We start from the raw sequence: 115343 nt of genomic DNA, 5'->3' as shown, positions 1-115343 counted from the left end.
AAGGCTTATTCTTAACTATGCTTATCGGTATCACAGGAACACCGGGAACTGGGAAAACATCAGTGACCAAGCTGCTTGAAGAGGAACCTTACTATCAGGTGATCCACCTTAATGAGCTTATCAAAGACGAGAAGCTTTACTCAGAGGTGGATGCTGAAAGGGACTGTGTTGTTGCTGATATGGATATGGTTTACGACAGAATTCTGGAGCTTCAGGATAAGTCATATACTGTGACCATCGTTGACAGTCATCTTTCCCATCACATTGCTGATATTGTTATTGTATTGAGAACAGATCCTGCGGTACTGAAAGAAAGGCTTGAAAAAAGGAATTATTCCGAAGAGAAAGTAAAGGAGAATCTAGAAGCTGAGGCTCTTGATATTATCCTTGCAGAAGCTGTAGAGTGGTGTGAGAAAGTCTTTGAAATTAATACTACTGAAGAAAGTGCGGAAAAGACTTTGAAGAATATTATGCGAATCATCGGGGGACTTAGAAATGGCAATACCGGGGAACTTGAAGAGGAATTCAGGCCGGGATCTGTTGACTGGTGTGATTATCTATTCGACTGAATTGCAATCATCCACCTCTGGACATCTATATTTAACACTCCTACATTCTGTTTTCAATTTCCTGTCAAAGATCGGGAATGACCTTTCATAACCACAAATACATTGTTGAAACTGAGTTCATTCCTCATCTTCTGAGAGAAGACAAATGTAAGAAAACATAATACACATTTTACCCGATCAGAGAAAGATTGAATGCATTCGTAAATAAATTTGTTCATGGTTAAAGTATATAAAAAATGCAACAATTGAGAATATGGAGATATTGCCGTGATGCGAACACATAAATAGATTAGTAGAGTATCCTGTATAGGATTTATAGAATCTTACATTTGCATCTTGCCGAGATGACAGAGTGGCTAATGTGACCGCCTGCAGAGCGGTTTTCCGGGAGTTCGAATCTCTCTCTCGGCATTTTATTTATCAGGGTGTTTACTGTGGTGCTTAGAGTTTACAATACATTGACAAGAGAAGTAGAGGATTTTGTACCTCTGAACAACAATAAAGTGAATATGTATGTTTGCGGACCCACAGTTTACGACCACTGTCATCTGGGCCACGCCAGAAGTTATGTTTCTTTTGATGTTATCAGGCGCTACCTGATATACCGTGGATACGATGTGAATTATGTATCCAATATTACTGATGTCGATGACAAGGTAATAAACCGGGCAAAGGAAAGCGGAGAAGATGCCTTTGAACTTTCAAGGAAGTTCACTGCATCTTTTGAGGAAGATATGCAGGCTCTTGGAGTGATGGAACCTGATACACGTCCTAAAGTTACAGAACATATAGATGACATCATAGATACTGTAACCAAGCTTATTGAAAACGGTTCAGCATATGCAACTGCGAAAGGGAACGTATACTATGACCTTGAGAAATCTGCGGACAGGATAGGCATACTTAGCCACCAGACTGTTGAAGGCTTAATGGAAGGATCAGGGTGCCGAATTGATGTAGAGGATGATAAAAGGTACCAGCTTGATTTTGTGCTCTGGAAAAACTCTCCTGAAAATGAACCCGGCTGGGACAGTCCCTGGGGAAAAGGAAGACCCGGGTGGCATATCGAATGTTCTGTCATGTCCATGAAATACTGCTCTGAGCAACTGGACATCCACGGTGGAGGAATGGACCTCATATTCCCGCACCATGAAGCTGAAATTCACCAATCCGAAAGCTGCACGGGAATGCATCCTTTCAGTAAGTACTGGATGCACAATGGTTTTCTTACCATTGACAAGGAAAAAATGTCAAAGTCCCTTGGGAACTTCTTTACAATAAAGGAAGTGCTCGAAAAATTCTCTCCCGGAACTATCAGGTTCTTCATTGTTTATACTCACTACAGAAGTACCATTGACTTTAGTGAGGATGCGCTCGTAGAAGCTGGCAGAGCAAGAAAGAGATTAATGAATGCTTCCTCAAATGTAAAACATGCGGTCTCCGAAGCACCAGATAATGACAATGACTGGGGACTTTCAGAACTCATAGATGAAACCAGAACCGCATTTATTGAGTCAATGGATGACGACTTCAATACCAGAGAAGCAATCGGTAACCTTTTTGTATTCAGCCGCAAGGTCAATTCTATAATCGCAAACGAAAAACCCGGAAGAAACTCTCTTGGGAAGGTGCTTGATTTCTACTCGGAAATAAACGAAGTCCTGGGTATCTTTGACGATGATGAGAATTCGGGCTCAGAAGAACAAAGTAATGGAATTTCAGACGACGACATTAATGAGCTTGTCGAACTCAGAGACAAAGCACGTGCTGAAAAGAACTGGGCTAAAGCTGATGCCATACGTGATGAGTTGAAAGAGGAAGGAATCATCATTGAAGATGGCAAAGAAGGAGTCCGGTGGAGAAGGGAATAGTATAGATGATAACGATCTATCAGGTAGATGCTTTCACTGACATACCTTTTGCCGGAAACCCCGCAGGAGTTTGTATTCTTGACGGGCCGGCTAATGAAGAATGGATGCAGAACGTAGCAAAGGAAATGGCTATTTCGGAAACTGCATTCCTGTATCCTGAAAATGACGGGTACGATCTGCGCTGGTTTGCACCTGACGCAGAAGTAGACCTTTGCGGACATGCAACTCTTGCAAGTGCCCATATTTTGTGGGAAAAAGGATTCGCAGGAGAAGATGAAACCTTAAGGTTCTTCACAAAAAGCGGTTTGCTAACTGCTACCTTTAATGATGGATGGGTCGAGCTTGACTTCCCCGCACTTACAGAAGAAGAGACTGATGCTCCGGTAGGACTTACAGAAGCCCTTGGAGTAAAAACATTATATACTGGAAAAAATGCTTTTGATTATCTTGTTGAAGTTGCTTCAGAGGAAGAGTTGAGATCGATAAAGCCTGACCTCCCCAAGCTTGCAGAGATAACTGCCAGAGGAATAAATGTCACAGCTATTTCTTCGTCCAAAGAATACGATTTCATATCCAGGCTTTTTGCTCCTGCAATAGGAATTCCCGAAGACCCGGTTACCGGTTCCGCCCACTGCTGCCTTGGACCTTATTGGGCAAAAAAACTGAACAAGACCGTTTTCACTGCATATCAGGCCTCTGAAAGAGGCGGATTCCTTAAAGTACAGGTTAAAGGTGAAAGAGTTCTGATCTCCGGTAAGGCAGTGACTGTTATTGAAGGAAAGATACTGGGACAATGAAAATAAAAGAAGGATTTGATTTCATAGCTAAGTAGCTTTATTTGAAATCTATACTGATATTTCCTGATTTCCTTGCCAGTGATGCGGATAACATACCCATTTCTATACGACATACATTTAGTATTCCACATGGAACAAGGCAGTTAGATGAACATTGCGCTTCCTGAGCTTTTGTCAACACATAATTATCCTTGATATCAAGTGTCTGGTCCATAGGCACTTCCATATGTGATAACTTCTTTATTTTCTCACAATCACTTTCGATATCGATAATGATGTTCTTTCCATCCATTTTTCCATGCACCTTATGTGCAAAGCCACATATGTTTGAGTTAATAACAACTTCAGCCATTTAATTCACCATTTCTGATTTGAAATATACTAAAAGTTATGTTGCTCTTGTATATAAGTGTTTCAAGATGTTTTGAAATTGGTGCCAACAAAAATACATATCCATTACTTAAAAAAAGATGTGCCTGATTCAATCGGCATCTGATTTTGATACGCACTTGAGTCTGTTAACACCATCTATTTCCTCGATAACATCAACAACAGCCTCAGGAACAAGAGATTTCCAATCCTCATCTCTTAGCATCCTTTTTCGAATTTCGCTGCCGGAATAACCTTCCCTCTGATACATTGGAGGTTGCTCTACCGGAATGCCCGATTCTTTAAAAAGACGAACAACAAGTGGATTGTTAGAATAGACCACATCAAAAGGTGGTGTCATAGAAATAATATGAGAGACCCACACAGCATTTCTTTGCAGGTCTTCCAGAGGAATCGCGTAATGTTTAATGCCAGCATCCTCTAAAGCATGCTTGATCATCATTACGCGTTCACCTGCAGTAAATGGATTCTTGGGCTCGTGGCTTTTCTGCGCACTGCCGATGCCAATTACTACTTCATCTACATCCCGGGCAATATCTTTTATTAAAGAGTAATGTCCGAGATGAAATGGTTGAAAGCGTCCAATATAGAACGCTCTTCTCATGTGCATATTAGATAAACCATCAGTGAATGCCACATTCATCAAATGAGAATTTCTCACAGACTTCAAGGTAGTGACCTGAGTTGTTATCGTGTTTCATCTTGGCAAGCTTCCCGATAAGATCCATTCCTGGTTTTGGATCTTCCATGATCTCGACCTTATCCTTGACAAGCTCGAAAATCTTCTTACCGACATCAGTCCTTATAAGCACACAGTTCCAGCCATCTGGAGTTCCGACAGATCCCAGTGATATGTCAGCAGATACTGATGTATAGTCACAACAGTTGTGGCATGGATTTCTTGCATAGTGAGCAACCTCAGCGATCTTAACACTGTGTTCTTCACCATCCTTTGTGTAGTTCCAGAACTTACCCTTACCGAAGTCCATCTTTACGACATCATTAAGGTTAAGTCCCATTACTTCAGGGACGATCTTCTCTGTCATTACATCATGGTAGAAACTTTCCATGCACAGAAGACCAAGGATCACAACGATCTTGTCATTGTTGTTCTCAAAGAGAAGACGTGCACCATGGGCCTGGCAGGGAACACCAATAACACCAATCTTATCATATTTCTCAAAAGGTTCTCTGAGTGCTGAAAGTACAGAATCATAAGTATACTTGGTACCTGTTGTTCTGTCAACATCTTCCGGCTTGGTCATAACAATAAGTTCAGTACCCCATTCACCATCTCTGGCAATACCAACAATACAATCTACCGTGCCGGTTTCAAGCAAAGCCTTTGCAAGAATGGAAGTTACACCACCATCCTGACCTTTTATGGTACTCTTTGCTCCAAAGAACTCTTTTACATTTGCAAACTCGTCTTCTACATATCCGTCAATAACAGGACAGAGTCTTGCACATGTGAGACATCCCTCACATACATTTGGCGCTGCTCCTTTGACGTATAATTCTAAATTATCAGGGTCACGGACTTCTGCATGCTTGTTCATAACAATAGCACCTGCAGGACATGCTGAAACGCATGCCCCACAAGAAGTGCAGACGTCGTGCTCAATGACCTCTAATATTTTTGGATGGGCCATTAACTGCCTCCGACGTTCTTTTCTTGTTTATCCAATGATTTCTTTACCGATGAGCTTGATGGCCTTCTCTTTGTCAGGTCCTATTGGGGAACCTGCAACGATCTGGGTTACACCGATGTCAAGCAGGTCGTTGATCCTTGCCTTACAGTCGTCTGGTGTTCCGCAGATAGAGAATGCGTCCATCATCTCATTTGTAACCATACCGCCCATGAGTGCACCGAAGTCACCCTTTGCGATTGCTCCACCGATGTCACCCTTTGCTGCTGGGTCGATTCCGTGGCGCTCAAGTACCATGTCAGGAGAACCTGCAACAATGAATGCAACTACGATCTGAGCTGCCTTTGCTGCCTTTGCTGCATCCTTGTCGATTGAGAAGCATGCGTATGCTGCTACGTCAACTTCCTTTGGATCGCGGCCTGCCTTCTTTGCACCTGATGCAATCTGCTGTACAGCTACTTCAAAGTCCTTTGGGTGTGATGCGTTGATGAGTACACCATCGGAGATCTCTCCTGCGAGCTCGAGCATCTTTGGACCCTGTGCACCCATGTAGATAGGTACATTTCCAGCCTTGAATGCCATCTTGGCACCGCCGAACTTGACAGCGTCGCCATCCATGGTTACTTTTTCTCCTGCGATGAAGCCACGGATTGCCTGGATGCTTTCCTTTGTGGTTGTGAGTGGCTTGTCCCATGAGATGCCCATTGCATCGAAGGTTGCCTTGTCTCCTGGACCGAGACCGAGAATTGCACGGCCGCCTGAGATCTCATTGAGTGAAGCGATGCTTGATGCTGTGATAGCTGCATTTCTTGTGTATGGGTTTGTTACACCTGTTCCGAGCTTGATACTGTTTGTGTTCATTGCAAGCACGGTTAAGGTTGAATAGACATCACGGTTGTTGTAGTGGTCTGTGATCCATACATTGTCAAAGCCCTGCTGTTCAGCAAGTTTTGCATAGTGAGCTATTTTTAAAACCGGGTCGCTTGGTACAAATTCAATTCCAAATGTCATTTGAATCCTCCTGTAAAGTGTGTTCCTATTCAGGTATCTATACATATTTAAAACTTTGTTGGTTTGATTCGGCAGGAAAAGCAGGCATATTTATGACCCGGACAATGCCTGTCATGAAGTATTTAGTTTTTTCGAACTACCTGTGTATACTTGTTTAAAAACAGAAGAAGTTACATTAGTTTTTACTGCCAGGGTAAACATGATCATATAAGTTTTTCCGCGTGGCAGGCTTTTCAAGCAACGATATTTTGACACACAGTCTTGTAAAATTTTGTACATTCACCGTTACAGATATATTCGGTAAACGTTAGAAGAATTATTATTCATTTCTACGGTGGAATAGCGGTATATAAAGCTGTATTTGCCAATATCATGCAAATTCAATTTGCATCTGCAGAAATGATGAACGGAAACATTTGCGAACAAACAACATATTGACAGAGTGATCGTCATGAAATGCTTTGAATGTGCAAAAAATGGAAAAGATAGTGACACCGTTGCTGTCTGCATAATCTGCGGGAGAGGAGTTTGCAAGGACCACCTTGTAAGAGAAGAAACACCTGTATGGGAGGGTGAATACAGCATTAAGCTGAAATGTGGAATGGGAATTTCCTGTGACTACAAGGACATACAGCACTGGAAGAAAGTGCTCTGTATGCCATGCCATGAAGCCATGAAGGAGAACTACTAGGTGATATCATGATGAAATGTTATGACTGCATGGAAGATGGAGACGATACAGAAGCAACATGCATCTGCATTGCCTGCGGAAAAGGCCTCTGTAGCGATCACTGCAAGGAACTTGAACTTCCGGTATCCGTTGGACAGCCACCTAACGTACAGAGGCTTCCAAAGGGACTGCCAAGAATTCTTTGTAAATACTGTTTTGACCGGACAATTGAAGATGGATTCGACTAATCGGGATGGAAACATCCCTGATTTTATCAAATAAAAGGAGAAGAGGAAATGTGCGGAGAACAAGGTAAAGGATGCGGACACAGAGATATCATCGATGATATGTCCGACAAGCTGGGATTCACACCACAGATATTAGAAACATTGGGGGAACTTGAACCTGAATTTGTACACAAATATAACATGTGTAATCACAAATTGCTTAAAGATGGGGCACTCCCTGCAAAGACAAAGATACTTATGGCACTTGCCGTAGTTGCATCAAAACAGTGTGAACGCTGTGTTGTGTCACAGATGAAGAGTGCACTGAAGAACGGCGCAACAAAGGAAGAGATCATGGAAGTAATGGACGTCATTTTCATCACATCCGGAGCTCCTGCTGTTGCCGCATGCAGAGATGCACTAAAACAGCTTAAATAATTAAGACAAGAAGGGAAGTTATCCCTTTTTACATCAATTTTGCCTTTACACCGGTTTGGGTAAACCGGTGTTCAGGTGCACTAAAAACATAAATATGATGTAGATGAGAGGACATGAGGGGAACCGTTGTAAAGCTTGGCCTGGTCTTGGCAGCAATGCTTTTACTACTTAGCACAGGTAGCGTTGCAACTGCAACACCGGCAACACAAGCTGGCGAATACAGCTCGGACGATTTTGCCTATGAAAGTAAATGCAGGCAATGCCATGCTATAATTTATGCCGAATGGGAAGGAACTATGCACTTTAATGCATACCTTGATCCGTTCTATCTTGAAGAGGTAAAGATAGCAAGTGAAGACACAAATGGCTCACTGGACGAGTTCTGCTCACGTTGTCACACACCCATAGGAGTTGTCAGTGGTGAAATACCACCAATAGATGGTTCTGAAATGTCCGATATTGCCAAACTCGGAGTACAGTGTGATTTCTGTCACGTAGTATCCGGAAGTAATGGTACAGGAAATGCACAATTCACAGTGACCCCTGGAAATACGAAATGGGGACCATTCGATGATGCAAGAGGGAACTACCATGAGTCCGAATACCTTGAACTTTTTACTCAGTCAGAATACTGTGGAATGTGCCATCAGGTAATCAACCCTGTTAACGGGCTTGTTATTGACGATACATATTCAACATGGAAAGACAGCCAGTATGCTGAAGAGAATGTCGTATGTCAGGACTGTCACATGACAGAAGGTATCACGCAGTTCAAGGCAAATCCCGGACGTGCCGGGTCAGGTGCTCCTAAAAGAGATCATATTCCCTTACATGATATTGTGGGTGCCAACACCCTGATACCACCAATGTTTGGTGCTGAGAACGTAGCTGACATGGCAGTTGAAAGGCTGCAAAAAGCCACTATAATGGATATATCGGCACCAGAGACTGCATCTGCAGGAGATGAAATTCTTATTGATTTATCCATCACAAACTCCGGTGCCGGACACAAGATCCCCACTGGAGTTTCTGAAATAAGAGAGATGTGGCTGGAACTTACGGTCACTGATGCAAACGGGGATATTATTTACAACGCCGGAAGTGTCGATGCTGATGGGAACATCATAGACGCAAAAGTGTTATACAACAACGTTCTGGCAGATATTGAAGGGAAGGAAACAAAGAGTTTCTGGCTTGCAGAAAGTGTTCTTGAAGATAACAGGATCGGTCCAAAGGAAACTGTAACAGAAGAGCACTCATTTGTTATGCCTGAAAATGCAGCATACCCTCTTACAGTACAGAGCACCCTGAAATACAGGTCAGCTCCGCAGGATATGATCGATAAGCTCCTTGGAGAAGAAACAGGGGTTCCGGTTGTTGACATGAACGAAATCTCTGCAATCATTTATGATCCATCAACACCTGCAGATGAAAGAAACCAGCCAGAATCAGGCAGTACAAGCACTCCAGGGTTTAGTGCACTTACTGCTGCAATGGTTCTTGGAATTACGATGTATATCTTAAAAAGAAAATAATGGAGGAAAAATAATGCCACCAGAAGTAGATTTAGCTAAATGTGAAGGAATAGGAGCCTGCGCTCAGGCATGCCCGACAGACGTTATTGAAGTACAGGAAGACGCAAACGGAGATTTAAAATCCGTCATTGCACGTCCTGACGACTGTGTGGAATGCGGTAACTGTGTTGATGCCTGCCCACAGGAAGCAATAACACTGGAATAAACAAAAACGGAGTGCTACCATGTCAGAAGACAGAAGCATTCGCCTGCTGGGCATCTCAGGAAGCCCCAGGAGGAAGTCCACAGATTATGTTGTAAATGAAGCTCTCAGATTCGCGCAGGAAAAATATGGTGCTGAAGTAGAATATTTCTCTGCCCGCGGCAAAGAGATGAAATTCTGCATCCACTGTGATTATTGTGTCCGTAAGAAAGAAGGCTGTATTCACAAAGATGACCTTGTGGAACTCTACGATAAAATGCTCTGGGCAGACGCATGGATAATTGGCACTCCAGTATACCAGGGTACTCTAAGTGCCCAGACTAAAACTATTATGGACAGGTGCCGTGCAGTTGTTGCGCGTGATCCAAAGTCCTTTATGAACAAAGTTGGAGCTGCCGCTGCTGTTGGTGGAGACAGGATAGGCGGACAGGAACCTGCAATACAGAATATTCTCAATTTTTACGTCATCAGTGAAATGATACCTGTTGCAGGTGGATCATTCGGATCTAACCTTGGCGGTACGTTCTGGTCACAGGACAGAGGTGCCGAAGGTGCTGCAGAAGATTCGGAAGGAATCAGAAGCCTGCACAGAACCATGAATAAACTCATGAAAACGGCCATAGCAACAAAAGACCTGCGTAAGGAGGAGTAAGTCTGGAATTTGAAGAACCTGTTACAGAGATTATAAAACGGACGTACAATGTAAAAAGTTTCAGGTTCAAGAAACCGGATGATTTTGATTACAAAGCCGGACAATATGTGATAATCACATTAAAAGACGGAGAGAAGAAAATTGGTAAACCCTTTACGCTCTCCAGCAGCCCTACTGAAAAAGATCACATTGAATTTACAAAAAAACTCACGGGACATGAGTACTCAAACATGCTTGATGCCATGGTGCCGGGAGACAAAGCGACGATAAAAGGTCCATTTGGCAAACTTACCTTTGAAGGGGAACGCGAAAAGATAGCACTTCTCAGTGGTGGCATAGGTATCACACCAATGATCAGCATTTGCAAATATTGCACTGATATGAAACTTAATACGGATATCATGTTGATATGCAGTGACAAGACCGAAGAGGACATGATATTCACAGAAGAACTTGAGGAGATGAAAAAACAAAATCCCAACCTCAATGTATTCCACACACTCACCAGGGCCTCAGAAAGCTGGACAGGATGCAGGGAGCGCATCTGTGAGAACCTTATACTCCGGGAATTACCGGATTATTATGAAAGAACATTCTACGTATGCGGACCACCACCCATGGTTGATTCAATGGTGGAACTGCTTCAATCTATGAGAATACCCGATAGCGAGATCAACAAAGAATCACTGATAGGTTACTAAAAATAAACAGAAGGCACAGATCATGAAAAGGATAGCATGGGGAATTACGGGGTCAGGAGACCTTATCAAAGAAACATATGAGACAATGGTGGATATCAAGAACAAGACCGATCTGCAGATAATGGTTTTCCTTTCAAAGGAAGGAGAGACCGTTATGAAATGGTATCATATGTGGGATGACATCCAGAAGGATTTCCCTAATTTTAAAACAGAAGGCGGACCAAACTCACCATTTATTGCAGGACCGCTTCAGGTCGGATACTATGATGCACTTATCATCGCCCCGATGACTTCCAACAGTGTTGCAAAAATAGTATGTGGAATCGGAGATACCCTTGTCACAAATGTTGTTTCACAGACAGCAAAAGGAAGCACACCGATATACATACTGCCAGTTGACAGGGAAATGGGAACTGTCAAAACAGTATCTCCTGAAGGACGTGTAATGGAACTGAAAATGCGCGAAGTTGACGTATCCAATACAAAGAAACTTGCCCAGATGGAAAATATTACAGTTATCAATAGTCCTGATGAACTTTATGACATACTTGGTGTGAACAGGGATTAATAAATTTAGTTCACACAAAACAGGGAGTGGAATAACGTATGAAAGAGATTGAGCTTATGCGTTCTTTTTTTACCAGACCTGCAGGAGATGAGGATAAAATAGTCCTGCTGTTGAATGATCTGCTAAAGAAGATAGACAGTAAAGAGAACGGCACGATAATTGGAAAGAAAGAAACTCTGGATTATGAGAAGCTTATGAGGGAAACGAAGTTCCCACATGGGATGGGAAATGAAGCAGATGTCGGCGACTTCATTACCGAGCTCTATGGAGGTGTGAACATATGGTGCCATCCTCTTATGCAGGCGAACGTCGTGCCACCTGCCACGGCACTTTCAATTGTTGCCGCAGCGTTGGGTGCAAGATACAATGAGAATTCCATCAGTGATGATTACGGAATGAGTGCGGCACGCTCAGAGATAATGGCAATAGCCATGCTTGCCGACCTTATAGGATATGATACAACAAAGGCTGGCGGCATCTTCACCTTTGGAGGAACCGGCTGTAACCTTTATGGTGCACGCATAGGGATCGAAAAGGCCGACCCGAATGCAAAGAATACAGGAATAAGGGATAGGATACACTTCTTCTGCTCAGATGTTGCCCATTATAGCATCAGATCCGCTGCCCTGTGGACAGGGGTCGGACTGGACAACATAAAGACGATACCTTCGTGTGATAACGTAATGGATATTCACCTGCTTGAAGAAGAGATGGAACGGACTATCAGCGAGGGAGCCCGCATTGGAACGATATTTGCCACAATGGGTACAACAGATGCTTTTGGAATAGACCCTCTTAAAAAGATAGTGGAATTACGAGACAGAATTCAGAAAAAAATAGATTACAGGATACATGTACATGCCGATGCGGTCATTGGATGGCCATACCTCACATTCAGGGGAGACACACGTATCGATCATCTTCCACACATGTTGCAGGAGGAGATAAGAGAGATACTTTCCAGCATAAGCGACCTGCGATATGCGGATTCGGTAGGAATAGACTTCCATAAGACAGGATGGGCACCATACCTGTGCAGTGCATTTGTTATAAAGAACAGAGAGGATTTTACACTTCTGCAGAAGCAGAAAAAGGATATGCCATACCTGTTCCACGGGGAAGGCTACCAGCCAGGGACATTCACCCTGGAATCAAGCAGACCTAATTATGCTCAAAAAGCACTTGCAAACATGATGTTGATGGGAAAACAGGGATATGAAACCCTTATAGTACATCTGATAACTGCTGCTGACCACCTGAGAGAAATGATGGATAATTGTTCGGACATTGAACTGCTGAACAGACACAACCCTGCATTTGTAACTGATTTTCGTATCTACCCTCACACAAAATTTGATACTGATGGAAATCCCCTGTTTCAGAAAGAGATGTGTGATGAGACCGAAGAGGAGTTCACAGAGAAGGTCAACTCATACAACCAGAGGATAGCACAGTACATGATTGCCAGGGCGCAAAAAGAAGGTACTGCCATGATATCCTATACTGACAACTATAAGACAACAAGGAATAGCAGGACGATAGTTGCATTGAAGTCCTATCCAATGAGCCCTTTCATCGAAAAAGAACACATGGATGAAATGCTCAGGCAGATATACGGAGCAAAGGAGTGGGTTGACTCTAACTGCGGATTTGAAACATGATTTTTTTGATTATGTTTCAGAAAAAAGTGTAGCCTTCTATCGTGTAATTTTCCGGTAAAGTGTCTGATATCTCACTCAGCCGGGAGAGCGATCTGAAAGTGGAATACGTTGCAATGATGCTGTCAAGGGCATCACCTTCCGTATCGTCCACAATTAGTTCCTGTAACGATGAAGGGATAACAATGCCTTTGCTCATAAAATATTCAAGTATGCGACAACGGGCAATGCGCCTGTCGTCAGTCTTACCTTTATATGCAATATACATATCCTCTTTCTTCAGCCTGCAGGCAGGGCAGATCTCTATGAGCCATGCTTTCCCGTCCCTTGCTTCCTGCATTGGAAGTACACATGCAAGATTGTCCCTTACTAGAGGAGATATTACGTCCCTTATACCAAAATAGGTCTGTCGATAAAGCCTTAGATTATATACTGAAAAAGGAACTTTTGCTCTGATCTCAGATGCACGTTTAATTTCTTTCCCAGCAGCCTTGTCCCTACAGGACTCACGGAACTGTTCAGCAGAAGGATAATTTGAAGAGAACGATTCAATAAAGCCCTCCCAGGAATCTTCCATGAGAGATTCTGGCAGGGAAAAAGAAAGATCGATTCCAAAAACAGCATCAATCTCCCGTACTATCAATGATCTCAGTGCTGAGAAGCATTCATCTCTTCCTGAACGGGAGTTCGCGGTAGAACCTATACGGTCTGCCAGCCTGTAACACTCCTCTATATACAGAGTATTACCAACAGGCTTAGCGCTGCTAATCCATATCTTTTTACAGGCATCTTTTGCACCACTGAAATCAACACCAAATATACGGCGTTCTTTTCCAGTGGCAGCAAAGTCCATAGATTTGTCCTGATCAGTTGTCGCGCTCACCTTTGATGAAAGCATCTGTCATTGCATGAGCTTCATCATCTGTGAACTGCTTTGGTGGGTGCTTCATGAAGTATGAAGATGGTGAGTAAAGGATACCGCCAATTCCCCTGTCAAGCGCAAGTTTACAGCACCTGACCGCATCAATGACAACTCCCGCAGAGTTAGGGGAATCTTCAACTGAAAGGCGAAGCTCGATATTCATTGGAACATCACCGAAAAGCTTACCTTCCATTCTCAGGAAGCATAACTTGTTATCGTTCTGCCATGGAACATAGTCACTTGGACCAACATGGATATTATCATCATCCATTCTCTGGCCAACTACTGACTGTACAGCCTCGGTCTTGGATTCCTTCTTGGAAGCAAGTCTGTTCCTGTTGAGCATATTGAGGAAATCAGTGTTTCCTCCGGTATTAAGCTGGTAAGTCCGTTCCAGTTTCACACCACGTTTACGGAAGAGGTCCGCAAGGGTTCTGTGAGTAATTGTTGCACCAAGCTGGGCTTTTATGTCATCACCAATAATAGGGATTCCTTTTTCCTCGAACTTCGCAGCCCACTCTGGATTGCTTACTATGAAGACAGGCATATTATTGATGAATGCAACTCCTGCATCAAGGGCGCATTCCGCATAGAAACGGGTTGCTTCCTCAGAACCTACAGGCATATAGTTCAGTAAGATCTCTGCGCCGGAATCCTGTAACTCCTTTACTACCTGCTCTTTTGTAAATTGTGCTTCATCAGAAGGAATAAAACGCCTGTTATCGTTATAGTCGACCATATGTTCTGATACGCCATCAAGAATGCTACCCATTTTTACAATGGTACCTGTGGGTGGAATTTCCGGACAGAAAACCGCTGTACAGTTAGGTGGTGCAAAAATTGCTTCTGAGACATCTTTGCCAACTTTCCTCTCATCTACATCAAAAGCAGCGACCACATCAATATCGAATGGCATGTAGCCACCGAGATCCCAGTGCATTAAACCTGTTGCATCTTCCTCATTCTTGTTTTTGTAGTATTCAATACCCTGAATAAGGGAACTTGCACAATTGCCAATACCAGCAATTGCGATTTTTATTTTGTCCATTCAACTACCTCTATAAAAGTGATCTTGTTCAAAATGAATAACAGATGGAATATAACCACATTAATGTATTGACACAAATAAAAAGTTTTCTAAACATGGAATGGTCGCCTATATCATATAAATATTAGCTAAACCCGGCAATTGCAGGCAACAAAGCTCGAAAGATATATTAAGCCAGAATTAGATAATATTTGCTACAGTGGGTTTTATTTTTGTTCAGACAGGGAACGACAAATTTGTATTTTAGCAACATCAGTTCTTAAAGGAGATTCTAAAATGAAAGATATACTACATGAGATCGCAGATGAGCTTGACCATCTTAAGTCACTTGACGAGGCTATTGCTCTTGCCATCGAACTTGAGGAAGAGGGAATGGCGTATTACAGTGAAAAAGCATCCGTTATGAAGAATGCGACCGCAAGCAAATTGTACATTTTCCTTGCAGATGAAGAAAAAAAGCATGCAGGATATCTCCAGCAGTACAGGGAAAGTAAGAACATTCCGGAAGTGGAATTCACATATCCAAAGTTTGAAGCGTCTTTCAGTGAAGAATTCTCAGATGAAAAACTGGAAGAAATAGGAATACTTCTCGCAGCCCTCAGATTTGAGCACAAGAGTGAATATTTTTACATGGAACTTGCCAAAAGAGCAGAAAGCGAAGAACAAAGAGTATTCTTTGAACAGGTTGCAGCTGCCGAGAGAGGACACTACAGGATAATTGATGAGCTGCTCGATGATGCAACCCAGTTCAGGATGCAGACATAAAATAGTAAGAGGAAGGATAATGGACGATTACAAACCACTTGAATTAACAAAAGGAATCTACTGGGTAGGTGTGGTTGACTGGAATCTGCGCGACTTCCACGGATATGAGACACCAAAGGGAGGCACTTACAATTCATACCTTGTTGTCGATGAGAAGATAGCGCTCATTGACACGGTTAAAGCTCCGTTTGCCGGAGAGTTGATCAAGCGTATCAGTCAGATAATCGATCCTTCAAAGATAGATTACATCATATCCAACCACGTCGAAATGGACCACTCCAGTTCAATTTCTGCGGTTCTGGAAGTAGCACCAAATGCTAAGGTCTTTGCATCATCAAAAGGACAGACAGGTCTTTCAGAATATTACAACGAAGAAGGTTTTGACAACTGGGACCTGAATGTTGTTAAAACAGGTGATGAGTTAAGCCTTGGAAAAAGGACACTGATGTTCATTGAGGCAACAATGCTTCACTGGCCTGACAGCATGCAGACCTATGTGAAAGAAGACAAGCTCCTTTTCTCAAATGATGCATTCGGACAGCATGTTGCAACATCCAAACGCTTTGATGATGAAGTTGATGATGTAATGGAAGATGCGGGCATATACTATGCCAATATCCTGTTGCCTTTTGGTTCCCAGGTCCTCAAATATATTGAGAAGCTTAAAGAACTGGAAGTATATCCTGAAATGATAGCCCCTGCACACGGAATTATCTGGAGAAGGGATGTTTCAAAGGTGATGACACAATACCTGAAATGGGCACACGGTGAAACTACCCCCAAGGTCATAGTCATCTATGATACCATGTGGGGAAGCACTGAAAAAATGGCAATGGAAATTGTCGAAGGTGCGAGGTCTGCAGGAGTTGAAGTACGCCTGAGGCACCTGAGAAAGAACGACTGGAGCATGACAATGAAGGAAATCATGGATGCACCGGTGGTAGCCATAGGTTCACCCACAATGAATAATGGAATGTTCTTTACTATTGCCGGATTCCTGACATACCTTACAGGATTGCATCCTAAGAGTAAAAAGTACTTCCTGTTCGGTTCCTACGGATGGGGAGGCGGTGCAGTCAAAGGAATGGAAAAGATGATCGAAAGTGCAAAGTTTGAGCTTGCTATGGAAAGTATGCAAATCAAGTTCAGACCTTATGAAGAAGATAAGAAAGCTTGCCGGGAAATCGGATACAGACTTGCTGAAATTGCAAAAGACAATGCAAACTCTTAAATTTATGAAGATGAATGTTTATTCCAACATATGAGAGTGTTACTATGAGATTCGAAAATGATCTAGAAGCAGAATTTTATGAAAGGTCTAAGAAAAACGCAGAAACAACCGGATACAAACTCAACACTGACTGGGATGTTATTACAACTGCTGTAAAAGGCATTTGCAACAACAAGAAGGAGTTTGGTGAATGGTACTGCTTCTGCCAGAAGAGAACCGGAGACAAGGAACAGGATAAGAAGATTATCTGCCCATGCGCTGCAAGGACAAGAGATGTTGAAACCCGCGGTTCATGCAAGTGCGGACTTTACATTAAATAAAACATTTTACAAATACAAATGAAGCTCTAAGCTTCATACCCATCTTTTTTCATATCCAAAATCCTGATCCGTATGACAGAAACTGGAGAAGAGGAAACGGACAAAACGGAAGTTAAGGAAAAGGAAGAAGCTCCCAGAGACAAAACCAGGTTATCTGACATCTGTGCTGATATCATAGTCAGTGAGATCATGTCAAAAGGAATGACCGTGGTAAAAGAAACTGAAACCATAGAGAATATACTAGAATTAATGACAAAAACACCATATCACAGCTATCCTGTAGTGAACTTGGATGGCGAACTGGTTGGCGTCATTGATGAGGACAATATTCTTGAACTACTTTTTTTTGAAAGAAGCAACCGTCATCATCACACACATCTAATGGCTATCAAAGCTTTGAGTGAAGAAGCATCAACTTTGATGGTACATCACCCCATGATTATAGACCCGGATGCCACTCTATGCGAAGCTGCCGACCTTATGATAAAACATCATATTGACCGGCTATGTGTTGTGAAGAACAAAAAGCTTGAAGGTGTTGTTTCAAAATCAGATATAATCAGGAAAATATACGAACTGCGGGGACATTGACCAATGGAAGCCATTCTTCAGATAATGGTTATACTGTTCCTGGCAAGGATACTAAGCGAGGTCAGTGAAAGAGCAGGACTTCCGGGTATAATAGGAGAGATGGCAGCAGGTTTTCTCTTTGCACTGGTATTCAAGCCGGATGACATTGAAATCTTTACTTTCATGGGAGAACTCGGGGCAATATTCCTCCTGTTCACAGCAGGTTACAGGGAAGTCCATGCAAAAGAGCTTAAGGCAGCATCAATAAATGCACTTATCCCTACTTTCTTTCAGATCATTGTTGCCGTTACATTCGGATTCATGCTTGGGAACATGTACGGATTCAGCTTTGTCGAATCACTCTTCATGGCAGTTGCGTTCAGTCCCACAAGCATCAGTGTAGTGGTTAAAACCCTGATAGATACGGATTACCTGTCCAGCAAGCCCGGTTCCCTTATGCTGACATCGGCAATCTTCGATGATATAATAGGCCTATTTTTGCTAACCGTTGTCATATCAGTTGCCACATTTCAACACCTGCCATCAATTATTGATATGCTATGGATAGTCGGGAACATAATAGTATTTGCAATTATCATGGGAATTCTGGGATGGAAAATATTTCCTACCCTTTTTGACCATGTTCAGAAAATGCATACAAAAGAAGCACTCTTCTCTTTCGTGATAATCATAGCTTTATTCTCAGCATACCTTTCTGAAGTTTTTGGACTTCATGCGGTCATAGGTGCCTTTTCTGGAGGAATACTTATCTCAGACCTTCCAATTGCAAAGATAGAGACTGTTCAGAAGAAAGTTAGTGGAATTGCCTATGGGCTCTTTACACCATTGTTCTTTGCTTTCATCGGGCTTTCTGTTGAAATAGAAGTACTGTACACTGCCGGTACCTTTGCTGTTCTTGTTATTGTACTTGCACTTACAGGCAAGCTCATTGGCGGATTTATGGGCACAAAACTGATTGGTTACAGTTCAAAGGACAGCCTGATATTCGGAATAGGAATGATGCCACGTGCAGAAGTGGGACTTGTTGTTATTGCAATTGGAAAAGAATTAGGGATAATCAGCAATGAGGTGTTCTCTGCCATTGTTCTCATGGTCATTGTTTCCATCATCATCTCACCAATACTGCTGGAGATGTCCATCAGATATAAGGAAAAAGGATTGAAAGTACCTGAGCAGACGATTGTCTGATAACAAGGACAACAAATACTTAAATTATTGAATAAGAGTATTATTTAATACAATATGGAGGGGTTATTATCGGTCATGATACTAATTTTGGAAAAGCTGCTTACAGCAATTATGACAGAAAGGAAGATAAACTGGGAGAAATGAGAGAAACGGAGAACGCTGAACTGGAATGTGCCCTAAAGCAAAAAGACGTTCTAGAGATACTGGAGCTTCGTGTTAAAGCCCTTGAAATGCTTCTTGATAACTCAGGAATAATAGCATTCATACGTAAGGAAAATGGGAAAGTGGAATTTGTATCTTCATCAATTGAGGAATTAGGATACAAAACTGAAGATTTTTCATCAGGAAAAGTGAATTTCAAGGAACTTGTTCATCCTGATGACCTTGACAGAGTCGTTCTGGAACTGAAGGAAAATGCACTTGAAGGTGCTGCCGGACTTTCACAGAAATACAGGATAAGGACTAAAAAGGAACATGTCAGAACAGTTGAGGAAAAAACCACATTCATACGTGATGAAAATGGAATTGTAGCCTACATTGTAGGAATACTAACAGATATTACGGATAATTAAAAACTGAATTCTGGCGGATGATAACATATCACATGTTTACACCATCAGCGAAACTTTTTATGACATACTTTTCAAGGAAGGAAAAATAATAGCATCCTGCCCCGGTGGAGCCATGCTGAATAGTTCCGTCTCTCTTGGAAGAGCAGGAGTTCCGGTATCATTTATCAGCGAGTTCGGGCATGACAATATAGGCATCCGGATCAAAGAATTCCTCAATGAGAATGGAGTCTCAACCGCCCATCTTTTCCTATATAATGGCAAGTCGCCTCTTTCACTTGTATTTCTGAATGAACGCAACGATGCATCATTTGAGTTCTATGAAAATTTTCCTAAAAAGCGTCTTGATATTGAATTACCGGAATATGAGCCTGAAGACATACTCATGTTCGGTTCAATTATGGCATTAAAACCGGAAATCAGAGAAGGACTGAAAAATCTTATTATTACTGCAAAAAACAAGGGTACTATGCTGTATTATGATCCTAATTTCAGAGATTCTCTTTCTTCTTCACTTGAAGAGATCAGACCAGTGATATCTGAGAACATAAAATTTGCAGATATTGTAAGGGCTTCGGATGAGGATATGAAAATGATAGCAGGATGCAATAATCCTGATGATGCATATGATTTTGTTTGCGGGAGAGGATGTGATGTACTAATTTACACCGCAAATTCCCGTGGTGTTTACCTGAGAACGCCTTCTTATTCTAAACAATACACAGTCCCTGAAATCGAGACTTTAAGCACTGTTGGGGCAGGTGATACTTTCAATGCAGGCATAGCATACATGTTGCATCGCAGGAAAATCACGAACATCTACACAGTTTCTGAATCTGAATGGGATGAGATCATCAACACTGCAATTGAATTTGCAACACATGTGTGCATGAGCACTGATAATTATATATCATCCGATTTTGCAGACAGGCTAAAAAAGATATAGCAACAAAGATGAATATAGTAACTGATAATCAAATGGAAATAAAGGGGAGAAACTAAGTGGAACAGGAAAACGTTATTCTTGAAGACGTATTCGCTGAAATGAAAAGTTCCAGAGTCGGACTTTCCGAGCAGGAAGCACAGGAAAGGTTAGCAAGTTTCGGAAAGAACGAGCTTACTGAAAAGAAAAAAACAACGGCGTTGAAAGTCTTTGCAGGACAGTTCGTAAACCTGATAGTATGGGTACTCGCTGCTGCCGCTGTAATTTCCCTTGCAATTGGTGAGACCATTGACTTCTGGGTAATAATGTTCACAATTGCCGTTGTCATCACATTGGGATTCATTCAGGAGTATCGGGCTGAAAAAGCCATGGAGGCATTGAAAAGCATAGTGCAGCCCGAAACCACCGTACTGAGAGATAAACGTCTTCGAAAGATATTCACAGTCAATGTTGTTCCCGGAGATATTCTTGTTCTCGAGACGGGCGACAAAATTCCGGCAGATTCTTTTGTATTTGAGGCAGTCGCCCTTAAGATAGATGAATCAGCCCTGACAGGAGAGAGTGTGCCGGTTGGTAAAAACGAAAACGATACTATTTTTGCCGGTACTCAGCTTGTTCATGGAAAATGTAAGGCCCTGGTCACTTCAACCGGGATGAACACTAAGATTGGACAGATTGCAAGCCTCATCCAGACAAAAGATGAAGACACTCCGCTTCAGACTAAAATTACAAAACTCTCCCTGACACTGGCATTTCTCGCTGTTCTTGCTTCTGCAATTACATTTGCAATAGGGATTTACATTGGAGCGCCTTTTGGTGATATGCTCCTGATATCACTGGCTCTTGCAGTGGCCGCTGTGCCTGAAGGGCTGCCTCTCACACTTACAATAACCCTTGCATACGGCATGAAAAAAATGGCAGGACACAATGCCATTATCAGAAAAATGCTTGCTGTGGAGACTCTTGGTTCAACCACAATTATCTGTACAGACAAAACAGGTACACTTACCCGCAATGAAATGACGGTGGAAAAACTGTTTGTCAGCGAGACTGAAATTGATGTCACTGGTTCAGGATACATTCCCAAAGGAGATTTCCTGAAACGTGGAAACAATCTTGATCTAAAGAATGATGGTACTACACTTGATCTTCTCAGGGGAATCACGCTTTGTAACAATTCTGCCATTGAAAAGAAAGGTGAGAAATGGGAAGTTGTTGGAGACCCCACTGAAATTGCTCTTACTGTTGCCGCTGCAAAGGCTGATCTCTGGAAGGATGAACTTGATAAAAATTATGAAATGACAGAAGAGATAGTTTTCACCTCCGAAAGGAAGATAATGACAACTATCCACAAGACCGAAAGTGGATTTATCTCATTTACAAAAGGTGCTCCTGAATATGTTCTGCCGCAGTGCAGTGTTATAGAGAAAAACGGAGACAGATTCTTCCTCACAGAAAAGGATAGAGAGATAATACTTGATAAGAACCTGGAGTTTGCAAGTTCTGCCTATCGAGTACTGGCCGTTGCATGCAAGGAAGAGTCTGTCGGAGCTGACACTGCAGAGTTTGAAAAGGATATGATATTCCTTGGACTTGTGGCAATGATAGATCCTCCAAGAGAAGAGGCAAAAGAAGCCGTTGAAATGTGCAGGAAAGCTGGCATTAAAGTAATAATGATAACCGGAGACAACCAGGAAACTGCAAAGGCTATTGGAAGAAACATTGGCCTGTTCGATGGCAAAAATGGTTGCGGAGTCTATGAGGATGAAAAACTCAGTAAAATAGCAGAGGACTGCGCGGTCACCGGTGATGAGCTTGAAGAACTCAACGATGAGGAGTTTGATATCATTGTTGATAATATAAACGTTTACGCCAGGACAATGCCGGAACAGAAACTCAGGATTGTAAATGCCCTTCAGAAAAAAGGACACATCGTTGCTATGACAGGAGACGGTGTGAATGATGCACCAGCTCTTAAAAAAGCTGATATTGGCATTGCAATGGGAATAAAAGGAACGGATGTTGCGAAGGAATCCAGTGTCATGATACTTCAGGATGACAACTTTGCAACCATTGTGGAAGCGATTCGTGGCGGCAGGACCATTTACAATAATATTGAGAAATTCATAACCTATCTGATCTCAAGGAATTTCATGCTTATCATACTGATAATGGCAGGCATAAGTCTTCTTGGATTTGACCTAATACCGCTGCTTGCATTGCAGATACTTTTCATCAATATGTTCAATGAGATAATGCCCGCTGTATCACTTGGACTTGACCCGGCAACTGAAGGGATCATGACAATACCACCAAGAGACCCGAATGACAATTTCCTTAAAAAGCGCAATCTATTCCTTGTGATCACACTGGCGTTTGCAATGGGAAGTGCATCTTTCCTTGTGTTTGAAATGAGTGATCCGGTAGCTGATACAAGCATGGCAAGGACACTGACATTCGCTACGGTTGTTAGTATGATCCTGTTCATACCGCTGGCATTCAGGTCACTTGAAAAGTCCGTATTCAGCATAGGGATATTTAGTAACCGCTTAATGATAGCCGGAGTTACAGCTACATTCTTCGCAACTGTATCGGTCATGTATATCCCAAAACTTAACGATGCATTTGGATTGATCGCCCTTTCTCCATCTGAATGGCTCATGCCAATTGCTGTTGCGTTTATAACATTCCTCATTGCAGAGGGCTTAAAATACACAACCCGGAGCGTAAAGAAGTAAGATGATAGGAAGTAGTGGAAAAGAAAAGTACATACTGCTGATAATAATGGCATCGATAGTCATTCTTGCCATTGTAATAAATGAAGAGCAGGAAGAACAGGAAGATATCATAATACCCAGTGAGATATTGGATTGTGATTATTGTACTTTCAATTACAGAACACCTTTCACACTAGCCTACACTTATGTTCAACCTGACGGGAACAGAGTTGTTGAAGGCAAACTGGACATACTTAATGCAAAAAAGATAACGAAAAAACTGGACGGTGAACCGGAGTGGGTTGTAGCCGCGCCTTCCAATAACGGAAGCATATGGGCTGTTGTATTGGATGATGGCACAGTTGATGCTTTTGAATTGTCAGATGGTGTCATTGTAGAGAGAAATGTAAGCCCTTCCAGAATCCACCCCGATAGTCCACCAATTCTTATGATTAAAGAGGGAGAAGCATTCCTGCTTGCTCCTGGGCTGTGGAATGAATCACTTTTTACACATCCTATAGTCCTTACAGGTTCGGGAAGAACAGTATTCATAGACTCTACAGGAGATCTTGTTTTCAGGGTGAATGATAAAGAATTCTCGCGCCTTAAAGTTGATGCGCTTCCTGATGCCAGGTTGCTGGTAGATGAAAAAGAAAGAATAATGTTACTTACCGGACCCACTGAAAAATATGACCATGGAATACTGGGGGACAATATAGAGGCTTCAAGCATAACTATCGTTGATACGATCACAAAGCCGAATATCAGCACAGTCATCAGTATACCTGAAGGAAACGTGATCGAAGGGATTGCACCAATATGGACAGACCTTGATGGAGACGGTTCTCGAGAGATTATTGTAACACTCAGCTATGAGGAGGAAGGAGCCAGACTGGTTGTACTTGATGAAAACGGAAATCTTCTGGCAGAAGGACGTGCTGCGGGTTCTGGATACATGTGGAGACACCAGATCGCTGTAGCTCCTTTCGGACCTGATGGAGAGAAGAGGATCGCTGATGTACTTACACCTCACATAGGAGGAATCGTTGAACTCTACAAATGGAAAGGTGATGAGCTGACAATCACCTCAAGTCTTTCAGGTTATAGTTCTCACCTTGCAGGATCAGCAAATCTGGACATGGCCATTGCAGGAAACTTTGATGAAGACGAGAACACTGAGCTTCTTGTCCCATTGCAGAATTACGAGGAACTTGCTGTTCTTGAAGAAAATAATGATGGAATACAGGTTGTAGATGAACTGGAACTTGATGGCAGGGTTAATACTAATACTGCTGCAGTAAGCTATGGATATGATAGATTTGCTATAGGGATAGGAACAGATAACAATACTCTGACAATCTGGTATTAAATTACTAGGTATTCTTTTTTTAAATATAATAAAGCATTTATATTTTAATTACCTTTAATTTACTGGTGATAGTTTATGGCACTTATTACATGGTCAGATAAATACAGCCTTCAAATAAAAGAAATCGATGACCAGCATAAAGTACTCGTGGGTATGATCAACGAGCTTCATGATGCGATGAAGAATGCAAAAAGCAAAGAAGTATCTCTGGACATTATTAACAAGATGGCAGAGTATACAAAATTCCATTTTACTACCGAAGAAAAATATATGAAACGTTATGCATATCCTGATTATGAAGAACACAAAATAGAACATGAAAAGTTTGTAGAAAAGGTGCTCGCTTTCAAGAAAGATTATGAGGAAGGTAAAGCAGGTGTCAGCTACGACATACTTAACTTCCTTAAGGACTGGCTTGTGGGTCATATACAGGGTACTGACAAGAAGTATGCAGCACTTTTCATAGAAAAAGGTCTTAAATAGACCTTCTTTTTAAAATTTATTTTGCTGGCATTAGTCAAAACCTATTAATTACTTAAACCTAATTACTCAGTAGATGGCAGATCAGAACATAAACATAATTCAGGAACCTTACATTCTTCCGGACGCGACATCACTGGAAGTTCATAATGTCATGAAAGAGAATGTAGACAACCTTGTGTCTGTTTTCAAAGTACTGTCCGATCCTGTCAGAATACGAATTCTTAAAGCACTTCAGATAACCGAACTTTGTGTATGCGTGCTAGTTGAAACTACAGACTATAAACATTCAGCATTGTCATATCACCTGAAGCTCCTGAAAGACGCAGAACTTGTTGATTCAAGAAGAGACAAAAATTTCCAGATATACTATCTCACAGAAACCGGGGATAAATTATTGAGGAGTATTGACTCCTCATTCAAAAAAGGGATTTAATTCTTATATTTTCTCAGCAGGAAGTGCCGTGTTAAGCTTGACATAATTGACGCCTTTCAGTGCCATTGTCCTTTCTGCTACTGCTTTTACTTCCTCACCTTCACCATCAAGTATGATAACTTCAAGGCAGTTGTCGTGGTCAAGATGAATGTGGACGGAAGACTTTATAATATGAGAGTAATCATGCTGTATCTCAGTGAGAGCGCTTGAAAGGCCACGCTTGGTATGGTCGTAGATCAATGTGATAGTACCGACGCGCCTTCCTTTAACGTCACTCATCCACTCATAATGGGTAATATAGTTCCTGATAGAATCTCTGATACCTTCTGAACGTGAGGAATAACCTCTTTGTTCAATGATGGAATCAAATTTAGTAAGAAGATTTTCGGGAAGTGATACACCAATACGCATAAGTTCCTGTTCCATATAATTCACCTATAAAATAATCAAACGCAATAAACATAATAGTAATCATTTCAGTGCTATAATAACATTTAGTATGCATTTATAGTACATAAATGATACATTAATTAAGACATAAATAATTATAGGATATCTATATTATAAAATAATCAATAACAAAACTGGAAAAAGAGGATACCGATGAAAAAAGAAGAATTATACTCAGGTAAAGCAAAGACTATTTACAGAACCGAAGACCCTGAAAAACTGATTTCAGTATTCAGAGACAGCCTTACTGCTTTTGATGGAAAAAAGAAGAGTGAAGCTGCAAACAAAGGATATTACAACGCCCAGATTTCCAGAAAGCTCTTTGAAATGCTCGAAGAAAAAGGTATTCCAACGCACTACCTTGGCATGGAATCCGGTAATGAGATGCTTGTCCGTGCTGTAGAAATTATTCCAATAGAAGTGATCCCAAGGAACATTGCAGCAGGCTCCATTACCCGCAAATACCCAATAGAGGAAGGAACTGTTTTCAAGACACCTGTGCTTGTCATGGATTACAAGAGCGATGAACACGGTGACCCTATGATGAACGAGGACATCGCTGTTGCAATGGGTATTGCTACCTATGAAGAGGTCGCACAAATACGTGAAATGGCACTCAAGATCAATGAAATACTGAAGAGTTACCTTGATGAGAAAGGATTCCTGCTCCCTGACTTCAAACTTGAGTTTGGCAGAATGGACGGCAAGATCGTTGTTGCCGATGAGATATCATGTGACACATGCCGTCTCTGGGACAAGAGTACAGGCCAGTCAATGGACAAGGATATTTTCCGCTTTGACAAAGGAGACCTTTCAAAAGCATATGAAGAAGTTGCAAAGCGTATCGTACCTGAGATATTTGAATAAGAACACTATCGTAATGAGGGGAAATGATGGAAGATTACGATGTGATCATTGTAGGTGCCGGCATAAGCGGACTCTTGTCCGCACTCACTTTATCCAAACACGGCAACAGAGTACTTGTTCTTGAAAAAAGCAAATTTGTTGGCGGCAACTGTAACAGCTACATGGTTGATGGTTTCCAGGTAGATACAGGTGCTCACGCCATTACACATCTTGAAGTTGGCCCTCTTAGAAGGCTTATGGACAATTATTTTGATTACCTGCCAGTCTTTGAGGATTATGGTAATTACTTTGTGAGAACAGAAGATACTTTTATGAAAGTACCTTCCAATGTAAAGGAATTTGTCACATTTGATGTACTTCCACGTAAAGACAGGATCATTCTTACACAAGCGATTACAAAGGCACTCACCCTTTCGACATTTGGAACTGACCTGTCCAAAGAGTCCGTATATGAATTTATGCCAACTAACCTGACAGCAGATACATACCATTTTATTGATACGATCTGCTATTTCCTTTCAGGCAAGGACATGAAACAGACATCTGCCCAGAGAATTCTTACAGGAAGCAGTTTTGTGAGAGACAGTGTACCGGAGGAACAGCTTGAAAGTATCCTGAAACACAATGAAAAGATAAGCCCTGAGCCGGTTCCAAAATCATTCCTGCCACCAAATGTTCATACTTCCCTGCAGATGAAACTCACCAAAGTATCCAATCCTTTTACATCACTTGGAAGACTGGCCACTAATAAAGTAAACTATTCACAGGGCTATCCCCGAAAGGGACTAAAAGGCATACTTAACGCTGTATTGTTCTCACTGCCAAACACTGTGGAAATCAAGACAGACTGTGAAGTGAAGAAGATAATCACTGAAAAAGGGAAAGTAATAGGTGTTGAAGCTGATGAGGTATACAGGGCTGACAAAGTAGTTTACACAGGATTTGTAACAGACTTGCCAGAAATGATAGAAAGTCTTCCGAATACCTACATACAGGATCTCAGAAGAGTTGCACACACAAAAAGCCTGACTGTGTGGATTGGACTTGATTCTGTGAGAGATGATTTTAATTACATCGGTTCTGAGATATGGTTCAAGGATTCACCATACTGGGCAATGCCAATTAGTAACTATGATACTTCTCTGGCACCCAAAGGTAAACAGCTAGTAGGTTTCTCATTTATCCTCAAGGATGATGATAATGAAGATATGCAGATCAAAAAGGCATATGACACAATATACAAGGCTATTCCGGGAATTGAAGACCATATTGAAATGACACACAACCAGATAACAATTCCTGAAAAAGCTGCAGTTACAATTGATGGCTATTTTGCAGATGTAAGAACACCCATTAATGGATTGTATACAGCAGGAACTGATACTGATAGACGAAGTATGGGAATAACCCGTGCAGCATATTCTGTTGTGGAATTACTGAAAAAGATGAATGAAGATGGTTGTCTTCACAAATGACTATAAATGAATGAAAATGAGAAGGTGATTACCTTCTCAGAACCATTGTTCTTAACCTATCAGCTGCATGTTCAGCTTTGTCTGCAATGTCGCCTATTCCCCTTACAAGGCGAGACAGATGATAAACACCCAGTGCACCAATGGCATCCTCATTGCGGAATATCAGCTTAACAAGGTCCTTTTCTATGATATCTACCTGATGCTCCATTTCCTCAACTTTTGTTACAAGGGCAAGAGTTTCTTCAACATCCCTTTTACTAAAAGAAGTTTCGAGAAGCTCACCAAGTGTTGCAACAAGATCCTCATAAAGCTCAACTGTTTCAAGAGTCTTTAGTATGAGTTCACAGAAACCTTCATGTATCTCGGATGGAGCTTCAAATTTCCGAAGTGTGAGCCAGAATGCAACTTCCTGAGCGTCATCTGATATAGAATCCTGTGGTTTCAGGAAATTAAGCAGATCATTGGCATGTACCGGAAGCATAATAGAAGAGGATAGTTCAGAGCGAATTGTCTGTTTTATGACATCCGCTTCATGCTCTAGTACATCGATCTCCTTGTTCAGAGCTTCGACCTTTTCCATGTCACCTTCACAGTAAGCCTTAACAGACTCATTGAGCTTTCTTACGCAATCTCCACCTTTGTTGGCATGCATTACAAGAGGCTTGAAAGGTGAGCTTGCAAATACATTCAATACGGAACGAATATACTCTTTTTTGATCATATTCCAACTCCCAACAGTCCCGCAAATATCAGTGCAGATGTAAGAGCTGCCACGGGTACGGTTACTATCCAGGAAACAACTATCTTTCCGATAACACTTAAATCAACCGCTGCAAGACCACCTGCAAGACCTACACCAATTACTGAACCAACAAGAGTATGTGTGGTTGATATTGGTAAAGAACTGTAACTATGGAGCACAACTACTGAAGCTGTTGCAAATTCTGCTGAAAATCCTCTGGTTGGAGTAAGTTCTGTGATACGTGTACCGATAGTTTCAATGACACGGTACCCCCATGTGGCCAATCCGACAACCATTCCAATACCTCCAAGAGCCATTACCCAGAGAGGAACGCTTACTCCTGCCATATCAAGAGAACTAAGTCCTGCATAAAGTGGACCTACCGCGTTTGCAACATCATTGGACCCATGTGCAAAGGCAATATAACACGCGGTCATTGTCTGGAAGACAACGAATTTCTTTTCTACATTGTACGGGTCATCAGCTTTCTGAAGAATGAAATATCGAATAAGGGTGAATATGACATAAGCAATGACAGCTCCAAGAAGAGGTGATACGAGCCAGCTACCAACGATCTTGGTGAGGACAGCCCATTTGATCTCGCTATAGCTTATCATTCCATAATAGACTGCTGTCAGACCGAAACCAAGGACAGCTCCTACTATTGAGTGAGTTGTAGATACCGGAAGATTATAGAATGTTGCAAGGGTAATCCAGAAACTTGCTGCAAGAATAGCTGCAAGCATACCTATAGCCACAAGATGAGGATCTATTGCACTAATGGAATCAATTGGAACGATTCCCTTGGCAATAGTTGAAGTTACTCTTTTTCCAAAAAGCACAGCGCCTCCAAACTCAAAAAGACCTGCGATGATAATTACCTGTTTGATAGACAACGCACCGCTGCCTACTGACGTTCCCATGGCATTTGCAAGGTCGTTGGCACCAATATTCCACGCCATGTAAAGACCTGCTGCAACCAGTAACAATACGAGAGGATCAAAGAGACTCATCGATAATATTCTCCACTATATAGATTTAGTAGGGCAAAGTAAAGACATAAACATAAAGGTGCGTACTATATACTATATAGTAATAAATAAGATATATAGAACTATTTAGAAGAAAGAATCCAGAGTTCGCTGGAAACGGACATCGGGCAACATAGCTGCCTGAGCCATCCATTTTGATTTATCGGTCTTCAGACGAGTGGAAATATTTGCTATTGCCTGTTCTACCGAACCGAACTTTTCAGGCTCTTTACTGAAAGCTTCCCTTACGCCTTCCCTCACAACCCATACTCCAAGCGGAGCCCAGTATTCCGGACGAATTTCCCTTACCATGAAAACAGTAGCCTGTCTCCGTATGGATTTGAGATACTCAAGGGCACCAAGACGCGCTGCATAATAACCGCCTGCAAGGTTGGAATACTTTGTTTTTCCTCCAAACCCTTCATGGTCTGCTTCTATCCATGTGCTGCCACCGGACCATACTGTTCGTGGCATCCAGACTTCTATCAGTTCAAAAGAGAACATGCGAGGTATTAAGATAATCTCGAAATGATTCCCAAAAACACCGCCGCTGAAAACAGTTACTTCACTTAACTGCTGGTAGTCCCTTATCTCAGTCAGAAGGTCTTTTCCAACCATGTCATCAACAGCTGTTATTGACCATCGTGTAGGAACGAGTTTTCTTTCCTGACCTAAAAGACCGATGGATAACAGACGTGAAATATGCTCTGCAGGAATATTGCCACCCCAGAGTTCAGAGATGGCATCTTTTGCCAGGGCATCATCGTCATAGACAAGAGAATCCACTTTTTTTGGAACCTTAGGATTCTCAGTTATATCGAACTTCTTAAGGTCTCCTGACGGACCCATGGGAGTCAGCACATTATCGAATTTCAGTTTGTTACTGATGGGCTTATTGAACCATGCTTCAGTATCCACCGGCTTTTTTGAAAGAGCGAGTTCCTGAGACTTCTCGATAAGAGGATTATCAGGAGAGCGGGCATTTTTCACATTGACCCCGGTATTTGCCCTTACAAGCTGGGAGCGGGAAGCTATGACATCCTGTATGCCCATTTTCAGCAATGCTTTAGGATCTTCTAGCTGCATTGCATCATCCCCGCAGAGTTGCGGAGGGATCATTGGTCCTGCCATCACATTCGGATAGTTGTACCTGCCAACAAAAACAGATGGTGGAGATGCTCCAAATATGGACGTTTCTCCAGAGGATTTTGGAACCACTGATTCAATGGATTTGAATTTTTCAAGAATCGGGCAGTATGGCCTTCCACAAAGACCTTTGCCCTTGCATTTTATGCAAAGATTAGGAGTCAATGACTTCGCTGTCTCCGCAAAGGATACAATATCCGGCATCAGGTTCATTTTTGTTCAGCCAGCCGGAGCGCTGAACGAACTTGCACACGTTGCACATACCCGCAACCTGTTCCCGGGTGCTCATTCCCTCAATTAATTTCGCTGCAAATCTCTGTATCTCCTGCTGGGCATCTTCTGAGAAATCCACCTCTGCACCCCTTTTATCATTCAAATACTGAGACACCGCAGCCCTTGATAACTCAAGGATCTCTGCAACTTCCTGCTGGTTCTTCCCGTGTTCCCATATCATACATCTAGCAAGTTCTGCACGGATGGCAGGCAATACACGTTGAACCATGATCTCACATGTTGTTTTCACAGAAAGTCACCTTTTTCGTTATTATTATTGTTATTCACTTTTATGAATATAATCTTCAATTGCCATTTTCAAAGCGTCAAGAGCAAAACCTGAACATCGGTCTTTTCCTTCTGGAAGACCATCGAGGTAGTTGATCACATCTTCGTTTGTCAGTGCCATGGCTTCATCTACTGTTTTTCCTTTTGCCAGTTTGGCAACTGCACTTGATGTGGAAATCGCAACAACACACCCGAAGGTTTTGAACTTAACGTCTTCCAGTATATTATCCTTAACCTTTATGGAGATATTTATTATATCACCATCTATTGTGCTTCCAATCTCGCCCACACCATCGGCATCCTCAATAACCCCTACATTTGCAGGGTTACTGAACTCCTCTATTACTTTCTTAGAATACAGAACCATTCCTCCTTAGTTATCCATAGTTACCTGCCAGCAAGTGGAGACATTGCCCTTAACTTAGCAATTGTTTCCTGCAAAGCATTGACAACATAATCAATATCACCCATGCTATTCTCCCTTCCAAGACTTATCCTCAGGGAACCATGTATGAACTCATCCTCGATTTCCAGTGCACTGAGCACATGTGAAGCTTTTAGTGATTTTGAAGAACATGCAGAACCCGTGGATACTGCAACTCCCTGCATATCCAGCAGCATGAGCATTGATTCGCCTTCAACGTATTTGAAACTCATATTTACGTTGTTTGGAAGGCGTTTGGAAGGATGACCGTTCAGGCGAACATCGGAAATTGTATCAAATACCCTGCCAATGAGTGAATCACGCATCCGGGTCATGTGTATTGAATCATCGGCCAGGCGCTCAACTGCAAGCTCCATTGCTTTTGCAAATCCTACTATACCGGAAACGTTCTCTGTTCCTGAACGCATTCCCTTTTCATGATTTCCGCCAAACACTATAGGACTGATCGTAGTCCCCTTGCGGACATAAAGAGCTCCGACTCCTTTGGGGCCGTGTATCTTATGGGATGAAATAGAAAGCATGTCAACGCCCAGATCGTCTACATTAACAGGAATTTTTCCAACACTCTGCACGGCATCCGTATGGAAATAGATATTATGTTCTTTTGCAATTGCAGATATCTCTTCTATAGGCTGGATGGTGCCAACTTCGTTGTTGGCATGCATTACCGATATTAGCACAGTGTTTTCTTTGATTGACTTTCCAAGTGCCTTCACATCAACTAACCCATCAGTATCTACCGGAACATACGTAACTTCATGTCCCAGACTTTCAAGGAAAGCACATGTATTGAGAACTGCCGGATGCTCGATGACAGAAGTTATGACGTGCTTTTTACCTTCATTGAATGGAACCACACCCCTTACTGCAAGATTATCAGATTCCGTCCCGCCAGACGTGAATATGATTTCCTCGGGAAGAGCCCCTATAGCATCTGCAACCTGTTTACGTGCCAGAGAAAGAGCTTCTGCAGCTTCGGTTCCAAATGAATGAAGACTTGAAGCGTTACCAAAGGTCTCTGAAAAAAATGGTAACATAGCATCCACAACCAATGAATCAACTGGAGTGGTTGCACTGTGGTCCATGTAGATCCTTTTCATAGTATCCATTATAAGAAGAGAAGACTTCAATAAATAAATATCCTTCAGCAAGTATGCTAGAGAACATAATCAGCTTAAGTGCCGTTAAAAACATGTGTGGTCTGTCCACACACGTGAGAATAGTATTAATCCTTGATCTGATCTGGAGAAAACCCTTTTTCAATAAGAACATCTTTCATGCGGCTCAGGTGATTTCCCTGAAGTTCAACAGAATTTCCTTTTACAGTTCCACCGCATGCAAATTTAGATTTCAGGTAAGTAGAAAGCTCATGAAGATCGATTTCGTGGGCATCAAAACCCTCTACGACTGTTACTTCTTTACCGTACCTTCTTCTATTTACTTTGACAATTATTCTTTGCTGCTCTTTTGCCACTTCTTCGCAAATGCAAAGTTCCCTTGGCAATCCGCAGACTGAACACATTTCTGAACTCATCTTGTGGTATTTCCTCCGACATTATTATCTATTTTAAACACTCCATATGCATTTAATTAAATAGATGAATAGAGTAAAACTTCGATGATATTAAAATCTAATGGTAAAGAAGTAGCAACGGACGTTGATTTTGCCTGCAACATCCTAAAGCATATCAAGGGGCTTATGTTCAGTAAGAGGATACCTGACAACTATGCCCTTGTATTTGTAATGAAGAAAGCCCAGAGAATTTCGTTGCATATGCTATTTGTCACTTATCCAATTGATGCTATTTTCCTTGACGATAAGAAAAAGGTCATAAAAACATCCAGTCTGAAAGCATGGATTGGTACTTGCTCCTGCGAAGGAAAGGTAAAATACATCATTGAAACATCCCACGGAAAATCTGAAAAATTAGGGATTAAACCTGGCGATACATTTGAATTTGAAAATCAATGTCATTAGGCACTGAAGAGCTGCATGGAATGGATAGATACATACAGATGTTAAAACCTGTTTAAAGAAATGTTTATTACATTCCGGGTTCTTTAAAGCCCTGATAGAATCACCATATTATAATAATACTCAACTACCGAGGAACATAGATGTTACCTGAAGATGACTTAAAGATCATAACAGAGAAAATGGGAAGAGAACCTAATCTCGTAGAACAGGGATGCTTCCTTAACCTGTGGAGTGAGCACTGCTCATACCGCTCAAGCGCACCCCTGCTTAAAACATTTACAACCACCGGAGACAAGGTTATAATCGGTCCTGGTGACGATGCAGCAATTATCAGCTTTGGAAACGGATGGGTGCTCGCAATAGGAATGGAGAGCCACAATCACCCATCATATGTTGACCCATACAACGGTGCAGCAACAGGTGTTGGCGGAATTGTGCGTGACATTATTTCAATGGGAGCAAGACCAATTGCACTTATGGACCCACTCTACTTTGGTCCGCTTAATAACCCGAAGAACCTCTATCTTTTTGAACACATCATTGAAGGAATTGCAGGATACGGAAACTGCATCGGTGTGCCGGTTGTACGTGGAGAGGCATTCTTTGACGAATCATACAGTGGAAACCCTCTTGTAAATGTGGTTGCAGTGGGACTTGCCCGCGAAAAGGATGTTGTGACCGCATGCTCACAGAAAGCAGGTAACAAGCTTGTCCTTATGGGTTCCACCACAGGAAGAGACGGACTTGGCGGAGCATCATTCGCATCAAGAGACCTTTCTGAAGATTCAGAAGCAGAAGACAGGCCAAGTATCCAGATCGGAGATCCGTTCACAGAGAAACTCGTTATAGAAGCAACACTTGAAGCCATTGGAAAAGGATACGTAAAATCATGCAGAGACCTTGGGGCAGCAGGACTTGCCGGTGCAAGTTCAGAAATGGCAGCAAAGGGTAACCTTGGAATGAAGATCATTGCAGACAATGTCATTCTTCGTGAAAGCGGCATGACCCCTTACGAAATACTCATCGCAGAGTCACAGGAACGTATGCTCCTTGAAGTTGAACCTGAAAATGTTGATGCGGTCCTTGAAATTGCAAAGAAATACGACCTTAACGGAAGTATGATCGGTGAACTCACTGAGGAACTTAACTATACAGTAGAATTCCAGGGAGAGATTGCAGCAGACATCCCAGTCAAGCTCCTGACCGAAGGTGCACCAACCTTTGAGCGCCCATCAACTGCTCCGCAGGAACGTGATATTGGAGATAAACCGGAATTTCCGGCAGACATCAAACAGGCAATTATCGATGTATTGTCATCACACAATGTAGCATCAAAGAGATGGATCTACAGACAGTACGACCATGAAGTACAGGTAAGGACTGTTACAAAACCAGGCGATGATGCAGGTATACTGAGAATCGATGGAAAGGAAGGAATTGCACTTTCATGCGGATGCAATCCAAGACATACGCTCCTTGACCCATATGCAGGTGGAAAAGGAACAGTTGTTGAAAATGCAATGAACCTTGCAGTAAAAGGTGCACGCGGAATCGCAATTGTCGATTGTCTTAACTTCGGAAACCCTGAGAGGCCTGACATTTACTGGCAGTTCAAGCACGCAATTCTCGGGCTTGGAGATGCTGCAAGAGACCTGTCAATACCTGTTGTCGGCGGAAATGTTTCCCTGTACAATGAAAGTGGTGAATTTAAGACAGCAATTGTCCCAACACCATCAATCGGACTTGCAGGTTACATCAAAAATGTGACAAAAGCACCGGCAGGAGTGTTCTCAAATAATGGCGACACAATAATTCTGGTCGGAAGCACATCCGATGAGCTTGGAGGTTCTGAGTACTATAACATTATAGGAAAGAAAATGGATGGAAAGGCTCCACAGGTCCCTGAGAACGTAACTGCGGTTATAGATGCACTTATCAGCCTTGCAGAGAGTGAAAAGATTACTGCATCACACGATGTATCACTTGGTGGAATTGCAGTCGCACTTGCAGAAATGTGTGAGAAGACAGGTGCTGAAGTCGACCTTAGCGGTGTTGCAGAGGGCTTAAGAACTGATGATATCCTGTTCTCTGAATCATATGCCAGAGCACTGATAGCAACTTCCGAACCGGATGTTGTCAAGGAAATGCTTGGAGAACTGCCATACACTGTCATTGGCACGGTTGGTGGAAACACACTGAGCATCCAGATAGGCGATTCAAAGACAGAATTAACCCTTGAAGAGATTAAAGAGGCAAGAGAAAGCCTTATGAATTTGATGATGGAGTAACCATCATCAACAATTACTTTTTTTCAAATCCTGATTTCTAATAGCTTCTAATAACAACAATATGACTGCATATTAGCAGCTTTTTTAAAACAAAGTAACTGAGAGAAATAGTATTCCGGTAATAACCGGATAAAAGTAAAGAAGAATGGTAAAAAACCATTCTTAATAGATTTATTCTTCCTTTTCTGCAAATCCGAATTTGCGCAGTACTCTTGTGATCTTGATATTTACAGTGTCACCGACCTGGGTGTCAGGCACAAAGATTACAAAGCCTTCGATCCTGGCGATGCCGTCTCCTTCTCTTGCAAGGTCTTCAATTGTTACTTCGTATGTCTCGCCAACATCTACAGGAGCTGTTGATTCTCTGTCATTGTTATTAAACAAAATAATACACGTCCTTTAATTCAAACTAAGATAAGAAACCACACTGAGAAAACCACGATAAAAATGTAATATCAATGAATCCAGAATTGTATCAAATCTTACAGCGTTACTTATACACAACAGATATTTAAAACTTCTCAGTCTGAAACAGAATCAATGCAGAAACCATATCTTATTTATTCTTTAGAATAAAATAGATAGTTATAAATCACAAGCTCACAGTTTGTTCAGAGTAATTTTTGGGATGAATACAATGGATGAAGTTCAGATAAAAGTTGAAAAAGCTCACCCTAACGATTTTGGAAGAGGAATTATACGTCTGGATCCTACAACACTCCTAAGCCTGCAACTATCTCCCGGAGATATAGTTGAGATAGAAGGAAAAAGGAAAACAGCAGCCAAAGTATGGAGGGCTGAAAGGCAGGACTGGGGACAGGGAATTGTCAGGATTGACGGTTTTATCAGGCAGAACGCCGGAGTTGGAATTGGTGAAAGGATCACCGTAAGAAAAGCGGAAGTAGTTACGGCCACAAAAGTAATTCTGGCACCTCCTGAAGGAGTTTCCATGGAATATGGAGACCACATAAGCGAGATAATCAAACGTAACATAATGAAACGCCCACTGGTGGAAGGCGACATCATCCCTATCATAAGTTCAATGACACAGCCTATGACCAGCCAGATGGGTGGCGGACAGGCAATTCCACTTATCGCCGTTGAAACTGATCCTAAAGAAGAGATCCTCATAATAGGAGAGTTCACTGAAATCGAACTTCGCCAGAAACCTGTTCGTGGTTATGACGGTGCGACCCGTGGAGTTACCTACGAAGATATTGGCGGACTCGGTTCAGAGATACAGCGTGTCAGGGAAATGATAGAGCTTCCACTCAAGCACCCTGAACTATTCCAGAGACTTAATATCGAACCTCCAAAGGGAATTATTCTCTACGGACCACCGGGAACAGGTAAAACACTTATTGCAAAAGCAGTTGCAAATGAGTCAAGAGCAAACTTCCTCTATATTGCAGGCCCTGAGATCATGGGTAAATACTACGGAGAGAGCGAAGAGCGCATCCGTAAGATATTCGAGGAAGCTGAGGATGACGCACCTTCAATCATATTTATTGATGAGATAGATTCTATTGCACCAAAAAGACAGAACGTCACCGGAGAAGTTGAGCGCAGAGTTGTAGCTCAGTTGCTTACAATGATGGACGGCCTTGAGGAAAGAGGACAGGTCGTTGTAATAGGTGCTACAAACCGTGTTGATGCAATCGACCCGGCACTCAGAAGACCAGGAAGATTTGACAGGGAAATCGAGATAGGAGTCCCTGATACCGATGACCGTCTGGAAATCATGCAGATTCACACACGTGGTGTACCTCTTGCAGAAGATGTTGACGACGAGTTCCTTGACTATATCGCAAAACACACACAGGCATTTGTAGGGGCAGACCTTCTGGCGCTTGTCCAGGAAGCTGCAATGCGCTCTTTGAGAAGAGCACTGCCTGATATCAATCTTGAAGATGAAGACATCCCGCAGGAGATACTGGACACCATTGTTGTCTGTAAGGATGACTTTGAGAATGCACTGAGAGAAATAGAGCCTTCGGCGATGAGAGAAGTGCTTGTAGAGGTTCCTGATGTCAGATGGGATGATGTCGGAGGACTGGACAAAGCCAAGCAGGAGATCAAAGAAGCTGTGGAATGGCCGCTCACAAGACCTGACAGGTTTGTGACCATGGGAATCAAACCTCCTAAGGGAGTTCTGCTATTCGGACCACCCGGAACCGGTAAAACACTGATGGCCCAGGCTGTTGCGAATGAGTCAAATGCCAACTTTATTAGTGTAAAAGGACCGCAGATGCTGTCCAAATGGGTAGGAGAATCTGAAAAGGCCATCAGGGAGACATTCAAGAAAGCAAGACAGGTAGCTCCATGTATTGTATTCTTTGATGAGATAGATTCTATTGCACCGATGAGAAGTGCTATGTCAGAGGATTCAAAGGTCTCAGAAAGAGTAGTGAACCAGCTTCTGACAGAGCTGGATGGTCTTGAGCCGTTGAAGGAAATAGTAGTGATTGCCGCAACCAACAGACCGGACATAATTGACCCTGCACTTTTGAGATCCGGAAGATTTGACAGGATGGTTCTTGTTGGACAGTCCACCTATTCCGGAAGAAAACAGATATTCAAGATCCATTCAAAGAACATTCCTCTTGGAGATGACGTTACAATTGATGAACTTGCAACCATGACAGAAGGATTTGTAGGGGCAGACATTGAAGCAGTATGCCGAGAAGCTGTAATGCTTTCACTGAGAGAGAACTTTGATGCCGAAACTGTTAGTATGAAGTACTTCAGAGAAGCTCTTAATAAGGTCAGACCCACACTGTCCGAGAATCTGGTAGATTATTATGAGAAAATACAGGCACAGTTCAAGGGCGGCATCAAGAAAGAAGAAGCAAGTTCTTATATAGGATACAGATAAATATATGAAAAATTTAGATGTGATTATTATATCAAGGGGCGAATGAAAATGGCAAATGTCTTTGCAAAAAACCTTTCGAGCAAACAGGTAATGGCAACAGATGGAACGGAGATAGGCATATTATATAATATTGTAATGGATATCAGGACAGGAGACCTAATTGACCTTATAGTTAAACCGGACATGAGTCTTGATACTTCCAAATACAGGGCCGATGAGCAGTACATATTACTGCCTTTTGAGTCTGTAAGGGCCATAAAGGACTATATAGTAGTTGATAAAAATATAGCCCGTGGCTTGAACCCGGAACCTGTAGAAATATGATCACACCGGCTGCAGAGATTGCCTTGCAGCCCTGTACATTCTTTTTTAACAATCATTAACCAGATTGATTAAATCAAGTTACTTGATTGAAGATAAGCTAGTGCTTCCACTGTGCCGTCCCCATAACTTGCTTCACTGACATAATCTGCAATGTCTTTTAAGAAATCATCAGCATTGCCTACGGCAACTGCAAATCCTGCCTCCTGAAGCATTTCCAGATCATTGATCGAATCACCTATGGCTACAAAATCAGTGGTTTCAAGACCCATAAGCTCTGCCATTTTTAAAAGCCCTGTTCCCTTGTTAATCGTTTTACTCTTTATGTGTATGGCAAAATGCGTATCTATAATTTCTACGTTAGGAAAATGTGTTCCCAAGATAACACGTGCCTCTTCAACATCAAAATTGTTTCTGAGGACTATTTCGGTTTTTCTGTGAACTGAATCCAGCTTTTCCATATTGAACTCGGAAGAAAGGAATTCGTAGGCTTCCTCACACTCGTGGATCACATCAGAAACTATTGGCTCATTATCAAAGCCATCAACTATGACACCACCATTCTCTGCTATTATATTGCAGCATACTCCTACAAGTTTGGCTGCAGCTTTGGCATAGCAGAGTACGTTTCCTGTGGCAATCACAACAGGAATATCAAGGGTGCGTAGTTTTGCAGCAGCATTGAGACTGAGCTTGCGATCCCTGTGAGTAATGGTTCCATCGATGTCAATTACAATGGCCTTGAATGTCATAAGCATTAGAAGACAATGTGAGATAAAAGTGTTTTCAGTGGTGTAATTTCATGATTAGACAAAACATGTATAGAGACATATAATACAAAAATATGACTTAAAAAAAAGACAGGGAAGTATTCTCCAAAAAGGAGAATCATTAACTCTTTTCCATTATTATGGATCACGCAGACCGGGAGTGGTTACAGAAATAATAGCTTCACCATCAGGAAGGTTTGGAGAGTCCACTAGTTTGACTATTCTCTTATCACCCTTGGATTTACGCAGGTAAAGCCTGAAAGTTGCTGTGTGGCCCACAATGTGTCCACCGATCGGTTTGGTAGGATCACCAAAGAATGCATCAGGTTTTGACATAACCTGATTTGTAACTACTACTGATGCATTATAGAGATCACCACATTTTTGCAGACCATGCAGGTGTTTATTAAGTTTCTGCTGCCTGTCTGCCAGTGTTCCCCTTCCGATGTATTCTGCCCTGAAGTGAGCCGTCAGGGAATCCACAATGAAAAGTCTCACAGGCATATCACTGTCCTTTAATTCATTTGCAAGTTCCATTGCAGAATCTACAAGCAGTATCTGGTGATTGGAATTGTATGCACGTGCAACATGGATGTGTTTGAGGAATTCTTCAGGGTCATATTCCTGACCGTATCTTTCAGAAAGACCTTCAACCATTTGTTTTATTCTTTCAGGTCTGAAGGTATTCTCAGTATCGATAATAATCACAGAACCGCTAAGTCCGCCCTGTTCCTTTGGCAATTGTACATTTACAGCAAGCTGGTGTGCAACCTGCGTCTTACCGGAACCAAATTCGCCATAGAGTTCAGTAATTGCCTGAGTGTCTATACCACCGCCCATCATTTCATCGAACTCGGTACATCCCGTGGAAAGCTTACCAACAAGCTTCCTGCGTTCCATCACAACATCACCGGTCTCAAATCCACCAATATCAGCCGACTGTCTGGCTGCAAGAATGATCTTTGCTGCAGTGGATTCACCAATTTCAGCTGCGGTTGCAAGTTCTGCCGGAGAAGAAACAGCAATTGCTTCAACGGTTGTGAAACCGGCATCTTTTAGTTTCTGTGCGGTCGCCGGACCGACATGGTCCAGTTCTTCCAATAACACTTCTGACATTTATCTTAACTCCTGGGTGCACATGTTTTCTTCTGGTGCACAATTCGATTAACTAATTGATTTTTGAGTATATATAGCTGAATAGAGCGAGGTGAAAGTATTATATATAGTATTCATGACATGTGTACGACAAAACTTATCATTAAAACCAGTCATTAAGGAAGCAATGGCCAGAGTAGTAGTAGGCGGTACTTTCGAATGCCTGCATGACGGACACAAGGAACTTATCCGCAAAGCATTCGAACTTGCCGGAAAGAGTGGAATTGTAGACATCGGACTTACATCCAATGAAATGGCAAACAAGCGTCCACGGCACGTTCCTGATTATGATATCAGAAAGACTAATCTTCTTGGATACATCAATGAGATCTCAGAAGGTCAGGAATATACGATACTGGAACTCAATGAGCCCTTCGGAAAAACGCTTGAAGCAGACTATGATTACATTGTAGTTTCACCGGAAACACATCCTGTTGCATTGAAGATCAACCAGCTCAGGACTAAGGAAAGCATGAAGGAAATCGAGATTGTCAGGGTAGATTTTGTGCTTGCTGACGATAAAATACCCATATCTTCTACAAGAATAGCCCACGGTGAGATTGACATCCACGGTCACCTGAAATAAGGTACTTGTAAGACACTGGTTTTCGGAACATAATTTTATAAACTATTTTCTACAACTACTGTCCATGGGAAGAGTATTCAACGAAATGGACAATCAGATCTTTAACAAGCTTGCACCTGAACTTGCCGGGAACACAATGTCAAATTCAGGACATAACTACCCCTTTATCCTCAGGCCACTATCCCACAAAATAGCAGTTGATGCCGATGACTTCAGGGCAAGGATGGATAAACTGGACACCGAAGAAATGGAATATCTTTTCCAGCTTGCACTGGAAGGCAAAGAGGACATCAGGTCTCTTGAAGAGGAAGATGTTGATACTTTCATCGAGATGGTTGAAGAGAGACTCTCTACTGAGAAGATGAAGGAACTCAAAGCAAAGCTTGGAATGGCATAATGAAGCCATCCAGACTGCTTTTTGGAACTGCTGGTACACCAAAGAGTTCCAGGAAGAGAAACAGTATTTCAGGTATTGAAAGGGTGAAGGAACTCGGACTTGGCTGCATGGAACTTGAATTTGTCCGCGGGGTCAAGATGGGTGAAGCCACTGCTGCTGAAGTTCTGGAGAAATCACATGAAGAAAATATCTCGCTGAGCGTTCATGGTCCTTATTACATCAACCTGAACTCACAGGAATCTGAAAAGATAGATGCCAGTATCGAGAGGATATACAAGTCATCCAGAATCGGGAGTCTTTGCGGTGCAAGGAACATCGTGTTCCATCCTGCATATTATCACAAAGAAAAACCGGAGAAGGTCTATGAAAAGGTATTTTCATTGCTGGAACAACTGGGTTCAAAGCTTAATGATGAAGGCATAGAAGTAATACTTCGGCCTGAAACTACAGGAAAGGGGACACAGTTTGGAAGCCTTGAAGAAAACGTTAGGCTTGGAGCAGAACTGGAGAACGTACTTCCATGCATTGATTTTGCACACCTGCATGCAAGAAGCAATGGCGCTGAGAACAGCTATGAGGAATTCTCGGCCACACTTGAGCTGGTTGAGAATGAACTTGGCAGGGAAGGACTTGATGATATGCATATGCATGTTTCAGGTATTGAGTACAGCGAAAAAGGTGAGAGAAATCACCTGAATCTCGATGATTCTGACCTTCAATATACAGAACTTATGCGCGCCCTTAAAGACTTTAAGGTAAAAGGTCTGCTGATATGCGAAAGTCCTGATAATGAAGGAGATGCCATGTTGCTAAAAAGAACCTATGAGGGATTGTAGACCCTCATTATATGTGAAGAGAGGGTGCCACATGCTCCAGGAATGGATGCATCAATGTGAAAATACCAATCACCACAATAACAGAACCACTTACAAGCGGAAGTTTGTTTATTTTGGTACTGCTCACATAACTCTCAATGAAACCTTTTCCTTTGACAAACACTACTGACAGTGAAGTAATAGCCAGTGCAAGGCCGGCACTGAATATCAGTACATATATCAAACCATTATACACCTGATTGTTTGCGATGCTGAATAGCAATACTGCAAGTGCAGCCGGGCATGGAATGAGTCCTGTTGAAAGCCCTATTGCAATGACTCCTTTTTTTGTATTAATTGCATGTTCGTGCGGATGGAAAAATTTCCTGAGGATCCATACTCCCACTACTATGAGGATGATGCCTCCCACTACACTCATGATATCATGGGTCATGTCCACATTCAAAGCTTCTATCAGATAGATCGATGCAACTCCCAATGCCAGTACCACAATAACATGAGATACAACAATAGTCATCCCAAGAAGAAGTGCGTCTTTAAGATCTGCATCCGTACCCATGACAAAAACTGCCATTATAGATTTTCCGTGACCTGGTTCAAGCGCATGAAGCGCACCAAGCAGGAATGCAGATATGACTATAAAAAGACTAAGGCCTGAAGAAAGTCCATCTGCTCCAATTGAAAGTATATCCATGATGATTACCCCGTTTCTATTTGAATGCTAAAGTGCAAGCAAGTGTAATATGTTATATGTAATACTAATTTGATGTTAGTATATATATGTGTTATGAAAGAGTATGCTACTAATTGTAATTAAAGTAATACTAATGCAAGAAATAGCAAAATATTCCTGAAACATGGGGGAGGTAATTTAGCAGAACTTGAAATTTAAAAAGTGTTTTGTGTGAACAATATACGTTTATGTAGCAGAATAATTGTAATTATCAACAAAATACATACTAATTCAATACTCAATAACTAAAAATAAAAATAACATGGTTAAAGCATAAAAACCGTAGATAAAATAGTACATTATATTCTAGTATTTTGCTGAAACGTAGAAAGAAGAAAACAGTTTAATGAAGTTAAAAATATAGTAACCATATATCTTAAAAATCAAATAAGAACTGTTAACAGCGTGAAAAAACAAAAGCAGTTGCCCCCGAAAATACAAAAATCATAAAAATCAAGTGTGGAAATTAAGAAATATTTATTTTAAAAAATGAAGGATATTATTGCATACTTTAACAAACGTTGCAACCAAAAGAAAGTAGCGTTACTTCTTATGACAACATGATTTATCATAGAAGATTAACGAACGTACTCCTTTTTATATCAAAAAAATTGATGTCTGCCCGTACTTACACAGTAAGGAGTTAATAACGATGTTATGGAGTTACTCAAAAATAGATGAAGCAAAGGTAAAGACCATCGAAGAACTTGAGAAGAAGCTGGGTGTAACCCTTCTTGCATTCTCCGAACAGGATATCAAGAACGCAGAACTTACATCCGATGATCTCGAACAAATCAAGACAATAGAAGGCGAACTTGGACTTTCCCTTGTAGCTGTCAAGATGTAAGGTTAAATCTTAACCATTATTTTCAGGGTGAAAAAACACCCTACATTTTAATTTCGATTTCTAGCATTCGTTTATCCCTCTGAACATCACTTTTTAATATAATTATTCTTTGTAGCCTTTAGCTTGTATAATTTGTTTGAAAATAATGACAAACGTTACCAAGAGTAATACAATAAAAAAGAAGAATACATATACATGTAGCACAATTTATCAACTAATATGAGTGAAAAGAATAATAGAAATAATGATAGTAAATCACAATTCTTGAAATTATTTTATGCACTTGATAGTAAAACAAGGCTAAATATGATACAGAGCCTGCAGGAGAATGAAAAACATATTTCACAGCTGGCTCGTGAACAGGAATTATCGATTCCTGTTGCATCAAAACATGTGAGTATTCTTGAAGAAGCCAGCCTTATTGAAAGACACATATATGGAAAAACCCACGTTCTGGAAATAAATAACAAAGATGTTGCCAGCTCACTTGATATCCTGGCACCAACCAGATGCATTAAAGTGAAAAAGGGAACCAACCTGCTTGAAGCTCTTAAAAGAGTTGCAATCGTTGAGACGAAGAAAATAAAGGGAATAGAGCAGGTGGTTGCAGTGAACGGGGACGAAGGCTTTTACATATATGAAAAAGACGGCGAACTTTGTGACCAGACTGCCCAGAAATGCACATTATCTAATAGTGTGACAATAACATGGAAAAAGCTTGAGCCTATTGCAAAAATACGCCTCAATGTTGAGATAGAAGATTGATTCATCTACAAGTACTCATACAGAGCAGAATATCCTTACTTTTTACAGCGTAGCTGACACCTGGTTTTTGCAACTGACAATAAAGGAATTATTTTGATTCCCATATGACAATTGCCAGACTACCGAACAACTACTTATACAATAACACTAATTTACATTAGTATTTTTAATATAAGTATTAGCTATTATAGAGAGATGTTGAGATGTATCCACAAAGTGATGAATACAAAAATACAGCTTATGAAACACATAAAAACGGACTTTTCTGGCAGACTTACATCTACAAAAAAGATATTGATCTCAATTACAGGCTAATTAGCATAGCTAGATTTCTGGTAGAACCTGAATCTGAAACTATTCATGAAATCATTGACAAAACAGTATCTGCCATTAACCCGCAATTTCCAGATTCAAAAAGATTGAACATTCATGCAGTAGGAGAATTGTCTTGAATACATTGATCGCTAAAAAAGCTATAGAAATGCTTCATGATATTAAAGGAATAGAAAAAGCAATTGTCCTTGACAATGAGGATGTTGAGATAATAACGAAGCTTGAAGAAAAGGACGAACAGATGAATTCATTATATATAGGCAGAAAACATAATATAGGAGTTAAAAAAGCTCTTGGAGCAGACATACTGCTGGCTTTTGTAACCAACATAGAATATGAGTGGCCAACTGATAATCTAAAGATAATGTACCAGGGAGAGATTATTGGAAGGGACATCAGCGATGCGAATGAAATTAAAAAGTACATAGACTCAAATGATCACTGTGTATTTGGCAACATTGTAGTCAATTTCCGAAAAATGAAAGACCTTAGAAATACAACTGAACCTCCACTGATGATTATCAGTGCTAAAACATGGAATGAAGCCGAAAATATGAATTTTGTATCTGAAGCTTTAATAGCATCACCTTCAAGGTTAACCGATGGATACATCAAATCCAAAATTCCATGTGGAAGAGATTTACATATCGGAACATTTCTTGTTGGATTAAATATTGAAATAGAAGGAATTGAAGATTTTACCGTAAAGAACATGATGGAAAACTAAAAACGAATTGATTCAAAAAATAAAAATCAATTGTTCATGTTTTCTGCATCTGGCTTTTTTTGTTCAGGATTGACAACAGTAACCGGAATGTTGATTCCGCTTTTTTCCATGTATTCCTTTATCCTTTTCAGAGCATGGCAGACCATACCACCATTTGTAAGAATTAGGCACCTCTGACCTGCCAGTGAGTTCAGGATTGAACGATCTACAACTCCTGCAGTTACATGAAGATAAATCTCATCCCTTTCAGCAAGAATTTTGCTTCTCTTGCCCATAGCACCAATACATTCAATCTCATCTCTGAGAATTATGTCATTAAGCTCATCTTTAGAATATCTGGATGTGTCATATATCCCAATATAACCGGCCCTATATGGCCTTCTTTCCATTTCTACGATGGCAAGATTATCCTCATGGATATGGAGAACCTTACAATTTGCAGCTTCGTAGCCGGAATCTGGTGCATAATCACCATACAGTATACCGAGATTGATGTAATCCCCTTCTTTTACCTCAGATGGTATTTTGGCCCACAATAATTGCTGTGAACGCAGTGAATGGACAAGGTCAGGAATGTCACGTGGACAACATTGTGGTTTTACAAGACCTCTGCGTTTGATCTCTTCATATATCTCCAGAGTAACAGGCCTTCTAAGGTAAGCAGTTTTCAGATTATCATCATGCATAAAGATAGCTTCAGGAGTACCTTCACTGATTACTCTATGCTCATTCATAAGGAAAACATAGTCTGCCCATCCATATGCCAGATCGACATCATGTGTGGATATGATGATGGTTTTACCGAAATAGTTCAGTTCATTGAGAAGATCCATAACCTCATCTGCACCAACCGGATCCAGATTTGCAAGCGGTTCATCAAGAATGATCACTTCTGGATCCATTGCAACAATACCTGCAATTGCAACCCTCTTTTTTTGTCCTCCACTTAAGTGGTGAGGAGGTTTATTTTTCAGATGCGTAAGCCCCACATACTCAAGTGTATCGTTAACTATCTTTGTAACCTTATCCTTTGGATAACCAAGATTGACAGGACCAAATGCCACATCCTGAAAAATTGTAGGGGCAAATATCTGGTCATCCGAATTCTGAAAAACAATACCTATATTTTTTCTTATTTCCCGTAGGGACTTTGAATCATATTTTAAGGATTTGCCGTGGAAAAGCACCTCTCCCTTCCGGGGACGGTGAGTTCCGTTAAGCGTCATGAAAAGGGTAGATTTTCCAGAGCCGTTGCGTCCTACGAAGGCCACCTTTTTTCCTTTCTCTATTTTGATATTGATACCCTCGAGTGCCAGAGTACCATCAGGATAAGAGTAACTGAGATCCTTTGTTTCTAAAATGACCACCGTTTCACCTCAAATTAAAGACATTCCCCGAGTCAGATAGAAAACTGCCAGGACCAGTGAAAAATATACCACGGTCAGCAAAATTTCAGGCATCTTCACGGGCCTTTTTTCATCATACATCATCAACTTTCCGTCATAGCATCTTGAATTCATGGACATATAGAGCACTTCCCCCTGTTCCCATGATCTTATGAAAAGATTTGTACCAAGCATTGCCATTGACCTGAAAGATGTCCTGAAATCCCTGTATCCCAAACGGACCTCCTGAGCATATCTTATACCCAGTGCAACATCCAAGAAAACAAAGATATAACGATACATCATCATCGCGATCTCCACAAAGGAATCGGGTAGCTTTGCCGCCTTCAGGACTGAAAACAACTCAATCATAGGAGTTGTTAATGAAAGGAAGAACATACATGACATTCCGCTGATGGTGCGGGATAACACAAGAATTGCCATGCTCAGACCATCCGCATCTACTCCCAGACGATGTCCCAGAACATCAAAACCAAAGATGTCATCCCCGGAACCTGATAAAAACGCAATGATAACTGCACTCACAAGTACAAAACCCGCGGGAGCACCCAATATCTTCAAGTAAAATCTGGCAGGAACCTTACCAAGCCAGATGACTGCAATACTCATACAGACAGCTATCATAAAAGGAGGAAAGGGAGAATTAGACGATACACCTGCAAGTATCCCAAAAGTCGTTATCCCGAGTTTGAGCCAGTTATTCTTTTCCCGAAGAGGGCTATTCAGTGCATAGTCATCCAGCATAGAGGTCATGGTTTTCCCTGAATTGCATATATTAATCAAGAAGATTTGTTTTTTTAAAAAAGCATTTTAATGCAGAAGGTTGCGATTCATATTAGATAAGCATTGCGTATTAGATAAAAAAACCAACCTGAAACAAACAGAAAATCAGGCTGAGTTTACAATGCAAAAAAAAAAGCTTCAGAGGAAGCCTATTGTTTGTTCACCTGATTCTTTCCTCTGTAGTAACCAAAGAAGTAACCTATGATTATAGCACCAAAGGCAGCCTGAAGAGCAAAAAGCAGACTTTCAATTTCGCCGCTCTGTGGTTCGAATGTTGGAAGTCCCGGATCCCATGCTTCATAAGTTGGATCAATAGCAGTGATTACATTCTCAGCTTCACCATCTGCTCCGCCATACTCTGCATCAGGATGTATCGCAACTCCATAGAAGAACTGAAATATGAACAGAATGGCTATGATACCTACTATATATTCTAGCTTCATGCCAGAGCCCCCTTAAGCTTATTTACAGCTTCGGTTGACAGGACCTCAAGGTTCACAAGCACATCGCTCTTGACTTCCACTACATACTTCATAATAAGTGCTGTGAGAGCACCTTCCATGATTGCCAGTGGAACCTGAGTAGTTGCAAATACCATAGCAAATGCATAGAAAGATGTCAGGAAACCGGACACTGTGAGGGCGCCTCCTGTAGGGAATGCAAGGGAAAGCTGGATAGATGTTGTCACATATGTCACCCAGTCAGCTATTGCTGTTGCCAGGAAGATATTAAGATAAAAGTTCATGTTTGCCTTTGAAGCAGCTTTATAGAATGCATAAGCCACAACAGGACCAACAATACCCATGGATGCTACATTTGCACCAAGTGTGCTGATGCCTCCGTGAGCCAGGAAAAGTGCCTGATATATAAGAACAATAACACCAAGAACTGCTGTAATCGATGGACCGAAAAGCACAGCAGCCATACCAGTACCAGTTGGGTGTGAGCAACTGCCGGTAACTGATGGGAGTTTAAGAGAAGAGAGCACAAATATAAATGCACCGGCCACTGCCAGCAGAGGCACAACCTCACGTTTTGCGCTTACAAGTTTATTCAGTTTATACATACCATACAATATAATAGGAATAGAAAACACGAACCATAACTGCCACCATGGAGATGGCAAAAAGCCTTCGAATATATGCATTATTTTTCACCTTCCATTTTTAAATTACAAATTATTGGACCATACCCCATCAACTAAATTAAGCAAATATATTAAACAACTAAAGTTGATTCGGATACAAAGTGTATTATGTTATGGTACATAAACATAACGATTCACACTAAAGATTAATACTATGTACTTACTAGCTAACAAACATAGGTTGCTAAGAAACACTAGTACACAAACAATCTAAATGATATTATCCAAACTACCAGCTAACGGATGCAGATATAATGATAAGACTATGGGTAAAACAAAAACAGAATAAATTGATTTTGTATAAAAATAAAATATACGTGAAGAACTAACGCACAACCATGATGCAATACACATCGGAATTATTCACAGGTGGCTCTGAAACTGTACCACACACTGAACGTTCATCTGGATAGCCAATATCTTCATAAATGCAGATTCGTGCATCAATACTCATTTCCTCTAACAATGATGCAACCTCTTTTGTGCCAAAACTTGCGGCAGGCAACATAAAAATATTCTTGCCCAGACATATTTCCCTTATGAAAGCCTCTTTTGCAGGAGCAGGATCCCTCCCATGTGCAGTGATTATTGCCAGTGTCGACATATCAACATGAAAACGGGCACATGCAGCCTGTATGGATGATACACCCGTAACAATTCTATCCTTTTCGGTGGCAAACTTGCCAAGCCCTGAAAACATTGGGTCGCCAGTGGATAGTATAACTGCATCCTCAGGCAAAAGATAAAGGCTCTTGTAATCCTTAATTACGTGGGCATCACATTTGATGAAATCTTCTGCAAGTTCAATAGAGCGCTTTGAACCATAAACTACAGGAGCATTACTGATTACTTCTATTGCTTCCTGTGTCAGCATATTGGGACCGACACCAACGCCCACTACGATCATATTTACTCACCACTATCCATCAGAACCGTGCCGTCCCTGTCAACGACAACAATACGGGCACCTTTGCCTTTTTCCACAGCCATATTAAATGCCTGCTTAAGACGCTCATTCTCAGGATCAAGATCGAGCATTTCCACAACAGTAGCAAAGCCGCTGTCTTTTAGCATATCAGGATTGCCCCATTTCAATACAAGACCCGGTAATCCGCAGATTACCACATCACCATGTGCTGCATCAAGAGCTTCGGATATACGGCTTCCTGCAAGCACAACAGTATGATCCGGGAAAAGCATGGTTGAATAACGGATACCAACCCTGCCCGTTGTAAGCACCACTTTATCAGAGTGCCTTATGAGATCACCTTTCATTTCACCAAGGTGATCATTCCATGGTTCCACAAATCCAGTACTGCCAAGAATAGAAATTCCATCAACAATACCAATACGGCTGTTCAGGGTCTCCTTCGCAATTTCCTTGCCTTTTGGCAGATATATAGTTACTTCTGCACCCTTAAGACCAAGTTCATCCACAGCTTCCTTGATAGATTCCCTTATCTGCTTCATGGGCCCAGGGTTGATCGCAGGATGGCCTTTCTTGGATTCCAGACCGCTGCGGGTAACAATTCCAATCCCTTCGCCTGCGTAAACATTAATACCTTCAGCTTCCCTTGCATCGGCAACGAATTCAAGGCCCCTTGTGATATCTGATTCATGATCGTTATTCATCTTTACTGCAACAGCATGTCCTTTGCTTCCTGTGACATCCATTTCTGCTCGGAGTCCAACAGACGTTGGAACTGAAATGTGGTTCACATCACCGCCCAGGGAAAGAACAGCTGCCTTTGCAGCCATTGCTGCAGTGGTTCCGGTAGTATATCCTCTCTTTAATACAGAACCATCGCTCAGAACTACAAGAGTTCCGTTCTTAATACCTTCTTCAAGCTCTTTACGTGGCATTTTAGAACGATCCAGCCATTCGTCTGGAATTTTGGATTTGTTTACCGGGTCAATCATCTCAGGTCAATTGTAAGTAATACTTTTAAAATCTACCGACTCTATCCGGTCCTTTTGAAGAGCTTTGCCAGTTCATCCTTCGTGAAAGAAATCATAGTTGGACGACCATGAGGACATGTATAAGGGTTGTTGCAGTTCATGAGCTGACGTATGAGTTCTTCCATTTGTTTAGTATTGCATACGGCACCTGACTTGATAGCTGCACGGCATGCCATGGTACTGCACAGAAGGTCATAGCGTTCAGTATCTTCCTTGACCCTGCCAACTGAAAGAAGGTCTGAGATTATATCATGTATCACATCAGTATCTTCAAGTTTACCGAAGATACTTGGAACCGTTGTCACAACATAACTTTTCGGACCAAACTCCGATATAGAAAAACCCATTTCCTCAAGCTGCGGAATAAAATCCTCAATGATTGCTATCTCCTTCTGGCTCAGGTCAAGAGTGATCGGAGTGATCAGTTCCTGCCATCCCATATCCTGCATCCTCAACACCTGCTCATACATGATACGCTCATGTGCTGCATGCTGGTCAATTAGCACAAGCTTACTGTCCATCTCTGTGAGAATATAAAGATCGGCATACTGACCGAATACCTTCACTTCTGATGGATTAAATGAAGCTTTCAGTTCTTCCAACTCTGCTGTTCCTTCTGAAATCACACTTGTCTGTTGTAGCCTCTCACTTTTTTTCAGGCGGCGTTGTGTGTCCTTAGCAGGATAATGATAAGGCTCTTTTTCCTCTTTAACAACAGTTGTTTTCACTTTTTCAACCGGTTCTTCATCAGAAATTATAATTGGAGAAGAACTTTCCAGATCATCATTCAATCCTTGGGAAACTGTTTCCTCTATACGTGAGGACTCAACACTTTGATAATCATAAGATGAGACAAGTGGTTTCGATGAAGTGGACGTAGCTTGTGCAGAAGAAACAGAAAATTCTGCCGACTTTCCGGATTCTACAGAATCATATGCTACTGATTTGTTTGATGAGGTACCTGAAGAAGATGAAGTTGGTTTAGATCCAGAAATGTTAAAACGTGACTGAACAGGAACATCTTTTTTGTCCAATTGGACTTCAGGTACAAGAGATGTCTTTGCAAGCGCCTCCTCCACAGCAGCTACGATCATGACACCAATTTCTTTTTCATGACTAAGCCTGACTTCCCTCTTTGCAGGATGCACATTCACATCAACGTTCACAGGATTGATCATGAAGTTAAGGAAAGCTGCAGGATAGCGACCTTTTGGAAGTAAGGTATAGTAACCAAGTCTCACAGCATTGCTAAGCTGATTGGAATATATGGGTCTGCCATTGATGAAAAATACCTGGAAATCCTTTCCACTCCTGGTGAACTCCGGCTTTGATACATACCCGGAGATTATCAGAAGGTCTGATTCGTATTCCAGAGGAACAAGGGAACGTGCAACGTCAGCACCATACAAATGAACTATGCTGTCAAGCATTTTTACAGATGATGGAGAACGCAGATTCACTTTTCCATCTATAACCAGAGTAAATGAAACATCCGGATGTGACAAAGCGTTTCTTGAGACGACATCAATGATATGAGCCAGTTCAGTCCTGGCACTTTTGAGATACTTTCTGCGTGCGGGAGTACTGTAAAAAAGGTCATTGACAAGAATACTGGTTCCCACTGCAGCACCGGTAGAAGTTATGTTCTTGATGCCACTGGTATCAACCACGACCTTTGTGCCTTCAATCTCTCCTTCCTGCCGGGTAACCAGTTCTACGCGTGCAACTGAAGCAATGGAAGCAAGAGCCTCACCCCTGAATCCCATAGTGAGAATATTATCAAGGTCCTCGATACTGTTTATCTTACTGGTGGCGTGCTTCTTAAAGGCCATTGAAGCATCCGTATGACTCATACCCTTACCATTGTCAATAACATGGATGCTTTTCGTGCCATACCCCCCTATTTCCACTCGAACATCAGTCGCATGGGCATCAATTGAGTTCTCAATAAGCTCTTTTACCACTGATGCAGGACGCTCAATCACTTCTCCTGCTGCTATTTTATTGATGGTGGACTCGTCCAGTAATTTTATTCTGGAACCTTTGATATCACACGATTTTTCAGTCATTTTCCACTTCCTGTCCACGGCAAGTATAACAAGTATATTCTGATCTCCAACCCATCACGGCAAAAATATCTTGTTGTTAGTATTTTTGTGTTTTCATTGGAAAAAGATCCCCTAACTCCCTGCTGTAATTTAATACCCATGAAAAATTATGATTAACGAACAATAGAATTATATCATTTCATGCTATCTGAAAGCAATATCAAATAAGAAGGCTTTACATGGACAATTCCGGTAAACTAAAAAACATAGTTCCTTTATTAGCTCTTTTGACAGCATTTCCAGCATTTTCTACAGACATGATACTGCCAGCGATACCGTCACTTGCAGAACTGTGGAGCAAACCACTCTCCGTGGTTAACCTTATACTCATCGGTTTCTTTGTAACTTATGGATTTTCACTGCTTTTCTATGGTCCGATATCCGACAGGTACGGACGCAAGAAACCTTTGATGGCAGGTATCATTTTGTACATACTTGCCAGTATCCTCTGTGCTATGGCCAATGGTGCCACTGCATTAATCGTATCCAGAGTACTGCAGGCAGCCGGAGCTGCTGCCAGTGCATCCATTTCAATGGCTATGACGAAGGATATCTTTTCAGGAAACGAAAGACAGAGAATACTTGCTTACATCGCCGTTATAATGGCACTTGCACCTATGTTTGCACCTATTGTAGGCGGATGGATACTTGCATACCTTTCATGGCACTGGATTTTCATTGCCCAGGGTGCAATGGGACTTATCGGACTTCTTGGAGTTATCAGAACACCAGAAACACTAAAAGAACCAACAATAGTTCCTATTTCAAAGGTCATGAATTCTTACTGGGGACTGCTTCTCAACACAAATTATGTAGTCATGGTCCTTGTGATGTCAATCAGCCTGCTGCCACTTTACAGTTTCATTGCCGGGTCTTCAGCCCTTTACATCAACAAATTCGGAATGAGTGAACAGACTTTCAGTTACTTTTTCGCATTCAATGCCCTTGCACTCATGACAGGGTCAATGTCATGCCTGAAACTCACAGACAGAATTAATCCAAAACATCTGATGACAGCCGGTTTTGCAGGGATTGCAATCGGAGCCGTACTAATCCTCACAATAGGACATTACGGACCCTGGACATTTGCACTCCCAATGGCACTCATCACATACTCCATAGGAATCAGCAGGCCACCGAGCAACCACCTGGTACTCGAACAGGTACACAAGGATGCCGGAGCTGCATCTTCCCTGCTCATATTCACATACTTCACACTTGGAGCAGTTGGTATGTGGCTGGTATCGCAGGAATGGATGGAGCGCATGCAGATACTGGGAACCATCACTCTGGTTTGCGGAGTTATTGTTTTCGCAGCATGGATACTATTGCAGAAAAGAGGACTTGGCTCTGAACATAAGAACTAGAACTAAAATATCAGAAATATAAGAATAAAGATTAGGTGCATACTGCACCTATGCCAATTTTCCTTTCAACTCATTCAGTTTATTCAATGCTTCGATAGGAGTCATTGAATTTATATCCAGTTTTTTCAGCTCTTCAACAATAGGATCAGGAGCAGATTCACCATAAGAAGCATCCTGATCAAAGAGTATGACCTGAGTATATTTGGCACTGCTGCGTTGTTTCTTTTTACTTCCCTTGCGGTCCTCTTCACTAAGCATACACTCATCCTCGATATCCTCAAGGATTTCCTTTGCTCTTGAAGTGACTGCATGAGGCACACCGGCTATTCTTGCAACATGGATACCATAACTCCTGTCTGTTGCACCCGGAACGATCTTGCGCAGGAAAACAAGGTCATCACCGTCTTCTTTCACGGCAATATGATAATTCTTAACTCTCTTTAGACTGGCTGCAACTTCTGTAAGCTGGTGATAGTGCGTGGCGAAAAGTGACCTGACACCGACACGCCCTTTATTATGAATATATTCCACCACAGCCTTTGCAATACTGTAACCATCATAAGTACTGGTACCCCTGCCGATCTCGTCAAGCAGTACAAGGCTTTTAGGTGTTGCGTTGTTCAGGATATTAGCAAGCTCAACCATTTCAACCATAAATGTACTCTGACCGCTTGCAAGGTCATCAAAAGCACCTACCCTTGTGAATACCCTGTCCACAATTCCAATGGAAGCGTGCGATGCAGGAACAAAGGAACCTGACTGTGCCATGATAACTATCATCGCGATCTGTCTCATGTATGTGGATTTACCTGCCATGTTAGGTCCGGTGATAAGCTGGAACTGGTTCTCACTGCAATCCATCTCAGTATCATTGGGAACAAATCCACCTGGAACTGTGTTCTCAACCACAGGATGTCTTCCATCCCTGATAAGCAACCTGCAGTCAGAAGTAATCGCAGGTCTTACGTAATTATTATTGGCTGCAACTTCAGCAAGGTTTGCGAGCACATCCAGTGTCCCTATAAGGGCTGCAGTTTCCTGCAACTGTCTGGAATGAGATGCGATTATAGTATTTAGCTCAGTGAGAAGTTCATATTCAAGTGCCGTCATCTTCTCATCAGCCGAAAGTATGGCACTCTCACGTTCTTTCAGTTCAGGAGTATAGAACCTCTCGGCATTGGTCATTGTCTGCTTCCTGATATAATCATCAGGAACCTGTGAGATGTTGGCCTTTGTGACCTCAAGATAATAACCGAAAACCTTGTTATAACCTACTTTCATGGACCTTATTCCGGTCCTGTCACGCTCTTTCTGCTGGAACTTTGCAATCCATTGTTTTCCATTCTTTGAAAGATCGAACAGCTCATCAAGCTGCTCATTATAACCGGGTTTTATCATTCCTCCATCCCTGACACTGAGAGGAGGCTCTTCCACAATTGCGCTGTCTATGAGTTTTGCAAGTTCATCGAGCTCTGCAAATGATGAAAGCTTTGATGAAGTGCTTTCAAGTAATTCTATGCCTTCGCATTCCTGAAGAGAAGCAAGCAAAAGAGGAACGGATTCCAGAGATTTTTTAAGAGAGACAAGGTCTCTTGCATTGGAGTTTCCATATATTACCCTTCCTACAAGACGTTCCATGTCCTTTACATAAGAAAGATGGGCACGTATATCGAATCTCACAAGTGTATTATCATGAAGCCATGAAACAGCATCCAGCCTGTCATTGATAGCATCCACAGAGATCAGTGGTTTCAGAAGCCATTTTTGTAATTGTCTTCTGCCCATTGGGGTTTTTGTTTCATCAAGAACACCGATAAGAGATGCATCGTTTCCTTCTCCCCGGACATTCCTGACGATTTCCAGATTCCTCAGGGTTATGGCATCCAGAACCATGAACTCGGAATCAAAATAAGTCTTTAGTGTTTGTACCTGTGAGAGTTCTCTCATCTGGGTGTCGGTCGCATAACGCAATGCTGCACCGGCAGATGAAACTGCCGCCAGGAGTTCACTGCAACCCATGCCCTCTAAAGTGGATACTTTAAAATGGTCAAGGAGGACTTTTTCAGCAATTTTGTGATCGAATAGATCCTCATCAAACTCATGAATAATTATCCTCAGGTCTTTTATTCTCTCTTTGAGATGAGCGTCTTTTAGCATGGATGGAGGCATGATGCATTCAGATGGCCCCATGCGTGCAAGCTCACTTATGATTCGATCATATGGCTCCTCATCAGTAAGCTGGGTTGCAAGGAATTCTCCTGTGGAAATATCCAGAAAAGACAGACCAAATTCACCCTTATCACCATACAGAGCCACAAGATAATTATTAGAGGAATCCGAGAACATGGAAGAATCCATTGCAGTGCCTGGAGTTACAACCCTTACAACTCCTCTTTTCACTACACCCTTTGCCTTCTTTGGGTCTTCAAGCTGCTCACATATAGCAACCTTATATCCTTTCTTGATAAGCCGCGGAAGATAATTATCAATTGCATGATAGGGAATACCGGCCAGCGGCATCTTCTCCCCGTCTTTTCCCTTCCCGCGAGTTGTCAGGGTGATCTCAAGCTCCTTTGCAATTGTCTTTGCATCTTCTCCAAATGATTCGTAAAAATCCCCCATCCTGAAGAATATGAGGGCGTCCTTATGCTCTTCCTTGGCTGCATAATACTGCTGCATTGCAGGTGTCATCTTTTCCATATTCGACTCACACAAAATTGGTGCTGCAAATTATCTGGCTGTTAGTATTTTTGTGTTTTGCATCATGAAAAAAAAACAATAAGTATATCTACTAGATAGTTCCTTAAATAAAAATGAAAATACATCACAATTTTTAATGAAGTGAGTTTTTATCAAAGGGTGTTTCTATGGAAGAAAATATAGTAGGGGACAATGAGAAATATTGTACAAAATGCGGGTCCGTGATCACTAAAGAAGCTGTGATCTGTCCTAAATGTGGAGTTAAACAACCATCAATCGGTTCTTCAGGAGAGAAGAACAAAGTGGCTGCCGGAATACTTGGAATACTACTGGGAGGACTTGGAGCGCACAAGTTCTACCTGGGTCAAGTCGGTACAGGAATTTTGTACTTGTGCTTTAGCTGGACCATGATACCTTCACTTATAGGTCTGATCGAAGGAATAATCTACCTCACAATGTCCGATGATGATTTTAACAGCAAGTATAACTAAGTAAGACACAAAATGACAGACACTACTTCTCTAAAATCGGAGATTCTCTCCGGATTGAATGAGACTTCGAAGTATCTGTTATCCCATCATGAAGTCAGTGAATATTACAAATGTCTGGAACTGGAACATGATGGGAAAAAACACTACTTATGCGCCAGATGCTTTGGAATATATACTGGCTTGATAATTGGTTTTCTTTACTACAATTACATTTCAGATTCACATTTATCATATGCATTGATATCTATACTCCCTATGCCAGCAATTATTGATTGGTCAATATCAGCATTTGAAATCAACAGGAGCAAAAACCTTTTCAGAATTATATCCGGTTTTTTGCTGGGAATTGCATACTTAAACGGAATTCTGCTGCTTTTCAGAAATTTCCCGGATTATACAATACTAGCAATAGGAATATTTTACGTATCTTTAGCCTTATTATTGCTTTTTTTGAAGAAAAAACTCATAGAATCTACTAATTGTGATATCTGTTAATATCAGGAATGAATGATCCTCAACATCGTATTCCCGCCCTTCTGGAATTCATAGTTCACCTTTTCCTCACTAACAACATAACCTTGTGAAACTAAATGGCCTATGATTTCATCCAGATGTATGGATTTTCTTGAATCCAGATCAACAAGCGGAAATATTCTTACTTCACCGGCAACCCTCAGAAGTTCATCAATTGCCTGCACATGAAAATCAAATGATAGCTGCTCTGAGTATAAGAACAGAAGGTGTGATACAAGTACCAGGTCAAATGAGGCGTCTGCAAACGGCAGTTCAGGCAATACACCTGAAACATACCTGCCCTGTTTTTTTCCTTCCTCAAAATCATCAAGAAACTGACTCATTGAATTCATTCGAATACTGCCAAGCTCTTCAACCGAGGATATGTTCTTCCAGATGAACTTGTCCTGGTTTGCCATTGTCTGCTCCAGCACTTCTGAATAAGTTTCATCAATCCTTTTTTGAATCGAATCCCTGTCCTGTTCATAGATAGGATCAACTGAAACTACCGATTTGCCCTTCCTGTTCATTTCACAGTTAAAACTGGCAGGACCGTCACCACAACCCAGAATGGATTTTTCCAAATCTTTATCCGTAAGACTGAACATGTCAACATATTCCTGAAAGGAACGTCCCCAGGGAACTACATTCTGGTACTTCACAGACATGGATAATGCATTGGATTTGGAAATAATAAACGTGTTGGGTTTTCAGGTTAGAAGTCACTGCAAATTATCTTGACTTTTGCATTAGTGCACAACCCATTCCGATGGTGTATATCGGCATGGAAAGATACCTCATACCTATATCAGTAAAGTACTGGGTCACTGACATCTGGAAAAATCCACCATACACCATTGAAAGATCCAGTGCAAGATTAATGACAAGCCAGATTACTCCGAGAACAATGCCTCCATTAACGTAGTTTGTTTCAACATCCCTGAAATAACGTACAGCAAGAACCACACCCACAAGAGCACCTGTAACTACCATGATAGATTTGAAGAATGTCTCATCGATGGTGAAATTACCTTGCCGGTCAACGAATGCAAATGATATGATAAAAGGCACCAGCCACACGATAGATCCGTAAAGGACCATTTTCAGATATTTGTTCATTTGAAATCCCCTTCTGAGAAAAGAACTTGATTCAAATATAATAAAAATATACTGTAATAATCTGTTTTATTTGTAGTTCATGTCAAATGAATAAAAGAAAGGGATATTATACCCTCTCTTTCAAACTACAGTCACATTCATTCCCTTAACTTCAGCAACAACCTCCGGATTGTAGTACGAGTAAGCCTTGCTTTCAGAAACAATCGCTTTCACAGGGAACAGCGCCTTAACCTGCATGCTGAGATCAAGTTCCTCACCCGGCTGCATGTCATCAATATAAAAGATAACTTTCCTTCCAGCGATCTCGTATCGTGTTATCTTTTCCTCTGATGCCTTTGTTGCTTCCAGACTTGAAGTTACAGGGCTGAAACCAGTCGGAACTGCAAGGTCAACTATCATCATACCACTTGAACTTGTAGTGCCATCGATACCAGTGATTCCGTTGTACTTGATGTGAGCGTTCACTGTCACTATATCGTTAACTGAAACATCAGTTGAATCATATTCAACATCAAGCTCGATCTCATTCTGCTCAATGACATCAGGGAGAATGACATTGAAACGTCTCACAAGCTGATAGTTAAGGTCGCCTGTACCCTCTAGTGAAAGGGTGACAATTGACACACCATCCGGAATCTCGATGATCTGAACAACATCGAAGTTCTGCTGGTTAACTTCAACCGTCTTTATTTCAGTACCGTCAGCGATCACATGTACTGTTGCATCAATGTCCCTTCCGGCAGAAGCTGCTGCACTCATCAGAGCCCTGAAAGCCATAACAGTATCCTGGGTACTTGAGAAGCCACCGTTTGAATTACGCTGTGCAGCAATCCATTTCAGTGATGATGTTGCAGCCGGATTCTTTGCCTCGATCAATGCAAGGGTGGCGTATGCGGTTGTTTCCACATTCTTGCTTGACGGAGCTATGAAACCATAGCCACCATACTCGTATGGGAGTTTTACATCACCGGAACCGTATCCCCAGTACATGCCGTCATCATCCTGTTTTGAGATTGCCAGCAGTTCAGTTAGAGCTTTATCTGCAAGAGGACTATTAAGTTTCTGCAATGCAAGAGTTCCGATAGCAAGAGCATAAGGATCATCCTGACCTGCAAGATTGTCCTCAAGATACTTCTGGGCTTTTGCCATGACAACAGGGTTTGCGGAACCATATTCCTCCAGTGCAAGGGTCGTGTATGCTGTCAGAGCGTATGTTCCACTCACACCACCCATCATGTCCTGATGAATCACAAAACCGACCTGCTCCCATGAACCATCTTCCTGCTGGTAGAACTCTATCCAGTCTGCTGCATCGGATAGTATATCCTCATCAATTGTGGTGACATCTCTTGCACCACTGAACTGGGAAAGCACGAATGAAGTGAGCCAGAGACTGCCGCTCTCATCATTCTCACCGAATGCTGAGAATGAACCATCGCCGTGGCGGTATGTAAGCTCACGCTGGTAGCCTGTGATAATGTACATCTCAGCTTTTGCACGGACTTCCGGATTATCCTGCCCTGTTGCTTTCAGATAGCGTAGAACCTCAACGTCTGTTGAGAATAGCATCATGTTTTGTTCACCACATCCATATGGCATTCCAAGCAGGTCATCCACTCCGCTTATGCTTTGAGCAACAATACTTGGAGTAAAACTTACAAGGATTTTTTCAGAATCCGGAACAATATCTCCTGGGAGTGTTGTATCAAGTTCCACAGAACCGTTGCTGAGCACTCCATTATCAACTATTTCACGGGTTGCACCTTCTGCTTCCACGATGATGTCCTTTCTGACGGCATCGGCTCTTTCTGTTGTCTGCCCTGTTATCTCAACGATCTGTTTTCCAACCTTTGTAGGACTGATCGTAAAGCTGGCATATCCCACACCATTCCCGTCCACGGTGACTGTCTGGACATCGTCACCGATTACTTTGAACCAGTCAGCACCACTCAGTGTGAGTTTGACATCCTGCTCAGTGTCAAGATAATTATAAACCTGCACCTGAACAGGGAATTCCTCTCCCCTTGTTACAGAATATGGCAGATCAGGGTCAACGAAGAAGTCCTGGAACACAGTTAGACTGGATTCTGAAATACCAATTCCCTCAGGTCCGGTTGAAACTGCATGCAATCTCCATGTGGTAATGCTGTCCGGTGCATTCAGGTCAACGCTTGCAAGACCATTCTCGTCGGTTAGAAGTTCAGGCATCCATACCCATGTCTCAGGGAAGAACTGACGCACACGCTTCACTTCTGCAAGGTTGTCTCCTTCGGCCATTGGTTCATCAACTGCTTCTTCCTCAGTAGGAATTGCCTCCATAACTGCTTCATCCACCACCATATCTTCATCAACATCCATCATGAAGCCTGCAAAATTTCCACCATCAAAAACAACTTCACGACCAGTTAACTGATAACCATATTCCCGGGTATGAGGAACATCAATTCCTGGCGATGCCATTACTACCATACCTTCGTTGTAAAGAGTATCATAGGCACCTTCTGAGTACCATGATGGATGAGATTCTGCCTGTGGTTCCATGAAACGCTTTTCCAGCTCATCAAAAACCTGTTTAAGATTGAGCCTGCCCTCACTGAGAGCGTAAACAGATTCATCAACTATAGAAAATCCAATCATGGATTTGCTTCCGGCATCGAAATCAACTGTAACATCATCTCCTGGTTCGGCCGATTCACTGCTGAATGAACTGGAAAGGTCTACCTGAGTGGAGAATTCCACATCAAAAGGAAGCACATCCACTGATACCTCGCTGTTGGGGTTTATCATGTAAGCAACAACCTTTGCCTGAGGACTCATCTGAGGTGTAACTGGAATACTGATATCAGATTCATCGCTTGTTGCTGAATAAACTGTCCTTCCATTGGCAAATACATCATAGTAAACAGTTCCCGGATTTGTCGAATAGACATGGAAGGAAATTGTATCACCAACTTCAGGAACTCCATCACTTGTCTGGGTGATGTGAATGAAACTTGCACTTGGAGAGTACGCAGCATTTAATGACTCACTGGCCCATGCACTATTAGCATCGACATATGCATCTATGTATAGATTGGTACTGCTTTTAGGAATATTAAGCTCAAGCATTGCAACCCCGTTTTCTGTAATTAGATTATACTCGTCATGTGTATACTCATAGGACTCGTTCCTTAATCTTGTCTCTACCGTGACCTCAGTGTCAATTGGCTCTCCTGCTGGATCCTTTGTGACAACAAGAACCTGAAGCGGCATTCCCGGTTTAATTATACTTGACTCAGGAATTAGCTGGAGAATTATAGGAGATTCTGCAATTGTCAGAAGCTTGTTTGTGGACTCGCTGTGGTTTCCAGTGTCTGTAACAGTCACATTGAGCATGAGACTTGCCTGACCACCTGCTCCGTAAGTTCCTGCTGCATATTCCACAGCCGGAAGTTCAAATTCAATGGTTCCGTTCTCAAGTGTGCCGGAGAAAGTTGCATATTGCTCCCACTCACCAACGTAGCGTGAAGCTTCCACAAGAACATCACCATCCACCTCTTTTCCAAAGAAATAATTGGCTGAAACTGTGCCTGTTATTTTATCTGAAACAAGGAACCATTCCTGCAGCGTTTCAAGTGAAACATCAAACTTCGGAAGCACATATTTGTCTACCTGAATGTCAACGTTAGAACTGGAGCTTCCTGATGTTGCTATTATTTTCCACGTTCCAAGATTGAGTTCGGATGCGAGTGGAAGGTCAAAGGAAATTATGCCGTATTCATTTGAACGAAGCTCTTCCTTGAATACCTTGATGCCTTTTGCATCTGTAATTTCGACAGTTACATCCTGCTCCACCGGAACAAGATTGTTATTAAGAGAGACTATCCTGCCGTGTATTGTCTGGCCGGGTTTGTAGATTGGTTTGTCAGTCTCAATGAAAATAGGATTATTTTTTACTACATCCACTGTTGCCGTGAAATTAGTATCAAAACCTGACGGCTTTGCAGTTAGTACATACGTTCCCTCTTCAACATCAGGTACTTCAAAGGTAGCTACAACATTTCCTGATTCGGATGTCGATGCCTGGACAAGAGTAATCTCATTGTCATATTCATCGGTAAGCGTATATTCCACACAACGTTCCACGGATTTGTTGTCAGAAAAAGCTGCCATTGTTACGGAACTCTCGCCACCTGAGAAAAGGGTTTGTGGTGCAAGTATGAAGAATTCATCACCCATAGATGATACCTGACCACCACATGGCCCTGCAATATTTGAAGAAAGTACGGAATCTGTATTGTTCCCTATACAACCCGATATAAGAGCTGCAAAAATTGTCGCCATCGATACCAATAGAATTAATGATCCTTTCTTTTTTCCTGTGAAATTCATGTAACCACTCCTGCCTGATTATTTTGTGATTTGTTTCTTACTGGAAGATTTAGGAATAGGACTGTATATACTTTGCTTAAACTTCAAAGAGGTTCGAAGTTATGTGTTGTTGCACCTATGGGTTTTGAAAAAGGGAGGTATTAATCGATTTCTTCTCTTGTCAAGCAGAAATCATTTCAACTAATTCATTCTGACTTATAGTTCCATGTACACCCATGGCTGTTCCATCATCAGCTAATGTCAATTTGCCTTGAATCGAGCCAAGAGTGAAATAGTGTTCTGGACCAAGGTCCTTTGTATATTCCCACTCATCCTCGATCAGGTAAAGAAAAACCTTTTCATCCGGCTGAAATGAAGCTTCATAATCGGCAGTACTGACATCATTGCCAACTGTTCCTGTAAAAACCCTAACTATAACCTCATCTTCAGGCAATGGATTTTTTAAATACTCATCAGCAGTTATCACAACATCAGTATAGATAATATCATACCATTCGAAATCGTTAACAGAATCATGAGGTCTTTTCCCATCTACAGTGTTCCATTTACTAGGAAGTATCTCTTTTACCTTACCTATGAGAATCAGATCCGAATTCTTAGTGAGATATTCATAACTAAGTGCCTCTATTTCTGGAAATGACTCCATTGTTATTCCATCTGATCCATTATCAGAGATGACAAGTTCGCCATGTCCTCCAAAAGTATAGTATGGGTTATCGTTAGCTGCCTCCTTATTGGAATCATTCAGGAAGTCACTAGCATAGACTATACCTACCAGTACCAGTGAAAATAGAACTGATAGAATCAGAATAGACTTGATCTTCATTTCTTTCATAGAAGATACTAAATACTTGCACCAATATAAACTTTTATTGAAGTATATCATAAAAACTAATGCAGTTAAGATGTTGTTTAAAAATTACATGAACTGTAGATATGCCACCCACTACTCACCAACCAACTTCTTCGTAATTTCCGCAACATGCCTTCCCTGAAACCTCGCAATCCAAAGCTCATTCTCACTTGGCTGTCTCGTACCGGGACCACTGCCGGTAATTGTAGAGGCTCCATAAGGACTGCCACCTGTGATCTCATCAAGAGTTGACTGCCTTTCTTCTGAATACGGAACACCAACTATGATCATTCCATGATGCAGCAGCGTTGTATGGAAACTCAGAATTGTTGCTTCCTGACCTCCATGCTGAGTGCTGCTGGATGTGAAAACACTGCCCACTTTGCCGATGAGTGTACCCTTCACCCAGATGCCTCCTGTCCTGTCAAGGAAAGCACGCATCTGTGCAGCCATCATGCCAAACCTTGTTGGAGTGCCAAAGATGAGGGCATCTGCTTCAGTGAGATTGTCAACTGTTGCAACAGGGATATGCTCAAAGCTCTTTTTTGATTCTGTAGCTCTCATTTTTTCGAGGACCTCAGGAGTGAATGTTTCCTGAACCTGAAAAAGTCCAACTTCAGCACCTTCAACTTCCCTGGCGCCTTCGGCAACAGCCTGAGCCATTTTGTAATTATGCCCGTACAAACTGTAAAAAATCACATTTATTTTCATTATTCTCTCCCACTGAACTATACTTGCTACTGCTTACATCATATGGGTGAATTCCTGAATAAGTAATTTTCCGGAAGTTCATATAAAGCATGATTATAAATAGTGAATGTTAGATATAGTTCACATAATAAGAGTGATATCTAACATTATGTTAGAATTATTTATAATAGACATCGTGAGATTTATGGAAAAGCTGGAAAAATATACAAAAACAACTTATGCTCTTGCCTTAATCCTTATCTTTACAGGCATTTCTTTAATCGCAATGATTGAAGAATATGAGCAAATAGGAATCAGTCTTGTAAACATAGGTACAATTGCCATCTTCATCACATTCATAAAAGCAAAAAGATATCGAAATGGACCTGTAAAGGATGAAAGAACTATCAAAATAGGTGCTTATGGACTTTCATATTCATGGCTCATAACATTTATTCTGATATCCCTGTTGTTCTGGGTAGACAATTTCGAAATTGTCATGCTGACAGTCAAAGAAGTGCTGGCAATCCTTATGGTAACAATGATTGTAACTGCAAAAGGTATCCAGTGGTATCTTTTCAGAAAAGGAGATATTGAATAAGAACAAAATGCAGGACTGATAGGATGAAAACAAGGATCAAGGAACTCCGGGCCAGATATGACATGACTCAGGAAGACCTTGCAAATAAAGTTGGTGTGAGAAGGGAAACCATCGGTTTTCTGGAAAAAGGGAAATATAATCCCTCCCTTAAACTTGCATATAAAATAGCAATAACTCTTGAGACAACAATAGATGAGATTTTCATCTTTGATGAATCCGATCTCAAATGACACCCGGGAGATAATTATGGAAGCAAAAACAAAAGTCTGGCTTGCAGAAGATGGAAAACCGATAATTGGCGGTGGAAAAGTAGAACTTCTAAAAGCCATAGACGAAGAAAAATCACTTCGCAAGGCCTGCATGAAAATGGATATATCCTACAAGCATGCATGGAACGTCCTCAATAAAATAAGCGAAAGACTGGGTAAGGATGTAGTAACAACTATCAGAGGCGGAAAGAACCAGGGAACTTTTCTCACAGATGAAGGTCGCAGGCTCATCAAGGAATATGAGATGAACAGGAAATTCATCAACAATACGATGGAAGATGAAGGCTCCTGGGAAAAACTTTGTCTTGCAATCTCAGCACGTAACAAGATTCCTGCAAAGGTCATAGGTGTTGAAAAAGATGGCCTTGTTGCCAAGGTAAAACTGGAGATAGATCCATCTGCACTCACATCCATTATAACTTCCGAAGCAGTAGAAAGACTTGAGATAAAAGAAGGAGATAAGGTCTTTGCAATAATCAAGTCAACGGAAGTGCTCATCGGAAAAGAACAAAAACATGAATAAGAGAATATTAGAGGTTGGATGATTAATTCCACCTTTCAAAATCCGTATATACTTATAGAACATATAATATACTGGTTAGAAGTTATATTAACGATTTAATTGTGGATATTTGTTGTTTCACGCCGGGGCGGAAATTATGAAAAGTAAAGGAGATTTTTCGTGGGAGAACGGCAAGATCAAAAACGGTGACACCTTGGGGAGAATAGTGGCAATACCGACCCAGGATGATTTAGAGCCGGAAATATTCGACGATATTAAAACTAAACATACTAAACAGGGAATTGACGAACAAGCTGACATTATAGTTGATGAGTTCAAAAACAAAATGACAGAAGTTCTCTCAAAAGAACTACACCATCGAAGAAGATGAAGTCTTACCTTTCTTCAATTTCCTTTGTTTATAGATACCGTGGATTATGAAAGGAATTAGCAATAGTGCAAACGCTGTTTTTATCCAGGGATCCAGTACTTCACTTGCACTTCCTACAATAGATGAGGCTTTTATACCCAATCTAAAATAGATCACATCAAGCAATAGTCCAAAAGCCAGTGAGCACACAGCTATCATTATAAGATATAATGCTGCACTTCTTTTTCCCAGGAATTTGGTTACCATCGTGATAGTAGCTGCATTTGTTGCCGGACCAGCCAGCAGGAACACAAATGCTGTACCCGGACTCATACCTTTTGATACCAGAGCAGCGGCAAGCGGAGTTGAAGCTGTTGCACAAATGTAAAGAGGAATTCCTATTACCAGCATAAGGATCATAGAGAAAACGCCTCCTCCAAGGTAATTGCCTACAAATTCATCAGGTATTGCATAGGAGATTATTCCGGCTATCAGGATACCTACCATCAGCCAACCCGATATGTCACCAAGGAGTTCTACAAATGAATATTTCAGAGCTTCTTTTATTTTGGTAAAAAGGGAAGCATCTTCATCTGGAACAGTACCTGAATGACATGAGCATGAAGAATCACTGCATGTTGGAGCCTGCATCAGAGCGATCGAACCGTTTTCAGATGAGAACAAAGACCTCTTTGAATCCCTCTTCTCCCCCATGATATTTTCTGCAATTCCTGTAAACAATGCCGTTGTCATACTGGCAATTGGACGAAAGACCGTCATAATTGGATCAAGCAAAGCGTATGTAATGGCAATTGAATCCACACCCGTTTCAGGGGTTGAGATCAGGAAGGAGAGAGTTGCTCCTTTTGTCGCACCCCTGTTCTTTAGTGAAAGTGCAGTTGGGACAACCCCACAAGAACAAAGAGGCAAAGGGATACCGATAAGTGAAGCGTTAAATGCAGACCTGAACTTGCCCGCGGACTTACCAAGATATTTAAGGATCTTCTCATCTGGAACAAGTGCATGCAATAGTCCTGCAACTACAAATCCAAGAAACAGATATGGTGCTGCCTCTTCAAACAGGCTCCATGATTCTGTCAGAATCCCCAGTATGATAGATGGAATTGCATTGATAAGTGTCATTGTTTGATCTCCTCCACGTGTTCTCTGCACATAGACATCAGTAATTCAACATGTTCATCCGCAAGGTAATAAACAGCAAACCGGCCTTCTTTCCTGACCCTTACAAGATCAAGCTGCCTCAGGTTTTTCAGACTATGGGATATTGCAGACTGGGTGATTCCCAGAGCATCCTCAATAGCTTTTACACAAAGATCGCCCTGCAACAGCAGAAAAAGAATCTTCAGGCGGGTTGTGCACTGGAGTGCATTGAATATTTTGCACATTGAATAAATGGAGTCTTCTGAAGGGAGATGCCGGACTCTATCATCAAGGCATGTTGGATCTGCACAAACATGGTTTGAATTTTCCACAGACATATGAACACATGTTCATATATTAATATGTCCCTCTTTCAAATATAAAATAAAAATAGCAGTATACAGTAGAAAACAAATAAAACATAATCCAGCGACCTGAATTCCAGTAAATACATGGAACTGCGCCCTTCACCAGTATAACAACGGCTCTCCATTGCAAGAGCGACTTCATCAACCGACCTAAGAGACATTCTCACAAGAGGAACGGTCAGAGACATGATTGATTTTACAGGTTCTTTTCTTATGTCCAGTCCGCGTGAGATTTGAGCATCCCTGAGATCCCTGAAACTATCAAACAACATTGGCACGAAATAAAGTGCCAATGACATCATCATTGCAAGATCGTGTGAGGATATTCCGGCATACCTGAGTGGCAGAGGTCTGAGAAGACGTTCAACACCGGCAGTAATTCCTGCAGGTGAGGTAGTAGCCGTTATCAGAGCAGCAAAGAGTATCAGGAAAATAAATCTCAATGCAAGTATGCTGCCAAGGAGAAATCCTTCATAAGTACCTGTCAGCAAGCCAAATTCAAATATTGAATTTCCTTCTGTAAACAAAAACTGCATGAGAAATATGAATGTGAAAAAAGGAAGCATTGGACGTACAGACCTGACAAAATGGAGCAATGGAAGGTGACAAACAATGATAAGTATTGCAAAAATAAGAGCTATCAAGGCCATCGTTTCAAATGATGAAACTTTAAAAATACAGAAACTAACCGCCATAAGTCCTATGACCTTTGTCCGTGGGTCAAGCCTGTGAAGGAAAGATTTTCCAGGCACGTAAGAAAGGAAAAGGTCATTCATTCTCATGTCCCTCATCTGAGCCAAGGGTTCTGGCAATCTCATTGAAAGCATCGTCCACTGAGTATACATCTCCGGCTACTTCGAATCCGCATTCCTGCAATTCCCTCATCATTGACGTTATTTCAGGAACTGGAGATGACACTGATAGCAAATATTCCTCCGGACTTCCGATAAAATCCACACAACCATCCTTTAGGAGAAGTACCTTATCAACAAATGGCAGGAAATCATCAATCTGATGTGATACTACGATAACTGATATTCCTGAACCATGAAGTTTTTTCAGAGTTGAGAAAAGAGATGCCCTGTTTTCAGGGTCAAGACCTGATGTAGGCTCATCCAGAATAAGATATTCAGGTCTCATGGAAAGAACACCTGCAAGAGCTACGAGCCGCATTTGTCCTCCGCTAAGTGAGAAGGGCGAAAGGTCTGCAATATCAGGACTTAAGCCCGCAAGGATCAGAGAGTCATTTACACGTTCTTTAAGCTTATCACCTTTCAGGCCGAAATTTGAAGGTCCAAAGGAAACATCTTCAAGGACGGTCCTTCCAAAAAGCTGCCTTTGCGGATACTGCATTAACAGGCCAATTTTTGACCGCAGTTTCTTATTTGTGGAATTGATACCGTTTATTTTAACAAAGCCTGAATGTGGCTTTAAAATACCATTCAAATGCCTGATAAGAGTTGATTTTCCAGAGCCTACTTCTCCGGTAATAAGGATAAATTCACCCTTATCTATTGAAAAACTTACCTTATCAAGAGCCTTTTTTTCGAGGGATGTCCCTTTATTATAGAAAAAACTGACATCCTTTACTTCAACCGACATATAGCCTCCAGAAGTTCGTCTTTTGATAAAGGCAAAAAAGAGGACTCAATTATTCCGGCATCTACGAGCTTTTTTGATAATTCAATAATAGGAGGGGCATCAAAACCAAAACTACCGGAACTTATCTTACTGATAATATCCCTGGGATTCCCATCCTGGGTGATACACCCTTTTTTCATTAGCAAAAGCCTGTCTGCAAGGACAAGTTCCTCCAACAGATGAGTCACATAGATTATAGTAGTGCCTGCTTCATGTAACTGCCGGATTAAGGAAAGCATATCCATTCTGGATACAGAATCAAGCATGGATGTAACCTCATCAAAAAGTATGATCTCAGGCTCCATTGCAAGAACTGAAGCAAGGGCTACTTTCTGCTTCTGACCGCCACTGAGAGTTCTGGGAGTGTTATACCTGTAAGCAGACATTCCCACTGATTCAAGTGCTATTGATACACGCCTTTTGATCTCGGAAGAGGGAAGACCTAAATTCTCCGGACCGAATGCAATATCATCCTCAACTGTCATGCCGATGAATTGGGATTGAGGGTCCTGGAACACCATTGCGGCTGTTCTGCGGATCTCCTGAAGTTTTGACCTATCTGAAGTATCAATTCCTTTTACTGTTACGGAGCCTTCTGAGGGTTGCAGGAGTCCGTTAATATGACGCAACAGGGTTGATTTACCACAACCATTCTTTCCGGCAATGGCGACAAATTCACCTTTGCGGATGTTAAGAGTTATGGAATCCAGGGCAGAACTGCCATCCGGATAATGATAACTCAGATTTTTAATTTTTATCATACTAGTTGTTCAGGGAATATCGGGAGGAGATTACGGCAGCAGCAATCAGTTTCAAAACTGCACCCGGAAGATAAGGTATCATTCCAAGCACTATTGCCTGTGTGAGACTCAGGTCTGCAATGCTCATTAGCTGGAGTATTCCAAAAACATAGATCACAAAAAGACCTGCAAACATAATAGCAATATTCAGACCTATATTTTTTGTTCCGAAACGATCGGACAGATAACCTATGATAAAAGCACCGAACATGAACCCAATGAGAAAACCACCGGTTGGCCCGAATATTATACCCAGACCAGAACTGCCACCGGAGAACACAGGAAGACCTGCAATTCCAAGAAGCAGATACACAACCACACTAATTGCTCCCCATCTGGCCCCTAAAATCGCACCTGTAAGTAATACAAAAAAGGTCTGCAAGGTAATAGGAACCGGACTTGCAGGCACAGGTATCTCAATGTATGCACCCACAGCCATCAAAGCAGCAAAAAGAGATGCAAAAACCATTTTTCTAATGTTGTTACTGTCAGTGGTTTGAAAATGATTTTCTTCCATAATATCACCATTCGTTTTTAACACATATTGTTAACCTTTCCGGCTGGTGCATGATTTACAAAATATATAACTCTTATGTCAAGTGAAAAGCAAATAAGAGAAAACAGAACAAAAAGAGAATTGCTGTGCAGGAAAACCTGCACAAAAAAGAATTTACATATCCATATCAGGCTGTGGCATTCCTGGTGGCATTGCGCCGCCTCTGCCGGTTGCAGCTACAACATCATCGATCCTGAGGATCATAACTGTTGCTTCTGTTGCTGCATTGATTGCCTGGGTCTTAATTCTGAGTGGCTCAAGGACATTGTTCTCGTACATGTCTACAACCTTTCCGGTGTAAACATCAAGACCCATGTTCTTGTTACCCTGCTCGTGCTGTGCACGGAGGTCAATGAGCTTGTCTATTGGGTCAAGACCTGCATTCTCTGCAAGTGTCTGTGGAATGATCTCAAGTGCCTCTGCGAACTTGCCGACTGCGAGCTGCTCTCTTCCCTTAAGTGTTGCTGCATAGTCCCTGAGTCTGAGTGCAAGCTCGATCTCAGGTGATCCGCCACCAGCAACGATCTTCTTGTCTTCAAGTGCTACACCGATAACACAGAGTGCATCGTTAAGTGCACGCTTGAGACTGTCTACGATGTGTGTTGTACCACCGTGGAGAATAAGTGAAGCAGTCTTGGCTTCCTTGCATCCGAGTAGGAAAGTCATTTTTGAACCGTGAAGCTCACGTTCTTCTACAACATCTGCTGCACCAAGGTCTTCCGGCCTGATGTCAGTTACATCCTGGAACAGAGTTGCACCGGTTGCCTTTGCGAGCTTCTTAAGGTCGCTCTTTGTTATTCTTCTGCATGCATAAATACCAGCTTTCTCAAGATAGTACTGTGCAAGGTCATCAATACCTTTCTGACAGAATACAACATTTGCACCACTTGCAATTATTTTGTCCACCATTTCCTTGACCATTTTCTCTTCCTGCTCAACAAACAGGTTCATCTGGTCAGGTGAGGTGATCTTGATCTCTGCGCTCTTCTCTATCTTTTGGAACTCGATAGCAAAGCTTGCAAGGAGGACCTTTGCATTCTCAATTTTCCTTGGCATGTTTGGCCTTACTCTTTCCTTGTCAATTACAAGACCTTTGACAAGTTCACTTTCAAGAATACTGCCGCCTTCACGCTTCTCGATAGTAATATCCTCAACATCTACACTGAGGTTTCCATTTGTCTCTTCAACAACTGAAAGTACAGCATCAAGAGCTTTCTCTGCAAGGAAATCTTTGTATTCGCCTGCAGCTTTTCCTGTGAGGGAGGTCTTTGCCAGCTTCATCAGGGTTTCCCTGTCATCAGGAGAAACATCGATCGTGATTGTCTTTAGGATCTCAACAGCCTTCTCTGCTGCATGCCTGTATCCACCGGAGATGATTGTTGGGTGAACACCCTTCTCGATAAGCTCTTCGGCCTTTGTGAGAAGTTCTCCTGTGAGGACTGCTGCGGTTGTTGTACCGTCACCGACTTCTGCATCCTGTGTTTTTGAAACCTCAACTACCATCTTTGCAGCTGGGTGTTCAATGTCCATTTCCTTGAGGATTGTAGCACCATCGTTTGTGATGACGATATCTCCAAGCCCGTCGACAAGCATCTTGTCCATACCTTTTGGACCAAGTGTTGTCCTGACTGCTTTTGCAACTGCTTTTCCTGCAAGGATGTTAATGCTCTGTGCATCCCTTGCACGGGACCTGTTTCTGTTCCCTGAAGCGTAACCTGCCAATTTTTAACCTCCTAATAATCATAACGTTCTGTAAGTTAGAAGTAAACATTAGTTTGATTTGAGTACTCTCTATGGTACTGTTCAATCTAAATGCAGGCAGTTCTATATAAAGATAACTGCTTGAGTTTTAACTGTCAACACAAAAACAAGAACAAAAATAAATACAGGCTTATCAATCAATTTCAATCAGTTTAACAGTATCAAATAAAATTAGAGAGATTATTTTCTCCCATAAAGCTTGTTTAAATGTGCAAGCATCATATAATAGAGATGATTCTTGTAAATTATCTCATCAGGTATATCAAAGATTGCCATTCCACCCGCATTCCATGCGACATTTGTTATGACTTTCCTTTGTTCCATTTCATCCATTAACTGCTTTAGCAGTGATAAATCATCAACTGTTTGCCGCCAGTCACCTGCATGAACATCTGACGATGCAGACCTATTGGCCAGTTCCATTTGTTGGAAAAGGAACGTATAAACCTGAAAAAGATGAATATCATCTTTAGAAAGTTCTATTTGTCCACTTTTTGCATCCTGTCGCAATGCTTTGAGAATTAAAGGAATGTCAGATGATCGAAGGTCGTTCCTTTCTATCTTTTCAATATATATGTCGATTTCCTGTATGCTCATACTTTAACACCCGGGACAATAAACCCATTTAAAAGATGAGCTGAAAGCAAATAAGAATTACCCTCTAAAAAAAGTATAAACGATGCAAAATGCATCGCTAAGTAACTTATGTAATTCAGATTATGTGATTCAGAGCTTCTCAGCGATCTGTACAGCATTGAGCGCTGCACCCTTCAAGATCTGGTCACCACATACGAAGAATTCAAGACCGTGGTCACCAAACACAAGGTTCTGCCTGATCCTGCCAACTTCCACATCATATTTCTTTGTAGCAGTTATTGGCATTGGATAAACATTGTTAGCAATATCATCCTTGAGTTCAACGCCTTCAACTGAGCTTAACAGTTTCTTTGCATCAGCAGGGTTTACAGGCTTTTCAGTTTCAATTACAATGCTTTCAGCATGCACTCTCATGGTTGGTATCCTTACACATGTGCAGCTTATTGACATGTCCGGCTCAGAGAAGATCTTCCTGGTTTCCCAGACGACCTTCATTTCCTCGCGGGTGTAGTCATTCTCCTGGAAACTGTCAATGTGTGGAATTGCATTGAAAGCAATCGGATAAGCAAATACCTTGTTTCCGACTTCCTTCCCTTCAAGGTAATTGCGAGTCTCTTCTGTAAGTTCGCTCATACCTGCAGCACCGGCTCCGCTTGTAGCCTGATAGGTACTGATAATTACCTTTTTCACACCGTACTCTTTGTGTAGTGTATACAGCGGAATAGCTGCAATTGCAGTTGTACAGTTAGGGTTTGCAATGAGTTTTGAATCCCCTATAGCATTTGCATTGATCTCAGGAACTACCAGAGGTACATTGTCATCGTACCTGAAGGCGCTGCTGTTGTCAATAACATAGCATCCGGCACTGGTTGCCTTTTCAGCATTCTCCTGGCTCCATCCACCACTAATTGCGAAAAATGCAATATCCATTTCAGAGTAATCTGCCTCATCAGCATTTTCAATAGTAATTTCGCCGAATGGAGTTTCCATGACTTTGCCAGCACTTCTTACCGAAGCAAAAAGCCTTAACTTTTCCACAGGGAAATTCCTGTCGTGCAATACTTCAATAATTTCTCTACCTACTGCACCGGTAGCACCCATAATTCCTACTTTGTAACTCATAATTATATCATCCGTCAGATTGCAGGGTTTACTGTAAAACCAATTAGCTTAATAAGTTTCTGATTTTACTTGTATCCTTACCGCATATCGGCCTTTTTCTGACACTATCATATATAAGAAATGATATGAAGATTATCCTTGTTTACTGACAGATATTGCTATTAATCTATGTTTAAAAATGAGAAAGTAGAGCAAAAAAACTAAAGTGATACAAAGCCAGCTTTTTTCTGATATCAGTAGATAGCTATTGCTTTGTTTGAAGACGAATGCCGTCTGTAATTTGTATATTACTGTATCAGTATGAAACCAGGGTCTGAATACATGCTGTTTTTACAAAATTTATCATATGGCATCTGAGTTCAAATTCCTGTTCGGAAAGGTCATCTGTTTCCATATACCTACAGAACATTTCCCTGAACTCATCAAACTTTTCTTCATCTTGTTTCTGCATAAATTCCCCTCGAATTTACGTTTATAGAGCAATTCTTAATAAATAATATTTATCTATATATAATATAAAAATATTCCGTTGTGGATTACTATATATCGACATATAGTAACAGTAGAATAAATAGAAGTAAAAGAGCTGTACACTTTTTATGATGCTTCTTTTCGATTTTTCATTTGTCTGTCTTGTTTTTGCGATGAAAGTATAGCAGAATATTTATAGTTTTGATCTTGATTTTAAGCCATGCAGGAAAAAAGATATCCAAAAGGTCATTTTCTGGCAATAGGAATGGTCATGGGCCTTCCACTTGGAATTCCTATAGGCATAGTTCTGGGTATGATCGCTATTGGACCGGCCATTGGACTTATTTTTGGAATAGGAATTGGTTTGTATTTGGAAAAAAAATACAACCCTGAACCTTTGCCAATGACACCGGAAGAGGAAGCTAAAAGGCAGAAAAACATTATGTTGATTGGTGGAATTTTCCTGCTTGGAATCCTTATGTTCATTTTCCTTTTACTGAAGAGCTGAGAACTCATTCAGTAGTAGTTAAGTACCGCTGCCATATTGCTTGCAGTTGCAAGAAGACCGATACATGCTACCGTGTGTCGTGTAATATTCCAGTAATATCTGTCTGCGTTATTATATACATGATAGAGCAGGAACATAAAACCAATTTTCAGAGAAATAAGTGAAGTAGCACCGTACATGCCAAATATACTGGACAATATAGGGTTTCCTTCGTAGAAATTCCCTGTTTTTAGCGCATATAATGTTGTGAGGGTGTCACCGATTACATAGAGAAGTAAGACATGTTTGATATCTTTTATAAAAGACATTTTGGATCACTTTCGTTTTGGTACTTTATCTTGTGTACCAACGAACGAACCCCTGTAGTCATGTATTGCAGTCTGACAAGCCCTGATATAACCCTTAGCTTTTGCTAATATAGAAACAATAAGATTTAAAACTTTGTAAATAAAATAGTAATGTCAAAGATAATAATTAAGTCATAATATTGAATTGGCTTTTTGAATAGACTTTTTAAAAAGAAAGAAAAAAACAGATTTTCAAAAAGCAAATGTCTTTCTGTTCAGATAGTACTTAGCTCCACCTGAAGATTTTGTTTTCTTTTTTGTATGAGAGTTACTATTCTTTGATTTCACAGCAGATCTGCTTCCATTTACTTTTTTGCTTTGGATATCGAACTTCACTTTTTTGATGGCCAGATCAATAGCAAGTCCCCTGAGCATCCAACGAAGAGCCTGAGCCTGGTGATATTTGTTCTTATCACATTTCCCCGGAAAGGTTTCAATTGCTATTCTGGTGGCCCTTTTCCCCGCCATTTCCCGAAGCTCAAAAAGATCTTTGTCTGAAAGGAGGTCTTTAGAAGAAACGTGCAGACGTTTATACATGGCATTTGTCGGGAAAGGAGTGGCATTCATTGAAGCTATTTTCTTTCTCAGTTTGCCAATGGCAGGAGAACTTCTGACATCGATAAGGAACTCACGGTCATTCGGATACTCGATCCTCACTTTCTGTTTGGTCTTGGAAAGCCTGTCAGCCTGTTTGTTCTGCATCCGTGGAACCCAGCGGAAATGAATATCCAGCTCATACTCCCTGATGATGTTGGTAATATCCCGGTGAATGTTCCAGATATCATTATCCATTATCTGATAGATACCACGCATCTGGTAGATCACGGTCTGGCTGTCTCCCATTACGGTCAGCGGACCCTGGCCATCAGCTTTGACGTATTCAAGCATGCCTTTTTTAAGGGCAAGATATTCTGCAAAAAGAGCGTTATTGCTGGTTTGTTTCTCAAGGCGGTCGTTTCCGAGGATTGAGAATGAGTTGTTTTGCAAGGTCACAACCCAGCCTAACCCCATGCATCCTCCCGGATTAGGTGTGCATGAGCCATCGAAGGTTATTGCATCCATGTTTCTCGTACTGTTAGAATGTATCTTCAGTCGTACACAGGAACTTTCCCTTGTATATTACTATTGATTTAAAAATATATAACTGTGCTCCAGATAAACTATTGAGGAATATATAGACTGCAGAAAATGTGATTAATAGATTTTAGTAATTAATCAGAGACTCAGCAAAATACAAGAAAGGTAATTTCCCGAATTTTATCCATCAATTTACGAACTTCATCATCCTGCAATTTTTCATCTGTATTCAGGCATTTTTCCCCCAGAAACACAAGATGTTCTATTGTTCTGATCATTTCCAGATCAAAATCATGCACCTTGATGGATTCATGAAGCTTCTGAGCCATTTCAAGAATAGAATCATCATCCTCAGATTCGATGTCATTTTCTTCGCACAATGCATGCAGATATATTTCAAAAGCATTGATTGCGGAAACACCTGCAGAGTGAAATAAACCCTGCTCATATAACATTTCAGCATGCTCGAGTTCTGAGTTCACAATATCTGCTGTTGCGTGTCTTTTTTGATTATTAATTGATGAAGCCACCAGAGGTTCTATGGAATGAAGAATGCTTACCTGAGAATCAAAACAGGCAATAAATTCCTTTCTCAAATGATTTCTCTCATTAGATTTCCTGATGGAGTCTTCCAGATTGATCAGGCTTATTATCCTGTCATATAGTTCCGTGAAGGATTCGTATTTATTATTCCTTATCTGGCCAGCGTATTTCTGAACAAGTTGCTGGCAGTCCTCATACCAGGAGTTGTATTTTTCGAGGAGAGTGCTTTGAAGTAGCTCGTTTTTGGAGTTTATCACACAAATTCTGTATTCGACATTTTGCATGCCGGTTGAGCCATCATCAATACGCTTCATCCTTCTTTGTGTGGTGCCGTCCAGAAGATCCATATACATTTTTTCAAGCTTTTCGGCTTCTTCGATGTATGTGACAATATCCGGACTTTCCATAATATGAGAATGGAAAAAATCGTATATAAATAAGCGTGAAGGAAACCTGACTGTACTTGTATTTGTTAGTGCGCATCAAATACACAAAAAATAAATACACACAAAACAATCTTATTATTAGAGGTTTTTAACATGCCAGAGTTCGTATCGATAGATATGAAAAATCATAGCTATGAAAAAACCCGAAGGCACATAGCTTTGATCCAGGATGATATGGAACACTGTTGCACTCCATGTCGCTATGCATGCATTTCTGAGGCTATGCAGCAGCTTTACGACAACCGCCCTCCTGCCCGGATCCAGACTCTTCTCTTGCAGTTTAAGGAGAAGTGCGAGAACCATTCCAATGAGAGTTTTGTCCAGAAGCTCAAAGAGCTTCTTTTTGTTAATTGATATTATGAGAAGATGCTGGCAGAAGATTATTTGCGGGTGCTGTAGTTAGTTGAACTTTTAGACTTACGATAGTTAGTCAAATATAATCCCAAGGATTATTGGGACAAATATCCCGAAAAAGTAGCCGGTATAATGACCAACTGAATTTACATAGACTCCATTTTGCATGACTTCCTGCGGTACAAGGTCAGGAAGTATAAAAATAAAGTTGATGACCGCTAAAACTATTATTACCAGGTATATTTTCTGCAGGGGAGGGAATTTTTCAAGCCAATCTATGAACTCAAAGTGCTTCTGGAGTACTTCTATTATGACTTCTTTTTGCATGTAGACCAGTATCAGAGCGAATGTTATTATGAGTGAATACTGGAAGACCTGTGCAGAGATATTTCCTAGAACTAACAAGAGGTTCATTACGATGATCAGAGCCAGGAATGTGAGATTCATGTGCTTGCAACAGAATTTATGCAGGAATTTGTAGATTGCGTATGTCAGATAGCCAAACATAGAGCTGACGATTCCTGAAAATCCCTGATATGTTGCCTGAAAGCCTAACATATACATCGATATTGCAGATATTATCCATGGCAGCAGCAGGAACATGAATATGGAGTACACACGGAAACTGCGCTTGTTGGTCTCAAAATTAAATATCAAAAAACATGTTGCCAGATATGAGACCAGATTTCCCGTAAAGTGTGACAGATTGCTATGCGTATAGTTTGACAGGAATAACGAGTGAGCAGTTATATCAGGAGGAGTCAATATGAAATACGCTTCTTTTATCCCGGCCGGAAGTTCAAATATAATTATGAGCAGAGCCGGAACTAATAGAAAATAAAACACCCAGTCACTTATTTTCCATTCCGCAGCAAACAGATGTGTTGAAATTAAAGGCTCAACACGACACTTTATTGACTCAAACATTGTAAAATCTATTGTGAGTTGAAGATAGATATTCTTTTGGGGGGAGTGAATAAGTAAAATACTTATGATAAATAAGAATGGAAAATAATTACTATTCAATAAAAAGCCATAAAAGTTATTTTTTTGGTTTTGTCAATTAACTCCCTTACTTCTTGCTTTTTAGGTTCTTCTCTGGGGTGAGCGCATTTATTTCTAAGAGAACCAAGATGTTCTATTGATTTTAGCATGACTAAATCAAAATCAGGAACTTTTTCAGATGCACGAAGTTTTTGAGCCATTGGATATAGAGTGTCTTTTGAAGTTAATTCTATTTCGTTAAATTCACACAAGGTTTTCAAATATCTTTCAAGAACTATTCCAGCAATAATTCCTGCAGGCCGAATAAAATCATTATTATAAAGCAATTCTGCACCATCAATTTCTGAATACAGAAGATCTGCAGAAATCACTTTTTTATAGTTATTTTGGGTTAATTCGATAATAGGTTCAATTGTACACAAAATATTAATCTGGGTATCAAAACTAGCTATGAAAGCATTTGTCAAAAAATCTTTTTGGTTTCTATCCTTGCTACCAAGCAGAATTAAATTTTTTATTAAAACATATTCTTTAGAAAAAGCTTCATATTTGCCTGTTTCTTCACGGCCAATGTAATCAAGTACAATTCTTCTACATATCTCATACCAGATTTCGTATTTTCTTAATATTTGACGTTGCAGAGGCTTAGTACAGGAGTCAATCACACAAATTTCTTCCTCATATATATTACTAATAGAGGATGCATAGATACCACTGAATAATTTTGAATTGGAAGAATCAATTGAATGATATTTTTTTTCAATTCTAGCAGTTGCTTCTATTAAATCCAGATACAGCTTTTCTATTTCTTCAGCTTCTTTGATATAAGAATCTATATTCAAATTGTGCATATTTACTAAATGTTAAAAATCCTATATAACAAAACCGAATATTATTATAAAGGTAAAGACTCAACCATCACAAAATAAAGAGAAAAAGCGTCCCGATCGAGGATCGAACTCGAGTCTAAGGCTCCGCAGGCCTCAAGGATATCCACTACCCTACCGGGACATTGGGGGGTTCATGCACTAATGTCTTTCTGGGATATAAAGATTGTTGATAATAGGATTGGCGTGTATCCTTAAAAAAGTACGTGTGGAATCAATAAAAGTTAAATGCTGCAAGAATGATTACTAAGCATGTCGATGACAATAGGACTTGCAGGAAAGCCAAATGCAGGCAAATCCACATTCTTCAAGGCTGCAACACTTGCAGACGTTGAAATTGCAAATTATCCATTCACAACCATCCATGCTAACAAAGGAGTCACCTACGTAAAAGCAGAATGCCCATGCGCAAGCCGTGACAAACGCTGTGGCAACTGCAGCGATGGCATACGTTACGTGCCAATAGAGCTCATAGACGTAGCCGGACTGGTTCCTGACGCACACCAGGGAAGGGGACTTGGTAACTCCTTCCTCGACGACCTACGTCAGGCACAGGCCATCATTCACGTAATAGACGCCTCCGGTGCAACCGATATCGAAGGCAATCCGGTGGACATCGGCGACCATGACCCGCTTGGGGATATCGATTTCCTCAACCACGAACTCACAATGTGGATCCACAGCATCATCATGAGGAACTGGACAAAACTCTCACGCAAGATCCAGGCAGAAGGGCTTAACATCGAGCACATACTCGCAGACCAGCTCATGGGAGCAGGAGTTAGCGAGCAGCACATTAGTGAAGCACTTAGCGAATGCAAACTTGACAGGAACCACCTCACCAAATGGACCGAAGAAGACATAATTCATTTCTGTGACGTAATCCGTGCCCTTAGCAAACCAATGATAATCGCTGCAAACAAAATGGACGTAGCACCACCCCAGAACATCACAAACCTCCTGGCGCTTGAGCAAATAGTCGTGCCCACAAGTGCAGCTGCTGAACTGGCACTGCGTTCCGCATCCAAAGGAAAAGCGATCAAATACGAGCCAGGAGATAAAGACTTCACCATCCTCTCAGAAGAACTCAGCCCTGCGCAGAAAAAGGGACTTGAGAACGTGCGCATGCTCATACAAAAAACCGAAGGCACAGGCGTGCAGAAGTGCATTAACAGCGCCGTATTCGACCTTCTTGACCTTATAATCGTCTATCCTGTGGAGGATGAAGGCAAGTGGACCGATAAGAACGGACGCATGCTTCCTGACGCATTCCTCATGAAAAAAGGGTCAAATGCTCATGACCTTGCATACAGGGTTCACTCTGACATAGGAGACCGTTTCCTCTACGCAGTGGACGCAAAAACTAAGATGCGCCTTGGTGAAAAGCACGAGCTGAATGATGGCGATGTCGTCAAGATAGTTTCCACTGCGAAATAAGATTTTTTAAGCAATGTTAAAAATAATATTAAAAACAATACAAGCGTTCAGACCCACAATGAGCTTTGTAACATCTCTCTACGAAAAACACCTGATGCAACAGATCAGCAAGTATCCAATACCGGAGCATGTGTCCCTGGTAATTTCCGAAACTGATCTGCTCTATGCAGAAGGTTTCAGGAAACTCAAGGATTACGTCACCTGGTGCAGACAGACAGGCATCAGAATGACAAGTATCTACATTGAGGTTCTTGACACCGAGGAGACACTCAGGTCCCAGATGATAGAGAAACTTACGGCAAAGCTCACTGAATATCTCACAAAAGCACCCGGAAGTATCGGATACCAGCTCTTTGGAGAGAACGGGGAACTTCATTCCGAAAGAAAAGGAAAGGATTTTCAGATCTACATATCAGTTGGATTTGGAGGACGGAAAGAAGTCACAAAAGCTGTAAGGGACATACTTCAAAAAGTAAAGGAAGGAAAAATAAAACCATCAGAGATAAGTGAAAAGGACATTGAATCCTGCCTTACGGTCAGATATGAACCTGACCTTTTCATCCGTTCTGGCGGAAAACACCTTTCTGATTTCCTTATCTGGCAATCCATTTATTCAGAATATTATTTTACCGATGTGGACTGGCGCAGCATAAGGAAACTCGACATAATAAGGATAATCAGGGATTTTCAGAAGCGTCAGAGACGTTTTGGAAAATAGGTCAGAATAAACAAAAAAGAATCAGATATCCCTGCCCATTACAATGGCATTATCATCGACATAGTAGCCGTCTATCCTGCCCTCTACCTTAAAACCGTTCTCAGAGTAGAACAACTGTGCATCGACATTTTTCTCCCTGACCTCAAGTGTCATCCTGTCAAAACCATAGAGCTTTGCAAGGTCAATACACCAATCAAGCAGCTTTGTAGCAATTCCCTGCCGGCGGCAGTCCTTATGGACAGCAATACTCTGCAGATGTGACCTGGTTCTGTCCTCCGAGGTTCCGACAATTGCATAACCAAGTATCCTGCCGTTCTCATAGACAACAAATCCCGGATTGTTAAGATAGGCCTTGAAAAGAAAATCAGGCCAGGGAACCTCAAAAGAACACTCCTCTATCTCAACGACACGCGGAATATCCGGTAACTCTGCCCTTCTAATGACAATATCTTTCACAGTATGCACACCTGAACGCACGGATTATAGTTCACTTTCTATGAGCACTATTATTTATAGAATACATACTAAAAAGTTGCCGATGACCTACGGAGTAATCATCTGTACAAAATGTAGGGAGCATGCACAGATAATTGAAGTTAATAACAGCAAGACAACACGCTGCCAGAGATGCAGTGCTACCCTGAATACCAGAAAGCTGCGTATCTTTTTTTCATCAGATGACCTTAAAGAGGCAATCTCAATAAGAACGCAGATACAGGCTCAGCTATCAGGAACCGGATCGAAAGGAAAATCGCTGGATGCTTTGGCAGAAGAATATTCTTACAAACACCAGACATTCGGAAATGAAATTGATGAGAAAACTGCCTGTCTTATAGACAACAGAAAACCACAAAAAAAGAAAAAGGCAGATGAACTTATAATCGGCATACTGGTGGAAAATAACAATCAGATGAAACGGAATGATCTGAAAGAAAAAGCTCTGAAAATGGATATAGGTGAAGAGCAATTCGATGATATTATCAAAAAATTGCTGATGGCAGGAGAACTGTACTCCCCATCAAAGGATATTGTCAGGATAGTATGATTTCGTTTTTAAATTCAAAGGCAATTCCAAAAGAAGCATGTTCATATTTAATACAAATATATTCCGGAAGACAATACAAAAAATATATCTAAAAAGATGTATAATATAGAATGTCTCAACGATTACCAAATACTGAAATTTCCTTTAAAAATGACTTAATCAGGTATTATTATGTCCGATACAACCCTTGATATTGTGGAACTGCTTCTGACAGCGCAAATATACAACAAATATCCACAGATGGATGCCAGTGACCTGCCCAAGGAGATACGCAAGTTTTACTGGAGCAGAGATCATAAAACAGTTCCAAAACCCATCAGGGTCACAGTCAAAGATATCGAAAAAATGTTCGGTGAACAGAGCATTGACAGCAAATTGAAATCACTTCCTTTTGTCAACATCGATGAAAAGGAATTCTCTGCTAAGATCACAGCACTTGACATCGGTGGCGAATGGTTCCAGAAAAAGGATGAAGAAAGGGAGAGAATTTCACACAACCCTGCAATAGCATTCTACTACGAGGAAAAAAAGACAGAAGGAGCAGATTACAGCACCGCCAAATCAAAGGTCAGGCCAAAAGAGGTTGACAGGGAATGGATCGAATCCCTCATAGCTGATATAGAGAAAGAGGAAGGCGGATCTGACATGCTCAAACTGGCTCAGATCAGCGCCCCGGAGGACATCCGCCAGACAATGAAGGATTTTGTCCTGACACATGAGCAGGAAGAGGAAACTAAGAAGATCGTTAAGGCCATCCAGTATCGTGATTACCTGAAACATATCGGACTCTATGATGTGGGAAAGATCCTCATGGTTGGCCCGCCTGGTACCGGAAAGACCTCACTTGCCAAGGCAATGTCAGAGCACCTTGCTATTCCTTTCGTTGAAGTCAGGCTTTCTATGATAACCGACCAGTACCTTGGAGAGACAGCAAAGAACATTGACAGGGTATTCAACCTGGCAAAGAAGCTAAGTCCATGCATCCTTTTTATTGATGAATTCGATTTCGTTGCAAAGACACGTTCTTCCGATGAACACGCAGCACTCAAAAGAGCAGTGAATACACTTCTCAAAGCAATCGACAACATCAGTCTTACAACAGACGGAGTACTTCTCCTTGCAGCAACCAACCACCCAAAGATGCTTGACTCTGCAGCATGGCGTCGTTTTGATGAAATTATGAAGTTCCCGCTGCCTGATGTTGACATGCGTAAGAAGATCCTGGACATTGTCACAAAAGAGATAAAAGGTGACTTTGACACCGCTGAGATTGCAGCACTCACACACGGATACAGTGGTTCAGACCTGAGAATGGTCATCCGTGAAGGTGTGCTCACCGCACTTGTAACAGAGAGAATGGAACTTACACAAAAGGATATGCTCAACGCTGTGGCTGCATTTGATGAGAGAGCTGTCATCAAGACAAACGAATACGAAGAATAAGGACAATTCATGAAAATAACACTTCTGGGAACCGGTGACGCTACCGGAACCCCTGTTATAGGTTGTAATTGTCCCACATGTCAGGATGCACTGAAAGGCACTAAAAGCCAGAGAACAAGATTTGCAGTCCTTGTGGAGTCTTCTGAGGGAACTGTCCTTATTGACAGCGGACCGGATCTCAGGTACCAGTTACTCAAAGCAGGAACAAGGCACATAGACGGAGTGATCTGGACACATGGTCACTATGATCACTTTGCAGGTTTTGCCGAGTTCCACAGGGTGCAGTACAATGTTGATGTCTATGGACTTCCTGAAACACTGGAATACATTTTAGGTTATCTTCAATTCCTTCATCCTAAAAAGCATGAAAGAGAAATGTACGAACCTTTCAATCTCATCGGACTGGAATTCACACTTTTTGAAGTAATACATCCTCCGGTGAAGAAATCCATTGGGGTGATGATCCGGGAAGGCGACACGAAAGTTGTCATTACAGGAGACACCCAGAGAGAGATTCCTCAAAAGAGTATCGATCTTATAATGGAACCCGATCTTCTTATTGCAGATGCGATTGTGCCTCCGACAGTCGAAGTCAAAAAGCATATGAATACAGTAGAAGCTTTTGACCTTGCAAACGAGATAAAAGCAAAGGAAGTCATATTCACTCACCTGAGTCACTTTTTTGCTCCACATGAGGAAGCCATCAAGGAGTATCCACTTGGGTATGATGGCATGACATTTGAGTTCCCTGAAAAATAAGTATTGTTGAAAATAAACCGAATCGAGGATTACAATTCACATACCCTCAATTCTTACCATTGCCTTTCTTTTTGGAATATAACTGGCTTTCAAATTCATTGCGTATTTTTTCCAGTTTCTTCCTTTCATTCCTGAATCTTAAATAAACCGAAAGGGCGACAAATCCCAGTACAGCAGCAGCTATTGTCAGATCCCTTGGAGCATCTTTCGTGTAGAACTTCACACTGATAAGCTTTGGGATAGGTTCAACAGATGTATCATTCCCTGATGAATACTGGCCAAGCAAGCTCAGAAAACTGCTTGTTGTAACTTCATTGGTCCAGACAAGATTCTCCCTTCCATTCGAATCATAGTAGATCTCATTTGGTTCAGGGTTCGCTTTTCCGATCAGGGAATTGCCGGTAGTATAGCCCGCTGGAAGAACATAACGGACAACTGACGGAGGTGTTGTGATATATACAAAATCCTGACCAAGAGCAGTGTTCATCGTATAAGCTACAAATCCTGTCACTGGCTCTTCAAAGTTGATGTATACGTATTTCTGCCCTCTGATCACATCATCTGAAATTGTGTAATTAATATAGGAAGGCGAGCTCATGGAAGCGAAATACTCAAAGTTTTCCGGTGTGGCATTAGTATTATTGGAAATATCTCCAAGTACCACGACATCACTTACGATATCACTATTCTGATTACTGAGGTCTTCCAGTGGAATTATTTTTATGACCGATTGATTCTCAAGGATAGATACTACCTTTGCGGAACCGTTACTTGAAAGATAAAAAGTATGAGTTGGAATAAAAGTTCCATTGTCATAACTGTTGTTGAGGAAAACTTCAAACCCATAAGCAGACAGATTCTGAGTGGTATTTTCACCAACGGGCACAAGATCACCTACACAACCTGATGCGAAAAGTATGATACTTAAGAGGATCAATGTCAGGAAAAAATATTTTTTCATTGCTACACCAATTGATGATTTATTTTATGAAACTATCGCTACATATATTGAAACGTCATCTCATATATGCTGTTGCATAACATGTTTTTCATCAATTCCCAAATTTCCGGTTATCGATCAATCAGACTATCAATCTTCTTTTCATTAGATTTATTGAAAGCACCAGCAGAGCCATGCCTACAAACAAAACCCACGCAACATCAAATATCAGAGATGAACTTAGCACTCCATAGGAAAGAGTTCTTATAACGTTCACAATATGGGTCAGCGGAAGAAATGCCGTTGCAAAATACTGTATAGGAACAGGAAGTGCACTGAGGGGGAAAAAGGTTCCACTGAAAAGGAACATCGGTGTAATGAATAACAGCACCGGATAGTTAATAGACATAATGTTTGGAGTGATGGCTGTAAAACACATACCTATGGCTGCAAAGAGTAATCCTCCAAAAAAGGCGAAGGGTATTATCAGAAGAGAGTACTTCAGGTCGATCAAACCAAAAAGTGCTATGACAGGTATCATAACTGTGGCATTGATCACGCTTCTGGTAGCTCCCCACAACAGTTCTCCTGCAATCACATCCTCTATAGTAAGCGGAGTTGCAATAATAGCATCAAAGGTTTTCTGGTAATACATCCTGACGTAAGAACTGTAACTGCACTCGAAAAAGGATGCATACATCACTGAAACTGCTATCAGTGCCGGAGCTATGAACCGGGCATAAGGAACTCCGTCAATGCTCTCAACGAACTTCCCAAGTCCAAAACCAAGAGCCACAAGATACAATATAGGTTCCAGGAACGGAGGCAGGAAGTTCAGTTTGATGTCTTTCATGAAAACATCTTTGTTCCTCTGCCATACCTTAAATGACCTTGAACTTATAGAGGGAATCCTGAAATAATCCATCGGGTTCATTCTCTCAGACTCCTGCCGGTGAGTTTGAGGAATACATCCTCAAGTGTTGCTGGCCTTGCACTTATCTTCGACAGGGAACATTCCATGAGCAGATACTCTGAAAGCTCCATTGCATTGTCGGGATAGATGTGAACAATATCACCTATAACCTCATATTTTGCTTCTTTCTGTCGGAGACATTCCAGCAGTTCAGGGTTGTTCTCGGCTTCTATGATATCTGAGCCTATGAACTCCTCGATAACTCCCATTGGACTGCCTTCCACCAGTATTTTACCATTGTCCATTACCACAAGCCTGTCACAGAGCTTTTCAACCTCGTCAAGATAATGGGACGTGAGAACTATGGTAACTCCCTGCTTTTTTAGATTCCTTAGCTTTTCCCATATCAGATGCCTTGCCTGCGGGTCAAGTCCGACGGTCGGCTCGTCAAGGATCAGGACACCTGGACGGTTTATCAATGCCCTTGCAAGTACGAGCCTGCGCTTCATTCCGCCTGAAAGGCTTTCTGTCATCACATCACGTTTTTCCTGAAGGTGTACAAAGTCCAGAAGCTCTTCAATTCTTTTTTCAGCCTCATCTTTAGGGATATCAAAGTACCTTGAGTAAACCAGTAGATTCTCATAGACCGTGAAGTCCTCATCGAGATTATTTTCCTGTGGAACAACTCCCATAAGTGATTTTATCTCGCGCTGCTGGCTGGAAACATCCATTCCCATAACTTCGAGTCTGCCATCTGTTACCGGAGATACACACTGTATCATTCGCATTGTGGTTGTTTTACCTGCTCCGTTGGGTCCGAGAAATCCGAACATCTCGCCTTCTTCAATGCTAAAACTAATACCATCAACAGCTACAAAGTCCTTGAAAGACTTTTTCAGGTCTGTGGCTACAATTATCGGAGCTATCTAAACCACCTTTATGGAAGTTGGCAAGGTTAGGTATTAATTATTTCGACAGGAGAATTTAAGGAATACGGGGTTTTGCAGATTGTGTACAAACAGTATTTATTTTAAAAAGACATAATACATACAGAAATAAAAGAAATCGGAGGATTTACAATGAGCGAACTGAAGAATCTGATAGCAACAGCAAAAGAAAAGGGTTCTTTTCCAACCCTGATGATGGCGGCAGAGAAACTCAAGCTCGTCAGCAAATACAGCAACGAAGGCCCATTCACTATCTTCGCACCGGTAGAATCAGCTTTTGAGCCAATCCCTGATGATGTCATTGATGAGTCCTTTGATGACCATGACTACCTTCTGGGAATTATCAATTACCACATAGTGGAAGGAAGATACACCACAAAAGACCTTGAAGGACTTACTGAACTGGAAACAATCAGTGGAAACAAACTGAAGATCACCGTCAAAGATGGAATCAAGGTAGATACTGCAAATATAATTGAAGCAGATATTGAGTGCAGCAATGGAATAATCCATGCAATCGATGAAATTCTGATTCCGTAAAATTCGGAACGAATCTTTTTTTACAATATTGTATTTTTGAAAAGAACACTCCGTGTAATACCTCATGAATCAACATAGAAAGTGGTGGGACTGCGGAGATTTGAACTCCAGTCGCTAGACCCCCAGCCTAACAGGATGGACCAGGCTACCCTACAGTCCCGCAGGATTGTAATTACATATACATTACAGTATTTTAGTGTTTCCGAGAACAGAATGTATGTTTTGAAAAAAGAACAGGGAATATCCCTGTTAGAATTCATAGACGTCTCTTTAGGGCAATGAATGATAATCCAATACTTACCAGAGTTACTGTGAATGAAAGTGGGCTTTGTTCTTCAGTAGTCGGGGAAGATGATTCTTCTGTAACTTCATCTTCTGTGGATTCATATTTTTGTAATTCCGGATCATTGAACACAATCAACAAAGAATCACTGGAATCTGTTCCATCAGGAATCATTGATCCACCTGCAACATAATTACCATTTGATTCAATTACTGTATTGAAAGCGGAATCGGAATAGCCTTCATAAATATAGGACCAGACCTCATCTCCATTTTCATCTATTTTCATCAAGAAACCTTGGTAATTATCAACACCAAAAGAAGCCTTGACAGAACCTTCATGGATATTGCCTACTGAACCTACAATAACGTAATTTCCATCAGGAACTTCAATAATAGAATTTGAAAAGGATTCTGAACCTTCAAAGTATCTCTTTTCCCATAAAAGGTTTCCATCTTTATCTGTTTTCACAGCCCATGCGTTGAATAAAGATTGACCATATGGCTTACTTTTACCCACAGTAATGTAACCACCGTCAGAACATGAAGTAACCGAGTTCAACATATCAAGGTCCACATCACCGAAAGACTTATTCCAGAGCTCATTTCCTTCAGAGTCTGCTTTGACCAGCCAGCCATCTTCCATATTACTTGAACTGAATGACGTTGTGAGTCCAGCCATTATGAATTCTCCTTCAGGAGTTTCCTGCACTGTGTTAAAATAATCATATTTACGAATCCAACCTGGTCCAAAAGTTTTTGACCAGAGCTCATTTCCTTCAGGATCCACTTTTATTAGCAAACCCATCAAGTTACCTCCAGCAGTAATTAAAGGAGCACGCATTCCTGCGAGAATTAAATTTCCGTCAGATGTCTTTTGAGCTGAACTTATAATGGAAGAATCCTCATAAAATGTCCTGTCCCAAACTTCATTACCATTTGAATCAACTTTAACCATCAAAGCATCTCTTTTACCAGAACCGGTCGAAGCTGTATTTCCCAGTGCAAGGTAGTCACCTTCTCCATCTTCAACAACTGCTGTAAAGTAGTCATCCTGATCACCACCAAAGTATGTACTCCATACAATATTTCCATCAGAGCCTACTTCATACAAAAAACCATCACCATTAGCACTACTTACGCTATAACCCAGAGTCCCGGATACAATATATCCACCTGATACAGAAGTAATAATCGATGTTATGTGGTCATCTTCGTCTTCATGGAACGTGATATTCCACTGCTCTTCCAGAGGACTATTATTTGCCGCACATGCAGTACCAATTGAAAACAATACGAATAGAACACCTATCAAAGATAAGCACTTAAAAGTAGATATGTACCTAATTATAACACCACCTAAATTAGTTATTCTGCAAAATGTTTTTGCATAGTGGTTAGGAAGTTACAAGCATAGTTAAACTTTTCGAAATTGATATCGAATAATTTAAAAATGAAAGAAAAAGAAAGGAATATGCCTTACTAGAATAAGGTTTTGAACTTGTTTACTGAGACTTCAGCCAGATATCGTAAGCCTCGACAACTTCTTTGCCTTCTACAAATACAAGGTCATTGTCTGTTCCATACTGCTTCGCATCAGTCTTTTCAAGAGCTCTGCCGGTCTCATCATCCAGCATCTCGCAGACAACCATTGCAGGAGTTATTCCAGCAATCTTTGCAAGGGCAATGGAAAGTTCTGTCTGACCCATGCGTTCATGGACAAGTCCTTTTGCAGCACGCAGGGTTGCAACATGTCCAGGAGTCCTGAATTCATTTCCAAAGTGGATGTTTTCACCATTGAGTGTTTTCTCAACGATCTCACCGAGTTTGTTAATTGTCAGTGCCCTGTCATTATCAGGAATTCCGGTGCGTGTGTCCCTGTGATTTACCCAGATTGAAAATGATGAACGTGAATCATATTTTAGGTCGCCACCCTTTTCCACGATCTTGTGGAGAGCCGTACTGCACTGGTTGGCGTCTCTTATTATGTCTGCCATGAACGGAAGACCAAGTTCCTCTGATGCTTCTGAGTCAAGAGCAACACAGATAAGTCCGCCTGCATCTTTTCGCATCCATCTGACATCTTCAGGTGTAACAGCATTTGCAGGAATTGTGAAATCTGTTTCAGCCTCGCGGCCCTCAAGATCGAAAAGCAGGATCATTTCTCCTCTCTGGAGAGCCTTGATTGCCTTCTGTATATTCTTACTGTAATTTTCAATTGAATCAGTATTTGAAACCATAAATATCATTTCTCCCTTGCACTTATCTCTTCCACTATTCTCTTCCTGACTTTCCAATCATTACTTGCATTTTTGCGGGTTTTTCACCACTATCTTTACTTCGTCGCCATCATTCAACTTTAGAGCTTCACGCAGTTTTAATGGTGCGATTATCTCAAGGAGGTCTGCCGGATAGTGTGTCCTGTCCGGTATGATGACTGCACTTTTTATGCCCTCAATTTCAATAGGATAGCATTTTACGCCACCAAAACTGCGCTCACCGTCATTGAAACCGTGGATTATGAGCGGTTCCATGAAGTCCATGTTATCACGCATCTGGGCACTCTCATCGTTGAGACGCACATTCAGTGTTCCGGGGAATGGTTTGAAATCGAGTTTGTCCCTGAACTGGGACATGTAACCGTCCTTTGCAATGTAGTACTGTCCTTCTCCAAGGCCGGTTATGACCTCTCCGTAGAGTTCAAGGTCAAGGTGGTCTTTGCAGAATATCTGCTGGTAGTCGGCATATTCTTTTTTGAGAAGCCCGACACCTGCTTCTGTGAGATGAACCATCTGCCCGCCTGCTACGAGTTGTCTTGAGATGTAACCGTTGTCCTCAAGCTGTTTGAGCACCCTTGCAGCAGTCTTGGAACTGGTTGATACATGGTGCATGAACTCAGTGGAGGAGATCTTCACAGGTTTTTCGATCGCGCCGAGCAGTGCCAGTTTCTTCAGGGACGTTGTTGTGTACATTGACTAATCACACCAATCTCATATTTGAGCAGAATCTCATTTATGAGAGGAGAGGAGATAAAGGTTTTGATGCAGTGATATTTAGGATTATTTCAATACTGTTTTATTTCTTGAAACTGTTTATTTTATGTGAGCATGCTATCAAATAATCTAAAAGAGAAAAATGAGTATTTGGCAGATTACTTCAACAAACCTGCATGGGCAAACAGAATACTGTTTTATGCTAGTATATTTCTTAGCATAGCTTCAATATTTCTATTTATTATTGTCATATTCAAATTCTTATTTTCAGATTTCAGCATCTTAAACAACATTATTTATACACAAAATAATGCCACCCAACTAAACAATATGGGTTTCTTTGACAACGAACGCTATCTCCTCAGCGCCCTCGTCCAGAGTCTCGCAGCCACCATTGCTTTAGTTATCACACTCAGCCTCGTAGCCGTACAGCTAGCAGCCCAATCCTATTCTGCAAGGGTCATTGATGTCTACAAACGGAACCCCGACATGTGGATACTTCTCTGCATCTACATTTTTACAATATTCTACGGACTCGGATTGACTAAAATCATTGGACTTGGCATTTTAGGAAACTACATGGAGGGCGCTATTTTTGTGGCTTATTTCATGGGGTTCTTTGCTTTTGTTTGTCTGGTGCCGTATATATTGGATACATTAGCTTCTCTAAAGCCTTTAACTCTAATTCAAATACTTGCCAAAGATGTTACAAAGAAAAGAATACTGGACTATCTAATAATAAAAGGCCAAAAAAGCGACAAGGATCCAATTCTACCAATTGTAGATGTTATAAATAGTGCACTAACAAGAAATGATGAAGAAACTGTAAGAAATGGAATTTTAGAATTAACAGAGACTACATTAGACATTTTTAAACTCAATTACGTTGAAAAAAATGATTCTGACAAAATTTTGAAACATTTAATTCAACATATAGAAAAGATAGGAATGGAAGCTGCTGAAAAAGAGAATGAAAACTCTTCAATATCAGTAATATCAGCACTTGATGATATTAAAAGAAAAGCAATTGAATTAAATCTTGAAAAAACAACGCAAATAACTGAAAAATCTCTTGAAAATATGAAAATAAAAGTGTTGCAGCACAAACTCGAAAGCGCAACCAAGAGCATAATACAGATATATAAAAAGGAAGGGATTGAAGAATTCGAATCTGGACTTAAAAATATAGCACCTACTTCTACGTTAGTTATTTCACAGATATGCATGGAAACAATTGAAAAAAAAATGGATATTGCAGCAGATGTCGGAATAGGGGCTATCAAAGATATAGGGCTAAAAGCTGTTGATTTTGAAAATTATCTGGCTTTGGTATGGATTATTGCAGAAATTGATAACATAGGGGTAAAAGCAGCAACCGATAAAAACGATTTTATTGCAAAGACATCCGTAAAAGCACTTCGACATATAGTGGAGCCAGTATTTAAAAATGAAAAATGGCTTGCTTTTGAAAGAATTGTTTATGCTCTTAACAATATCATATTAGCTGCAGATAATAAACTTGAAACGACGACAGAAGCAGCCATAGATATATTTGCTACTATAAGCAGATGGGCTATCGAAAATAATTATGAAGATAGAATCATCATCGACATGCTAAAAAAGTTAGAAGATATGGCAAATCAATCAATCGACGAAAAACTTGAATCCCAGTTTATGAGTATTTCAATTGCAATCCAAAATATAGGAACTAAAGCAGCAGACAAAGCACGTGTGACAATAATGGAGAATATCATCGAAATTCTGGAACCCATCGGAATAAAAGCAGCAGAACAAAATCAGATTCAACCACAGTGGATGGTCATAAACGTCTTTAAAGAAATGGGAATTAAAGCGGCTGAAAATGGACTTAAAAAAGAAAAAGGAAAATACAAAGATTCTCTTATAAAACTAAGTCATAATGTCGATGCAACAGATGCTATGCAGGAAATGTTTATCTATACATCAATTGAGGAAGCGCTTGAGGATATTGAAAATGCAAAAGTAAAACGAAGAAATGCTTAATTCTTCAATCATCATCCACAAACATCTTTGCCACAAGACCCAGATGATCTTCGTGGAAAGGATCAAGCTCCTTTCTTTCCAGCACCTCAAACTCAATGTCAAAGCCGCTTTCAAGTTTGCGGACCTCTTCCTTGAATATCTTTTTCGGGCTGGCTACGGTGTCGATGCTTCTTGACTTGATGGAGAGCATCAGGTGGCCGTGTTCTTCTAAGAAGTATTTTGAATTGATAGCTGCGATCTCAGCCTGGTTGGGCTGGGCAACGTCCTGGAAGATTACATCCGCTTTTTCCACTATGTGAGCATAGGACTGTGGTTTGTTGGCATCTGCAAGAATAGGAATTATGTTCGGACGCTGGTCGCAGAGCTGAATAAGGTCACGCATGGTGCGTGGGGAGAACTCAACTGCGTAGACGAGGCCGTCTGTAAGAATGTCGGAAACGTGACTTACTGTTGTTCCTGAAGCTGCACCGAGATAGAGTACTATGGAATCTGCTTCAAGAGGAATATCGAAATTCTTGAGCACCATGGCTCCGAGCTTGCTCCTGCTGGGGTCCCACTGGCGGTATTCTGTGCCATCATCTGTGATGAGACGCTCACCGTAGACACTCATTCCTGGAATCATATTCCTTGTTGCAAGCATCTTCCTGTCATCGATATCCAGTTCATAGATACCGCTGGATAACTCTCTTGCCGACATCAGTTACTACCCCCTGACTTTTTGTTTTTCTTCCGTCCTCTTCCTTTGCGATTTCCGCCTTTACCCTGAGGTTTTGTTTGCGGTTTTCTCTCAGGAGGATTTGGGTTTGCATGTCTTATGCTTTCCAGTTTCTTATCGAGGGCTTCCTTTATGGAAGGTTCCAGTTCACCGGAATAGAAATCAGTCCTTGCAGCAAGGCTTATCTTAGCTGCAAGTGCCCTTGCAAGTTTTCCTCTCTGCCACCAGGGCGCATTCTTGATAACAGAATTGTTAAAGATAATTCCATGTTTTGGGGACGGTGCCCGGGAGCGGAGATGCTTGAAAAGCGCCCTGCTTGCACCAATCACCTGCACCGTGCTGGATGGGAAAGCCGCCAGCTTCTCAAGGCTTCCTGCCATACTCATCAGGCGGGCACCAAGTGATGCTCCAGCGATCTCGCAAAGGTTCGGTGCCACTGAGCCCATGCTTGTATTAATGTAATTCTCGATATACCTGCGTGTGTCGTACAGGCTACATATGTTGTTTGCAAAAGTCCTCAGAAGCTCCTCATCTGCAAACAGGAGTTCAGCACCCATTGAACTTGATGCCTTCTTAGACATTTCATGGTCCTCAGGAACATTTGTCCTTGAACCGTAAGCAGAAACAAATCTTGCAAGCTCCTCACCTGTCATTTCAAGCTCCGGGAAATACCTTCCGTACCACTCGAACAAGCGCTCGCTCAACTCATTCACGTTCTTATCGATATCATCCAGCGCCTCAACCGCCTGGATAATTCTTGAATCATCAGTATCGGTTTGTGATATCTGGCTCTTTGCAGCTCTTATACATACATCACGAAGCAGAATATCATAATCCTCATCAAGCTCTACAAAACCACATTCCAGTGCAGCATCTCTCAGATCGGCCCTCTGTAATGGAACAGACTGTGGATTCTCCTTTGAACTTTCCTGCAACTGTACAACAAGCTCTGCCAGCTTTTCAGGGTCCTTATCAAAAAGGTCGCAGTCCTGTATCTCACCGTCTGCATCAAGCTTGAGTTTTCCGAACCATGCAGTAAATTCAATATCTGCCAGCTTAGACCCTCCTTATCTCTGCACCGGTGTTGTTTGCCTTGGTAACCAGAACCTTACCACCTATTGTTCTGTCAAGAAGTTCCTGCACATCTTCCTGCAAATAAACAGCATCTTCAGGGTTCCCAACAATTCCGTAAACAGCCGGTCCGAATGAACTCATACCTGCACCGTAGGCACCGTTGTCCTGCATCAGGGTCATAACATCCCTCACAACCTGATGCTGAAGTGCAACCTCCCGCTGTTTAAAACCAAGACTCTGTATGTGGTTTATGCAATAACCAAAAGCTTCAATGTCCTGCTCCATGATAGCAGGCATCATTTTCATAAGAATAATATGAGAGAGTTCCTGAACTTCACTCAGAGGGATTGGACACTCTTTCTGGAAAATATTGACTTCTTTGGCATCATGTGCCCCTGTAGTGTCAGGAAGTGCAAGCACTATGTTCCAGTCCGGAAAATCATTTCTGAAAAGCACCGGAGCCGGGTCTGCCCTGCTTGCGGATGAAGGGGAGAAAGAACCTTTGTCACTGAACTTGTGGCCTCCATCAACTATGAATCCACCCATCTCAAATGATGCAACACCAATGCCGGATGTCCCACCGCGTCCAACTGAAATTGCAAGTTCCCTTACACTCTTACCAAGACCATACAATTCATTCACAGCCGCAGCGGCAGAGAGCGCGGCCTGGGTTCCGGATCCAAAACCGACGTGTGCCAGCATATCTTCTTCAATTTTAAGGCTGATACCCTCGCCTTCAGGAAGGACCTGCTTTACAGCACTGATCATCCTTTCAGCAAGGAATGAATCCCCTATGACTTCAATAGTATCTGATTTCTCCGCAGATATAATAACATGCGGAGATTCTATCGAAATTCCTGCGCCTCCATCCACTCTTCCAAGTTGCGCATTAAGATCAATAAGAGTCAGATGAAGTCTTGATGGGGACTTAATAGTAATCATGTCATGGGTTATCAGTGACACATACTATTAAAGATTACCACTTGATTTTCTGTAATATTTTTTAATAAAAAAGCTCCATGAAAAGCTCAACACACTCCTGTTAAATACAAATCTCAAAATAACAGGAATAAAACGATACAATCTTATACGGAACTTGCCGGACATATCAAATTCAATCCTGCTATCCACAAAATCCGGTTCAAGATTCACCCTAAGGTTTTCAAAATTACATGCAAGATAAGCCATTAATGCATGAGAATATCCACATGCAATACCAGTATATGATGGATCAGGGAATCCATACACTGCATTTACCCTGGCATAAGGAATCTTTATAGCATAGATAAGTCCCTTGATAAATCTAATTACAGGCGTCCTCAGTTGCCTGAAAGTCCGTATCATCTCTGAATAGGTCATATCAATTGACTTTTTCTTTTTCTCTTTTTCACCGGATTCCTGAAAATGTCCTTTTACCTTTTCTGTAACATATTTTTCTGCATCTTTGAATTCTTCAGGAAAATCGTCATCTGAATGCCCATCATTAACCTCATCTTCCAGCTCTGGACTCACCTGTCTGGAAAATAATAACCAGTGAACAACAACAGTGTGTTCAACTGAAACACCGGTACCCTTCACATTGAAAACAACATCTATTGCGGCAAACAGGACTAAGAGAACTAAAAATACAATAAGAAGCAGTATCACCGTTAGGATCGATAGCATATCTGCTCCTGTGCAGGTTTCTCAGTAAAGTAGAAAGAATCAGTCTTCTGAAGACTCTTCTGAACCCTCGCAGGGTCCATCGCCTTCACAACTGTCATCTTTCTTTGACTTCTTCATGGACTTGACTTTCTCAATGAGTCCCGGAACTGATTCAAGGATCTTTCCAAAATCAGTCTGTCCTGACATGGTCATGAGTTTTGTGCCTTCAGCAGATATCACAATAAATGCAACAGGCTCAATCTTTGCACCGGCTCCACCGCCGCCGCCAAAACCTTCTTCTTCACCTGTTTTCTTACCCTCGCCGCCGCCAGTTCCAAATCCAAATGAAACCTTGGTGACAGGAATGATGGTGGTCTCGCCTACGATCATGGCTTCCCCTACCACGGTCTTTGTGCTCACAAGTCTTTCAAGTTCTGAGGATACTTCTTTCATTAAATCTTCTAATGCCATATTTTAACCCCTGCTATCCATAAAATTTGTATTTCATATGACTATACGAACTCAAAATTAAAAAATCTTGTCAAACACTTCAAAAAGTCAGGCCACTATAAATTACCATTTCCAAATAAAAAGTAGGAGAAAAAAGAAAAGAACTTTTATACGATTGTTGTTTTGATTTTTTATTAGAATGTTATGAAATATCGCATAAATGGTGATACTTGATATGAATTTCAAATTGTGTAAAAAACTCAGCCTTATTGTTACCTTAATATTAACACTTACATCAATCACTGGCTTAACTTTCGCAAACAATACAGATTTTGTGCTAACTCAACTGACTAACAACTCTGGACCAGACCTTAATCCTAATTGGAGTCCAGATGGAGAAAAAATTGTATACAACAACGAGTTCGACATCTATAAAATAAACACTGAAACCTTTGAAAATGAGGTATTACTAGATGATGAGTACTATATTGAATCACATCCGATATGGTGCCCTGACAATTCAAAAATGCTCTATGAAATCAGCAGTGCAAGTTTTGATCCGACCATGTCCATGAAAAACCTGAGTGATAATTCAGACTTTGAGATTACTTTTGAACCAGAGGATTCTTCCATCACATATTCACCGGATGGAACAAAAATAGTCTATTTCTATACAAGTATTAGCTCACCTACTGTACCAAACATGATAGTTAGCAATTCGGATGGTACAGACCCTATTACCATAGTCAGACGTCAGTTCTTACGACCTTATCACGCTGCATGGTCACCAGATGGATCAAAGATTGTATTTTCAGCCGGACCTGCCGTAAAAAGAACTATAAATGTGATTAATGCAGACGGAACCGAATTAACTGAAATTGCACTAGGAGACATCAGACCTCAAACGCAATCATGGCAAAGCCAGATATGGTCGCCAGACGGAGAAAAAATTGTCTACCAATTTAATGATGGAAACAATAACATATACACTATAAATACCGATGGCACAGAACAGCAACAACTGACTTCAAACGAGTCTGAGGACTTTGCACCCTGTTTCTCACCTGATGGAAACAAAATTGTTTTTGTATCTTCCCGAAACGGGAACGAGGATATCTGGCTAATGGATACTGATGGTAGCAATCTAATCCAATTGACTACAAATCCCGAAAGGGATGATTCCCCATCTTGGAATCCGCAAGGTGACAAAATTGTCTTCGTATCCGAAAGAGAGGGAAATCCGGACATATGGATGATCGAATTTGAAGAGAATGAAATTGATACACTAACGACACACAGTGAATCAAATCATGAAAGTGATATTGAAGATAAAAAAGTTGAAAATGGTGAAGAATACGATATTATCAATGAGTCTGAAACGGCAGAGATTCAAGAAAACGATGATAACATCACTCCAAAATCACCTATGTCTCCAATAATTTCATTTGGTGCCATTATAGCCGTATATTTGACTGGACGTAGAAAGGATTGAAGTAATCCTTTCTATTTTTATTCTGCATTATCCTGGAAGAAGTTCATAAGGGAATATTTGACTTTTTCAGGATCAACATCAATGAATTCATCCCTCTCATCATCAGGGAACATCTCAAACACGGAGAATTTACCGAACTTCTTCGGTGCTTCAGTAGTGAACCTGCCATCAAGAAGAATCCTTACTCCATAATCAACCGGAGAACGCACAACTCGCCCCATTGCCTGACGGATCTTACGGATAGTCGGCACCTGCACTGCAAATTCCCAGCCAGCACCAAACCCAAAAGTATGGTCATAAGCAGATTCCACAGCATTCATCCTGTCATTCAGGGCAGGATAACCGACACCTACTATAATTACAGTTCTTCCCCTGCCATCACGGTAATCAATTCCTTCACTGAGAGTTCCCCAGAGATACGAGACCAGAACTGCTTTTCCACCCGATTCCCCCATCCTGAAGAAATCTTCCCTGATCTCCTGGGATGACACACCCACCTCATCAAGGAAAACCGGGACACTCAGACGGGATTCCAGTTTACCGTAGTAACGCCTTGCTTCAAACGAACTCTGGAAAAAGATGATCACATTACCTTCTGTCTGTTCAATGGAATCGAAGATTACTTCCTCAACTGCCTGTAGGGTCTGCGGGTCATCTCTTGTCTTTGCAAACAAAGGTGGAACTGAAACTGAAAGAGTCAGCCTTCTATCCTCAGGGAACGAAGTTCCGTAAGATAGTTCACATGTTGGTCTTGCTATTCCAAGTGTAGACTTAACCATATCAAATGGTCGCAGAGTTGCTGACATCAACACCGCTGAAAAGACCGAATCAAACAAAGGCTCAGTTACATTCTTCGGGATACATGTGAAAAGTTCGATACGGCCGTATATCTCATCATTGAGGTCACGCCTCACATTCAATACCGGATAATAGTTCAGGTTATTTGATAGAACAAGGTAAGATGAAAGGAAGTCTGCCGCATACCTTATGTGGGATCGTTTCAGGACACCTGTAAGTCCTTTCTTATACTGCTCACGGTAGTTCTCATCAAGCATAGCTCCAAAAGCGCTTGCTTCAGAAAGGGTTGCCTGGATTGCGGCTTCATCGCCAAAACCTGCATCCAGCGCTTGTTTCAGGAATTTACCCCTAACCATATCATTACGTTCATAAGGATCACTGATGCGCATATCATACCAGTGTCTCCCTACACGCTCACGTTCTCCGAATTTGAAACGGTTGTTATAGATATCCTGCATTACACTTGTCAGGATCTTTAGCAGATTATGGATTCCGCCATCCGGCATAATATCAAGATTTGCCTCGATCTCTGCAATTGCTTTTTCCAGCGTGTGCTCGGTTATTGTAATAGATGAATGTGACCTTGCTGCAGATTCGATATTGTGTGCCTCGTCAAAGATAACAATAACATCCTGTGGCTCCTTTTCAAGCCAGTTGAGCACGGTCATGAAAATATCTGAATTTAGCACATGATGGAAATTACATATCACAAGCTCTGCATGTTTCAGTTCACGTTTCAGTAGCTCGTAACCACACATGCCTTTCTGGAAAGCATAATCATTGACCTCTTCAGGTGTGCGTACATCATCGAAAAGCCACTGCCTGAAAGCTTCCCCATCATAGCGCAGCACTTCATATAGGTAGTTACATGAACGCTTGCGAAGCTCCTTTGATTTTTCCTCTGCAACATCAAGCTCCTTGGAAAGCGCATCACGCAATGCTACAAGAGCAGGGTCCTTTGACTTTTTATAGTTCTCATATGCAGACTTCATTTCCTGCTTTTTAAGAGCAAGTTCCCTTTCGGTTTCCAGAAGTTCAAATGTGTTCTCACGCTTGAGCCTGCATTCCTCATAATCAGTCTCATTTGGGCACATTGTGGCTTTACCTTTTACCACTGCAACCTTCAGGTCGTTTGTCTGTTTTATTTCCCGGGCCTCATTGATGAACTGGACCATCTGCTGATGAACGTTCGTTGCAATAATCACGGTTTTCTGAAGTTGTTTTCCCACATTAAGTGAAGGTGCCAGTGCACTGAGAGTCTTGCCTGTACCACATGCTCCTTCAAAAAGTATGATCTCCTTATTAATGAGAGAAGCATGGATCTTATCCATTGCATCCTGCTGATTCGGGTAGCAGGTTTCCTTTGGGAAATATTTCATGTATCCGGTTTTGCCGCTCATCGCACTACCTATGAGCTCACATTACTTAAACGGTTTTGATGTACCAAAGTCATTCCGCAGGGGTAACCTCACATTTACATTCAGCAATTAAGCGCTGCGTTTGAATGTCAAACACTTTGATAGTTACTATACTATTCTCTTTCAAACCATAATTATTAGCAGTATCTGTGACTCCGTTTATGTGTACCAATACTGTGGAAGACGGGCCTCCATCAATACTGTCTGGGCCGTTTAGTATGAGTTTTTCACCTACAGACCATATGCCATCTGAAAGATCAGGATTATTTGCAGAATACTTAGCAAGCTTTCCAGCGGACATGAGGTTTTCATAAATGATAGTAATATCACCTTCATGCCATGTTCCTGTGGGAACCACACCCTGATAGCTTTTTCCGTCCCCGGTAATGATAATACTTGTTGATTCTACGTACAAAGGATCACCACCCACATGTTCAAGGTAAAGGAAGCTTTTACTAAAATTCACAGGATAAACAAGAGAACCTTCTGATTCTGCCTTTATACCTGCCATTGGAGCGCTCGAAAGTGATGTACTGAGATCATCACTATAAACAGCCGAGACCGTAATACCTGCCAGTAGTATTGTGAGAAAAAGCATTAGCACAACGCCCAGTATAGGTGACGTGCCAGCCTCATAATCCAATACCGTAAAATTTTTTCCAACCACACATGGAAATTTAATAACAACTATATAAATTAATCTTAATTGCCCTAATATATTCAATGCCAGTATACAAGCCTTAGAATAATTAAATATATAGAAAAATCAGCTTCTTAAGCTTATATATAGAACAGCAATAGAATAGCAGTCTCCATGTTTTCATTTTAATAACGATAACTTTTTATCCCACTTGTGTTATGATAGAGAATAGAATTCTACTAGTTATACTGTAGATGAATATACGATACAATATTGTATGCAAAAAAGGAGCGTAAAACAAATGGTAGCAATTATTACTGTCGATGAATGCGTAGGATGCGGAACATGTGTAGACGAGTGCCCAGCAGAGGCAATTGCACTCAACGGTGACAACATTGCAATCGTAGATGCAGGCGAGTGCCTTGACTGCGGTGCATGTGTTGACGTCTGCCCAACAGACGCAATCGCAATGGAATAAGATTAGTATATCTGTTCCACACTTTTTTCTTTTCTATTCTTTTTTTTATTAGGACTCTTTTCATCTTAAACTGGCGCTTTTTATCCCCTGTGTAAGATATATATAATTAAATAACTTTATTAGTATTAAAATTGAATTAATGTGATACAATGCTAAATGTCAGTATGATGAGAACAATATTTATGGCACTACTGTTACTCAGTTGTACTGCCACTAACGCATATGCTTCAATGTTCGAACTGGAGGTCGTACCGATCTCCACTATCAATAAAGACCCTACTGTTTATGACAGCACAATGGCATACCGTAAGATAAGTGTCATAGGAAACATTACTGAACTTAGCAAACAGTCCGCAAGCATTGAAGACAGTGCATCCGAACAACTGAAAATCGATGTCACAAAAACCGAACTTTTTGAAGGATTTAATGCTAGTGATGAGATAATGGTAACCGGGGAATACATCTATGATCCGCTTGGAGATAGCATGCTCACACCCACTTACGTCCTCCACTATCCTACGCAAGACCTGGGACTAGTCAATATAAGCGATGTCGTTGCAGACACGGCTGCATACAATGGAAAATACATGATAGTTGCAGGGAATATTACCAGCATAGAAATGAGTATGGGCAGATACACCCTGGTTACAGAGGACGATAAAGGGAATCGTCTGAAAGTGTTCTTCTATGGTTCTACTGAACTTGAGATTGGTGACCGGGCCAGGATCACAGGACTTTACAACGGAAGAATACTTCATAGTGAAAGTATGGGGCTGGACAAGTCACCATTATCAATTTCCACACTAGTTCCTGGATTTTCATCCATTATGGGGACAATTGCCGTATTATCCATAGCGTTACTTTTAAAATCAAAGCAACGTAAGGACTAGCGATCATCATGTTAATCGTATTATCAGTCGGTGGATCCATACTGGCTAAAGAACTTAACCCTGATAGTTTTAAGGGATATGCTGAAGCTCTTAAAGAACTTGCAAAAGAGCATGAACTTATAATAGTTACAGGAGGCGGTGTTGCTGCAAGAGATTATATCAACGTTGCACGAAGTACCGGTGCCAATGAAGTCGAATGTGACTATATTGGAATAGACATAACCCGCCTAAATGCAAAGCTTCTGATCTCTGCACTTGGTGATGCTGCCTATCCGGAGCCACCAAAGGACTATAAGGAAGCACAGGACAAACTCTCCTCTGGCAAGATCCTTGTAATGGGAGGAGTCATTCCCGGACAGACAACTGATGCAGTAGCAGCGATCCTTACAGAATACCTGGGTGCCAACCTTCTTGTAATAGCAACAGCAGTTGACGGAGTATATTCTGCAGACCCACGCAAAGACCCTGATGCAGTTAAGTATGAAACAATGACAGCTAAAGAGCTTGTAGGCACTGTGATGACAACAGAGATGAAAGCCGGCTCTAAATCACCTGTAGACCCTCTTGCTGCAAAGATAATTGAGCGTTGCAATATCGAGACAATTGTAATGGATGGCAGCAATCCACAGGATGTGCTGAAAGTCATTCGTGATGAAAGCGGAAAGACCGACAAAAAAGCTGTTTATTTAGGCACAAGGATCATTAACTGATCCTTCTTTTTTAGTATTGATTTAAAAGTAGTTAAAGTGGCTTTAGTTATAAGCCACGAGATATTCAACACTTTTTTCCTTACAGGAAGTAACTTCTTTTAATTTGTCATTGGAGTGCTTAAGAGTCTCAATGGTCTTTTCGAACTTTGCCATCTGCTCTTTGGCCTTCCGGACCTTTTCATTCTCAACTTCCAGTTTTTTCATGAGAGCCTGACGCTGTTCCTCAGGAATATCTGCATTGTTTATCTGCTGCTGGTAATTTAAAGAGAGTTTTACGTATTTACGAAACATCTCATTCATGAGATCAAGGTCATTTTCCAGTTCTTCAATTGTTTTTGCCATACGAGTTTCACACTCCTTTAAGTTAACTTTGACTAAAGGTCCGTTTTTTGATTAACTCTACAGCCCATATGCCACAAGTCTATAATTAAAGGGTACAATTACTAACATATAAGGATATCTACCCTATACTGTATAATCATCATTATGAGAATGAGATTATATCGAAATCAAGAACAATACAAAGTGCCAAAAAAGATTAACCTAAAAAAACGAACACAAAAAAAGAAGAAATTACATTTCACATAGCTGGAAAGTTGTCACGCCAGGATGAGCAGCGACCTTTGCCATAATTTCTTCCTTGCAGGAATCAGGAATCTTATCAAAAGCTTCATCCTTTTCAAGGAAATCCACAATAGGAACATTGTCTGGAATTTCAACTACATCATAGCCGTTTATCCTGAACATTATTTCAAGTACATCGATTTTTTCATCTCTCTGTCCTTCACCTACAAGTTCAACTGCCATGTTCTTGCTAAGTTTATTATATTCCTCACAATCCTGAAATACAGCAAGCCCTGCATCCATAGTGTCGGCTGCTGCAAAAATATGTGTGAGACATGCATTTCCCTCTTCAAACATGTCCCCAATTGCTTTCATGCCTTCGAGAAATCCCTTATCAATAATCTCGTTTATATCATAACCCAACTTAAGGGCTTCATTTGCTGCGTTTTCTGCGCCATTCTCATCAAAATCCAGTATGGATTTTTTTGCTTCATCTATTATTTGTGAAATAGTTTTTTCCTGAGACAAATTATCATCCCTTTGATTGGATTAGCACATTGTAAATTGCTCACTTTAGTGCAATATAGTCACATTTTTCACAATTTTATTATTGTATATAAAGTCATCGAGTAAACCGCAGCAAATTATTATAGATATACATAATAAAATAAAAATATAACAAATAATTCACACCTTCCTTTATTCACCAACATATTCCCATAGAGAATAACAATATTTTCAATTATTGGAGATTACGGAATAAAAAGAAAGAAAAGGTGCATCCATGAGGGATGCAAAATCAGTATTTACTTTCCAAGAACAATTCTTGCGATATCGTCACCAACATCGGAAGTACCTGCTGAACCGCCCATGTCATATGTCTGGACCTTTGCTTCACGAATGTTAGTTTCAATTGCAGAGACAATAGCATCTGCAGCTTCCTTCTCACCCATCTGTTCAATGAGCATTGCGCCTGCCCAGATAGTTGCTATAGGATTGACCTTGTTCTGTCCCTTGTACTTTGGTGCTGAACCGTGGATTGGCTCGAACATACTTGTACCTTCAGGGTTGATGTTTCCTCCAGGTGCAAGTCCGAGACCGCCCTGTACCATTGCACCAAGGTCAGTGATAATGTCACCGAACATGTTTGGAGTTACAACAACATCGAACCACTCAGGATTCTTGACGAACCACATGGTCATTGCATCAACATAGTTGAAGTCTGTCTTTACATCAGGGTGCTTTGCAGCAACTGAGTTGAACTCCTCTCTCCAGAATCCGTATATGTCTGAAAGGACGTTTGCCTTGTCAACTGATGATACGTGCTTCTTACTCTTCTCAGCAAGATCGAATGCATAGTTGATAACTCTCTGTGTGCCTTCCTTTGAGATCATACCGATCTGGTATCCGATCTCTTCGCTGTCAGTCTCGATGTCAAGACCGAACTTTGCATTGTAGAGTGTCCTGTGAACTTCAAGGAGATCCTTGCTTGCACCTGACTTTGCACGTCCTCCAATGCCTATGTAGAAGTCTTCAGTGTTTTCCCTTACAACTGTAAAGTCAATATCTGCAGGAGTCTTGTCCTTAATTGGGCACCATACACCATCAAGGAGCTTGATCGGACGAAGGTTGATGTACTGGTCGAAATAGAACCTTGCAGCAAGCAGGATACCTTTTTCAAGTACTCCCGGTGCAATTCTGTCATCTCCGATGGAACCAAGGTAAATGCCTTTGTAGCCTGAAAGCTCTTTCAGGGAATCCTCAGAAATAAGTTCCCCTGTTTCAAGATAGTGGTCTGCTCCGTGTGGGTACTCCACCCAGTCAACATCAAAACCGAATTTCTCACCTGCAGCATCAATTACCTTACGCCCTTCGGCAATGATCTCAGGTCCTATACCGTCTCCTGGTATTACAGGTATTTTATACTGTGTCATAATAATAACTCCTAACCATTACTGCATTGATAATGTTAATAAATAAAATAGCCAGATCAGATGATCTGTCTTGTGTATTCTATAAGTCCGCCGGCATCCATGATCCCTCTTACGAAATCCGGCAGAGGTGTTGCCTGGTACTGTTCGCCCTTTGTAACATTTTTAATAACACCGGATGCGAAATCAACATCAAGCTGGTCACCGTCTTCTATCCTGTCAGTGTCAGGACACTCAAGCAGTGCAACACCGATGTTAATAGAGTTCCTGAAAAAGATACGTGCAAATGACTTTGCGATCACGCAGCTAATCTTTGTACCCTTAAGTGCGATTGGTGCGTGTTCTCTTGAGGAACCACATCCAAAATTGTTACCGGCAACAATGATGTCACCTTCTTTTACCTCTTTTGGGAATTCAGGCCTTACACCTTCAAAAGCATGTGCTGCAAGTTCCTCAGGGGTATTCATAATAAGATACCTTCCCGGGATTACAGCATCAGTATCAACGTCGTCTCCAAATTTCCAGACTCTTCCGCTCATATTTACACCTAATTAGTATTAATCGATAATTATCATTAATGAAATCGAAACAATACCTTAGATATCATCATACTAAATAATACTACTGGAAAAAGCAATGGTTTTGAAAAAGTATAGAGAGTAAACGTTTACAACAGAAACAAGTTAACAAGAAATCATTAATAATAGCAAACCTAAGTTAAAGGCAATGGTCAGCAAAAAGGATGAACATATTCTATCCATACTGCAACAGGGAGCCAGAACACCGATATCAGAGATAGCAAAGGAAGTTGGCCTTAGCGAGAATGGTGTCAGATACAGGCTCGAAAAACTGGAAGATGAAGGGTACATAAAGAATTATACTGTTTTACTAAACCCTAAGAAGTTTGGAAAGGGAACCTTTGCCATCTTTAATCTGGAAATGGAACCAAAGAAGACAAAAGAAAGCATTAAAAAACTAATGGAAATAGAAGAGTTCATAAAAATATACCAGACAACAGGACAATACTCCATCAAAGCTTTCGGTCTTTTCAACGATGAAGAAGAACTGACCAATTTCATAAACAATCGTCTTCTCTACGAGATCCCTGTACAGAATTATAGCGTCGAGATAATTACAAAAAATATCAAAGACAGCATATATCACATCTGACCAAGCTTTTTGTACCAGACATTCATGCTTTCGATTGAACCGGAAATGTTTGTGTTATTCACAAGGGTTCCTGCATATGAATATGAACTACGGGAGAATGTAATGTTCATTCCATAGGATCTTGCCCTTGCAATCGTATAAGCAGTTATTATTCCCATCTCACGCATCTTTGATTCCATCTTTTTCAAGAGATAGTACGAATAACCTCTGCCCCGATATTCTGGCAACGTTGCAAAATCGGTCATCTCAACATTACTGTTCCCAACATCCATTTCACAGGATGAAAGAGCAACAATTTTACCGGCTTTCCTGATTCCAAAATAGATAAGGTTCTCCTGCATTGTTCTGAGAAGATATTCCGGGTCTTTTATTGGAAATGGGTAACTTGAAAATATTTCACCATATATTTTTGCCATTTCCCGGACGTCCTCACCGGTACAAACAAAACACTCTTCATCACCTGAAAGTTGCACTTCTTTTGACTCATTGAGCTTTGAGAGAGCAGTACTGATGACTGCTTTAACTTCATCAGGACTTTGCTCATTCCCACGTTCATCTGAAAGGAACTTTGCCATGAAACTGGCACCTTCATAACCATTATACATGCCAGGTACATAGGCTTCTTCAACATGACCTGTTTCCTGAAAATGACCTTTTGCAGACGACGGGATCTTGGAAAATATCTTTGAATAACCGTTATTTTCTGCAATTTCTTCCACCCTGGCAGGTACATCCTTATGATCCATCGGTGAAAGCTTCATCAGATATACACGGTCATTGAAAGGACCATGCTGGATGACCGAGTTATCGATCTTAAGAACCTGATCACGCAATGTTCCTTCTCTCCATGCGTTCTGTATCTTCAGGTACAAGGCTCAATGCATCATCAAAATCAGATAACAGTTTTGCAATTCCCACATATCTGAATTCCCGGGCTTCGTCCAGCTTTAGCTGCAAAGCACAATCATCGCATTTCCTGTCGCAATAGATTGCTTCATAAGAATCCGGTTCTTTGTAGGAGGTGATGACCCCCTCATAATTCCTGAGAATGACTTTGTTAGTTGACCAGGAAATCAGGTAGTTTGGCATTACAGGTATTTTTCCTCCGCCACCCGGAGCATCAATAACATAGGATGGAATTGCAAAGCCACTAGTATGACCAATGAGATTTTCCATGATCTCTATACCTTTACCCACGGATGTCCTGAAATGTGTCAGGCCTTCGGAGAGATCACATTGATAAAGATAATACGGACGGACACGGTTTTCCACAAGTTTGTGGAAGAGTTTCTTTAGAATTCTGTAGCAGTCGTTCACACCTGCAAGCAGGACAGTCTGATTGCCCAGTGGAATACCTGCGTCTGCAAGCTTTTTGAGTGCCTGTTTTGAAGAAGCCGTAACTTCACGAGGATGGTTGAAATGAGTATTCAGCCATACAGGATGGTGTTTTTTCAGGACATTTACAAGATTGTCAGTTATTCTGTAAGGTAGAACAACCGGCATTCTGCTGCCTATCCTTATTACCTCTACATGTGGAATTGCACGTAGTTCTGAAAGGATCCAGTCCAGATACTCATCAGAAAGCATAAGTGGGTCTCCTCCTGACAGGAGGACATCCCTTACCTGAGGGTTGTTCGCTATGTACTCAATTCCCTGAAGAACTTCATCTTTTTGAGGAATAGACTCCACATCACCGACTTTTCGCTTTCTTGTACAGTGCCTGCAATACATCGAACATACATTACTGATATGGAAAAGCACCCTGTCAGGATACCTGTGTGTAATTCCGGGAACCGGACTGTCATGGTCTTCACTCAGAGGGTCTGCCATCTCATCACATGAAACAATTAGTTCCTGCGGAGAAGGAAAAGATTGCATGAAAATTGGGTCATTTCTGAAGTCCTCCGCCTCTATTAAAGAGAGATAATAAGGAGTTATGGATAATGGGAATTTTTCAAGTGTTTTTAATAAAGCTTCTCTCTCTTCAGCCTCAAACTTGATATCAAGAAGTGTTTCAAATGTATCAATGTCATTTACTGAATGTCTTAGCTGCCACTTCCAGTCATTCCATTTTGCAAGAGGTTCTTCAGAGTCGATTCTATCTACAATATTTTGTTGCCTGCGTTTGTAAGATTGCATCAAATCACTTAATAATATATGAATCTGCAGAAGAGAGTTGAAAACAGAACACACTGAACTGGTTTTTTGTTTGCAATACATGAATAATTCACAAACATTATTCAGCGCTGATCTTCTGCATACTTATCAATTCTGATATTAGAGCAAATAATCATTTTAGGAGTTATATAATTTATTTGAAGTATCAGATGAATAAAAATCTACTTTTTGCAGAATCCGCAGAACATACATTACAGTATTACGAGATTATGGATGGATCGTCCCCTCCGTGCCAGCTAAGACGGGGTCGCATACGGATAATATGTGTAGCCTCGGTATTATCATCCACCACAAATGCGATTCCTTTCTCAGAGCCCATTTTCATAATTGAATCTGCGAAATTGTCTTTCATATATGTAGGTCTGACAGATTCAAGGACATTGATATCATCCTGGGATGTGAGCCTGTGACATATAACAAGATCCGATTGCGAAAGTACATCGGGATGGAGAGATGCCGGACGCTGGGTTGCAAGTACAAGTGAAAGGCCGGGTTGCCTTCCCTGTTTCAGCCATTCGTTCAGTAACACATCCGATGCAAGTGTCTCACCCTGTGCAGGAAGGAACTGTTGGGCCTCATCGATGAACATCCAGACCATGGGAATTCCTTTTTCTACGGATTTATCACCCATCATTTTTCTTTCATATGAACGCCGGGCTTCCAGCCTCAGATGATAGATACTCCTGGCGATTGAACTAACAAGTGCAGACCTTAGTGCCTTGCTTCTGATCGTACTGACATCAATCACTGATGTGGAACCACCTTTAACAAGTTCTGCCATTCCTACGCCAGTTTCAGAAAAAATACCCCATGAATCTGCTGTCCTGAAATGATTTTCAACAGCACTTTTAGCAACTGTGTCAGCACGTTCATCTGCCGTTACGGAAGCAATGATGTCTTCAAATGAGAATGACCCTTTGTTTTTCAGCTCATCTATCAATCGTACTATCAGAACTCCGGATGGAGATACCGGGTCTATTCCGAATAGCCTGCACCACTCATAGCCATCCATTTCTGATATTGGTAAGGAAATTGGCTTTACATCGATATGCCTTTCTTTATAGGAAGAAAGACTTCCGGCAGGTACAAAAACATCGACATCAAATATTGTAGGTTCAAGTCCCCATTTGAGTATCTGCTCTTTCTGGCTATCGTTAGCTTTCCCAAGTGTCCAGAAAATACCCATAGTATCAATAACAACTGATGAAACGTTACTCCTTATATCATCCGGAAGCATCATCAGACCTTCCATGAGAACTGCCATTGTGTAGGATTTTCCATAGCCTCTTTTACCTGCAATGAACAATGCATGTGGTTTGTTCACATCCAGCGATACATGTGAACCGGAAGAGCGATCACGTGCAAGATATCTTCCCATGTAAAGAAGAATATCTTCACCGTTTCCACCAAGGATGTACTGCTGCTTTGAAACACCTGCGCTTAAGGAGTCTGACATACAGGAGGGAAAAACATAGTTACAATATATAGTATTTTTGATTTCGTCTTAAAATGTAAAATGCAGCTTTTCAAAAGATTGAAATGAATGTCAAGAGACATTGTAAATTAAAAGTGTGTCAGTATTTTAATTAATAAAGTATATATAGGGACACCAATATGTAGGTGGACGAGGAATCTCCGTCATCACATCATTCCCCTCTGATGCATTGATCCTTTTAATGTATCATACCCCAAACTTCACCCAAACCATCATTATGCGAGGTTCCTCATTTCTTTTCACAAATTTTATCCTGCGTGAGTGAGTATACCCCTCGCCGCCAGAATTCCTGTGGCTGAAGAGTTAATAAGATCACGTGACAGGCCTGCACCGTCGCCTGCAACGAACAGATTTTCAATATTTGTCTGCATGGTCTTGTCCACATCGACCTTCAGGGAATAGAATTTTACTTCCGGAGCATAGAGAAGAGTGCAATCTGAATTGACACCGGGAATTATCTCATTAAGAACTTCAAGGCCTTCCATGATATCCATAACTATCCTGTGAGGCAAAGCCATGGAGATATCACCGGGAGTGATGTCTGTAAGAGTATTCCTGACAGCATTTCTGCTGATACTTTCTGATGTTGACCTCCTGCCCCTTTTAAGGTCACCAAGTCTTTGAAGGACAGGCTTCCCACCACCTATTGTTGTTGCAAGCTTAGCCACTGACCTTGCATATTTAATGGTGTTTTCCATTGGCCTTGTCAGTTCCACATGAACCAGAAAAGCGAAATTGGTATTCTCTGATTCTTTACTATGCATTGAATGACCGTTAGTGGCAACGAAGCCCTCGTACTCTTCCTTCACCACAAATCCATGTTCATTGGTGCAGAATGTCCTGACAAAATCATCGTGACCTTTGGTATAGATATGGAATTTCGGATCATGATTTATCTTTGTTACAGGATCCATGATTATTGAGGGAACTTCAACACGGACACCAATATCAACCCCACTATAAGAGAATTTAATTGAATGGTGTTCCACAAGATCGTTCACCCACTCGTATCCAACTCTTCCAGGTGCAAGCAATGTGTATTTTGAACTTATCCGCCTTTGTTCCAGAACCACTCCTTTACATCTGCCATTATCAACAATTATGTCTTTTACTCTGGATTCCAGCAGAAAGGAAATACCTTTTGACATCAGATCATTCTTCATGTGTTCAATAAGCACAACGGAATTATCAGAGCCAATATGACGTTGCTTGATATCTATGAACCTGGCACCAACTGAGGCTGCTCTGCGCTTCAGCATTTCAGCATCTTCCCCTGTTGCCGAATATGCTTTGGCAGGTGCTCCATATTTAAGGTAGATATTATCTACATAATCCACAAGATCCCATGCAGACCCTGCATCACCTGTCTGTTCTGCAAGATTTCCACCTACATCCGGCCTGAGATTAAGAGTCCCGTCCGAGTAAGCTCCTGCACCTCCCACACCGCATAGAATTGAGCATGGAGTGCAATGACCACATGATGAAATTGATGACACGCTGCAATGCCTTTCATTGATATCCTTGCCGGCATCTACTACAAGAACCTCCAGCCCTTTTCCGGCGAGCTCATAGGCTGCAAACAATCCGGCAGGACCTGCGCCTACGATAATTACGTCATAATCATAGCTTGCGTCAGAAATAGTATCACCCCATGGCCCCAACAAAAGAACCACAGAATGATTGTCGTTGAAAAGATAAAAGTATTATGATAAAATTTTGTCAAGTTGCCCCATGGAAGTTGCAACTTTTATTTCCTGGGCAATTCTCTTACCTGTTGACAGGTCAGGTTCAATAAGATCGGAGTAAGGGGAACCTGACAGGTAGATGTTTGTACCGGCAACTATACGTGCGGATATCTCAAAGACCTTGATCTCAAGTTTGTCCGTGACAACGGTTTCCAGACAGAAAGGACCGATCAT

General features: G+C 41.3%; 126 protein-coding genes and 3 tRNA genes (1 of these 129 cut by a window edge). 58 read left to right on the top strand and 71 right to left on the bottom strand.

Translation table 11 applies throughout. The features are described 5' to 3' along the window. Positions 1-17: 17 nt before the first annotated feature. The 4 genes from RE474_RS08110 (at position 18) to RE474_RS08095 (ending at position 3237) form a co-directional block, all read left to right on the top strand. Entirely contained in the window at positions 18-569 is a 552-nt protein-coding gene (locus RE474_RS08110; protein ID WP_309309878.1) for an adenylate kinase family protein, read from the top strand. Positions 570-907: 338 nt separating this feature from the next. Next, positions 908-980, top strand: a tRNA-Cys gene (locus RE474_RS08105). Between the two features lie 23 nt (positions 981-1003). Further along, entirely contained in the window at positions 1004-2440 is a 1437-nt protein-coding gene (gene cysS, locus RE474_RS08100) for a cysteine--tRNA ligase (protein ID WP_309309877.1), read from the top strand. Between the two features lie 5 nt (positions 2441-2445). Beyond that, on the top strand, positions 2446-3237 hold the full coding sequence (locus RE474_RS08095; RefSeq protein ID WP_309309876.1) for a PhzF family phenazine biosynthesis protein: 792 nt from the start codon (positions 2446-2448) through the stop codon (positions 3235-3237). A gap of 37 nt (positions 3238-3274) precedes the next feature. Here RE474_RS08095 and RE474_RS08090 read toward each other — a convergent pair whose 3' ends face one another. The 4 genes from RE474_RS08090 to mer all read right to left on the bottom strand — a co-directional run bounded on the left by RE474_RS08090 (position 3275) and on the right by mer (position 6287). After that, a complete protein-coding gene (locus tag RE474_RS08090; RefSeq protein ID WP_309309875.1) occupies positions 3275-3589 on the bottom strand; it encodes a DUF6951 family protein in 315 nt (104 codons plus the stop codon). 129 nt (positions 3590-3718) lie between these two features. Continuing rightward, positions 3719-4237 (bottom strand): nicotinamide-nucleotide adenylyltransferase, encoded by a 519-nt coding sequence (locus RE474_RS08085; RefSeq protein WP_309309874.1) that lies wholly within the window; start codon positions 4235-4237, stop codon positions 3719-3721. A gap of 13 nt (positions 4238-4250) precedes the next feature. Beyond that, positions 4251-5279 carry a F420H2 dehydrogenase subunit FpoF gene (gene fpoF, locus RE474_RS08080; protein WP_309309873.1) on the bottom strand — a complete coding sequence of 343 codons (1029 nt, stop codon included), beginning with the start codon at positions 5277-5279 and terminating at the stop codon, positions 4251-4253. A gap of 27 nt (positions 5280-5306) precedes the next feature. Continuing rightward, complete coding sequence (gene mer / locus RE474_RS08075; protein WP_309309872.1) at positions 5307-6287, bottom strand: 5,10-methylenetetrahydromethanopterin reductase; 981 nt, start codon at positions 6285-6287, stop codon at positions 5307-5309. 451 nt (positions 6288-6738) lie between these two features. On the opposite strand from mer, the gene RE474_RS08070 reads away from it, so the two are divergent. The 9 genes from RE474_RS08070 to RE474_RS08030 all read left to right on the top strand — a co-directional run bounded on the left by RE474_RS08070 (position 6739) and on the right by RE474_RS08030 (position 12941). Beyond that, a complete protein-coding gene (locus tag RE474_RS08070; protein WP_309309871.1) occupies positions 6739-6978 on the top strand; it encodes a DUF2180 family protein in 240 nt (79 codons plus the stop codon). Positions 6979-6986: 8 nt separating this feature from the next. Next, positions 6987-7205, top strand: a complete 219-nt coding sequence (locus RE474_RS08065; RefSeq protein ID WP_309309870.1) for a DUF2180 family protein — start codon at positions 6987-6989, stop codon at positions 7203-7205. Between the two features lie 48 nt (positions 7206-7253). Next, a complete protein-coding gene (locus RE474_RS08060) occupies positions 7254-7622 on the top strand; it encodes a carboxymuconolactone decarboxylase family protein (RefSeq protein WP_309309869.1) in 369 nt (122 codons plus the stop codon). 113 nt (positions 7623-7735) lie between these two features. Beyond that, the gene (locus RE474_RS08055; protein ID WP_309309868.1) at positions 7736-9157 is read left to right on the top strand and encodes a multiheme c-type cytochrome; all 1422 of its coding nucleotides are present in this window, start codon (positions 7736-7738) and stop codon (positions 9155-9157) included. Between the two features lie 13 nt (positions 9158-9170). Further along, entirely contained in the window at positions 9171-9362 is a 192-nt protein-coding gene (locus tag RE474_RS08050) for a 4Fe-4S dicluster domain-containing protein (protein ID WP_091708665.1), read from the top strand. A gap of 19 nt (positions 9363-9381) precedes the next feature. Beyond that, entirely contained in the window at positions 9382-10011 is a 630-nt protein-coding gene (locus RE474_RS08045; RefSeq protein WP_309309867.1) for a flavodoxin family protein, read from the top strand. A 2-nt stretch (positions 10012-10013) separates the two neighbouring features. Beyond that, positions 10014-10712: a ferredoxin--NADP reductase gene (locus RE474_RS08040; protein ID WP_309312227.1), complete on the top strand. Its 699-nt coding sequence runs from the start codon at positions 10014-10016 to the stop codon at positions 10710-10712. 22 nt (positions 10713-10734) lie between these two features. Next, the gene (gene afpA, locus RE474_RS08035; RefSeq protein WP_309309866.1) at positions 10735-11280 is read left to right on the top strand and encodes an archaeoflavoprotein AfpA; all 546 of its coding nucleotides are present in this window, start codon (positions 10735-10737) and stop codon (positions 11278-11280) included. 38 nt (positions 11281-11318) lie between these two features. Further along, a complete protein-coding gene (locus tag RE474_RS08030; RefSeq protein ID WP_309309865.1) occupies positions 11319-12941 on the top strand; it encodes a pyridoxal phosphate-dependent decarboxylase family protein in 1623 nt (540 codons plus the stop codon). 16 nt (positions 12942-12957) lie between these two features. On the opposite strand, the gene RE474_RS08025 is transcribed toward RE474_RS08030, so the two are convergent. Next, positions 12958-13836 (bottom strand): hypothetical protein, encoded by an 879-nt coding sequence (locus RE474_RS08025; protein WP_309309864.1) that lies wholly within the window; start codon positions 13834-13836, stop codon positions 12958-12960. Then, positions 13805-14908 (bottom strand): inositol-3-phosphate synthase, encoded by a 1104-nt coding sequence (locus RE474_RS08020; RefSeq protein ID WP_309309863.1) that lies wholly within the window; start codon positions 14906-14908, stop codon positions 13805-13807. The genes RE474_RS08025 and RE474_RS08020 overlap by 32 nt, the downstream gene beginning before the upstream one ends. A 276-nt stretch (positions 14909-15184) precedes the next feature. Between RE474_RS08020 and RE474_RS08015 the strand changes: the two genes are divergently transcribed. From RE474_RS08015 to RE474_RS07965, 11 genes are all read left to right on the top strand, one after another. Beyond that, positions 15185-15673, top strand: coding sequence for a ferritin family protein (locus RE474_RS08015; RefSeq protein WP_309309862.1), 489 nt, complete (start codon positions 15185-15187; stop codon positions 15671-15673). 19 nt (positions 15674-15692) lie between these two features. After that, positions 15693-16904: an FprA family A-type flavoprotein gene (locus tag RE474_RS08010; RefSeq protein WP_309309861.1), complete on the top strand. Its 1212-nt coding sequence runs from the start codon at positions 15693-15695 to the stop codon at positions 16902-16904. Positions 16905-16948: 44 nt separating this feature from the next. Then, positions 16949-17224, top strand: coding sequence for a ferredoxin-thioredoxin reductase catalytic domain-containing protein (locus RE474_RS08005; protein ID WP_309309860.1), 276 nt, complete (start codon positions 16949-16951; stop codon positions 17222-17224). A gap of 72 nt (positions 17225-17296) precedes the next feature. Further along, positions 17297-17815 (top strand): CBS domain-containing protein, encoded by a 519-nt coding sequence (locus RE474_RS08000; protein WP_309309859.1) that lies wholly within the window; start codon positions 17297-17299, stop codon positions 17813-17815. A gap of 3 nt (positions 17816-17818) precedes the next feature. Beyond that, entirely contained in the window at positions 17819-19003 is a 1185-nt protein-coding gene (locus RE474_RS07995; RefSeq protein WP_309309858.1) for a cation:proton antiporter, read from the top strand. A 140-nt stretch (positions 19004-19143) separates the two neighbouring features. Then, the gene (locus tag RE474_RS07990) at positions 19144-19575 is read left to right on the top strand and encodes a PAS domain-containing protein (RefSeq protein WP_309309857.1); all 432 of its coding nucleotides are present in this window, start codon (positions 19144-19146) and stop codon (positions 19573-19575) included. A 112-nt stretch (positions 19576-19687) separates the two neighbouring features. Beyond that, positions 19688-20518 (top strand): PfkB family carbohydrate kinase, encoded by an 831-nt coding sequence (locus tag RE474_RS07985; protein WP_309309856.1) that lies wholly within the window; start codon positions 19688-19690, stop codon positions 20516-20518. A 56-nt stretch (positions 20519-20574) separates the two neighbouring features. Continuing rightward, positions 20575-23253 (top strand): cation-translocating P-type ATPase, encoded by a 2679-nt coding sequence (locus tag RE474_RS07980; RefSeq protein WP_309309855.1) that lies wholly within the window; start codon positions 20575-20577, stop codon positions 23251-23253. A 1-nt stretch (position 23254) separates the two neighbouring features. Then, positions 23255-24601, top strand: coding sequence for a hypothetical protein (locus RE474_RS07975; RefSeq protein ID WP_309309854.1), 1347 nt, complete (start codon positions 23255-23257; stop codon positions 24599-24601). Between the two features lie 75 nt (positions 24602-24676). After that, positions 24677-25084 carry a bacteriohemerythrin gene (locus tag RE474_RS07970; protein ID WP_309309853.1) on the top strand — a complete coding sequence of 136 codons (408 nt, stop codon included), beginning with the start codon at positions 24677-24679 and terminating at the stop codon, positions 25082-25084. A gap of 73 nt (positions 25085-25157) precedes the next feature. Beyond that, positions 25158-25517 carry an ArsR/SmtB family transcription factor gene (locus RE474_RS07965; RefSeq protein WP_309309852.1) on the top strand — a complete coding sequence of 120 codons (360 nt, stop codon included), beginning with the start codon at positions 25158-25160 and terminating at the stop codon, positions 25515-25517. A gap of 3 nt (positions 25518-25520) precedes the next feature. Here RE474_RS07965 and nikR read toward each other — a convergent pair whose 3' ends face one another. Beyond that, positions 25521-25943: a nickel-responsive transcriptional regulator NikR gene (gene nikR / locus RE474_RS07960; protein ID WP_023844892.1), complete on the bottom strand. Its 423-nt coding sequence runs from the start codon at positions 25941-25943 to the stop codon at positions 25521-25523. Positions 25944-26120: 177 nt separating this feature from the next. Between nikR and purC the strand changes: the two genes are divergently transcribed. Next, positions 26121-26834 (top strand): phosphoribosylaminoimidazolesuccinocarboxamide synthase, encoded by a 714-nt coding sequence (gene purC, locus RE474_RS07955; RefSeq protein WP_309309851.1) that lies wholly within the window; start codon positions 26121-26123, stop codon positions 26832-26834. A gap of 26 nt (positions 26835-26860) precedes the next feature. Continuing rightward, a complete protein-coding gene (locus RE474_RS07950; protein ID WP_309312226.1) occupies positions 26861-28309 on the top strand; it encodes a phytoene desaturase family protein in 1449 nt (482 codons plus the stop codon). 28 nt (positions 28310-28337) lie between these two features. On the opposite strand, the gene RE474_RS07945 is transcribed toward RE474_RS07950, so the two are convergent. The 7 genes from RE474_RS07945 to yciH all read right to left on the bottom strand — a co-directional run bounded on the left by RE474_RS07945 (position 28338) and on the right by yciH (position 33768). Next, positions 28338-29030: a TIGR00153 family protein gene (locus RE474_RS07945; RefSeq protein WP_309309850.1), complete on the bottom strand. Its 693-nt coding sequence runs from the start codon at positions 29028-29030 to the stop codon at positions 28338-28340. Next, positions 29027-30064, bottom strand: coding sequence for an inorganic phosphate transporter (locus tag RE474_RS07940; protein WP_309309849.1), 1038 nt, complete (start codon positions 30062-30064; stop codon positions 29027-29029). Before RE474_RS07940 ends, RE474_RS07945 begins: the two co-directional genes overlap by 4 nt. Positions 30065-30169: 105 nt before the next feature. Further along, positions 30170-31393, bottom strand: coding sequence for an Nre family DNA repair protein (locus RE474_RS07935; protein WP_309309848.1), 1224 nt, complete (start codon positions 31391-31393; stop codon positions 30170-30172). Beyond that, positions 31383-31751, bottom strand: coding sequence for a transcriptional regulator (locus tag RE474_RS07930; RefSeq protein ID WP_309309847.1), 369 nt, complete (start codon positions 31749-31751; stop codon positions 31383-31385). The genes RE474_RS07935 and RE474_RS07930 overlap by 11 nt, the downstream gene beginning before the upstream one ends. A gap of 30 nt (positions 31752-31781) precedes the next feature. Then, positions 31782-32156, bottom strand: coding sequence for an iron-sulfur cluster assembly scaffold protein (locus tag RE474_RS07925; RefSeq protein WP_309309846.1), 375 nt, complete (start codon positions 32154-32156; stop codon positions 31782-31784). 20 nt (positions 32157-32176) lie between these two features. Beyond that, positions 32177-33343 (bottom strand): cysteine desulfurase NifS, encoded by a 1167-nt coding sequence (gene nifS, locus RE474_RS07920; protein ID WP_309309845.1) that lies wholly within the window; start codon positions 33341-33343, stop codon positions 32177-32179. 116 nt (positions 33344-33459) lie between these two features. Then, positions 33460-33768 carry a stress response translation initiation inhibitor YciH gene (yciH, locus tag RE474_RS07915; protein WP_309309844.1) on the bottom strand — a complete coding sequence of 103 codons (309 nt, stop codon included), beginning with the start codon at positions 33766-33768 and terminating at the stop codon, positions 33460-33462. Positions 33769-33852: 84 nt separating this feature from the next. Here yciH and RE474_RS07910 point away from each other — a divergent pair, with 84 nt between their 5' ends. Both RE474_RS07910 and purL read left to right on the top strand, forming a co-directional pair. Next, positions 33853-34212, top strand: coding sequence for a DUF192 domain-containing protein (locus RE474_RS07910; RefSeq protein WP_309309843.1), 360 nt, complete (start codon positions 33853-33855; stop codon positions 34210-34212). A 140-nt stretch (positions 34213-34352) separates the two neighbouring features. Continuing rightward, positions 34353-36500: a phosphoribosylformylglycinamidine synthase subunit PurL gene (gene purL / locus RE474_RS07905; protein ID WP_309309842.1), complete on the top strand. Its 2148-nt coding sequence runs from the start codon at positions 34353-34355 to the stop codon at positions 36498-36500. 171 nt (positions 36501-36671) lie between these two features. Here purL and RE474_RS07900 read toward each other — a convergent pair whose 3' ends face one another. Beyond that, complete coding sequence (locus tag RE474_RS07900) at positions 36672-36884, bottom strand: TRAM domain-containing RNA chaperone (RefSeq protein ID WP_091708630.1); 213 nt, start codon at positions 36882-36884, stop codon at positions 36672-36674. Positions 36885-37137: 253 nt separating this feature from the next. Here RE474_RS07900 and RE474_RS07895 point away from each other — a divergent pair, with 253 nt between their 5' ends. Beyond that, entirely contained in the window at positions 37138-39375 is a 2238-nt protein-coding gene (locus tag RE474_RS07895; RefSeq protein WP_309309841.1) for a CDC48 family AAA ATPase, read from the top strand. A 48-nt stretch (positions 39376-39423) separates the two neighbouring features. After that, positions 39424-39699, top strand: a complete 276-nt coding sequence (locus tag RE474_RS07890; protein ID WP_309312225.1) for a PRC-barrel domain-containing protein — start codon at positions 39424-39426, stop codon at positions 39697-39699. 68 nt (positions 39700-39767) lie between these two features. Here RE474_RS07890 and RE474_RS07885 read toward each other — a convergent pair whose 3' ends face one another. Beyond that, on the bottom strand, positions 39768-40448 hold the full coding sequence (locus tag RE474_RS07885; RefSeq protein WP_309309840.1) for a phosphoglycolate phosphatase: 681 nt from the start codon (positions 40446-40448) through the stop codon (positions 39768-39770). A gap of 156 nt (positions 40449-40604) precedes the next feature. Further along, a complete protein-coding gene (radA, locus tag RE474_RS07880; RefSeq protein ID WP_309309839.1) occupies positions 40605-41582 on the bottom strand; it encodes a DNA repair and recombination protein RadA in 978 nt (325 codons plus the stop codon). A gap of 166 nt (positions 41583-41748) precedes the next feature. Here radA and RE474_RS07875 point away from each other — a divergent pair, with 166 nt between their 5' ends. The 3 genes from RE474_RS07875 (at position 41749) to RE474_RS07865 (ending at position 43440) form a co-directional block, all read left to right on the top strand. Further along, the gene (locus RE474_RS07875; protein WP_309309838.1) at positions 41749-42207 is read left to right on the top strand and encodes a phosphopantetheine adenylyltransferase; all 459 of its coding nucleotides are present in this window, start codon (positions 41749-41751) and stop codon (positions 42205-42207) included. Between the two features lie 64 nt (positions 42208-42271). Next, complete coding sequence (locus tag RE474_RS07870) at positions 42272-42604, top strand: hypothetical protein (RefSeq protein ID WP_309309837.1); 333 nt, start codon at positions 42272-42274, stop codon at positions 42602-42604. Then, positions 42604-43440: a TIM barrel protein gene (locus RE474_RS07865; protein ID WP_309309836.1), complete on the top strand. Its 837-nt coding sequence runs from the start codon at positions 42604-42606 to the stop codon at positions 43438-43440. Before RE474_RS07870 ends, RE474_RS07865 begins: the two co-directional genes overlap by 1 nt. Before the next feature lie 7 nt (positions 43441-43447). Here RE474_RS07865 and RE474_RS07860 read toward each other — a convergent pair whose 3' ends face one another. Beyond that, a complete protein-coding gene (locus RE474_RS07860; RefSeq protein WP_309309835.1) occupies positions 43448-44134 on the bottom strand; it encodes a HoxN/HupN/NixA family nickel/cobalt transporter in 687 nt (228 codons plus the stop codon). Positions 44135-44825: 691 nt separating this feature from the next. Here RE474_RS07860 and RE474_RS07855 point away from each other — a divergent pair. The 4 genes from RE474_RS07855 (at position 44826) to RE474_RS07840 (ending at position 46845) form a co-directional block, all read left to right on the top strand. Next, on the top strand, positions 44826-45020 hold the full coding sequence (locus tag RE474_RS07855) for a hypothetical protein (RefSeq protein WP_309309834.1): 195 nt from the start codon (positions 44826-44828) through the stop codon (positions 45018-45020). A 306-nt stretch (positions 45021-45326) separates the two neighbouring features. Next, positions 45327-45785 carry a winged helix-turn-helix domain-containing protein gene (locus RE474_RS07850; RefSeq protein ID WP_309309833.1) on the top strand — a complete coding sequence of 153 codons (459 nt, stop codon included), beginning with the start codon at positions 45327-45329 and terminating at the stop codon, positions 45783-45785. Between the two features lie 203 nt (positions 45786-45988). Further along, the gene (locus RE474_RS07845) at positions 45989-46237 is read left to right on the top strand and encodes a hypothetical protein (RefSeq protein WP_309309832.1); all 249 of its coding nucleotides are present in this window, start codon (positions 45989-45991) and stop codon (positions 46235-46237) included. Next, the gene (locus tag RE474_RS07840; protein WP_309309831.1) at positions 46234-46845 is read left to right on the top strand and encodes a hypothetical protein; all 612 of its coding nucleotides are present in this window, start codon (positions 46234-46236) and stop codon (positions 46843-46845) included. Before RE474_RS07845 ends, RE474_RS07840 begins: the two co-directional genes overlap by 4 nt. Positions 46846-46871: 26 nt before the next feature. Here RE474_RS07840 and RE474_RS07835 read toward each other — a convergent pair whose 3' ends face one another. The 7 genes from RE474_RS07835 to mutL all read right to left on the bottom strand — a co-directional run bounded on the left by RE474_RS07835 (position 46872) and on the right by mutL (position 54209). Then, entirely contained in the window at positions 46872-48212 is a 1341-nt protein-coding gene (locus RE474_RS07835; RefSeq protein ID WP_309309830.1) for an energy-coupling factor ABC transporter ATP-binding protein, read from the bottom strand. Positions 48213-48221: 9 nt separating this feature from the next. Continuing rightward, complete coding sequence (cbiQ, locus tag RE474_RS07830; protein ID WP_309309829.1) at positions 48222-49004, bottom strand: cobalt ECF transporter T component CbiQ; 783 nt, start codon at positions 49002-49004, stop codon at positions 48222-48224. A gap of 179 nt (positions 49005-49183) precedes the next feature. Next, positions 49184-49477: an energy-coupling factor ABC transporter substrate-binding protein gene (locus tag RE474_RS07825; RefSeq protein ID WP_309309828.1), complete on the bottom strand. Its 294-nt coding sequence runs from the start codon at positions 49475-49477 to the stop codon at positions 49184-49186. Next, positions 49474-50181, bottom strand: coding sequence for an energy-coupling factor ABC transporter permease (locus RE474_RS07820; protein ID WP_309309827.1), 708 nt, complete (start codon positions 50179-50181; stop codon positions 49474-49476). The genes RE474_RS07825 and RE474_RS07820 overlap by 4 nt, the downstream gene beginning before the upstream one ends. Positions 50182-50506: 325 nt before the next feature. Next, positions 50507-51088, bottom strand: a complete 582-nt coding sequence (locus tag RE474_RS07815; RefSeq protein ID WP_309309826.1) for a cobalt-precorrin-7 (C(5))-methyltransferase — start codon at positions 51086-51088, stop codon at positions 50507-50509. Between the two features lie 2 nt (positions 51089-51090). Then, positions 51091-52101: a cobalt-precorrin-5B (C(1))-methyltransferase gene (locus RE474_RS07810; RefSeq protein ID WP_309309825.1), complete on the bottom strand. Its 1011-nt coding sequence runs from the start codon at positions 52099-52101 to the stop codon at positions 51091-51093. Between the two features lie 41 nt (positions 52102-52142). Beyond that, a complete protein-coding gene (gene mutL / locus RE474_RS07805) occupies positions 52143-54209 on the bottom strand; it encodes a DNA mismatch repair endonuclease MutL (RefSeq protein ID WP_309309824.1) in 2067 nt (688 codons plus the stop codon). Between the two features lie 218 nt (positions 54210-54427). Here mutL and RE474_RS07800 point away from each other — a divergent pair, with 218 nt between their 5' ends. Then, positions 54428-55615: a multidrug effflux MFS transporter gene (locus RE474_RS07800; RefSeq protein ID WP_309309823.1), complete on the top strand. Its 1188-nt coding sequence runs from the start codon at positions 54428-54430 to the stop codon at positions 55613-55615. 48 nt (positions 55616-55663) lie between these two features. On the opposite strand, the gene mutS is transcribed toward RE474_RS07800, so the two are convergent. Continuing rightward, positions 55664-58315, bottom strand: coding sequence for a DNA mismatch repair protein MutS (gene mutS, locus RE474_RS07795; RefSeq protein ID WP_309309822.1), 2652 nt, complete (start codon positions 58313-58315; stop codon positions 55664-55666). Between the two features lie 167 nt (positions 58316-58482). On the opposite strand from mutS, the gene RE474_RS07790 reads away from it, so the two are divergent. After that, on the top strand, positions 58483-58806 hold the full coding sequence (locus RE474_RS07790) for an NINE protein (protein ID WP_309309821.1): 324 nt from the start codon (positions 58483-58485) through the stop codon (positions 58804-58806). A 12-nt stretch (positions 58807-58818) separates the two neighbouring features. Next, positions 58819-59301 (top strand): DUF2085 domain-containing protein, encoded by a 483-nt coding sequence (locus RE474_RS07785; RefSeq protein ID WP_309309820.1) that lies wholly within the window; start codon positions 58819-58821, stop codon positions 59299-59301. 2 nt (positions 59302-59303) lie between these two features. On the opposite strand, the gene RE474_RS07780 is transcribed toward RE474_RS07785, so the two are convergent. The 5 genes from RE474_RS07780 to wrbA form a co-directional block, all read right to left on the bottom strand. Then, positions 59304-59987, bottom strand: a complete 684-nt coding sequence (locus RE474_RS07780) for an SAM-dependent methyltransferase (RefSeq protein ID WP_309309819.1) — start codon at positions 59985-59987, stop codon at positions 59304-59306. 64 nt (positions 59988-60051) lie between these two features. Further along, positions 60052-60438, bottom strand: a complete 387-nt coding sequence (locus RE474_RS07775) for a hypothetical protein (RefSeq protein ID WP_309309818.1) — start codon at positions 60436-60438, stop codon at positions 60052-60054. A gap of 120 nt (positions 60439-60558) precedes the next feature. Beyond that, the gene (locus RE474_RS07770) at positions 60559-64809 is read right to left on the bottom strand and encodes an alpha-2-macroglobulin family protein (protein ID WP_309309817.1); all 4251 of its coding nucleotides are present in this window, start codon (positions 64807-64809) and stop codon (positions 60559-60561) included. A gap of 160 nt (positions 64810-64969) precedes the next feature. Beyond that, on the bottom strand, positions 64970-65644 hold the full coding sequence (locus tag RE474_RS07765) for a hypothetical protein (RefSeq protein WP_309309816.1): 675 nt from the start codon (positions 65642-65644) through the stop codon (positions 64970-64972). A gap of 111 nt (positions 65645-65755) precedes the next feature. Next, on the bottom strand, positions 65756-66373 hold the full coding sequence (gene wrbA / locus RE474_RS07760) for an NAD(P)H:quinone oxidoreductase type IV (protein WP_309309815.1): 618 nt from the start codon (positions 66371-66373) through the stop codon (positions 65756-65758). A 265-nt stretch (positions 66374-66638) separates the two neighbouring features. Between wrbA and RE474_RS07755 the strand changes: the two genes are divergently transcribed. The 4 genes from RE474_RS07755 (at position 66639) to RE474_RS07740 (ending at position 68115) form a co-directional block, all read left to right on the top strand. Continuing rightward, positions 66639-66953, top strand: coding sequence for a hypothetical protein (locus RE474_RS07755; RefSeq protein ID WP_309309814.1), 315 nt, complete (start codon positions 66639-66641; stop codon positions 66951-66953). A gap of 23 nt (positions 66954-66976) precedes the next feature. Continuing rightward, positions 66977-67183 carry a helix-turn-helix transcriptional regulator gene (locus RE474_RS07750; RefSeq protein WP_309309813.1) on the top strand — a complete coding sequence of 69 codons (207 nt, stop codon included), beginning with the start codon at positions 66977-66979 and terminating at the stop codon, positions 67181-67183. 16 nt (positions 67184-67199) lie between these two features. Beyond that, on the top strand, positions 67200-67745 hold the full coding sequence (locus tag RE474_RS07745; protein WP_309309812.1) for a TOBE domain-containing protein: 546 nt from the start codon (positions 67200-67202) through the stop codon (positions 67743-67745). Between the two features lie 136 nt (positions 67746-67881). Beyond that, the gene (locus RE474_RS07740) at positions 67882-68115 is read left to right on the top strand and encodes a hypothetical protein (protein WP_309309811.1); all 234 of its coding nucleotides are present in this window, start codon (positions 67882-67884) and stop codon (positions 68113-68115) included. Here RE474_RS07740 and RE474_RS07735 read toward each other — a convergent pair. From RE474_RS07735 to RE474_RS07690, 10 genes are all read right to left on the bottom strand, one after another. After that, positions 68095-69237, bottom strand: a complete 1143-nt coding sequence (locus RE474_RS07735) for an SO_0444 family Cu/Zn efflux transporter (RefSeq protein WP_309309810.1) — start codon at positions 69235-69237, stop codon at positions 68095-68097. The two genes, RE474_RS07740 and RE474_RS07735, sit on opposite strands and share 21 nt — an antisense overlap. Continuing rightward, positions 69234-69593: an ArsR/SmtB family transcription factor gene (locus RE474_RS07730; protein ID WP_309309809.1), complete on the bottom strand. Its 360-nt coding sequence runs from the start codon at positions 69591-69593 to the stop codon at positions 69234-69236. Before RE474_RS07730 ends, RE474_RS07735 begins: the two co-directional genes overlap by 4 nt. Before the next feature lie 35 nt (positions 69594-69628). Next, a complete protein-coding gene (locus RE474_RS07725; protein WP_309309808.1) occupies positions 69629-70414 on the bottom strand; it encodes an energy-coupling factor transporter transmembrane component T family protein in 786 nt (261 codons plus the stop codon). Continuing rightward, positions 70392-71225, bottom strand: coding sequence for an ATP-binding cassette domain-containing protein (locus RE474_RS07720; RefSeq protein ID WP_309309807.1), 834 nt, complete (start codon positions 71223-71225; stop codon positions 70392-70394). The genes RE474_RS07725 and RE474_RS07720 overlap by 23 nt, the downstream gene beginning before the upstream one ends. Further along, on the bottom strand, positions 71210-72025 hold the full coding sequence (locus RE474_RS07715; RefSeq protein WP_309309806.1) for an energy-coupling factor transporter ATPase: 816 nt from the start codon (positions 72023-72025) through the stop codon (positions 71210-71212). Before RE474_RS07715 ends, RE474_RS07720 begins: the two co-directional genes overlap by 16 nt. Before the next feature lies 1 nt (position 72026). Continuing rightward, entirely contained in the window at positions 72027-72581 is a 555-nt protein-coding gene (locus tag RE474_RS07710; RefSeq protein WP_309309805.1) for a biotin transporter BioY, read from the bottom strand. A gap of 153 nt (positions 72582-72734) precedes the next feature. Next, positions 72735-74342, bottom strand: a complete 1608-nt coding sequence (gene thsA / locus RE474_RS07705) for a thermosome subunit alpha (RefSeq protein WP_309309804.1) — start codon at positions 74340-74342, stop codon at positions 72735-72737. Between the two features lie 219 nt (positions 74343-74561). Beyond that, positions 74562-74978 carry a hypothetical protein gene (locus tag RE474_RS07700; protein WP_309309803.1) on the bottom strand — a complete coding sequence of 139 codons (417 nt, stop codon included), beginning with the start codon at positions 74976-74978 and terminating at the stop codon, positions 74562-74564. A 129-nt stretch (positions 74979-75107) separates the two neighbouring features. After that, positions 75108-76100 carry an aspartate-semialdehyde dehydrogenase gene (locus RE474_RS07695; protein ID WP_309309802.1) on the bottom strand — a complete coding sequence of 331 codons (993 nt, stop codon included), beginning with the start codon at positions 76098-76100 and terminating at the stop codon, positions 75108-75110. A gap of 295 nt (positions 76101-76395) precedes the next feature. Beyond that, positions 76396-76551: a hypothetical protein gene (locus tag RE474_RS07690; protein ID WP_309309801.1), complete on the bottom strand. Its 156-nt coding sequence runs from the start codon at positions 76549-76551 to the stop codon at positions 76396-76398. 240 nt (positions 76552-76791) lie between these two features. On the opposite strand from RE474_RS07690, the gene RE474_RS07685 reads away from it, so the two are divergent. After that, the gene (locus RE474_RS07685; protein ID WP_309309800.1) at positions 76792-77079 is read left to right on the top strand and encodes a hypothetical protein; all 288 of its coding nucleotides are present in this window, start codon (positions 76792-76794) and stop codon (positions 77077-77079) included. A gap of 8 nt (positions 77080-77087) precedes the next feature. Here the strand turns inward: RE474_RS07685 and RE474_RS07680 are convergent, their stop codons facing one another. From RE474_RS07680 to RE474_RS07670, 3 genes are all read right to left on the bottom strand, one after another. Next, on the bottom strand, positions 77088-77387 hold the full coding sequence (locus tag RE474_RS07680) for a DUF5658 family protein (protein ID WP_309309799.1): 300 nt from the start codon (positions 77385-77387) through the stop codon (positions 77088-77090). 231 nt (positions 77388-77618) lie between these two features. Next, the gene (locus tag RE474_RS07675) at positions 77619-78488 is read right to left on the bottom strand and encodes a ribonuclease HI family protein (protein ID WP_309309798.1); all 870 of its coding nucleotides are present in this window, start codon (positions 78486-78488) and stop codon (positions 77619-77621) included. 161 nt (positions 78489-78649) lie between these two features. Then, on the bottom strand, positions 78650-79453 hold the full coding sequence (locus RE474_RS07670; protein WP_309309797.1) for a hypothetical protein: 804 nt from the start codon (positions 79451-79453) through the stop codon (positions 78650-78652). A 132-nt stretch (positions 79454-79585) separates the two neighbouring features. On the opposite strand from RE474_RS07670, the gene RE474_RS07665 reads away from it, so the two are divergent. Then, complete coding sequence (locus RE474_RS07665; RefSeq protein ID WP_309309796.1) at positions 79586-79846, top strand: hypothetical protein; 261 nt, start codon at positions 79586-79588, stop codon at positions 79844-79846. Positions 79847-79918: 72 nt separating this feature from the next. On the opposite strand, the gene RE474_RS07660 is transcribed toward RE474_RS07665, so the two are convergent. The 3 genes from RE474_RS07660 to RE474_RS07650 form a co-directional block, all read right to left on the bottom strand. Then, a complete protein-coding gene (locus RE474_RS07660) occupies positions 79919-80773 on the bottom strand; it encodes a hypothetical protein (RefSeq protein WP_309309795.1) in 855 nt (284 codons plus the stop codon). Between the two features lie 95 nt (positions 80774-80868). Next, positions 80869-81702, bottom strand: a complete 834-nt coding sequence (locus RE474_RS07655) for a hypothetical protein (RefSeq protein ID WP_309309794.1) — start codon at positions 81700-81702, stop codon at positions 80869-80871. 88 nt (positions 81703-81790) lie between these two features. Next, positions 81791-81862, bottom strand: a tRNA-Arg gene (locus tag RE474_RS07650). Between the two features lie 128 nt (positions 81863-81990). Here RE474_RS07650 and RE474_RS07645 point away from each other — a divergent pair. Both RE474_RS07645 and RE474_RS07640 read left to right on the top strand, forming a co-directional pair. Continuing rightward, on the top strand, positions 81991-83175 hold the full coding sequence (locus RE474_RS07645; protein ID WP_309309793.1) for a redox-regulated ATPase YchF: 1185 nt from the start codon (positions 81991-81993) through the stop codon (positions 83173-83175). A 58-nt stretch (positions 83176-83233) separates the two neighbouring features. Then, positions 83234-83893 (top strand): undecaprenyl diphosphate synthase family protein, encoded by a 660-nt coding sequence (locus RE474_RS07640; RefSeq protein ID WP_309309792.1) that lies wholly within the window; start codon positions 83234-83236, stop codon positions 83891-83893. A 21-nt stretch (positions 83894-83914) separates the two neighbouring features. On the opposite strand, the gene rimI is transcribed toward RE474_RS07640, so the two are convergent. Next, positions 83915-84349 (bottom strand): ribosomal protein S18-alanine N-acetyltransferase, encoded by a 435-nt coding sequence (gene rimI, locus RE474_RS07635; protein WP_309309791.1) that lies wholly within the window; start codon positions 84347-84349, stop codon positions 83915-83917. 82 nt (positions 84350-84431) lie between these two features. Here rimI and RE474_RS07630 point away from each other — a divergent pair, with 82 nt between their 5' ends. The 3 genes from RE474_RS07630 to RE474_RS07620 all read left to right on the top strand — a co-directional run bounded on the left by RE474_RS07630 (position 84432) and on the right by RE474_RS07620 (position 87140). Continuing rightward, positions 84432-84938: a DUF5817 domain-containing protein gene (locus RE474_RS07630; RefSeq protein ID WP_309309790.1), complete on the top strand. Its 507-nt coding sequence runs from the start codon at positions 84432-84434 to the stop codon at positions 84936-84938. Positions 84939-85109: 171 nt separating this feature from the next. Continuing rightward, positions 85110-86381 (top strand): AAA family ATPase, encoded by a 1272-nt coding sequence (locus RE474_RS07625; protein ID WP_309309789.1) that lies wholly within the window; start codon positions 85110-85112, stop codon positions 86379-86381. A gap of 9 nt (positions 86382-86390) precedes the next feature. After that, complete coding sequence (locus RE474_RS07620; RefSeq protein ID WP_309309788.1) at positions 86391-87140, top strand: MBL fold metallo-hydrolase; 750 nt, start codon at positions 86391-86393, stop codon at positions 87138-87140. A 46-nt stretch (positions 87141-87186) separates the two neighbouring features. Here RE474_RS07620 and RE474_RS07615 read toward each other — a convergent pair whose 3' ends face one another. From RE474_RS07615 to RE474_RS07605, 3 genes are all read right to left on the bottom strand, one after another. Beyond that, the gene (locus RE474_RS07615) at positions 87187-88101 is read right to left on the bottom strand and encodes a DUF5803 family protein (RefSeq protein WP_309309787.1); all 915 of its coding nucleotides are present in this window, start codon (positions 88099-88101) and stop codon (positions 87187-87189) included. Between the two features lie 121 nt (positions 88102-88222). Further along, positions 88223-89014: an ABC transporter permease gene (locus RE474_RS07610; protein ID WP_309309786.1), complete on the bottom strand. Its 792-nt coding sequence runs from the start codon at positions 89012-89014 to the stop codon at positions 88223-88225. Next, positions 89011-89826, bottom strand: coding sequence for an ABC transporter ATP-binding protein (locus tag RE474_RS07605; RefSeq protein ID WP_309309785.1), 816 nt, complete (start codon positions 89824-89826; stop codon positions 89011-89013). Before RE474_RS07605 ends, RE474_RS07610 begins: the two co-directional genes overlap by 4 nt. A gap of 246 nt (positions 89827-90072) precedes the next feature. Here RE474_RS07605 and RE474_RS07600 point away from each other — a divergent pair, with 246 nt between their 5' ends. Further along, positions 90073-90480 (top strand): fasciclin domain-containing protein, encoded by a 408-nt coding sequence (locus RE474_RS07600; RefSeq protein ID WP_309309784.1) that lies wholly within the window; start codon positions 90073-90075, stop codon positions 90478-90480. 82 nt (positions 90481-90562) lie between these two features. Here RE474_RS07600 and RE474_RS07595 read toward each other — a convergent pair. From RE474_RS07595 to RE474_RS07580, 4 genes are all read right to left on the bottom strand, one after another. Further along, positions 90563-90640 (bottom strand) — tRNA-Pro (locus RE474_RS07595). Between the two features lie 96 nt (positions 90641-90736). Then, the gene (locus RE474_RS07590) at positions 90737-92056 is read right to left on the bottom strand and encodes a hypothetical protein (RefSeq protein WP_309309783.1); all 1320 of its coding nucleotides are present in this window, start codon (positions 92054-92056) and stop codon (positions 90737-90739) included. 211 nt (positions 92057-92267) lie between these two features. Next, positions 92268-93002 (bottom strand): 3,4-dihydroxy-2-butanone-4-phosphate synthase, encoded by a 735-nt coding sequence (gene ribB, locus RE474_RS07585; protein ID WP_309309782.1) that lies wholly within the window; start codon positions 93000-93002, stop codon positions 92268-92270. A 60-nt stretch (positions 93003-93062) separates the two neighbouring features. After that, a complete protein-coding gene (locus tag RE474_RS07580) occupies positions 93063-93734 on the bottom strand; it encodes a winged helix-turn-helix domain-containing protein/riboflavin kinase (protein WP_309309781.1) in 672 nt (223 codons plus the stop codon). 135 nt (positions 93735-93869) lie between these two features. Between RE474_RS07580 and RE474_RS07575 the strand changes: the two genes are divergently transcribed. Beyond that, positions 93870-95777 (top strand): DUF2254 family protein, encoded by a 1908-nt coding sequence (locus tag RE474_RS07575; protein ID WP_309309780.1) that lies wholly within the window; start codon positions 93870-93872, stop codon positions 95775-95777. A gap of 4 nt (positions 95778-95781) precedes the next feature. Here RE474_RS07575 and RE474_RS07570 read toward each other — a convergent pair whose 3' ends face one another. The 5 genes from RE474_RS07570 to RE474_RS07550 form a co-directional block, all read right to left on the bottom strand. Beyond that, positions 95782-96477 carry a fibrillarin-like rRNA/tRNA 2'-O-methyltransferase gene (locus tag RE474_RS07570; protein WP_309312224.1) on the bottom strand — a complete coding sequence of 232 codons (696 nt, stop codon included), beginning with the start codon at positions 96475-96477 and terminating at the stop codon, positions 95782-95784. Then, complete coding sequence (locus tag RE474_RS07565; protein ID WP_309309779.1) at positions 96474-97427, bottom strand: NOP5/NOP56 family protein; 954 nt, start codon at positions 97425-97427, stop codon at positions 96474-96476. Before RE474_RS07565 ends, RE474_RS07570 begins: the two co-directional genes overlap by 4 nt. A 121-nt stretch (positions 97428-97548) precedes the next feature. Next, positions 97549-98508 (bottom strand): beta-ribofuranosylaminobenzene 5'-phosphate synthase, encoded by a 960-nt coding sequence (locus tag RE474_RS07560; protein WP_309309778.1) that lies wholly within the window; start codon positions 98506-98508, stop codon positions 97549-97551. A gap of 27 nt (positions 98509-98535) precedes the next feature. Continuing rightward, positions 98536-99231: a DUF2953 domain-containing protein gene (locus RE474_RS07555; RefSeq protein WP_309309777.1), complete on the bottom strand. Its 696-nt coding sequence runs from the start codon at positions 99229-99231 to the stop codon at positions 98536-98538. Between the two features lie 39 nt (positions 99232-99270). Beyond that, complete coding sequence (locus tag RE474_RS07550) at positions 99271-99681, bottom strand: GerW family sporulation protein (RefSeq protein WP_309309776.1); 411 nt, start codon at positions 99679-99681, stop codon at positions 99271-99273. 214 nt (positions 99682-99895) lie between these two features. Between RE474_RS07550 and RE474_RS07545 the strand changes: the two genes are divergently transcribed. Further along, complete coding sequence (locus RE474_RS07545) at positions 99896-101152, top strand: DUF5050 domain-containing protein (protein WP_309309775.1); 1257 nt, start codon at positions 99896-99898, stop codon at positions 101150-101152. A gap of 17 nt (positions 101153-101169) precedes the next feature. On the opposite strand, the gene RE474_RS07540 is transcribed toward RE474_RS07545, so the two are convergent. Both RE474_RS07540 and RE474_RS07535 read right to left on the bottom strand, forming a co-directional pair. After that, positions 101170-103350 carry an ATP-dependent DNA helicase gene (locus RE474_RS07540; RefSeq protein ID WP_309309774.1) on the bottom strand — a complete coding sequence of 727 codons (2181 nt, stop codon included), beginning with the start codon at positions 103348-103350 and terminating at the stop codon, positions 101170-101172. A 49-nt stretch (positions 103351-103399) separates the two neighbouring features. After that, positions 103400-104035 carry a type IV pilin N-terminal domain-containing protein gene (locus RE474_RS07535; protein WP_309309773.1) on the bottom strand — a complete coding sequence of 212 codons (636 nt, stop codon included), beginning with the start codon at positions 104033-104035 and terminating at the stop codon, positions 103400-103402. Between the two features lie 274 nt (positions 104036-104309). Here RE474_RS07535 and RE474_RS07530 point away from each other — a divergent pair, with 274 nt between their 5' ends. From RE474_RS07530 to pyrH, 3 genes are all read left to right on the top strand, one after another. Continuing rightward, entirely contained in the window at positions 104310-104486 is a 177-nt protein-coding gene (locus RE474_RS07530; protein WP_309309772.1) for a 4Fe-4S binding protein, read from the top strand. A gap of 182 nt (positions 104487-104668) precedes the next feature. Next, entirely contained in the window at positions 104669-105376 is a 708-nt protein-coding gene (locus RE474_RS07525; protein ID WP_309309771.1) for a hypothetical protein, read from the top strand. An 8-nt stretch (positions 105377-105384) separates the two neighbouring features. Continuing rightward, positions 105385-106086: a UMP kinase gene (gene pyrH / locus RE474_RS07520; protein ID WP_309309770.1), complete on the top strand. Its 702-nt coding sequence runs from the start codon at positions 105385-105387 to the stop codon at positions 106084-106086. 42 nt (positions 106087-106128) lie between these two features. Here the strand turns inward: pyrH and RE474_RS07515 are convergent, their stop codons facing one another. The 4 genes from RE474_RS07515 to RE474_RS07500 form a co-directional block, all read right to left on the bottom strand. Further along, the gene (locus RE474_RS07515; protein ID WP_309309769.1) at positions 106129-106428 is read right to left on the bottom strand and encodes a hypothetical protein; all 300 of its coding nucleotides are present in this window, start codon (positions 106426-106428) and stop codon (positions 106129-106131) included. 231 nt (positions 106429-106659) lie between these two features. Further along, positions 106660-107178 (bottom strand): B12-binding domain-containing protein, encoded by a 519-nt coding sequence (locus RE474_RS07510; RefSeq protein WP_309309768.1) that lies wholly within the window; start codon positions 107176-107178, stop codon positions 106660-106662. 278 nt (positions 107179-107456) lie between these two features. Continuing rightward, positions 107457-108584, bottom strand: a complete 1128-nt coding sequence (locus RE474_RS07505) for an isocitrate/isopropylmalate dehydrogenase family protein (RefSeq protein WP_309309767.1) — start codon at positions 108582-108584, stop codon at positions 107457-107459. 56 nt (positions 108585-108640) lie between these two features. Next, entirely contained in the window at positions 108641-109120 is a 480-nt protein-coding gene (locus RE474_RS07500) for a 3-isopropylmalate dehydratase small subunit (protein ID WP_309309766.1), read from the bottom strand. A gap of 187 nt (positions 109121-109307) precedes the next feature. On the opposite strand from RE474_RS07500, the gene RE474_RS07495 reads away from it, so the two are divergent. Next, positions 109308-109751 (top strand): Lrp/AsnC family transcriptional regulator, encoded by a 444-nt coding sequence (locus tag RE474_RS07495; RefSeq protein ID WP_309309765.1) that lies wholly within the window; start codon positions 109308-109310, stop codon positions 109749-109751. Here RE474_RS07495 and ablB read toward each other — a convergent pair. The 5 genes from ablB to RE474_RS07470 form a co-directional block, all read right to left on the bottom strand. Beyond that, on the bottom strand, positions 109742-110623 hold the full coding sequence (gene ablB, locus RE474_RS07490; protein ID WP_309309764.1) for a putative beta-lysine N-acetyltransferase: 882 nt from the start codon (positions 110621-110623) through the stop codon (positions 109742-109744). The two genes, RE474_RS07495 and ablB, sit on opposite strands and share 10 nt — an antisense overlap. Further along, a complete protein-coding gene (kamA, locus tag RE474_RS07485; RefSeq protein WP_309309763.1) occupies positions 110577-111890 on the bottom strand; it encodes a lysine 2,3-aminomutase in 1314 nt (437 codons plus the stop codon). The genes ablB and kamA overlap by 47 nt, the downstream gene beginning before the upstream one ends. A gap of 238 nt (positions 111891-112128) precedes the next feature. Continuing rightward, entirely contained in the window at positions 112129-113385 is a 1257-nt protein-coding gene (locus RE474_RS07480; protein ID WP_309309762.1) for an ATP-binding protein, read from the bottom strand. A 287-nt stretch (positions 113386-113672) separates the two neighbouring features. Next, entirely contained in the window at positions 113673-115085 is a 1413-nt protein-coding gene (locus tag RE474_RS07475) for an NAD(P)/FAD-dependent oxidoreductase (RefSeq protein WP_309309761.1), read from the bottom strand. A 42-nt stretch (positions 115086-115127) separates the two neighbouring features. Further along, positions 115128-115343, bottom strand: partial view of a formate--phosphoribosylaminoimidazolecarboxamide ligase gene (locus RE474_RS07470; RefSeq protein ID WP_309309760.1) — the 3' portion only. The gene runs 852 nt beyond the window's last position; the window shows 216 of its 1068 coding nt (coding positions 853-1068); the start codon falls outside the window, past its right edge; it ends in the stop codon at positions 115128-115130.

Source organism: Methanolobus sediminis (assembly GCF_031312595.1).
Classification (GTDB): domain Archaea; phylum Halobacteriota; class Methanosarcinia; order Methanosarcinales; family Methanosarcinaceae; genus Methanolobus; species Methanolobus sediminis.
This window is presented reverse-complemented; position numbering and strand designations above follow the sequence as displayed.

Bases quoted from the DNA above. Each gene is read 5' to 3' on its own strand.
- RE474_RS07505 (WP_309309767.1), bottom strand. From the start codon at position 108,584: ATGACACAGTATAAAATACCTGTAATACCAGGAGACGGTATAGGACCT.
- RE474_RS07850 (WP_309309833.1), top strand. From the start codon at position 45,327: ATGATACAGAGCCTGCAGGAGAATGAAAAACATATTTCACAGCTGGCT.
- RE474_RS07545 (WP_309309775.1), top strand. From the start codon at position 99,896: ATGAATTTCAAATTGTGTAAAAAACTCAGCCTTATTGTTACCTTAATA.
- RE474_RS07515 (WP_309309769.1), bottom strand. From the start codon at position 106,428: ATGGCAAAAACAATTGAAGAACTGGAAAATGACCTTGATCTCATGAAT.
- RE474_RS07720 (WP_309309807.1), bottom strand. From the start codon at position 71,225: ATGTCGGTTGAAGTAAAGGATGTCAGTTTTTTCTATAATAAAGGGACA.
- yciH (WP_309309844.1), bottom strand. From the start codon at position 33,768: ATGAGTTCAGAAATGTGTTCAGTCTGCGGATTGCCAAGGGAACTTTGC.
- RE474_RS07580 (WP_309309781.1), bottom strand. From the start codon at position 93,734: ATGTACACAACAACGTCCCTGAAGAAACTGGCACTGCTCGGCGCGATC.
- RE474_RS07785 (WP_309309820.1), top strand. From the start codon at position 58,819: ATGACAGACACTACTTCTCTAAAATCGGAGATTCTCTCCGGATTGAAT.
- RE474_RS07540 (WP_309309774.1), bottom strand. From the start codon at position 103,350: ATGAGCGGCAAAACCGGATACATGAAATATTTCCCAAAGGAAACCTGC.
- RE474_RS07555 (WP_309309777.1), bottom strand. From the start codon at position 99,231: ATGCTATCGATCCTAACGGTGATACTGCTTCTTATTGTATTTTTAGTT.
- RE474_RS08055 (WP_309309868.1), top strand. From the start codon at position 7,736: ATGAGGGGAACCGTTGTAAAGCTTGGCCTGGTCTTGGCAGCAATGCTT.
- RE474_RS07550 (WP_309309776.1), bottom strand. From the start codon at position 99,681: ATGGCATTAGAAGATTTAATGAAAGAAGTATCCTCAGAACTTGAAAGA.
- afpA (WP_309309866.1), top strand. From the start codon at position 10,735: ATGAAAAGGATAGCATGGGGAATTACGGGGTCAGGAGACCTTATCAAA.
- RE474_RS07925 (WP_309309846.1), bottom strand. From the start codon at position 32,156: ATGGTTCTGTATTCTAAGAAAGTAATAGAGGAGTTCAGTAACCCTGCA.
- RE474_RS07765 (WP_309309816.1), bottom strand. From the start codon at position 65,644: ATGAAAGAAATGAAGATCAAGTCTATTCTGATTCTATCAGTTCTATTT.
- RE474_RS08030 (WP_309309865.1), top strand. From the start codon at position 11,319: ATGAAAGAGATTGAGCTTATGCGTTCTTTTTTTACCAGACCTGCAGGA.
- RE474_RS07890 (WP_309312225.1), top strand. From the start codon at position 39,424: ATGGCAAATGTCTTTGCAAAAAACCTTTCGAGCAAACAGGTAATGGCA.
- RE474_RS07855 (WP_309309834.1), top strand. From the start codon at position 44,826: ATGTTATGGAGTTACTCAAAAATAGATGAAGCAAAGGTAAAGACCATC.
- RE474_RS07995 (WP_309309858.1), top strand. From the start codon at position 17,819: ATGGAAGCCATTCTTCAGATAATGGTTATACTGTTCCTGGCAAGGATA.
- mer (WP_309309872.1), bottom strand. From the start codon at position 6,287: ATGACATTTGGAATTGAATTTGTACCAAGCGACCCGGTTTTAAAAATA.
- RE474_RS08045 (WP_309309867.1), top strand. From the start codon at position 9,382: ATGTCAGAAGACAGAAGCATTCGCCTGCTGGGCATCTCAGGAAGCCCC.
- wrbA (WP_309309815.1), bottom strand. From the start codon at position 66,373: ATGAAAATAAATGTGATTTTTTACAGTTTGTACGGGCATAATTACAAA.
- RE474_RS07615 (WP_309309787.1), bottom strand. From the start codon at position 88,101: ATGAAAAAATATTTTTTCCTGACATTGATCCTCTTAAGTATCATACTT.
- RE474_RS07495 (WP_309309765.1), top strand. From the start codon at position 109,308: ATGGTCAGCAAAAAGGATGAACATATTCTATCCATACTGCAACAGGGA.
- RE474_RS07770 (WP_309309817.1), bottom strand. From the start codon at position 64,809: ATGAATTTCACAGGAAAAAAGAAAGGATCATTAATTCTATTGGTATCG.
- RE474_RS07990 (WP_309309857.1), top strand. From the start codon at position 19,144: ATGAGAGAAACGGAGAACGCTGAACTGGAATGTGCCCTAAAGCAAAAA.
- RE474_RS07815 (WP_309309826.1), bottom strand. From the start codon at position 51,088: ATGATCGTAGTGGGCGTTGGTGTCGGTCCCAATATGCTGACACAGGAA.
- RE474_RS07710 (WP_309309805.1), bottom strand. From the start codon at position 72,581: ATGGAAGAAAATCATTTTCAAACCACTGACAGTAACAACATTAGAAAA.
- RE474_RS07950 (WP_309312226.1), top strand. From the start codon at position 26,861: ATGGAAGATTACGATGTGATCATTGTAGGTGCCGGCATAAGCGGACTC.
- RE474_RS07745 (WP_309309812.1), top strand. From the start codon at position 67,200: ATGGAAGCAAAAACAAAAGTCTGGCTTGCAGAAGATGGAAAACCGATA.
- RE474_RS07675 (WP_309309798.1), bottom strand. From the start codon at position 78,488: ATGGATGCAATAACCTTCGATGGCTCATGCACACCTAATCCGGGAGGA.
- RE474_RS07630 (WP_309309790.1), top strand. From the start codon at position 84,432: ATGACCTACGGAGTAATCATCTGTACAAAATGTAGGGAGCATGCACAG.
- radA (WP_309309839.1), bottom strand. From the start codon at position 41,582: ATGTCAGAAGTGTTATTGGAAGAACTGGACCATGTCGGTCCGGCGACC.
- fpoF (WP_309309873.1), bottom strand. From the start codon at position 5,279: ATGGCCCATCCAAAAATATTAGAGGTCATTGAGCACGACGTCTGCACT.
- RE474_RS07870 (WP_309309837.1), top strand. From the start codon at position 42,272: ATGGGAAGAGTATTCAACGAAATGGACAATCAGATCTTTAACAAGCTT.
- RE474_RS07605 (WP_309309785.1), bottom strand. From the start codon at position 89,826: ATGTTCGGATTTCTCGGACCCAACGGAGCAGGTAAAACAACCACAATG.
- RE474_RS07910 (WP_309309843.1), top strand. From the start codon at position 33,853: ATGATATTAAAATCTAATGGTAAAGAAGTAGCAACGGACGTTGATTTT.
- RE474_RS07895 (WP_309309841.1), top strand. From the start codon at position 37,138: ATGGATGAAGTTCAGATAAAAGTTGAAAAAGCTCACCCTAACGATTTT.
- RE474_RS07975 (WP_309309854.1), top strand. From the start codon at position 23,255: ATGATAGGAAGTAGTGGAAAAGAAAAGTACATACTGCTGATAATAATG.
- RE474_RS07640 (WP_309309792.1), top strand. From the start codon at position 83,234: ATGAGCTTTGTAACATCTCTCTACGAAAAACACCTGATGCAACAGATC.
- RE474_RS07735 (WP_309309810.1), bottom strand. From the start codon at position 69,237: ATGACACTTATCAATGCAATTCCATCTATCATACTGGGGATTCTGACA.
- RE474_RS08090 (WP_309309875.1), bottom strand. From the start codon at position 3,589: ATGGCTGAAGTTGTTATTAACTCAAACATATGTGGCTTTGCACATAAG.
- pyrH (WP_309309770.1), top strand. From the start codon at position 105,385: ATGTTAATCGTATTATCAGTCGGTGGATCCATACTGGCTAAAGAACTT.
- RE474_RS07885 (WP_309309840.1), bottom strand. From the start codon at position 40,448: ATGACATTCAAGGCCATTGTAATTGACATCGATGGAACCATTACTCAC.
- RE474_RS07845 (WP_309309832.1), top strand. From the start codon at position 45,989: ATGTATCCACAAAGTGATGAATACAAAAATACAGCTTATGAAACACAT.
- RE474_RS08085 (WP_309309874.1), bottom strand. From the start codon at position 4,237: ATGCACATGAGAAGAGCGTTCTATATTGGACGCTTTCAACCATTTCAT.
- RE474_RS08005 (WP_309309860.1), top strand. From the start codon at position 16,949: ATGAGATTCGAAAATGATCTAGAAGCAGAATTTTATGAAAGGTCTAAG.
- RE474_RS07620 (WP_309309788.1), top strand. From the start codon at position 86,391: ATGAAAATAACACTTCTGGGAACCGGTGACGCTACCGGAACCCCTGTT.
- RE474_RS07715 (WP_309309806.1), bottom strand. From the start codon at position 72,025: ATGATAAAAATTAAAAATCTGAGTTATCATTATCCGGATGGCAGTTCT.
- RE474_RS07645 (WP_309309793.1), top strand. From the start codon at position 81,991: ATGTCGATGACAATAGGACTTGCAGGAAAGCCAAATGCAGGCAAATCC.
- nikR (WP_023844892.1), bottom strand. From the start codon at position 25,943: ATGGAACAGGAACTTATGCGTATTGGTGTATCACTTCCCGAAAATCTT.
- RE474_RS07865 (WP_309309836.1), top strand. From the start codon at position 42,604: ATGAAGCCATCCAGACTGCTTTTTGGAACTGCTGGTACACCAAAGAGT.
- RE474_RS07665 (WP_309309796.1), top strand. From the start codon at position 79,586: ATGCCAGAGTTCGTATCGATAGATATGAAAAATCATAGCTATGAAAAA.
- RE474_RS07700 (WP_309309803.1), bottom strand. From the start codon at position 74,978: ATGAGCATACAGGAAATCGACATATATATTGAAAAGATAGAAAGGAAC.
- RE474_RS07560 (WP_309309778.1), bottom strand. From the start codon at position 98,508: ATGATTACTATTAAGTCCCCATCAAGACTTCATCTGACTCTTATTGAT.
- RE474_RS07730 (WP_309309809.1), bottom strand. From the start codon at position 69,593: ATGTCTGTGGAAAATTCAAACCATGTTTGTGCAGATCCAACATGCCTT.
- RE474_RS07525 (WP_309309771.1), top strand. From the start codon at position 104,669: ATGGCACTACTGTTACTCAGTTGTACTGCCACTAACGCATATGCTTCA.
- RE474_RS07625 (WP_309309789.1), top strand. From the start codon at position 85,110: ATGTCCGATACAACCCTTGATATTGTGGAACTGCTTCTGACAGCGCAA.
- RE474_RS08110 (WP_309309878.1), top strand. From the start codon at position 18: ATGCTTATCGGTATCACAGGAACACCGGGAACTGGGAAAACATCAGTG.
- RE474_RS07680 (WP_309309799.1), bottom strand. From the start codon at position 77,387: ATGTCTTTTATAAAAGATATCAAACATGTCTTACTTCTCTATGTAATC.
- RE474_RS08065 (WP_309309870.1), top strand. From the start codon at position 6,987: ATGATGAAATGTTATGACTGCATGGAAGATGGAGACGATACAGAAGCA.
- RE474_RS07810 (WP_309309825.1), bottom strand. From the start codon at position 52,101: ATGATTGACCCGGTAAACAAATCCAAAATTCCAGACGAATGGCTGGAT.
- RE474_RS07945 (WP_309309850.1), bottom strand. From the start codon at position 29,030: ATGATCAAAAAAGAGTATATTCGTTCCGTATTGAATGTATTTGCAAGC.
- RE474_RS07725 (WP_309309808.1), bottom strand. From the start codon at position 70,414: ATGAGGGACATGAGAATGAATGACCTTTTCCTTTCTTACGTGCCTGGA.
- RE474_RS08020 (WP_309309863.1), bottom strand. From the start codon at position 14,908: ATGGACAAAATAAAAATCGCAATTGCTGGTATTGGCAATTGTGCAAGT.
- RE474_RS07600 (WP_309309784.1), top strand. From the start codon at position 90,073: ATGAGCGAACTGAAGAATCTGATAGCAACAGCAAAAGAAAAGGGTTCT.
- RE474_RS07875 (WP_309309838.1), top strand. From the start codon at position 41,749: ATGGCCAGAGTAGTAGTAGGCGGTACTTTCGAATGCCTGCATGACGGA.
- RE474_RS07775 (WP_309309818.1), bottom strand. From the start codon at position 60,438: ATGAACAAATATCTGAAAATGGTCCTTTACGGATCTATCGTGTGGCTG.
- RE474_RS07820 (WP_309309827.1), bottom strand. From the start codon at position 50,181: ATGCATATATTCGAAGGCTTTTTGCCATCTCCATGGTGGCAGTTATGG.
- RE474_RS08025 (WP_309309864.1), bottom strand. From the start codon at position 13,836: ATGCTTTCATCAAAGGTGAGCGCGACAACTGATCAGGACAAATCTATG.
- RE474_RS08060 (WP_309309869.1), top strand. From the start codon at position 7,254: ATGTGCGGAGAACAAGGTAAAGGATGCGGACACAGAGATATCATCGAT.
- RE474_RS07825 (WP_309309828.1), bottom strand. From the start codon at position 49,477: ATGAAGCTAGAATATATAGTAGGTATCATAGCCATTCTGTTCATATTT.
- ribB (WP_309309782.1), bottom strand. From the start codon at position 93,002: ATGGTTTCAAATACTGATTCAATTGAAAATTACAGTAAGAATATACAG.
- RE474_RS07970 (WP_309309853.1), top strand. From the start codon at position 24,677: ATGGCACTTATTACATGGTCAGATAAATACAGCCTTCAAATAAAAGAA.
- RE474_RS07575 (WP_309309780.1), top strand. From the start codon at position 93,870: ATGCTATCAAATAATCTAAAAGAGAAAAATGAGTATTTGGCAGATTAC.
- RE474_RS08010 (WP_309309861.1), top strand. From the start codon at position 15,693: ATGGACGATTACAAACCACTTGAATTAACAAAAGGAATCTACTGGGTA.
- RE474_RS07740 (WP_309309811.1), top strand. From the start codon at position 67,882: ATGAAAAGTAAAGGAGATTTTTCGTGGGAGAACGGCAAGATCAAAAAC.
- RE474_RS08095 (WP_309309876.1), top strand. From the start codon at position 2,446: ATGATAACGATCTATCAGGTAGATGCTTTCACTGACATACCTTTTGCC.
- RE474_RS07530 (WP_309309772.1), top strand. From the start codon at position 104,310: ATGGTAGCAATTATTACTGTCGATGAATGCGTAGGATGCGGAACATGT.
- purC (WP_309309851.1), top strand. From the start codon at position 26,121: ATGAAAAAAGAAGAATTATACTCAGGTAAAGCAAAGACTATTTACAGA.
- cbiQ (WP_309309829.1), bottom strand. From the start codon at position 49,004: ATGACCTCTATGCTGGATGACTATGCACTGAATAGCCCTCTTCGGGAA.
- RE474_RS07610 (WP_309309786.1), bottom strand. From the start codon at position 89,014: ATGAACCCGATGGATTATTTCAGGATTCCCTCTATAAGTTCAAGGTCA.
- RE474_RS07670 (WP_309309797.1), bottom strand. From the start codon at position 79,453: ATGGAAAGTCCGGATATTGTCACATACATCGAAGAAGCCGAAAAGCTT.
- RE474_RS07500 (WP_309309766.1), bottom strand. From the start codon at position 109,120: ATGAGCGGAAGAGTCTGGAAATTTGGAGACGACGTTGATACTGATGCT.
- nifS (WP_309309845.1), bottom strand. From the start codon at position 33,343: ATGGATACTATGAAAAGGATCTACATGGACCACAGTGCAACCACTCCA.
- RE474_RS07985 (WP_309309856.1), top strand. From the start codon at position 19,688: ATGCTGAATAGTTCCGTCTCTCTTGGAAGAGCAGGAGTTCCGGTATCA.
- RE474_RS07660 (WP_309309795.1), bottom strand. From the start codon at position 80,773: ATGTTTGAGTCAATAAAGTGTCGTGTTGAGCCTTTAATTTCAACACAT.
- RE474_RS08000 (WP_309309859.1), top strand. From the start codon at position 17,297: ATGACAGAAACTGGAGAAGAGGAAACGGACAAAACGGAAGTTAAGGAA.
- RE474_RS07790 (WP_309309821.1), top strand. From the start codon at position 58,483: ATGGAAGAAAATATAGTAGGGGACAATGAGAAATATTGTACAAAATGC.
- RE474_RS07755 (WP_309309814.1), top strand. From the start codon at position 66,639: ATGATTGAAGAATATGAGCAAATAGGAATCAGTCTTGTAAACATAGGT.
- RE474_RS07940 (WP_309309849.1), bottom strand. From the start codon at position 30,064: ATGAGTCTCTTTGATCCTCTCGTATTGTTACTGGTTGCAGCAGGTCTT.
- RE474_RS07695 (WP_309309802.1), bottom strand. From the start codon at position 76,100: ATGAGTTACAAAGTAGGAATTATGGGTGCTACCGGTGCAGTAGGTAGA.
- RE474_RS08070 (WP_309309871.1), top strand. From the start codon at position 6,739: ATGAAATGCTTTGAATGTGCAAAAAATGGAAAAGATAGTGACACCGTT.
- RE474_RS08050 (WP_091708665.1), top strand. From the start codon at position 9,171: ATGCCACCAGAAGTAGATTTAGCTAAATGTGAAGGAATAGGAGCCTGC.
- RE474_RS07860 (WP_309309835.1), bottom strand. From the start codon at position 44,134: ATGGATATACTTTCAATTGGAGCAGATGGACTTTCTTCAGGCCTTAGT.
- mutS (WP_309309822.1), bottom strand. From the start codon at position 58,315: ATGGAAAAGATGACACCTGCAATGCAGCAGTATTATGCAGCCAAGGAA.
- kamA (WP_309309763.1), bottom strand. From the start codon at position 111,890: ATGCAATCTTACAAACGCAGGCAACAAAATATTGTAGATAGAATCGAC.
- RE474_RS07480 (WP_309309762.1), bottom strand. From the start codon at position 113,385: ATGTCAGACTCCTTAAGCGCAGGTGTTTCAAAGCAGCAGTACATCCTT.
- RE474_RS07690 (WP_309309801.1), bottom strand. From the start codon at position 76,551: ATGCAGAAACAAGATGAAGAAAAGTTTGATGAGTTCAGGGAAATGTTC.
- RE474_RS07685 (WP_309309800.1), top strand. From the start codon at position 76,792: ATGCAGGAAAAAAGATATCCAAAAGGTCATTTTCTGGCAATAGGAATG.
- RE474_RS07655 (WP_309309794.1), bottom strand. From the start codon at position 81,702: ATGCACAATTTGAATATAGATTCTTATATCAAAGAAGCTGAAGAAATA.
- RE474_RS07780 (WP_309309819.1), bottom strand. From the start codon at position 59,987: ATGTCTGTGAAGTACCAGAATGTAGTTCCCTGGGGACGTTCCTTTCAG.
- RE474_RS07800 (WP_309309823.1), top strand. From the start codon at position 54,428: ATGGACAATTCCGGTAAACTAAAAAACATAGTTCCTTTATTAGCTCTT.
- purL (WP_309309842.1), top strand. From the start codon at position 34,353: ATGTTACCTGAAGATGACTTAAAGATCATAACAGAGAAAATGGGAAGA.
- RE474_RS07965 (WP_309309852.1), top strand. From the start codon at position 25,158: ATGGCAGATCAGAACATAAACATAATTCAGGAACCTTACATTCTTCCG.
- RE474_RS07750 (WP_309309813.1), top strand. From the start codon at position 66,977: ATGAAAACAAGGATCAAGGAACTCCGGGCCAGATATGACATGACTCAG.
- RE474_RS08015 (WP_309309862.1), top strand. From the start codon at position 15,185: ATGAAAGATATACTACATGAGATCGCAGATGAGCTTGACCATCTTAAG.
- mutL (WP_309309824.1), bottom strand. From the start codon at position 54,209: ATGACTGAAAAATCGTGTGATATCAAAGGTTCCAGAATAAAATTACTG.